Here is a 110651-nt window from a genome sequence, read left to right as displayed (position 1 = left end):
TCGCCCTCTTGGACGTGCCGGTCGAACTCCGATCTCCACGTATTGTAGCCCGCCACGCGGGTCGCCTCGGGACACTGGAGTTTGATCAGGAGGGTGTTGCGATGTGAGTAGTCATGGAATCGGGACTGGACATCGAGCCACTCCTGGAACTGTTGGCTGGCTTTTGCCTCGTCGACGTCTGCGACGAGATCGTCGATCCAGTCTTCGATCGTACTGTGCATCTTGTCGTGTCGGGTGTCGGTCTCCTCGAACGAGACCCCCGACTCACTGGCTGTCATCATGGATTGCATCACATCGAGTACGACGACGTCTCGGAGAAGTCAGGACGCGCCGCACCCCTCGGGGGCGCACGATAAACATCGGCGCGACTTCGGGGGGTTTAGATCGGGGCTGCTATCGGAGCGCTGCTTTCTCGTCAGCGAAGCCGACCGTGACGAGGTACTCAAGGAACGCGTCGAACTGGTCGACATCGCTCGGCGTGTCTGTCGCGAGGTGTCGAACCCATTCGATCGCCCACTGGAACGCGGGATCGGTTCCGCCCTTGCCATGTATATACCACCAGCGGGCGGCCTTCAGGACGACGAGCGGATTCGTCGGCGGTTGCTCGCTTGCGAGTCCACGAGTGATCGATCGGATTGCCTCGGGTACCTCGGCGGGGTCGACCTCGCCTGATTGGGTGTTCGATACGTCGACTGGAATGTCGTCGATCGAGACGTCGTTCGGACGCTGTTGTTGACTCACGGAAAATCACCTTCTCGGAGGACTTTTTGGATCGAGCCCTCGCCCCCTCCGGGGCGCGAAAAACCACTCGTGGCGTCACGCCGGCGGAATGTACACGCTCTGCTCGCCGGCGATCTCTTCGAGGTTGCTCCGATGGCGATGTGAGAAGTAGCACTCGTAGCTGCAGTAGCCACAGAGCACGCCGGTATCATACTCAGCGATGAAGGGACCGCGCCGAGTCATCCAGACGTTCGCTTCGCATTCGGTACACACAGCGCTATCGAGATCGGTTGGTGACGGACCCTCGTACTCGATTTCGAGGATGTCGCTATGTGGTATCGAGTCAGGCCAGACGCCGTGAGACTGCCAGAAGGCCTTGATCCGGGCGAGACTGTGTCGGACTGTCTTCCGAACTGTGACGTGGGAGGCGTCACGTCCGCTATCATCCCATCCATCAGCTGTCCAGAACTCCCCGAACTGCGCGCCGCGATGCAGCCCGTTCCAGTCGAGGCCGACGATGTCGGCCGGTGGGTCGTCCGTGAGTGTCGGTCGGGTCAACTGCTGGATAACGTCCCACTGTTTCGGTGGGCTGCCCCCCAAGATGTGAACACGACGGCCACGCCAGTCGGTCGGCTCGGAGAACTCGTGCGCCATTCGATCGGCATACCCCCGCGAGTAGCCGAGCACAAGGTCGTTCGGGATCGTGTCGATCACCTCGCGACACTTTGGGACGATGATGAGTTCTGCGTCGGGATAACTCGCCTGAACTTCGCGGGCAGCGGCCACGTACTTGTCGACGTCGTCTCCCTCGTACACATCTCCGATCACGCCAACCTTGGGTTCGTATTCGAAAAATCGGGCGACGTACCGATCCAGATCGGGATTCCGAAAGTCGTTATCGAGCATCCCGACGGGGATGTTCAGGTCCTGATACTGGGTCTGCTGGTACCCACAGTCTTCTCGGAACCCAGGCAAGAATCCGAGCCGATACGCATCCAGAGCGAACGGCGCTCGATGGAGGAACGCCACGACGTCGGCTTGTCTGGCAGCGGTGATGTCGCGATCAGTACTGCTGCTGGAGTTGATTTCGAGCGACATGAACATGGGCTGCGAGGGCGAATCCAGCCGCCCTGCACCCTCTCTGAGGGGCAATAAACGGAGCCGCAGTCCGCTATTAACCAACACTAGTCTCCAGAACCCGCACATCGTTGGTTAATATAGAGACGACGTAGCCACCGTGTCCGCTCAACGGTGAGTCAGGCCTTCAGTCGAGTCGGTGGGGAACGATACGATGCCCGCACGGCGTGACCACTGCTTCACTCGGCCCGACGATTGTCACGCTCGCGATTCGGCGATCACAGACCGGACACTGCTGGTGGGCGTTTTCGTTTGCCATATGGAAACGCGAAAACGGATGACTGCGCTAGTTCGTCACCTGCTGGAACCGCTCGCGAAGCGCCTCTTCACGTGCTTCGAACTGCTCGACGTTGGCCTGCAGGTCTTCGTTCACACGCTCGATGCTCGCGAGCGCCCGCTCGCCGGCGAGCGACGCCTGCGACCCGTCGTCGCCGTCCGCCTCCAGCTGCTCCTCGTAGGCTCGTTCGACGCGCTCGATGGTGCCCTCCGGGTTGAACAGGATGTCGTTCGCAACGCGGACGTACTGGTCGAGGGACGTGCCCTCTTTCCCCTGGAAAAAGTGGGTGAGCGCGTATGTCGCGCCGGAGTGCAGCGTCCACATATCGATTGCAAACGGCGACGCTGCGTTCGCTTCGGCGTCCTCGGCAGCACGCTCTGCGAGATAGTCCGGGAATCCCAGCAGGCTGTAAAATTCGGTGACGGTGAACGGGAGCTCGGAGAACTCGAGATCAATCTCCTGCGCATCTCGGATGAACTCGAAGAGATCGTCAGCGACGAGCTCGACCTGTGCGAGAATCTCTTCCCACCAGGTCCGGAAGTCCCGAACGTCCCCGACGTGCTTGATGACCTCCTTATCGGTGAGCGAGCGCATCGAATTCGAGCAGTACCCGTCCTGAGCGAATCCCTCTACGTAGACCGCGTGCTCGCCGAAGAAGTCGTAGCCGGAGGTCACACCCATCGTAATCGGGTCCGAGCGGCCCGGGAGGCGCACCTCGAGGCCGTCGAACATGACGTCCATGTGGACCTCGCCACCGCCCCGGTAGCGTCGAATCTCGCCGAACATCACGTCCCCGAGCGACGTGTCTTCGATGGTCTCCTCGCGAAGGACGTCCTCGAGGGGCTGGTAGACATCGACCGGATTGATGATCGAGTAACTGTCTGTCGGGACGTGAAAGAGGGGGTCAGTTTCAGGCTCGCTCTCCGTCGCTTGGTCGCGAGCCCGACCCGGCTCGACGAGCGCGTTGAATCGCTCCGTCTCGACCCACTCGTCGGTATAGGGGTTTTGATAGGCCACGGTTGTCTCGACGGCCTGGGGGAGGTCGCGAACCGCTTCGGCGAAGGACTCGGGATCGTCGACCGTCTTCTTCTGGCGGTACCACTCGGGTAGTTCTGTGTCGGTTCGTCCGTCGACGCCGGCGAATACGGTGCTGGTTTCTGGATCTTTCATTTGGGTCACCTCGAAATCGGACTCATCAACCGCGACGGCGCTCTCATCACGCGCCCTGCGCCCCTCTCACGGGCGCAAAAACAGCACCTCTTAACCAACACTCTGCCCAAGAATCCAGCGCTGTTGGTTAATCATCTGGACGATCCCGACACCTGTCTTCAACTCTCGAACTCACTCGTCGGGCTGCCGGTGCCGGCGTACCTGCTCCGGATTCGGCACCCACGGATGGGCCTCCCAGCAGTGGAGAGCGTGCTCTCGTGGTGTGTCGAACAGCGCCTCGCAGGACCCACATTCGTAGGTCATCTCGGGCCAGCGTTCGGTGACGAACATCGCGGTCACCGTCGATCTGATCGGGTCTGGGGCGGTCGACCGCCGAACGTAGTCGTACCCGATCACCGTCCGTCGACGAAGAGCCGACCGCGCTAGCCGTTCGGGCTTGTCCGTTGGGAGATACACCCAGCGGACGAACGCCTCTTCCGACGCTTTTGCCGACGGTTGGAGTATGAACCATCGGTCGTGCTCGTCACAGAAGAGATACCGCTCAGTGCCTCGATTCTGGAGATAGAACGGATCACCACGACCGGGAATCAGTCGAAGCCCCACGGACGGCGAGATCGGGCTGAGAAGCCGGTCTTCAAGTGAGGGCGAGCGGGACACACCGGACGACGTCTCGGCCTCGAACTCGTCGAGCGTCACTTCACCGGTCATGATTCGTCACGATCTGGCCTGTCTACGTCTCTCCTCGCTGTTCGCTCGTTGTCGCGCTCGTGCCGGTCGTTGTATCGTTCGAGTTCCCGGCCGATGCACTCCAGCGCCTCGACAGCCCGTTCGATCAGCTGGTAGGTGGATCGGGAGAGACGAAGAGCGTCCATCAGGTGGCCTCCTCGTCCGGCTTGACGAGGTCGTTGCTCTCGGCGATGAGTTCTTGGACGGCAGGGGCAGGATCAGCGTCGACCGGCAGGGTTCGATGATCGAGCGGAGCCGGATACGCGCGATCACCCTGCGCACAGAGTATGAGTAGCCAGTCCTCGCTTCCCTCGCCAAGGACGACGTAGTGGTCGATGTCCTGGCGCTGGAAGACCGTCCGATCTGTCCGGTTCACGACACTCCAATTCGCCGGCAGCGACGCCGACGGGTCGCCACCATCCGGCGTGAGGGCGTGGTGGTCGTTGAACTCGCCGAGTGCAGCTTCGATGTCGTCGCCGGTAAGATGCCAGCAGTCAGCCGGCCCATCGCACGCCAAGTGACTGATCACCTCGTTTCGGAACTGGATGTAGTGTTGGTGAGCGACGTTCTCGTCGTCATAGTAATCGAGGAGGAGCGCACAGGCGAGCTGCGCCGGCCCGCTCCCCACGTAGCCCCACTCGAATCCCGCCGGGCTGTGTCGTACGAGCTCGAGGCTCCGATCCGGGGTGAGGCGCTCGTGTTCGGTGAGCTTTAGCACGACCGGCGTTCCGTCGACGCGCATGCCGACGTACTCGACGTCGTCTGCTGTAGACTGGCTGTGATTACTCTCATCCTGTACTACCGTTCTTGGATGGGTGCTCGAATCGATCTCCATAGGTCGAACGCGGGGCTTCGGATGCCCCGCACCCCTCTTGGGGGCCGACAAACCACACCGGACGAGCACACCCAAGGAGCCACACCGCTGAAAACGCGGGTCTAGAGCCAGTCACTGACGTACGCGACGTGGCCGGAGGGGTCAGATACTGATCGTTCAATGACTGGTCCGTCGCCTGTTCTCTCCCCCGTTGCAAATCAGCGCTCAGAGCCGTAGACAATTGCTGAGCGGCTTTCATAGCCACACTCCCGACACTCGAACCATCGTTGGATTTTGGCGCCGTCAGCACTCTTCTGGCCGACGACGACCTCGTTGTTCGGGCACTCTGGACAGCGGAGGTCGGGCTCGGGGCGCTTTTCGAGTTCGTCCCGAAGCGATGAGGCGTCCTTCGTCGCGAATCCGCGCGACCACACCGGGTAGCCGTCGACGAGAATCGCCGCCCGCCACTTATGCACGTACGAGTCCGGCGCTCGGTGCAGGACTGCTCGCGCGTCGGTCTCTATATTTCGGTACGCCAGGGTCGGAGTACGGCTCTCTCGCGTCCAATTGGTGAGTCGTGTCATCGTTGTTCCTCGAAGAGACAGCGAGCAGCTGCGTCGTCGCCGGCGAGCGTCTGCTGGTCCTCGGCTGTGTCGGCGAAAAGACTGGACTGCTCACCCTCGGATGTTTGCTCAACTTCGGGTCGATCGTCGACGCCGAACTCACACGCCTCAGGCTGATCAAGACGCGAATCCCGGTCACGATGATCCACGTCAGCGCCGAAGTCCTCAAGCGAGGTCTCAACGCTTGTTTCGGTTACTTCGAGTTGGCCATCGTCACGGAATGCGGTCTGTCGTTGAATCTCGATCTCTGGTCGATCGCTCATCTGGATTGAGCCTCCACCCACCGAGGCTCCGACAGACACCTCCGGGCGTTGGGTCAATCGTCTTGTGCGCGGATTTCGCTGGCCCGCTGTTCAAGCCGGCGGAGGATTTGGACCCGTTGCTGATTCGCGTTCTCGTAGGCGACGCAGGCTCGCAGCGTCTCCATATCGTTGATCGTCACGATACCAGCGTTGATGAGTCGCGTATTCGATGGCTCGAGCCGTTGTTCTGGCGAAAGCTCGCCTTCGTCTGTTGTTTGACCGTCTGGATTGCTCACTGATAATCGCCTCCGCCACTGCTGAGGCGACAAAAAACTCCCCTCGCCGTTACCCGTCTTCTTCCTCGGGTTGGATCTGGCGAGCGTCCTCCGCGAGATCGTGGATGTATTCTCTGAGGGTTTCCATGTCCTCGCGAGCGTCTTCGAGGGTCTTGCCTTTCGCTTTCGCGATTACCTCGTCCTGATCTCTGGTACCGGTTCCACGCTTGAGCTTTACGGTGAGGGAGACGCCGACGTCACTTCGTTCGACGTACTCCGTTCGTGTCGTCTGTTCGCTCGATTCAGCCGATTCGCCATCCGTACGAGATGGTTGGGTATGTTCTGACATGGATTTCTTTCGGTGATTGGTATTTAGATGGACGGTGCGGCCGGCTCGCCGGGTGTTTCGTGAAGGACTGCGTCGATCTCGGGCCCGGTGAGTCGCCAGCGTCCAGCAGACCCAGCACAGTCCAGTTGGCTCACGACCTCGGTTTTGAATGCCTGGTAGTGGTCGAGGGCGAACGCCTCGTCTCCCGTGTAGTCGAGGAGGAGTGCGAGCGCGAGTTGTGCCGGACCACTACCACCATATCCCCATTCGAATCCCGAGGGACTGTGATTCACCAGCGCGAGACTCCGTTCTGGTGTGAGCCGTTCTTGGCCGGGACGTTTCTCAACGATAGCCTGCCCGCTCTGCCGATACCCGACGTAGACGATGTCGCAGCCGCTCGCTGGGCGTGTCTGTTCAATCGAGTGTGTGTCGCTAGGTCTACTCATCGGTCTGTTCGGGAGCTACTCGTTCGAGCACCCCCGCACCCCTCAGGGGGTGAAAAACAGTCACAGGGACTGCTTGCCCCTACGCGAGATGGGAGATATCGGCTGGTTCCTCCACGTCGTCGAATTCACCACGCTCGACCGGCTCCCAATCCTCCCCAGGTGCTGGACTCCACCAGTCGACTTTGTAGGCCCCCGGTGCGCCGAGGATTTTCACCCGTGCCGATCCATCGGGTAGGTCACGACGGAACTTCTCGTCGACGTGAAGGTTCCACGTCGAGTCGGTGTCGAAGCACGCGAGCACAGCCTCCTCGTAGCCACGGTCTTCTCTGGATTCCCGGAGGATGACCTGCGTGTTGCAGTTCTTGCAGAACACTCCCTCGAAGGGAATGTGACTGAATATCTCGTGCCCGCAGACCGGACACCAGAGGAACTCGAACAGTGCTTCGCTGTGGCGGTCGATGACTTCCAGACTCATCTGTGGATCTGGCCCGCTTGAGACGGGCCACCCATCCCGGCCCACAAATAAACGTCATTCGCCGTGAGGGATGTCGATTGGTGCTGTACTGCTGGCAAAGGTTTATCAGACCACACTGTGTATGGTTTTGTATGTCCGCTCCCACGGCCGGAGAAGCCGGAGACGAAGCCGATAATGAGTCTCCTGAAGCTGTTTCTCCTGAGGAGGCACTTGAGATGCTGCCTGACGAAGACGAGTTTGAGGCCGAATTCTAACACTCGCCTTTATTACTCCTGTTTGCTTGCTGTTCGTATAGATGGGCCGACGATACGTCGTGTTCTTTGAGCCAGCTCTGACGAATCTTGATGCGATGGGGAATCATATGGCGACACGGCTGGAAAACCAAATCACGGATTTTCTTGATGCTTGGCGCCCTGAGGCCGCTTTTGCAAAACCGCTGCAGAGTGATTTATGGCAGTTCAAATGGTCTCCTAGAAATGGTAGCGGTGCGAGAGCGTTTTCTGGGTACTTTGCCGGTGACGAACACAACATCGCGCTTGTGCTGGTAACGTTCAAAAAGAATAACGAGGACAAGTTCAATCTCCAACAGAAGGCATTCAATTCTCGTGCAAAGTCATTAAATAGAACACTTGATAGTAAGTCTCCTTCAGATATCGGCACTTGGCTGGAAGACCAGCGGAACAATTCCGATAGAAAAGTTCTCGACGAAACCGATATTTAGCACGGTAAAGGCGGGGATGTCCCCTCAGCGCTCGGCGCCGTACACGATCCTTGAGGGCGCTTCGTACCCACAGTTCCGACACTCGAACCAGCGCTGGACCTTCGCACCGTCAGCCGATTTATCACCGACGACCACGTCACCGTCCAGACACTCCCGACAACTCATCTCGGGAGCAGGTTGGTCGCGGAGAACGTTCCTGAACGCGTTCGCGTCTTTCGTCTCGTACCCCCGCGACCACACTGGGTAGCCGTCGACGAGGATTGCGCCACGCCACTTGTAGCGGTACGAGTCCGGGGCTCGGTGTAGGACAGCCCGAGCGCCGGTCTCGGTATTCCGGTATGCGAGTGTGGGTGTGCGGCTCTCGCGCTTCCAATTTGTGATCCGGGACATCTGTTAGAAGTGGACGTCGGCGGGCACGATCCAGAGCTCCTCGCTCTCCTCCAGCACTCGATCCAGGTGGTCACGGTGACGGATACCGTTCCCATATTCGTTGTACAGGAATATCGTTGGCCCGTCGTAGGCACCGACCTGGTGGAACGCGTGCCGAGCGAGATCTTCGTCGCGCATGATCTCCTCGTTGGAGAGCTCCTCGATGGCCTCTTTCACCCGGTCGAGATTACGCTCGAATTCCTCCTTCGTCGCCTCCCAGCCACGCTCGAGCAGGTCTTCGCCGTCATCGGAGTCGACGGGGGCTGCCGTCGGCAACTCCCCCCATCGTGCCTTCCCCGCAACGGACGTGTCCTCCTCGTCGAAGGTCACATAGTAGTCGAAGACGGCGCCGGCATGTGGGTCCGCGCCGACCAGGCGATCGAACACCGTCTTTCCGGTGACCAGCGCGTCGTCGTGCGTCGATGCCTCTACCAGTGCGTAAATCACCATATGCATCTCGAACACCTCGAAACGCCGACGCATCGGGAGTGATTGCTCGCTCGCTCCTGCTGCGCCGGCACCCATCGCCGGTGCAATAACAAACACGGCTCTCATGAGAACTCATAACTGATGATTGGCATCTGAGGCTGTGTGAATGGCTGAACGTAGTATGAGTGGCTTGAGCTATATTGGGTGTGTGATTGATTAGAACAGAAGGGAACTTTTACGGCTGAATGTGTTTGGAATGAAATGAGGATCGCAACCAAATCGGACTTCTCCTCAACACAGTACTGCTGTTTTCGATTCTAAGTAGTTCCAAATACAAAACCAGATACCTGAAAGCAGTCGATCCTACGCGATTTCACCCGGAACGCGTCACGAGTCGGTCAGAAGTTGCCGAAGCACGTAGTGCAGGATACCGCCGTGTTCAACATATCGCACACCGGCGGGCGTCCCGACCTGGGCCGTCACCGGGAACTCGACCGACGACCCGTCCGACCGCTCCGCAGTCACCGTCAACTCGGCCATCGGCTCCAGCCCGTCGTCCAACCCGTAGATAGCGAAGACTTCTGACCCGTCTAGTCCGAGCGCTTCACACGAGTCGCCGTCCTGGAACTGCAACGGCAGCACGCCCATCCCGACGAGATTGTCCCGGTAGATGCGCTCGTAGCTCTCGGCGATGGTTGCGCGAACGCCGAGGAGGTCGGTTCCCTTCGCCGCCCAGTCACGACTCGAGCCGGTTCCGAACTCCTCGCCCGCCATCACGACGAGGGGCGTCCCCTCCTCGTGGTAGCGCTGGCTGGCCTCGAACACGGTCGTCTGCTCGTCCGTCGGCTGGTGAATCGTGTAGCCGCCTTCGACGTCGTCGAGCATCTGGTTCTCGATGCGGACGTTGGCGAACGTCCCCCGCATCATCACCTCGTGGTTGCCCCGGCGGGCACCGTACGTGTTGAACTCGTGAGGCTCGACACCGTGGTCCATCAGCCACTGCCCGGCGGGGAGGTCCGAGCCGAACGGTCCTGCGGGGCTGATGTGGTCGGTCGTCACCGTATCACCCAGTGTCAACAGACACCGTGCATCCTCGACGTTGGAGACGCTAGGTTTCTCCAGTGGGAAGTCCTTGAAAAACGGCGGTTCCCGGATGTACGTCGAGTCCTCGTCCCACTCGTAGACCTCGCCAGTCGGCGCATCCAACGCCTCCCATCGTTCGTCGCCCTCGAACACGGAGGCGTACTTCTCCTCGAACATCGACGGGTCGACGAAGTCGTGGACGGCTTCGTGGATCTCGTCGCTGTCCGGCCAGAGGTCCGACAGATAGACCGGGTTGCCGTCCTCGTCGTACCCCAGCGGGTCGTGCTCCAGATCGATGTCCATCCGACCGGCCAGCCCGTATGCCACCACCAGCGGTGGGCTGGCGAGGTAGTTCGCCCGCACTTTTGGATGGATGCGTGCCTCGAAGTTCCGATTCCCGGAGAGTACGCTCGTCGTCCAGAGGTCGTGTTCGTCGATCGCGGTCTCAATCGGTTCGGGGAGTGGCCCTGCGTTTCCGATGCAGGTCGTACAGCCGTAGCCCACGACGTTGTAACCCAGGTCTTCGAGGTACGGCAAGAGTCCCGATGCTTCGAGGTACTGGGTGACGACGCGGCTGCCGGGTGCGAGGCTGGTCTTGACGTAGTCCGGGACGTCGAGGCCGCGCTCGACGGCGTTCTTCGCCAGGAGCCCGGCTGCCAGCATCACGGACGGATTTGACGTGTTCGTACAGCTGGTGATGGCGCTAACGACGACGCTCCCGTGCCCGATCTCGATTTCGTTGCCGTCGAGGTTCACTGTAGCGCGCTTCGTGAGGGGTCCCAGATTCTGTTTTTCAGTGTCGCCCGCTTGTTGAACGCCGCCGTCAGTTCGTTCGGCGTCGGTTGGTTCTCCGGTCAACTCGGCCTGGGTGTTGCCGCCCTCTCCGAGCCACCGGGCCAGCGCCTCCTCATCGATTTCATCGAGGGCTTCTTCGAACTCGCCGTGGAGTAACTCCCGGAAGTGGCCCCGCATGTCACCCATCTCGACGCGGGACTGGGGCTTCTTGGGGCCGGCGAGGCTTGGAGTGACTGTCGAGAGGTCCAGTTCGACTGTCTCGGTGTATTCGGGATTCTGCTCGCCGAACAACCCCTGGGCGTCCAGGTAGTTCCGGACGAGTTCGATGTGTTTCTCGTCGCGGCCCGTCAGTTCGAGGTAGTCGAGGGTGGCCTCGTCGACGGGGAACATGCTGATGGTCGAGCCCTGCTCGGGGGCCATATTGGCGATGGTCGCCCGGTCAGGGACGGTCAGCGTCTCCACGGCGGGGCCGTAGAACTCGACGAATCGGTCGACGACGCCGACGTCCCGGAGCAGTTCGGTGACGTGCAGTACGAGGTCGGTCGCTGTCGCACCCTCGGGGAGTTCACCCGTAAGTTTGACGCCGACGACTTCGGGGAGGTTCATCGTGATGGGCTGGCCGAGCATCGCGGCTTCGGCCTCGATGCCACCGACGCCCCAGCCGACGACGCCGATGCCGCCGATCATCGGCGTGTGACTGTCCGTGCCGACGAGCGTGTCCGGAAGCAGCCAGTTCTCGCCGTTCTGCTCGCGTTCGTGGACGACCTGCCCGAGATACTCTAGGTTCACCTGGTGAACAATTCCCGTTCCAGGTGGGACGACGCTGAAGTCGTCGAAGGCGTTTTGCGCCCACTTCAGTGCCCGGTACCGTTCGCTGTTGCGCTCGTACTCCAGTTCGACGTTCTTCTCGTAGGCGTCCTCGCTACCGAAGTAGTCCACTTGGACGCTGTGGTCGATCACGAGGTCGATGGGCACCTCGGGTTCGACGAGAGTTGGGTCGCGGTCCTTGCGGTCGACGGCCGACCGGAGCGCCGCGAGGTCTACGACGGCAGGGACGCCTGTGAGGTCCTGGAGGATGACCCGGGACGGCTGGAACGGAATGTCGGCGTCGGAAACGTCCGGTTGCCAGCCAGCGAGGTCACGGATGTCGTCCTCGGTAATGTCCTCCCCATCGGCGTTTCGGAGGACGGATTCGAGCATGACACGGATGCTAACCGGGAGTTTATCAAGTTCACAGAGGCCTTCCTCTTCGAGGACGGTGAGGTCGGCCATCTTGTAGGTCGTTCCATCGGCTTCGAACTCGCGGATCGCATTGAAGGGGTTCATTATTGTGGAATACTTCAAACGGAGTAACGGTTATTCTTGTCCCCGTTCTCGGGAGACGGGATTCGAGCAGTTGGACCTGCCCGAAGGGGTTCAGAGAGCTCGTTGCTCTCGCGTTCGACGAGTGGTACAGTTCTGCATAAGGTGGCACTGCCTTCCTCGCTAGTGTTCATGGGTTCAGGCACCCGTTTCTTGGCCAGTCTTACTGTCCATGCGTTCAGGCGCGATTCGTGACAACCGCATCGCGTTCCCGGTGACGCCGAGGCTCATCCCCATGTCGCCGACGATGACCGCGACCGCGACGCTCACCAGTCCCAGCGGGACGCCGAGTGCAAGCAGGGCCTTCACGCCGAGGCTCGACCAGATGTTCTGGCGGATCACGCCGTTCGCCGTGTGCGACAGCCCGTAGAGATACGGCAGCTTGCTGATGTCGTCGCCCATCAGCGCGATGTCGGCGGTCTCGATTGCGGTGTCCGTTCCGGCCGCGCCCATCGCGATGCCGACCTCAGCGGTCGCCAGCGCGGGCGCGTCGTTGATGCCGTCGCCGACCATCGCCACGTCGCCGTACTCCGCCTGTAACGCCTCCACGGCATCGACCTTCTCGTCGGGCAATAGTTCTGCGCGATACTCGTCGACGCCGACCTGTTCGGCGATCGCACGGGCCGTCCCCTCGTTGTCGCCGGTCAGCATCACGACGTGCGCGACGCCGAGTTCGTGCAGCCGTGCGACCGCCCGTTCGGCGGCCGGCCGCACCTCGTCGGCAATGGCGATAATGCCGATCAATTCGGTATCCGTGCCGACGAGGACGACCGTCTTCCCCTCATTCTCGAACCGCGAGATCGCGCCGTCCTCGAGGTCGGCACAGTCCTCGCGTTCGCACTGCTCGTGGGCCACTTCGGCGACTGCGCCGCCGTCGGCACGGAGGTGGGCGTGCGACAGGTCGAAACCCAACTCCTCGAAGAGGGCGGGCTTGCCTGCATAGTACGTCTCGCCGTCGATGTCTGCGCTGATCCCCTTTCCGGTGATGCTCTCGAATTTCTCGATACTCGGCACGTCATCGCCGGCATCCTTTTCGGCGCGTTCGAGTATCGCCTCGGCGATTGGGTGTTCGCTTCGCTGCTCGAGTGCAGCCGCGTGCTGGAGTACCGTCTCGTCGTTCGTACCGCCAAGCGCTACGACGTCCGTGACCGCGAGTTCGCCCTTGGTGAGGGTACCAGTCTTGTCGAGGGCGATGGCGTCCACCTCGCCCATCGCTTCGAGGTGGTTGCCGCCTTTGATGAGGACACCGTTCTTCGCGGCACTGGTGATCCCCGACACCACGGAGACTGGGGTCGAGATGACAAACGCACACGGGCAGGCGATCACCAGCAGAGTAAGCCCCCGAATGAACCACGCCTGCCAGTCGCCCGCGAAGGTGAACCCGTAACCGGCTAGGTCCACCGACACCGGATCAGCGATAACCAGCGGCGGGATAGCGGCGGTCAGGATTGCCAGCACGACGACGAGGGGTGTGTAGTAGCCGGCGAACTGGTCGACGAACTGCTCGGACTCGGTCTTCTTCGCCTGTGCGCCCTGCACCATCTCGATGATCTGCGAGAGCGTCGACTCCGAGGCGGCCGAAGTGGCCTCGAACTCGAGGTATCCTTCCTCGTTGATGCTGCCCGCGTACACTTCGTCGCCGGCAGCCTTGTCGACGGGGACGCTCTCGCCCGTGATCGGCGACTGGTCGACTGCACTCTCGCCTTCGATGACCGTCCCGTCGAGCGGAATCTTGTCACCGGGGCGAACAACCACGGTCTCGCCCACCTCCACCTCCTCGGCGGGCACCGTGACTTCCTCACCATCGCGAAGGACGGTCGCCTCGTCGGGCGAGAGTTCCATCAGCTCGCGCAGGGAGTCCCGTGCCCTGTCCATCGCATAGTCCTCGAGCAGCTCGGCGATGCTGAATAGGACGGCCAGCGTCGCCGCCTCGACGAAGTAGCCGATACCGGTCGCGGCGATGATGGCCGTCCCCATTAGCAGGTCGATGTCCAGACTCCGGTTCTTCGCGGAGTAGTACCCGCTACGGACGACCGGGATGCCACTGGCCGCGACGGCGCCGAGGAACAGGACATCTGCGATGTGGAGCGGGTACTCGAGGACACTTGCGATGGCGATGTTCTGTCCTGCGAGGAAGAACTCGAAGAGGAGCCCGACGGTGAGGAACGCCGCGCCGAGCCACGTCTTCTTCGCGCGAGGACTCGTCCAGACCTCCGATGGTGGTGCGATGTCGACGCCATCGGCCGCCTGGTTGTCCTCATCATCGCCCTCGGCGTCCGAGCCCCCGACGACCTCGTAGCCGGCGCCTTCAATCGCCTTGACGACGTCGGCTTCGCTAGTCCGATCAGGGTCGTACGTGACGTTGGCTGTGCCGGTGGTCGGCTGGAGCGTGACGTCAGTAATGCCGTCGACACGCTGGAGGCTCTTGTTCACCTTTTGGGCGCAAGAGGGACAGTCCATCTCGGGAACGGCGAGGCGGGCGGTCAGCTCACGTCGCTGTCCGCCGCCGCTCGTTCCTCCTGCTGCGTCCGGATTCTCTGTCATCACGTCACGGTAGGAGCGGGAGTTCGATATGTCTTTGTTGGAATATTCCAACTACGGCCCTCAGTGGGATGCCAGCCGTTCTTCCGCTACCCGCTCGCCGGCGACATGTTGCTTCGCCAAATGTTCTTCCGCCCGACGGAGTCGGTAGGTGAGTGTTGACCGTGGCACGTCGAGATGCTCTGCGAGTTCTCCAACATCGACCTCGCGGGGTGATTCGTAGTAGCCGTGTTCGACGGCGGCCTGGAGAGCAGCCTCTTGGGCTGGAGGCAATCCACTTGGTGTTCCGTCGCTTCCCCTAGCTGATGTTGTGTCCGCTGTGCGGAGCATCTCCATCTGGGCGCACTCCCCGACGGCGACTTTGAGAGCGTCGAAGAACGCCGCCACGTCGCCATCGCCGGAGTGGATGAGTCGCCACGTGTAGTGGCGGCCCTCGTGACGAGTCTCGAACAGCACGCCGTCGCCGAGGTGGTCGCGAGCGATGTGGGGGACTGAGGCGCAGGTCGGAGTGCGCTCCCAATCTGAGTAGAGGATGAGCGCGTCGTCCGTGCGGTCGAGGACGCGGGTGGTCTGTGTGGCGTTGCAGTCCTCGGTGGCGAGACAGTCAGCGTAGTAGTCGCCGTTGAGAAAGGCGTCCTCGATGGCGTTGAGCGCCTCAGGCGTACCGGTGGCATGGTCGACCCGCCAGAGACGCTCGGCAGTGGCGTGCAGCGAGAGCGAGCGAACGCGAGCGTCGGGGTGGTCGGCGAGGGCGTCCGCCACCCTGTTGCAGCCGGGCTCGTATTCGAGAGCGAAGACGAGTTCGCGCATACCCCGTCTAAGGCCTGCTACGACATAACCCATGGCCTGCAGCGTTGTCGACCAGTAGATCTCAGATTACGTCGTCAGGGTCGTGAACTTCCTGCATTCGCTGTGCTTCGGCCGCGTATTGCTCCTGGAGGTCGGGGTCATCGACCATGCCAAGATTGCCGGGTTCAGCATCGACTGCTGCTGTCGTATCTCGGACGTCGGTGAAGGACGTGAGTGCGCGTTCCTTCCGATAGTACTGTTCTCCATCGGGTGTTGCGTAGGTGAGGATGATCAGGTTCTGCTCGTCATCGGAGTACGTCCGTTCGACAAGCCAAACACGAACGTCATCTTCAGACTGATTTGACATACTTAGACATCCCCCGATATCCACTAAGGGATTGGTGTTACGGCTTGCCGAGACTCGCTGTCTCGAAGGGTGATTCTCCGGTCGGAATGAGCAGCTCCTGTCGGTCTCCGACCCGCTCAGCGAGCTTCCGTTTCAGATACTGTCTCGCCGTTGACGGTGTGAAGACGCCCTTGTCGAGCATGTCGCCGACGACGTCTTTGAGGGCCGCGAACTGGCCCTGCAGGTGGCCGTCGCCGACCGGCTCGCCGTCGTACCAGCGCACCGTCGCGAGCGCGCCGTTCCCGACCGTCTCTCCCTGTTCGACTGTCTCCGAGTCGTACTGGAGCCCGAACCACAGCGTCCGATAGGCGGTCACCTCGAACGTCGGCGACACCACGAAGAACGCCTCGTGGTGGAGGTAGTCGAGATGGTCAGCGATAATCTCCTCGAGCGTGAGCCCGGTGGCGCGAGGCTTCGGCTCGACGACCGTCGACGGTCGGTCTTCGCCGGCGAGGTAGCCGTCGACCGCATCTGCCTCGAGGCCATCGGCTAACTCCGCCAGCAGCTGTTTCGCCCACTTGGAGTCGGTGTCTTCGCCACCGAACGGCGACTCAGCCGAGATTCGGTGCTTGAGCTTCAGATTTGATGCACCCCAATGAGAGTAATGGAGCGTGTACTGTCCGTCGGTTCGTTCGTACGCAACAAGTGCGCGGTGGCCCATTGAACAATCACCTCGCAGGACGATCCACGACTGGATCGCCCCGCACCCCTCCCGGGGGACGAACAACGCTACTCGTCGATCGGGTCGGGGGAACTGAGGTCCGCGTACAGCACCTCACCGTCGCGGACGACGTACCGTTTCGCCAGCACGGGAAATCGGCATTTGGTAAATCCGGCTGTCTGGATGTCGAATTCTTCGTCCGGTTCGAGATACTCCGCGAGCGACCGGAGGAACTCGTGGGTGACGATGCCACCGTCGTAGTCAGGAAGCCCGTTCTCACGGGCCTCGTACACTTCGAAGCTATCGTAGCCCCAGATGATCAGTTCGCCGTCGTCGTCCACCTCCCAGTTGAGCGTCCCGAAGCAGTGGTTCTCACAGAGCTGGCGGACGGCCTGTGGGTCTGTTACGAGCGCGCCGGTCGATGTCGTTGCGGCTTGGAGAGTTGCCATCGGTTGTTCTCGGGAGCTGTCTCGCGCCCCCGCACCCCTTCAGGGGGCGAGCAACTGCTCACGCTGTGACGGCCACATGACGTTGCGCTGCCGACGCGTCGAGCTGTCAGGATTCTCTGTTGACGTCACCGTCCCTCGTCGTATTCGGTTGGGTGAGAAAATCTACCTGCTCGAGGAGCGTCGTCGCGGTGCTAATTCGCTCTTGATCAGCGGGCTCCAATTGGTCGCTGTCGATACTGGTGAGGCTACTGAGCGCGCGGTGGAGTCGATAGCCGGGGGTGTCTCGTGGGTCCATGTGTGCGCCTCCGCCAATTTACGGCGCGAAAAAACACCGGCGGGCAGTCAGCGGGGCGGTTCGGGAGTGATCACGAACTGACCTCCAGTTAACCAACAGAACGACTCGATATCAGGATCCGTTGGTTAAACTGACGCCGTCTCTACTGACTGGCTTCGGGTTCGGGCCCATAGCGGGGTGTCCCGCATCGCTGACACTCCCACATGGGCTGCTCGGTCCACTCGTCATCGGGGACTGCCTCGAATTCGCGGAATCGATGCTTAGTCTCCCGATCACATTCCCGACACTCGAGGTGAGTTCTGTTCGGGCGCTCGCGTCGTGGCTGTTCGGTATCGGTTTTGTCAACGGATTCCTGGAGCGCAATCGCTGGCACCAGCCAGAGGTCGTCGTCTGCGTCCTCACGTAGGCTTGCAAGACGAGCTTCGGTGCGAACCTCGCTCCCGGTTTCGTCGTAGAGAAACGTCGCGTGCTCGCCGTCGTGACGGGACTGCGTCGTCTCTGTCCACGCCGTCCGCTCACGAGCAGCCGCGAGCAGCTGATTACCACATTCAGACGTGACCCGTGTCGCCGAGGGGAGCGAGGGCCACTGATCAACAAGCTGTGGGGCCGGTTCCTCGTCGAGATCGTAGATTAGCTTGCGGTCATCGATTACTGGGTCATCATCTCCCTTCGCGAGGAGGGTGGCCGCAGCAGATCCCTTCCCGACGGCGCCGTAGAACGTCGACGCCTCTACGAGCAGCTGGATGACGTGGAGAAGAGTCCGTTCGGCATTCGATGTGTCCTGATCGTCTGCTGCTTCGAGATGGTTCGTGAGACAGAACCGGCACTTCGACTGGCCAGCGGGGATCGACGCTCCGCAGGAATCGCACTCGGTCTCATCTGCTGTCGGGCCGTCTGGATAGTCCGTGTCGACGCCACTAGAGCGTTGCCGCCGGGGCTCGCCACTACTACTGGTGAGTTGATCGTCGGGAACGTGGGTCGCTTCGCCGAGCGGTCGGAGGGCTTCGTAGTCGGCGTACTGGTCGGTCATAGAGTGATCTGGCCGTATCATGCTTCGTCTTCGGGTTTAAACAATGGCTCTCACATCAATCAGCCTACAGACATACAACCGAAAATCAGCAGTGTGGGCGTTAGACAGCCAGTTCGTCCAGCGCGTCGCGGTGGGTCCGCACGGTGACCACCGAGACGTTCGCAACGTCAGCGACGTCCGACTGGGTGAGCCATCGTCCGTCTTCGCGTCCGGCCTTGTACAGACAGGCTGCAGCGAACCCAGATGGTCGAACCCCCGTGGTTGCTCCGGTCGATTCGGATGCTTCCGCCAACTGCCGAGCCCGCTGCCGGATCTGATCGGAGACGTCGAGCTCCGAGGCCAACCGCGGAACGAACGTACTCGGCGTCACGGGTTGGGCTGGCAAGCCAAGTTCCGTATTCAGCGTCGTGTATGCGTTCGTCACCCGCGATTGCTCGACGCGCGCCGACTCGGTGATGTCGTTGAGCGTTCGCGGCCGCCCGTTACACCGACACGCCCCGTAGACACTCGCGGCGGCCATCGCCTCGATCGACCGGCCCTGGAGGAGGTCCTCGTTCTGAGCGCTGCGGAATAGCTGGCAGGCCTGGTCACGGATCGTCTCGGATAGTTCGAGCGCACTACTGATCCGGCGGACTTCACTAAGCCCGTGTGCGAGGTTGCGTTCAGCTTTCGACTGAAACCGCCCACGCGTCTGTTCACGCCGCATCCGAGCGAGCCGCCGTCGCTTCTGTCCTGAGAGTTCATTCCCGTTCGCATCGGTCCCGCGGCCGATCTCCGTCGACAATCCTCGATCGTGTCGTGCCGCGGTTAACGGAGCGCCTGTGCGCTCGCGCTCGTCGTCGTACGCCCGCCACTCCGGCCCGTGATCGATGCGCTGTTCGTCGATGACCAGGCCACAGTCCTCGCAGACCGTTTCGACCGCGTTCGTGGTAACCCGGCCGTCGCACTCGGGACACTGATTCGCACTCGATTCCGTTCGGACGTCTTCGTCGAATCCAGTTTCGTAGATGTCTCTGGTTGCCATCGTTCTCACCGTGATTCGGGAACTCGCCAGTACAGCGATCCCCTCACCCATTGAGGGGCAAATAAACGCTATCGAGTACGGAATTCGGTCCTGGGGGTTGTGGCACTGAATACAGTGCTTGACTCCTAAACCGGCGTAGTAACGTACTTCAAGCGGAATTTTCTACGCGTTCTTATTCCCGGAGATACGACGGCTCATACAGCCCTAGCCGAAGCGACGGATAGGCTGTATACTCTACACCGACAGCATCCAACTCCTCGATCAGGATTTCGGACTCGCGCTCATCCCACGCAGGCGCCACCGCGTCCAGCACCCCCCGCTCAACGACCACGACGACGTCATCAGTCGGTGGGTAATGCGAGTCCCGATCCGTTACGGTCTCATCCTCGCCGCACTCCCACTCACGGATACTCGCGTCCGGGAGGTTCACAACTACGGACAACTCGGTGTCCGCCTCGTCGACTTCGTCCTCGTCGACGCTGTCCCGATCGAACACGATATCGCCGTACACGAACCGGGAATCCTCATCGTCATCGTCGAGGTCCTCCTCGTCCTCAGGTGCCTCCTCGTCCTCAGGTGCCTCCTCGTCCTCAGTCTCCTCCTCACTGTCAGATTCGGTGGGTTTCTCTGCCGGCTCCGCAGGCTCAAACCCGTCACCGTCGGTCGGCTGCTCCGGCTCAACGGGCGGATCTTCCGGGGTCTCCTCCGGAACCTCTGGGTCTTCCTTGCTGCCCTCGTCGTTATCATCGGGACTGACATCCTCATCATCCTCCGCGTCTTCGTCAGGTGTCTCACCATCTACAGGCGGCGAACCACTCCCCGACGCAGCACCGGCGGCAGCTGCCGCAGCACCCGCCACCGCGCCCGTGATACCGGTCTGCACCGTCTCGTCCTCGTCACCGGTCGCTTCCTCCTCTGGCTGTTCCTCGGGCTGTTCCTCGCCTCCACCGCCCGAACTGGACGGCGGACTGCCAACACGGTTACCCATGAATACGAACATTGGATTGGCTTCCGAAATGGTCTAATCTGGTCTGTGCACTGCTGATGGCGGCGTACGCCCGCATCGCCCAGAAACGATACAGCTCACGACTGAACCGGCCTGACTCCGTCTGGCTGTTCTTCCGCCAGTGATCGACCCCGGTAGCAGCCACCACTTCAGGCGGGCATCGTCGGAGATGATCGGGGGACAGCTTCCCGATTAACAAGACCCCGTCAGGACCGATGACCTCGATCAACCGGTGAACGTCCTCGAGAACCATATTGATACTGTTGTACTGCGTCACATCGAACGCACAGTACGACAAGCCGAGATCCTCGAACGTACGCCGGCACCGTTCAAAATGCCAGTGCTTCCACCCCTTCGCGATCGGGATCACCTGCGTCGGCAGGTCATCACGGGCCTCGATCCGGTTGAACACCTCACGAGTCCCGTCCATACAACGGTCGATCTCTTCCAACTGCTCAGCATCCGTCATCGTGTCCTCGTACACCCACCGGTCACTCGGGATGTAGTACGCTGGCTGTAACTTCTCAACCCGCTCCATCTCATCGTCCGGCGTCCGCCCGACCAGGTCCTCGTCGGGCTCGACGTTCGCCAGGATCAGCTCCTGGTGCGGCGCCAGCAACGCGTCGAGCTCGTCCGGCCGCTTCTCCAGCCACACCGCGTTCGTGAACGTGGTCAGCAGGTACGGTGCGGCATCGTGGCTCGAGAACAACCGCCGGTGACGACTGTTGCGGGGTGAGAACTTGGGGATCGGTCCGTGAGGGAATCTCTCTTCCGACATGCGCTGTTGTGGTGGTGCTGTTGTGCTTCCGGGGCACCTAATCAATACTTTCTCGCACGGCAACTTAACCCTACCGACTAATGAGGTCCGAAGATGGGATGATGTGTGAATATTATTCTTCGAACACACTCTGTCGGAGAGACAACAAAACCGAGGCCATGGAACTACGAAGCATTTTTTGTGAACACTCCGAGAGTGGAGACTGATGACTGACCGCCTTCATTTCATCCCGGTCGGGTTTGACTTTCACCGGCTTATCTACCCAATCTCAAAAGGCGACCTACCTGCGGACCGCGTTGTCCTGATAGACACGGATACTGAGGACGTTGACAGCCGGGCTGGAGACCTTGCCGGGAATATGGTGCAACGACTGGAGGAATCGTTCGAACTCATCGATGTCGACGTCGACCATGAGCAAATCGAGTACGAGCAGCTGTACAGTTACGAAAACCTGTACCCACTCGCCTACGACTACCTCTGGACGGAGCTGCAGAAGGGAAACGAAGTGTACGTGAACATCTCTTCGATGCCCCGGACAGTGGCGTTCGCGTTCGCCACTGCGGCCGACTCGATCATTGCCGAGAAAGACCCAAAATACCGCGACCAGGTTCATACGTACTACGCCGCACCGGATGAATACCTTGTCTTGGACATGATCGAGGCGATCGATAACCAGATCGAGTTCTTGGAGAAACTGGAGGACATCCGGATGCCGGAACGTCTCCACGAGCTCAAGGAGATCCGCGAAAAGATTGACCGTGTGGGCGTAACAGAGGGTGTTCGTGAGATCGATGACGGCGACATGTACGTTGAGTTCCCGGCATCACCTGCGCGCGAGCTGCAGGATTTTGAAGAATCTATCTTGGAATTCCTGTACCGAGAAGGGGCGATGGAGTCCACATCACAGCTTGCAGAGCAGTTGGCGGCCGACCTCGGTGAGGAGTACAATGACTCGTTTCGCAGCCGCGTTCAGTACAATGCGTCAAATCTCGATGAGCGCGGGTACGTAGACCGTGACGAAAAGGGGAATCGGCACGAAACGTCCCTGTCAACGATGGGGATGATGTGGGTTAAAACCCATAGGGACTGACCGACACTCTCTGGAAGGTCTCACCGGAGCACTCACGCGTCCACCCCCCTCTGGGGGCCGATAAACTTCCTCGGATCGCACATCCGCTCCCTCGGCTTGCATGATCACTGTTGGACCGGTGCGTGAGGTCGTGGCTGCGCGCGCAGCGAAGCGAGCACGGAGCGGAGGGTGGGGCGGTGGGGTCTGGGTCGGTCCGGCACACAGCAAAAAAGGGGGTAGGTCGACTGCCTATTCTTCCCACCACCGACCGCGCTCTGGGAACTCGATCCGGGACCACCCGGTCAGCGCGATTGAGCACCGACCTTCGTACCAGTTCTTGGCTGCTGCCCGGAACCGCACTGTCTGACCTTCACGCACCACTGTCTGCCCGGATTTCTCCCAGCAGGTGAACTTGATTTTCCCGCTATCATCCGCTATCAGCCCGACTTGCTGGATGCTCGTTGAGGAAGGCTCCCAGAGGGTCTCGATCGTTCCTTCGACCGTCACCTCACCGACCGGGACGTCCGGCACATCCGCGATGGGCACGATTGCACCGGGGACCGCCTTCTGCTCCTCCAACGTCTCCAGCACCGCCTTCGTCACGTCCTGGCCGCGCTGCACCTTCTCGGCCAGCTGCTTCGCGACGACTGCTCTCGACCAGCCGCCCTGCACTTCGTCGCTGATCCGCATCGCCTGCTTGTTCACCGCCGCGAGTTCCTCCTGCGTCAGCTTCTCTCGGGGATCCGTGCGCTCCACCGGTTCGGGTTCGTCCCGGCCACACTGCGCGACGACGACCTCCCGCGTCCGCTTTGCGCGTCCCTCCTGCTGACTGAGTTCCGCCTGGGCACTGATGTGCTCCAGCTCGGCCTCCCGGGCCTCGATGCGCTCTTCCTGTTCGAGGGTCTTCCCGAACAGGTGATCCGGGCCTTCCTCGACCCGCGCGTCCGGATGGTTGGAATCGACTTTCGCCTGTACTTCCATGTCGACCGTCGCCCGGAACTCCGGGGTCTCGTCGACGACCTCGAACCCATCCTCGTCGACCTCGACGTCATCGTGTTTCTCGAAAGCCTGTTCATCGACCGAAACTACTTCACTGGAGACGTTCTTACTTGACATTGGAACTCACTGGTTCCTGAAGGCGCTCACGCGCCCGACACCGCGATGCTACAACATCGCGGATTTCCTCGACGACAACGACCGACAGACTCGTCTGCGCGCTCTCGCTCGCGCCTTCGCGAGCGCCCTGTGGGCGCGAGCGAGAGCGCGCCCGAGGCGGACGATCATCCAGCACCGCGCGCCGACCCGCCCGGAGCGAGCGGCCAGCTTTAAGCCGTTTCTCGCGTCCGGCCCGGACTGCGGGTCCGTGTCCAGGGCGACGGTCGTGAGCACGGCGAGTCGGGGTGTGACTCGCCGCGTGGAACGGCCCAAAGCGCTGGAACGCGAAAGCCCGCGAGGGGCGCAACCGAAAACGCGCTTAATGCTGGCGTCGAGACCAGATTCACTTTAGCCCGGAACGGGCGCGGGCGGTGCGGAGAGCGCCCGCACGCCCGGAATGGTCGGTCGCGAGCGACGCGGAGGGCGGAACGCGGCGAGCGGGGCGGGCCATAACGGACACACCAGTCTAGCCGGCCGCGACACTCGGCGATCCAGCTACCGTCCTGGTGGACTCAGAAAGGGCGAGGCCGCCTCGGTCGTCCCCCGACCCCGCAAGCACCGCAGGGACGAGGCGCGCAGTGGTGGTCGCGGGATGCCGAGCGGCCGAGGGCTTTCAGAAACTGTATTTCAATCGTCGTGCTGCGCGTTCAATTCTGTAAGGAACTGGCTGGCTGCTGTCCCGATACGAACACCGTCGACGTTACGCATCTCGAGGTCATGCGTGGCAGTCCGAAAGGGGTGGTGGTCGACGAGAACGCGATGGATAACAGTTCGGACGGGGCCGGTCCCGTACCTATCGACAACAGTAGCCATCATCTCGTCGAGATGTGCATCCCGGTGCTCCGTCCGGGGATGCTGTGCGCGTTCGAGTACGAGTTCGACTACATCGTCAACTGATGCGTGCTCGGGATTCTTCGTTCGTTCACAAACGTCGTAGAGAGCGTCGTTATCGGACATTCCAAATCACTTCGAAGGATCCTCCACGGTGTTAGGGCTCCTCGAGCAACGAGCGAGCTCGCTGCACGTAACTGTTCGCGCCCCAGCTACGGGCGTCACTGATCTCATCGAGGAGCAACCGCGCATCGGCAGCTGATAGATGTTCAGTTCGAACGAGAACCGAGAGCAGTGTCGGTGTTGTGACGAGCCGGGTATCAGCGAGTGAGGCGTGGATCAAGCCAAGTTGGTTGAACTCGTCACAGAGGAAGAGCGCAGCATCGAGATCGTTCGCGAGCGTGACCGCCGCGTTCTCACCGTCATCGAGGGGGAACTCGGCATCGAGGTCCAGCGGCTGTGTCGTGAATGACTCCGTTTGGTCGAGGACGGCGGACGCGGCGTGTCCATGGACGTCATCGTAGGAGGCGATCTCTCGGAGTTCATCGATGACCGCCGTTGGGACGACGACCTCGTACCGGGAGAAACAGAGTGCGAGTGGATCGGGATCGTCGTCAGTAACGATCCCGAGACTTACGAGGGCGGAGGCATCTGCGATGAGCCGCGACATCTATGCGTCGGCGACCTCGTCGATGAAGTCCTCGTCCAACTGCTGTTTCAACACTCGGAGGTTTGCCGCCTCCTCGGCGCCGACGAGCGCTTTGAGTTGATCGAAGGTAATCTCATCGTCGTAATAGGCGGCAGCGATCTCTTGGGTGAGTGCGTCGTCGTGAGCGGCGTCTTGGAGGTACTCCCGAAGCGCGGTCACGAGGATATCTGTTCGGTCTTCCCCGAGGACTGCGGCCAGTGCGTCGGCCCGGTCGATGAGCCGATCGGGGGCCCGAAACTGCACGCGCTTCTTATCGGTGCTCATGATGTGTACATTGTGAGCCAACGCACTTAGCCGTTTTCGTGTGTACGATGTGAGCCTCACTCGGCTAAGCGTCACTCGGCCACGAGGTGCTCCGTGAGGTCACGCGTCCAGTACGTCGCGAGCCCACCAGGGCTACAGCGAGCACACAGTTGGAGCGGCCCCTCGAGATGGCCGAGTTCGACGCGGAACCGGGTAAGTGCCGCGAGGGCGTCGACGACCAGTCCGCACCCGTCGCAGGCGTGGTGGTCGCGCTCGTCGGGATCCGACCGCGTCTGGGTGGCGCAGTCGACACAGATTGGGTGCGTCACCCGTTCGTCTTTCCCCCACGTATGCGCCTCGCCCATCTCTGCACCGGGCGGCGAATCGCAGAACGCACACCCAGAAAGCGTCTGTTGCATCAGTTGTCCTCCGCGTCGGCGTCGGTGGCGGCCTGCCAGCCACGATGGAACACGGCGAGCTGGGTGATCGACTCGAAGGGCTTGCTACTGGGCTCGTGGACGAGAATGCGGTGGTCAGGGATCGGCGTCACCACATCGTCCTCGACGAGGTCGCCAACCAGACGGCGGGCAGTCGTCTCGTCGATGTCCGCTGTCGCGACCTGGGACGCATCTTGGTCCTGTGCAACGAGTTCGGTTTCGAGCCGGTCGTAGTCGCCTGTCGTGTCATCGATGATATCTTGACCAGACATAGGAACTCACGCTTCTGCACGCGCTGCGAGCGCGCCTCACGCCTCCTGGCGCCGATAGACACACCTGCGGTGCGGGCACGATGTCCTACGTCAGCGATCTGCCTCCAGCTAGCCTCGTTCCTGGTTAGAAGGGAGCATGACGCTACTCCAACACCTACTGTAAGCCACCCCTTGCTGTCGGTCTGTTAGAGTGCGATCACGAGCCCGGTCACGAGTGTCACGAGTCCGAGTGCCAGCCACGTCGTCCGCGCTGCAAGGCGCTGCCAAACCCGCCTCCCCAGCTGGCGGAGTTGATCACGGAGGGCTGCCCGCCGTTCTGTTTCGAGGACCGCGACTTCGTCGTAGTAATCGCGGCGCTCTGCGGGAAGCGTCCGGAGTGTCGTCTGGCACTCACTGCAGGTGTATTCGAACTCTGCACGGACATGCTGGCGGCGGAATTCTTGCTCGCCGCCCTCGTCGTAGCCGGTGACCTCGTACACGAGGAGTTTTGAGACGAAGCGACGGTTCCCACACTCCGGACATTGGTCCATCCTGAGCGTTGGTGTTCCATCCTCGCTGCTCGTATCGTCTGGCCAGGATGTCTGTGGCTCTGTGTCCTCGGTCTCTCGGGGTGGGCTCGTGTGGTTTTCTGACGGCGATGCACTCGCTGTCTCGGAGTTACTAAACGTAGACATGGATTCACCTGTGACCGCGCTCAGTTGACACCAGGCTGGACACCACGGCGGCTCTCGTGTGGTGCCCATCGGGCTGAGCGCCGTCACCCTTGGTCGGCGCGATAAACGCCACTGCGAGGGAGTCGTCTAGTCGTCCCACAGTGCTGCAATCCGGTCTTCGATCTCGTCGAGGACCAGTTGCAGGACATCACAATGATCGGTCGGCCACGAATCATCGTCACCGGGCGTCGGGGCGGTGGGCGGGGGATGGAAGTGGTCGCGCGTATTGTGGGGGTTCGGATGCCGATCCCATCGGCATTCCCAGGTGTGCCCCGAATGTAACTCACGATAGTGGATTGTGAAGTCGTCGTTCGTGTACCAGCGGACAGTCAGGGTTGCGTCGTCGACGGGCGCTGGGTAGTATGACGATGCAAAGACGACCTGAAGCTCGAAATGGCCGCTTGCATCCGTGATGGCCGCGTGGGAGACCTGCCTCGTCGCTTGGAGCCGTGTCTGAAGGAACTCGAGGATGGGACGATCGATGGGGGCCGGGTTCCCGCCATCGCCTGTCGGTGGCACCATCGAGCGGGCTACCCGGATGCCTGTTCGCGTTCGCTACCCGTGCGTTGCTGGCGCGCCCGTTCGTAGCGGTCTCGCTCTTCGCGGGCGGTCGCCCAGTCGCCGAGGTCGCTGTACACGTCGTCGATAGTCCGCTCGTCGCTGCCCTCCGCGGCGGCGACGGCATCGACCGCGGCCGGTGACGCGGCGTCGTACGTCTCTTCATACTCGGTGATGCGCGTCGTCAGCTCACGAACACGATCCTGCAGATCCTCGACGGAATGGTCGGCTGCGAGCTGGTTGGTGCGTCGCCACTCGAAATACGCGTCGTTGCGCTCGTAGGTGGTTGGATGGCCGTCGTGTCGGGTGACGATGCCGAGGGCGTCGAACCACCCCAGATACTTCCGGGCGGTCTTGGGGTCACAGTCGGCGCTGTCGGCGATCGCGCTCGCCGTCGTCGGCTCGCGGGTCTGCAGGATGGTGCCGTAGATACGCTGTTCGACGTCGTCGCTGCTGAACGGCTCCTCGAAGGGGGGCGGCCCATCGGGGGCATCTGTCTCGGACATATTCAGGATTGCAGCGCGAAGGATATATTTCTTACTTCAAGGAATAGTTTCCTGAAGTACAGTCTCCCCCCGGTAGCCCTCCGTTTTGCGGCGAGATTGAGCGTAGTTAACCAACAAATGGCGCGATATAGCGAGTCTGTTGGTTAATCTTCTCGGCTCGCAGAATCAGAACGCTCGAGAGAGGTTTTCGGATGGCGGTGAAGCGGCGCCGCTACTAAGATTGGCCACCGAAGAATCGACTCAACAGAGAGGATGGCTCTGAGTCATCACCGGTCTCGATCGCAGTACCGGAGTCTTCCTCGTGGGATTGCGCAGTCTCCTGATCACGGGCTGCGAGTTCGTCGGTGAGGCGCTCGATCTCTGTTTCGAGGGTTTCGATCCGCTCAGTCTTCTGTTCGAGTGTTGCCTCGAGTTCGTCGACGCGCTTACTCAACAAGCGGTTTTTCTCCGCCAGATACGCACGACTCCGGTCTGCCTCGTCAGGCGTCCCGCCAGTTGCGACCCTGTCAGGTGTGCCGTGGGGATCTTCGGTATCGCCGCCGGCGTCCGGGTCGTAGAACTCCGACGTGGTCGCAATCGCTCGCTCGATGGTCTTCTCGCCGTACGTCGACCCGTCAGCGTAGTGGACCTCGTCCCACTTCTCCCGCATCAATCCCGACTGGCGGAACAGCTGCTCCATTTGGGGCCGGTCACCACCGGTCCAGAACGCCAGCAAACAGCACAGCGCCATATCGGCCTCGGACTGACTGTCGTAGCCGACCGTATTCCCGTTCCAGAGCCGCTCGAACTTCTCGCCGTTCGATGCGTTTCGCGCTTTTTCGAGGAGATCCCCGTCTTCGAGGTCGACGTCGACGTCGGCTGCGTCGGTCGTCGGTGACCGGGCGTCAGTGCCATCTCGCTGTTCGGACTCGGAGGCTATGTCACGCTCGGTGTCCTGGACGTACTCGCGGTGAATCGCGGTGAGCGCGTCCTGGCGGCGTGCAACGCGCGTCGGTGTCCGCTCGACGTGGTTGCCAGTGACGGTGAAAAAGCGTGCCGTGTCGTACAGTTCGACGCTCCCGCGCCGATTCCGCCCGTCGGGGAGTGTGCCGGTAACCAGGACGTGATAGCCGGTACCGGACGGTGACACCTCCGTATAGGAATCGAGTCGTGCGATGATGTCCAGCGCCGCGTCGTCGATGTCGTCTGTCTCGGGATTACGGCAGTCGTCCAGATCGACGCCGACGATGGGATCGTCGTCAGTAAACACGAACCCGACGCCATCGGCGTGCTCTGTCTCGCTGTAGTCAAGTGCTGCCTCGAAACTCGCCCAGGTCTCCGACTCTGTTGCTGACGCGAACTCCCCAGCCCCTGGCGTCACCGGAATCTTCGTCGGTTTGCCGTCTCGCTCCTCTTCGCGCCAGCACACCCATTGGTCGCGGTCGCGTAACGTCTCCGGAATCGCCTCCGGCTCGTTGACGATAGGGTCACTCATCCTCACGTAGCACCTCGCATGGCTCTCACTGGCTCTGAGCCAGCACAGAACGCTCTCTGCTGTACGTCACGATCCAATCCCTTGGTCCCAACGGGGACCCCCCGTTCTATCCTAGTTGGTTGTTGGGTGGAACACTCACTATGGCTGGTTGCAAACCGCTGGACGTGAGCGTGTTCCACCCATTCCGCCAAGTTCGTTGGTGTTCCACCCATTGAGGATTTGGGTGGAACATGCCGCAGTCGGGTGATTTCCGACCTTCGAGTTTGATTGGATGTGGTCATGATTCAGCTTGGGTGGAACAGGTCTCAAGAAGTCCCGATGATATCGGGAATTGGACCGTGTACGTCCATTTCATGGCTGAAAGTCCTCTTCAGACCGGATGCGGACACCAGTGTAATGCGGGACGGGTTCCCCGTCGATTCGCTTCTTCGTGGAGTCTACCTCGATGTGGGTGTTGAGCTTCCGTGTGAACCAGCTCTTATTCAGCGGATCATCGATTCCATGTGCTTCTGCCCAGTCGTTGTAGAGATCGAATACATCATCTTTCGGCACGGCTCCATCCGCATCTTCGGCAAGATATTCGTCGACGAACGATTCGAACGACGGTGGCGATTGGTCTTCCTGCTTCTCTTCGACCGGCTCATCTGCCTGGTCGGTCTGACTGGGTGGTTCGTCAGCGGCCGCTGATTCGGGCGATACCGGACGGAGCGACCCGTCAGTGATTGCCGAGAGTGGCCGCTTCCCGCCGTCTTCATACACGACCGATTCCGCCTCATCGTGAAGGATAAGGATGCCGTACGTCGAACGTGTGTAGTCTGGTACGGGGAGTTCGGCTTCGGGGACAAATGGCTTCTTGATACGCACCCAGTCGTCCTTGAACTTCGATTTCGTCTCGTAGATGTGTTGCTCACCGTGCTCGTATACCACGTACTCGTCGGCAGCGTGGTCGTAGCTGTAGATGGCTGGAACACGGTCCTTCGAGAGTTTTTCAAGCGACGGGAGGCGGATGTGTTCCGTCCCGCTGGCATCACGAAGGACGATCTCATCGCCATCACGCTGCCAGATGTTCTGGGTCCCGTTCTCGTCGTCGGTCGCCGGTCGCACGGCCGTCACTCCACCTTCTTCGGTCGCTCCACCGTTGAACGTGAGATTCGAGTCAGTCGTGTAGAACCGTGTCTCACCATTCTGGAGGGTACGGACGGGTGGTGTGAGAATGCCGTCGACACGCTCGGCCCACTCAGTTTCGTCGTTTCCTGGGCGAACGACAAACAGCGGGATATCCCCTGCTTCTTGGGCTTTCCGGAGATTCGTGAGCACCTTTGCGGGATTCTCGGGTGTCGTCGTTTCGACTTCGATGGCGAATCGGTCTGCAACGTCGGGGTGGCTCGCCCTCGCGTCAGGTTTCTGGCTGCCATCCTGTGCGAGGATCGAGACAGTGAAGCCGAGTGCGGTGAGCTCTTCTTCGATCTGGAGGAGTGCTGCGTCGTGGACACTCCCACCAGCGGCCTGCACGCTACCAGTATCGGGTGTCGAGACATCCTCTCCGGCTTCAGTGAGCCGGATGCGGAGCTCGTCGGCGTCGATATCGACGGTCGTATCGAGGTATCGTGATCGTTCTCGAATGTCCGCGAGTGCATCATACGATGGCGGCTCGGCGTCGACGTCGTCGAAGAGCCGCCTGAGTTCGTCGTCAACTGCTTCAACGGGCACCCAGCCGTTCTCCTCGCGGCACTCCTCTCGAAGCTGCAGACTCCGAACCACCTTCGCAATCGCGACGTCTAGGTCATCGCTCCCGATATCGAGCACCCCGTGTCCGTCGGTCGGTGTTCTCGTTGTTGAGGCGTCTGTTGCGGCCGGCACGCCGTGTTCGTCATTGATGTCCTCGTGCATCGAGGAGAGTGTCTCAGTGAACTGCTCCTCTTCACGCTCTGTGAGCGGGGATTCGCTCTCGGGGTGGCCCGGTGGAATCGGGAGTGGTTCGAGACTGAACGGATACGGCCCCGTTTCACCGAACGTCGGGCTTGGCAAGCTGGCGATCCACTCCCCTCGTGGCAACGAACGAATCCGATTGGCGAAATCCGCGGGGTCCATCTCTTCGTGGGCCATCGCTCGCGCCAGTTCCCGGTCGACGTTGATTTTCCCGATGAGTGAACTGCCGATGTTGTTCAGAGCATTCAGGTAGATCTTCCGCCCACCTTCAGCCTCCATCTGTTCGGGGAACTGCATCGACAGGCCAACAGAGAGCCGGAATCCCCGGCCTTTCTCGAGGAGATCATTCATGATGTCGGAGACCACGACCGACGCTGCCTCGTCAACGAGCAAGTTCACCACGTAGTCGTCCGAGTGCTGGGAGAGGGCCTGTTTGCGGTCCTTGAGAGCTGCATCGAGATTGGTCAGGATCACACCGGTCATGATCCGGGCAGCGTCGTCGCGGAGGTCTCCGAGGTCGAAGAGGATGACCGTATCCTCGTCGAGGACATCCCGAAAGTCGAACTGGTTCTCGGTATTGTTGAAGATCTGCCGTAGGTGTGTATCCTGTGAAATGTACGCAAGGCGGTTTCCGACACCACCCATCACGTTCGCGAAGGTGTTTGGATCTAACTGGAGCTGCCGCCGAATCGTCCGCGTGACTTCCTCGTCGCTCGACCGTGGGGCGTCGCCGATGTTCTCGTTCGGTGGCCCGGCCTCCCAGAGCTGGTCGACGACGTGTTCGAGCTGTCGGTGGGCGAAGTAGTCCGTCGACGCTCGGTATCGCCCGTTCTCACGCCCGTATTCCTCGTCGAACAGTGCCTTGATGAGCGTCTTGATGAGAGTCGGGGCCACAGTCGCCCGCTCGTAGCGGTCGGTTCCCATCACGAGCTTCAAAATCTCTTCGTAGTGGTCGGCCTTCCGTTGGACGGCGTCTTCGCGGCGCCGTCCGCTCTCCATCGACGGTTCGAGATCGAAAAACGAGAACCCGGGGAGCACGTCCGGGATTGGGAAGTGGACGACGTTTTCTTCGAGGTCGGTCATTCCGAACCGACGCGCGTGAGCCCGCATGTAATTCTGGGCCATATCGTCGTTTTTCGGGATGATGAGGATCGTCGGCCCTTCGGTGTTGTCGTACAGCGACAGCATGTCGTTGATGAGGGCTTTCGACTTCCCAGAGCCGGTTGTTCCGAACCGGCCGTAATGAGTGGGCAACAGTCCGGGTGGAATGTGTGTCGGCACGCCTTCGGCCTCGCCGGTATCGTCGAGGGCATACCCGATTGCCATCCCGTCTCGGAATTCACTCATGAGGTCCTGGTGCGGACGGGGCAACGGATTCCGACTCTGCTGTTCCGCACGCGTCCCACGTGTCCCCTCGACAGTAAGCTGTTCCGAGGAGGGGACGAGGACGAAGTGCGCGAGTTCTCGGCCGCTCAGAACGAACTCCGGTCGGGTCTTTCCACAGCCGGTCGTGATCTCACGATCCAAGAGCCGCTGCAGCGCCGCTCGTGCGTTCCGGTCTTTCGTGGCTGCCCGCAAGCCGTTGTCGCGTACCCGTTCAGCCTCCACCTCATAGTACGGCCCGTCAAGCGGGTCGAATACCGGGACCAGTGATTGCATTCGCTCACCGAGATCATCGCGACCGCCACCACCGGATGGAATCCCGATTGCTCGGATGTTCGCGGTGAACGACCGCTTCGGATTTTTCGCCTCGATTGCTGCGACACGTTTTGCAACCGCGTCGCTCAGCTGGTTTCTGTCCCGGCTCTCCGACTGATCGTCGAGTTCGAAGAGAGAGCCAATAATCTCCTGTGCGAGTGTATCTCGTCCATCGATGACGTCCTCCTTGCGAAGGTCGGCATCGGACTGCCAGCTCTCGCGTCGCTGGAAGACGACCTGGAACGCTACTGGTGCTGTCGCCTCCATTAGGTGGTCGACGAGCGACGCGAGCGCACCTCCTGGCTGATCGACGGCTGGGAGTTCCGCTTCGTCGTCGGCAGTAAATGGCGAGAGTGAGGTCATCCAGTCTTGCTTCCGAGTTGCCGACCCTTGCCACCGCACGCCGAGTGGGGAGACGGATTCGGTCGCTGGCCGCGCGAGTATCGTCCCCTCCGATGTTACCGTTGGTTTGGCAAGCGTCGTGAGTGGCTCATCCTCGGGAATCGCATCTGGTGGGGCGAGTTCGAGGGCAGTATCGCCGATCTCGATGATGTGGTCGGCAGACTGGTCACCGACCGTTCCTCCATCCGCGACTGATTCGGCGTCCCCTGGCCCCGATTGTTTGTTGTCGTCAGTGCCACGTTCGTATTGCTCGTCAGGGTCGAATTCGTACTGGAGGTCGCCCGCCTCATAGTGCTCGACGAATGTCTCGCGGTCGAATTCGGCAGGCTGTACGAGTCGGGATGCGATGTCGACCTCGGTACGCTCGATGTCGAACGTCTCGGGATAGACCGACCGGAGCCGCTTCTCAAGGGTATCCAGATGGTCGTCGGCACCGTAGTAGAATTCGACGGGGTCATCTTTCCCTTCGCTCAGCGCGAGGAATTCGAAGCGTAGCGGTGTGTCGCTATGTAGCGGATTGAGTTTGTCAGCTAGCCCTGTCGAGTCCGTTGAGGTCAGTTTGTGGAGGCTCTCCAGTGCCTGCGGCAGACGCTCCGGATTGAGCCGTTCGGAGGTTGGCGTCACGCGAAGGTACTCACGCATCGTCGTCACCTCCCGTTTCACCGCCATCAGTCTCTGTTGGCGTCCGCTCAGGTGTGTGTTGTCCGTTGTCGGTCGCTCGGCTTTCAATATCGTCTTGGAACGCCTGCACCTCCGCGTCCACAGCATTCTCACCAGTCCCGGGGAGTGAGTCTCGCCGTTGCTCGGTTGGCTCGAAGTCGATGACCTGCTTCTCCTTGGGCATCGCTTTGACCTGGATCCCACGCCACTCGCCGTCGACGCCCACTAGGGCCTCGGAGAAGCCGGCGTCCTCGTTACCAGGAACGGCGTCCTGGACGAACCGCATCTGTGCGTAGTTCAGCCCGAACTCGTCGGCCCACTCCTTGTCCATCCCGTCGAGACGGTGGAACTGCTTGACGGCACACTGGTCCAGAATCGCCTCGGATTCGGCGTGCTCGAAGAACTCGTCGACGGTCTGCGTGACCAGTCGGATCGAGAGGTCGTGGTGACGGTGGTGGCGGAACACCGTCTCGAGGAACGCCAGGCTCGCGGCGTCCTGCATGATGTAGCGGGCCTCGTCGATGTAGAACACGACCTCCTTCTCCGAGACCTTCGCTCGCTCGTAGACCAGCGAGATGAGCAGCTGCATGGTCAGCGCCGTACTGCTGTCGACGCTTCCCTCCTGCTGGGCGAGGTCGAGATAGATGACCTTCTCGTCCCGGATGTCGAAGTCGGATTCCTGGCCGAGGTTGGCGTGGCGACCGTCGTCCTCGAAGGGGCGGAGCTGGTCGAGGAGCCACGTCGCATCCTCCTTGATCTTCCCTGCCTCTTCGTCGGACCGGACGACGAACTCCTCGGGGTCGTCGACCATATCCTCGAACACGTCCATCATATTACGAATGGTCGGACTCGGATTGTCGTGCGTCGAGATGTCGTCAGTGATGCCCTGACGCTTGTAGGCACGTTTGAGGGCGAGTTCGAGCGTCGTCCGCCGGTCTCCCAGTGAGATGCCGCGGAGCGCGAAGAAGTTCGTGAGGAAGCTCATCGCGTCGTCGAGCTTCTCGTTAAACGGGCTCGCGTCCTCGCCCATCGCCCGCTGGACGTGTTCGGGCGTCTCGCGGATCTCCAAGGGGTTCAGCCCGAGTGTCCCGCCGACGGTGATTCGCTTGGCGTCGAGTGCCTCTGAGACCCCCGCCCAGTTGTTCAACGGCTCGAGGATGATGCCGATACGGTCCTTGCTCTGCTCGATCGAACGGATGAAGTTCTGCTTGGAACTGAACGACTTCCCCGAGCCGGTATCGCCCACGGTGAACATCGCGTACCCGTTGTCCCGGGCGAACGGGTCGATGACCACGGGGCTTTGATTGTCTTTGTGAATCCCGAACTCGACGCCGCCCTCCTCGAGGATCGTCGCGTTGTGCGGCGAGGACAGCAACGCGCCGACGGCGCCGCCGAGGGCTATCGACGTCCGGCCGAACTCGTTGTCACCGATGGGTGCGGCGGACTGGAGAGCGAGATCCTGCCGGCAAATTGCGGTCTTCGGCGTGAGGTTCGCCGGGTCGTCGCGGAGCGCGCTCTTGACCGTCTGGACGGCATCTCTGAGTTCGTCTTTCTCGTCGTCCCGCACCGTGATGAACATCCCCTGGTCGAAGACGTTCGCGCCGTTCTCGACAGCCTTGTACGTCGCTGCGGCCTCGTTGGCGCGCTCTTGGAGATACGCGCTCCGGATACTCTGTTCGAGGTCAGCATCGACCTGGAGGTCGTCCGCGATGTCCTGCAGTTCGTTCCGTGCTCGCTCCTGATTTTTCGGCGTGATGTGGGCCGTCAGATCGAACTGGACGTCGGTCATCTCGAAGAGGTCGCTCAGATACCCGTCGTTGGGATAGTCGGCATAGTTAGCGATATACAGCGTCGTCGTCCACTGCTCGCCGACCCGTGCGGCTCGCGTTTCCCACTCGACAGCTCCGGGAGCGGTGACGGTTTTGTGCGACTCGGAGATGTCGTCGAGGAGCTTGCGTTCGGCCTCGCCTTCTTCGAGTGTCTCCTCGTCGAGGACATCGGTGAAGTCCACGTCTGGTTGATCATCCGCAGTGGAGCGGTCCCAGAGGTACTTACTGCCGACGCCAAGGCCGAGACCCACTGCAAGGGCAAGTACTGCACTCTCTGCTGGCGTCAGATTCTGGAGCCACCCGGCGACGGAGCCAAGCGCGCCACCACCGGTCTGGAGGATCATGTTACGCATCGTGTGGATCCTCCCGGCGCGAGTGGCTGATGATCGATTGGTTGCGAACCACACGCTCCGCCTCGTCGTAGTCGTGTTCGCGGCCGTTCCAGAAGTCCATATTCAGGACGAACAGCTCGACCGTGCTGAGGCGGCGTGCGGACCACCCCGACGCTTGCTGGATGAACTCGGATCGCACGTCGTTCACGCGACTGTCGAGCTTCTCGAACATCTGCGCACGTCTTTCGACGTCGGTGAGGTCCTCGCGGCGGGTGACGAACGGGTTGAACAGGAACCCGATGACGGGGAACTGGGTCAGCTTCTCGGCGGGGGTGCCCTCGTCGCGGAAGCGGTCGTACACTTCTATCGGGCTGACTTCAACGCCGATGTAGTACCGGACCTGCTGAATGCCCCGGTCACGCATCTCCTTCGGCCGTGTTTCCCGATATTCTTCGAGGAGTTCCCGGAAGATCGGGTTCTCCGTGACGTCTTCGTCCGTGAGCCGATCCTCGATAGTCTCGGTGATCTGCTCGACCGGGAAGGAACGGGTTGTGGCGTGGAGTTTGAGCTTCGAGTCCAGCTCTTTGTTGGCGAACTCTTCGCCGGCGTCTTGCAGCTGCGCCCAGTCGTCGGACATCGCGAAGTCCATGTTGGCCGGATCGATCTCGATGAACGCCTCCATCGCGCCGTCTTCACGCTGGATGGCACCAGCGCCCGGCCACGCCCGCTTGATGTTCGTGAGGTCCTGTGTCCGCTCGTCCGGCTTGAACGGCGTGTAGTTCGCGAGTCCGCCCTCGTTGCGCTCTGACTCGTTGGTACTCGTGTCGGCGTCGGCGGGCGCACTGAACGTGACCTGAGGCCGTTTGAGGTACCGATAGACGTCTTTTGTCCACGTCCAGGCGTTCAGATGGGTTGGTGAGACGTAGATGACGGCGACGCCAAAGCCAAGCCCGCCAGCAACGAACGGCAGGGCCAGTGATTCGATCCCGGTGAGACCCGCGATAAACAGCCCAATAATGGGGAAGGCGATGAGCATGCCAACGTCTCCTTCCTCGATATTGAGATACGGGATGCGACTCTCCTCGCCGAACTGATCCATGATGCGCCGTGCGGCCGCGTCTTGATCTGCTGACATTGTTAGTGGATTCCTCGATCAAACTCCATCCCACGGTCGTCACTCGCCGATTCCGCTGTCGCTCCACCAGGGTCATTCTCTGTTCGACGGTACGATGGCGTCCCGCCATCGTCTCCTCCATGCCCACCGCGGGCAGCCGCTTTTTGGGCGACGGCGTGGCCAGCGGCGGCTTTCGGCCCCCACCGAGCGGCGGTCGTCGCGACGCCGGCGCCACCGACGTAGGCTCCAGCGGCGACACCGCCAACGAGTGCTGCGCCTTTCGTTGCACCGCCGACGACTTTGGCCGTCAACGGGGTCGCGTATTTGAACGTCTTCCACGTGATGTAGAGGGCGACCAGCGGGAGGGACGCAGCGACGAGATATTTGAGGAACGCTGTTCCTGGTGTGAGCGTCCCACCGCCGTAGATCAAATCGTACCCCTTGAGAACCATCGCTGCCGGGAGCGGGAGGACAGCCAACGGGACAAACCGTTTGCAGAACCCCATCGCGATATCGGATACGACCGGAATGTTTCCGTAGGCCAGTGCAAATGCAATCGGCATTCCGTACAGGTAGACATACAGCAGGATCATCCGGATGTAGAACAGCGCCTCCAGTGCCCACATCGAGATTCCCCCAATCACAGCGAACAATAGCCCCAGTCCGGGGTTTGTGATGGCTGCGCCCAAGAACTGAAGCATTGCCGAGGCTACGGAGGAAAGCTCCGGCATTAGTGCAATGGTGAACCCGTCGACGAGGTAGAGTGCGAGAGTTCCAACCCAATACCACGTAATGATTAGAAAAGCACCGACCCAGGCCGTCTTCTTCGTTTTTCGGGCTTCGTAGGTACTTCCAATATTGAAGATCCGAACCGTGTGACGGCCCTGAACACTCATCACAAGGAGCAAAAGGGCAATCAGCATGATTTCGCCGCCGATGAGAGCATCGTGGATTGCTGGCCAGGGTGCGTTGGTTGGTTCACCGAAGACAAATGCTCCGTTCGTCTCTGGGGTCGGGGTTCCGAACATTCCCTCAGTCAGAGTCTCATACCCCGACCTGAGACCGTCCATGAACAGCCCGATGAACCAATCAACGACGCCTTTGATACCCTCAAGAACGACGTCAATAAGATCAACCATCGTCAGGCCTCCGTAATCGTGACCTCACAGTCTGTCATCTCGTCAGACCCGGAATACTGGACATTGTAGGTACTCGTGACCCGATTGCCACTGACCTGAGTCTCAACGATTACCGTGAACTGCCCGCTGTTACCATCTGGGGAACACCCCATTCCGTCTTCACTCTCTGAACCGAACGGGAACGAATTACTGAACAGGTCGACCGTCTCACCAGGGGAGACTACTACCCGGTCGGTTTCGTGCATTCCACTACCTCTGGGGTTCTCAATTGGATTGGGAACGTCCCCGGAGAAGATTAGTTCAGTTATCGCTTCCGGACCGCTTCCTGTGTTCTCTACCGTGACGAATGCCTCGCCATTCTTGATCCGGTCAGTCTCGCTCTCACCATAGACTTCGTCCCACGGCTTATCTGGATTATTCCGATAGAGTCCGACATCCTGTATCTGAATCTCTGGACGGAGTTCAGTCGTGGTCTCAACTACTGTCTCCTCGCCTTTCAACGCGAGTACGCGATACTCACCGGGCGCATATGCGGTGCCGATCTCGAATGAGACCTGCTGAGCACCTGCGGCTACGTCACGCTTCCCGAATAGCTCGCCGTTCGGCTGGATAAGGTTGACTTGGTCGACATCGGCCTCTTCGGAGAGTTCGACGACGAGTGTCGTCCCCTCGACAGCGACACGCGTGAGTGGGCCGTTGCCATCTGGAGAGGTCGTTCCGTCACCAGGCGTCCCAGAACCGCCATTGCCGTTCAGACAGCCAGCGACGCTCATGAGAGCAGCACCTGCGACAGTTCGGAGGGCGGTTCGCCGACTGATGTGTGGGTGGTTTCTAGTCATGGACTATGGGTTCCGTTGGAAGATGTCGTCTGGACCGAGCATTCGGAGGAGCCGCTTGCCTGCGTAGAACATCACAATGAACGGGATGAGCTGCCAGCCGACCTCGAAAATGAAGGCGAACCAACCGTCGATGGTGCCGAGCGGGTGCCAGCGAGCAGTTGCCGTCGCACTCACATATGCGGGGTCGTGCCCGAGCCACGAGCCTGGGTGGTACCGAGCCGTGTAGATGCCCGGCTCGTCGATCGTCACGATCGCCACCCCGGAGGCGTTGGTCTCGACGCGTTGCTCCGCGATGGTGATGTACCCGTTGCGAGTGGTCCCACCGATTGGATATCGTCGGTCGGGATCGCTGAGCACGATTGGGGCGCCGGTCTCGTTGTCTCGGAGTCCGATGCGGAGTGTGGCCTGGCTTTCGTTCTGCTGGAGCACCTCAACCGTCAGATTACTGCGCCGGAGCTGCCGCTCAGAGCCAGCGTCAGGTGCCACAATCGAGGCGTTCACACCCCGTACGATCCCCGCTACTTGGAGGGCGTTGCGGTCGACGTTCCCCGCGCGAACCGCAACACCGTACGTCGTCGTGTACGACTGGTTGACGATGTCGATGTTGATGTTCTCACCGAGCGTGCCGACCGGAGACGGTCGGTCAGTGCCCCAGGTGTCGATGATCTCTGGGCCATCGCGAACTGGTTCAGCCCTCGGGCCGATTCGCGACGGGTACGCGTGAACATAGACCGGAATCGCATCCGACTCGACGGTGGCGCTGTCAGTCCGGTTCGACCTGACGAGTGTATCCCAGTTGGTGTTCCGAGCGGTGTAGAACCGCCAGACGCCACGCACTCGTGCGCTTCCATTCTCCGTGAGCGTGTACCCCTGCCACGGTCTGGACTGGAAGATAGCCACACCGGCGTCACCATTGGGATACTCGGCGTAGTAGGGGTACGCCGAGAGGTCGTAGATCTCGACGGCGATCGAATCCGAGACGTTGAGCGACTCGGTACGATACGTGACCTCGACATCGGTCTCGTCGCCTCGGTCGATTCGCGTGGTCTTCTTCAACCGGACGCTGATCTCGGCTTCAAGCGTGAGGTTTGCACTCCAGTCATCCTCGATCTGGTAGTCGAGGGCCGGCGTGTGCGAGCCGTCGCGCTTGACGATGGTTTCGCCGTCCTTCTGCAATCGAACCTCCTCGACCTCGTTGCTCGTGAGCGACCACTCGATCGTCGTGTTCCCCGAAGAGCTTCCGTTCGGGACGCGAACACGATAGTCAACGAACCCCCGCATCGTGCCGTTCGGTGCAATATAGAGCGGCGTTTCACCCGACTCCAAGTGACCTCGCGTCGACGGCTGCAGTGCGAACACCGTGGCGTGGGCGTCCTCGATGAACACCCCGTCTTCGAGCGACGCGTGGCGCGGATGTACGGACGTATCCGACCCACCGGCTTCGAGATCAGCGAAGTCGTTTCGCGTCCACGTTGCAGCTGTCTCCGGCGGGCGCTTGAACGTGATGTCCGTCCCGTTTGCGAGTTGGTGCATCGCGGTCCGGCTCTCGCCATAGCGCTGCTGGTACTCCTCCTGGCTGATGTAGTTGTCCGCGTCGCGAGACCACAGCGTCGCTGATTCATTCTCAGTGAGCCCATTCCCCTCCGTGCCTGGCCGTGGCGGGCTTGCAGTGACGAGACCCGTGACTAGGCTCGTCACGAACAGGGCGGCCATTAGCACGGAGAGCTCTCGTTGTGTCATGAGGGCTCGACGGGGGCAGTAGTCGCCTACCAGGGGGCGAGGTCGACGCACTGCGCCAGCGGGAGGTTCATCATCGACCCAGCGACGGTGTAGAGTGGCCCGAGGGCGACGAGGACGACCGCGGACTTCATCGCGGAGCGCTTGTGGCGCTTGAGGCCCTTCTTCTGCTCGGGCGTGATCGTGAACATCTCGATGAGGGAGTCAGCCTGCCACACGACTGCGAGGCCGACAATGCCCAGCGCCGTGGTAAGCTGGAAGAAGCCCTCGATCATGCTGGGAAGGTTGTCCGCACTACAGACGGCATTCGTCTGTGCGGCGGCGGGTTCCACAGCGAACAGGCTCAGGACGACGACGATGAACACAGCTTGCCTGGGAAGCCTACTTGCCGCCGTGGACTGGCTGTCGGCGCGATTCGGGGCCGTCTCGGAGGGCGTATTGTCCTGTGACATAGCGAGTTATTCCTCTGCGTCGTCGACGAGTGCTTTCAGATCAGCGTAGCGGTTGGTCTCGTCGACGATCTCGTCTTTCGTGTAGCCCTGTTCGCGGGCCCGTTCGAAGAGATCTCGAAGCTCGTCGGGGTCGACGTCGCGAAGCTCCATCTCATCTCGGAGGGCGCGGCGATAGAGGGCGGAACCGTTGATATGGCTGTTCCACGTCAGGTACAGATCATCGATGTCTTCGATGGTGACTGCCCGTGTGATCATATGTGCGGGGTGGGTATGCACCGGTTGAGCCCCGGTCCATGGTGGTGCGATAGCTAGAAGATCGGTATATGCTTTCTGGCCACCAACTGGCGCAAAAATCTAAAGTAAATTATAACCGGAGAGCTCGTTCACCTCGCAAGGGTACAGTTAACCAACAATGGGGCTAAATACCGCCGTCTGTTGGTTAAGATTAGGATGGCGCTCTACTCGAGTTCCATAACCTCTCCACGCCCGTTGTCGAGGATTTCTCGCACTTCGACCAAGAGTTCCTGACCTTCCTCGTGGAGCCTTATCCCTTCATCGAGGCCACACTCGTCCGCATCGAGCTGCTCAATGATTTCTTCGACACGGGCCAGCCGGTTGTGGATCTCTTGGTCATTTGCCACGCTTAGATCACCCCCAGCCAAAGACCGGTGATGGCCAACAACAGCAACAGCAGCACAGCGATTGCGGCCTTGTAGTAGACCGGCGGGAGCCCCTCGGATGCGGCCGCCTCGTCGACTGCTTCGGCAAGTTCCCGTTCATGTTCATGCTCTTGCTGGAAGGTTTCGTACGCGGCGTCGAGTTGCTGTGCCAGCGGCTTGACTTCGCCCGCGAAGAACTCCTCGCGGGAATTCACGATATACTCGCCAGCGGCCGTCGGCGTGATCGTTGCCACATCCGCAACCTGATCTGCGATGAGCCGGTCATCGGTGTGCCCAATCGCGGTGACCACCGGGGTATTGGCGGTGAAAATCGCCTCCGCGACCCGCTCGGTGTTGAACGCCTGGAGGTTCGAATCACTCCCACCGCCACGGCCGACGATGATCGAGTCGACCTCCTCGGAGCGGTCCAGATGGTGGATGCCGTTCGCGATGGATGTGGGCGCCTCCGACCCTTGGACGGTGGCGTCCTTCACCAGGATGTCGACGGTAGGGTCCTGTTCGTGGATCGCGTTCTGGATGTCATAGCGGGCATCGCCACGGAGGGAGGTCACGACCCCAACCCGCTCTGGGAACGCCGGCGGGCGCTGTTTCTGCTCGTCGTCAAACCACCCACGCTCTTCGAGTTCGCTTCGCAGTCGCTCGACGGCAGCTGCCTGGTCGCCGTCGCCGACGACGATCACCTCCCACGGTTTGAGGTCGATTTTCCCGCCCTCTGTCCAGTAGTCGATATCGCCTTCGAGGATGACCTCGGTCCCGTCCTCGAGGTCAGCGTCCATCTTCTGATAGCGGTTCGCCCAGAGCATACAGGGAAGCTCGGCGTCGCCGTCAGTCAGGGTGAAATAGAGGGCGGTACTGTTCTTGTGGAGGTCAGTGACCTCCCCGATACAGCGGACGCCGTTGAGGGCAGGCGTGTCCTGGACGACCGATGCAATTCGGTCGTTCAGCTCTTGGACTGAAAGAACATTCCCGGACAGGACATCATCTACCTCCCGTTCGGCATCAGCCATCGCACTAACTTAACACGGGGAGAGCAGATTCAAAAATGTACTCACCAGTGCCAGTATACCCTGCCAACTGTTCTGTGTCGTTGAATTACTCCAGTAACCCGAGGTCAGTGAGCCGGTTTTCGATCACTGTAAGCGCTTGTTCAGCATCGTCAAGCTGTTTTCCGCCCGTGATGACGAGCTTGCCACTCCCGAAGAGGAGTGCGACGACGTCCGGGTCGTCAAGCCGGTAGACGAGCCCCGGGAACTGCTCTGGTTCGTATTCGATGTGTTCGAGACCTAGGCCGATCGCAATCGCATTCAAATTGAGTGTGTGGTCGAGGTCCCCACTTGAGACAATATTCTGGATTTCGATATCTGAAGAGGTAGCGACATCGACACCCAATTCACGGAGCTCGTCGAAGACGTATTCCAACGCAGTCGTCACATCGTCGACGCTTTTTGCACCCGTACAGACGACTTTCCCCGAGCGGAAAATGAGCGCTGCGGCTTTGGGATCATGCATCCGATACACGAGTCCAGGGAAGTTATCAGGATCGTAGTCGGTGGCTCCTAAATCCTCAGAAAGCGTTTCCAGATCGAGTTCTTGACCGATATCGGACGACGCGACCACATTCTCGACTTGAATTGATTCGGCTGTGACACTCATAGGAGTACCTTCCAGTCACAACCCTCTTAAAACGGGGAGTGACTTCGAGCGTCGGTGTGGTACCTTCCGAATTAGAGGTCGCGGGGCTGGACCGTCTTCCGGTCGTTGGCCTCAGCACGCTTTGCGGCGTCGTCGAGCAGTTCGGCGACCTCTTCGTTGAGGGCGTCGTAGAAATCTGCCGAGACGTTCTGGTCAGAGAGTGCGTCCTTCACGGCTGCTTTGACGATGAGGTCAGACATTCCATCGCGGACTTCTCTCGTCTATGCTATAAAGGTTCGAATTCTCGGTTTGCCATTCTGAGCGTCAGTGAGTGTCACAACAAGAAGATACGGAAAATCATTACGCGGGTGTTGACCGTGACGATAACCGGACTCATCTCAGACTTACGCCCACAGCTGGCAACATCAGGAACCCCTTGTAACAAATTATAAATTTAGTCCCGTCTAATTTCACTCTAATGCTGAGCGCCATCATGGAGGACTATCTCAAAGCGATCTATTACCTCCAGGACGAAACGGATGAACGGGTGCGGACCTCGACGCTCGCTGAGCATATGGACGTAGAACAACCGTCAGTCACCAGTATGGTGAAAAAATTGGCCGAGCGCGATTTTGTCCATTACGAACCCTACAAGGGCGTTGTACTCACAGACACTGGAATCCCGGTCGCGCTCGAAATCATTCGCCATCATCGGCTCTTAGAACGATACCTGACGGAGCGTCTCGAGTACGATTGGGCTGAGGTACACGACGAAGCAGATCGCCTCGAACACCATATAAGTAGTCAATTCGCTGATAGAATTGCAGAGCAGTTAGGGAATCCGGCAGTTGACCCGCATGGCGACCCGATTCCCACAGCGGATCTGGACGTTTCACCGTTACAATCCGGTGAAACACTCGCTGATCAGCAGGTCGGCGACAAGGTTCGAATCGAACGGGTGCCAGACAATGACCCAGATCTACTCCGGTACCTTTCTGAACACGAGATTACCCCAACAACTGTAGTCGAAATTGTTGAGACCACCTCATTTGGGATGGTGACGCTTGTTCCCGATGGCACCGACGAACGAGTTGTACTCCCAGAGGAAGTGGCCCGATCCATAACCGCTCAAACGCTCGCTGGGTCTTCAAACTAAACTGATGAGTCTCCAGTAGTGAGGCCATTAGTTTAGACACAACCTAAGTTTAGATGCGTCTAATTTATGTATTGGGTGGGACAATGGGGTGTGTATGGGTATGCGAAGGCCTGACCAGCGGAGGAAATCATGCCATCGATAGATTACAGTAGCGCAGCAGACGTCACAAAACGACTTGAAGAGCGACTGGTCGAATCACTCACTGGTGAAACGAGTGTCAGTCGCCGCACGGTCCTCGGCGGGCTCGGTGTTGCAGGCAGTGCAGCAGTCGGACTCGGGAGCTCCCGAGCAGCTGCCTCGTCCGATCACGACGATGAGGGTGAACACGGTAACTTCGGTGCAGTGGGGGAATACCGGGATTTGGATTTCGACCCCCACGAATTCCTCACTGCGTTCAATACCGGAGAGAGCGGACAGGATAACGTTCCCCAACAGGTCTACGAAGAGGACGGCCAAACCGTACGGGAATTCGAGTTCACTGCCGTCGACACGACGATCACGATTGCGCCGGGCGTCGAGTTCTCGGCGTGGGCGTACAACGGCCAGGTACCGGGCCCGACGATCCGTGCCGTTGAGGGCGACCTCATCCGCGTGAAGTTCACGAACCTGGGACGACACGCGCACACGATCCATCCACACCTGAAGAACCTCAACCCGCGAATGGACGGGATTCCACAAAACGGGCCTGGCGTTCTCGATACGGGTGAGTCATTCACGTACGAATGGCTCGCCCAACCCGCCGGCACGCACTTCTATCACTGCCACTCGCTCCCGCTGAAAGAGCACATCCACCGCGGACTCTATGGCACGATCATCGTCGATCCGGACCCCGAACGCGTCAGGGAGAATCCACGCGAGTACGTCAATTACCCGGGCCCGATTACCGACGACTTCCGAGAGCAGCTCGTCGAAGAGGCGAAGAGCCGGAATCACGAGTACGCCGAAAACGACGCCGTCAACGAGATGGTGATGGTGATGAACTCGTTCGATACCAACTTCGATGGCGGTAACGAGGTCTATGCGGCGAACACGCGGGCGTTCGGATATGGAGTTGGTGACACCGACGGTGAGGGCAACTGGACGGCGGGCGAGACGAAACGTCCCATCCAGATCGACAAGGACCAACGCCAGCGCGTATACCTCTCCAATGCAACGGAGTTCGACCTCATCAACTCGTTCCACACGCATTCGCAGTTCTTCGACTACTACGACCACGGGACGACGCTGACGCCGACGAATAAGACCGTGGACACGATCATGCAGTGTCAAGCCCAGCGCGGAATCATCGAGATCGACTACTCGGACCACGAGCCCGGGCTGTACATGTTCCACGCGCATCAGTCGGAGTTCGCCGAACTCGGCTGGATGAGCTTCTTCGAGGTGGTCTAATATGGCGGATAAGACACAAGACACGACGACGGACGGTGGTGTAACGGCTGACGAAGAGATCACACAACCGCTCGGGCTTCCGCGATGGGTCAGCGCGTTACTCCCGATTGTGTTGCTCGTACTCGTTTTGGGCGTGTTCGCGTTCACGTCCCCGCTCGCCGGAGTTCAGAGCGGCACACCGCTTCCCGACGTGACGATCACACATACGACCCTTCCGAGCGACGAAACGGTCGTCTTGCACGTGACGAACAACGGGCCCGAATCTGTGACGATATCACAGATTCTCGTCGACGAGGCGTACTGGGATTTCCGAGTCGAAGGAGCTGGTGGTGACCAAACGCTCGCCCCGATGGAAAGCGCACAGATCGTGATTCCGTATCACTGGAATCCGGGGTGGGACCTCGGAGTCACCCTCGTACTATCTGATGGAGCAACGTTCCATAATACGATCGTCGCGCCGAGTCAATCACCCGGGTTTAGCCTCGGGCTGCTCGGGACGCTTGCAGTCATCGGGCTGTTCGTGGGCGTGATCCCAGTCGCATTAGGGATGCTGTGGTTCCCCTACATCAAGACGATGAGCGATCGGTGGCTGCACGCCGTGCTCCTGTTTGCGGCCGGCGTACTGGGATTCCTGGCGTTCGACGCCGGGTTCGAGGCGTTCGAACTCGCCGAGCGAATTCCCGGCGCGTACGAGGGCAACCTCTTGGTCGTCTTCGGAATCGTTGGCACACTCCTTCTGGTCCAGGCGATCAGCGCCTGGCGTGAGGGCCGTGTCGTCGCTGGTGATAGTCGGGCGAGTAGCGGTCTCTGGATCGCCTATTTGGTCGCGGTCGGGATCGGCCTGCACAACCTTGCGGAGGGGCTGGCGATCGGGAGTTCGTTCGCCCTTGGGCGTGTGTCGCTTGGCGCATTCCTCGTGATCGGATTCATGCTCCACAACGTGACGGAAGGCCCGGCTGTCGTCGCGCCGGTCGCTCGCGGAGAACGTCCGGCGTTCAAGCACTTCGCAGCGCTCGGCGTCATCGCCGGCGCACCCGTCATCCTCGGTGGCTGGATCGGCAGTCTCGCCTACTCACCGACGATTGGTGCCTTCTTCCTCGCGATCGGCGTTGGCGCAATCCTACAGGTCGACTGGGAAATCGCGCGAATGGTTCGCGATGCCGGCGGTCGCGTGGCGAGTGCGACGAACCTACTCGCATTCCTACTCGGCCTCGCCATCATGTACGTGACTGACCTCTTCGTGGTACTCTAATCGGCACCACCCATCTCTGTATCAATGTCACCCGAATTCTACGATCGACGGAGGGTGTTGCAATTCAGCACTGCCACCCTGGCGATGCTTAGCACGGCTGGGTGTCTGGGCGGACAGTCCTCGTCGGCCCAGACCGTCACGATGCCGGGCGATCTCAGATTTGAGCCGAAGACCGCGACGATCGAACCTGGTGAGACGGTTACGTGGACGAACGAAAGTGACATCGATCACACGGTCACGGCGTATGAAGACGAGATTCCAGACGAGGCCGCGTACTTCGCAAGTGGTGGCTTCAGGTCAGAACGTACTGCGAGGAACCGGGTCACCGAGGGACTCATCGCTCCGGGCGAGAACTACGAGCATACGTTCGATCAGCCGGGAACGTACGGATACTTCTGTATTCCACATGAGGGGTCCGGGATGGTCGGGACAGTGCGAGTAAGGTAAGTGGACAATCAACGTTCTATCTTCAAACCGCCGTCACCCCTATCACACACATGGTTGGGGCTATCACTCATACTATACTTATGCTCCGTGACGACATACGAAGGGTATGTTTGTCGGACATTTTCTGGCTGCGTTCGTCCTAGCGGCAAGCGTCGCCGCCTGGCGGGGGTGGCCAGAGGAGCGCGCGCTTGCGATCGGGGTAGTGGCTGGCTCGTTTGCGACGCTCCCAGATGTCGATATGCTGTACGCCGTAGTTGGGCTTGTCGGCAGTCTGGAGGGCGCATTCGTAACTTCCGACGCGTTCTGGAATGTCGCAAACGAAATCCACCGCGGGGCCACCCACTCGCTGGTTGTCGGTGTCTTCGCAGCTATCGGGTTTGCCGCGTGGCGTGCTCGTGATCGCTACGGCTCACAAGCCGGCACACTCGGTGGGCTCATCCTCGGCGGCCTGACCCTTATCGTCACGGTCGTCAGTGGGATCGCCCCGGGAGCTGTAGTCGCCGCATTCGTCCTTGTCGGAGTCGTGCTGGTTACATTTGCCGAGCGCGTCGATCTCGGTTCGAGGGCCGTTCTTGGCGCTGGAGCACTCGGGCTCTTATCACATCCGTTCGGCGACGTGTTCGCTGGTCCGTCGCCGGCGCTATTCTATCCCCTTCCGATCGAAGCCGGTTTATTGAACGGCAGGATTCTCCTCAACTCCGATCCGACGCTGCATCTCCTCGGCGCCTTCTTCATTGAGCTCACGATTATTTGGGCGGGGTTCCTCGTCGTCGCACGGTTGCGAGGATGGCGCATCAAGCGGCATATCAATCGGCGTGCAGCGCTGGGGATTGCGTACGCTAGCGCGATCTTCGCGATTCCTGCACCGACTGTTGAGACCGCATCACCGTTCGTATTCAGTGTCCTCACGGTTGGTTTTATTGGCACTCCGGGTCGTTCGAGTTGGCGAGAAGATAGATCGACTCAGCTCATCGATGCTATTACGACTGCGCTGGCTGCCGTTACGCTCGCGGCCGCCGCGTACGCCGTGACGTATTTGATACTGCTCGCGTAACCACACCGCCCTTCTCACAGTGGTGATTCAAAAAATAAGACACGATTCGAACAGCTTCAACAACTCTACCACAACGACTTTTCCTTTGAGTTCCCAATCTCATTTATGACTGACGAGAGGGGTATTCCTCGCAGAGACTTCCTCAAATCGGCTGTCGCAATCGGTGGAGTATCGGCGTTTAGCGCGTGTTTGGGGCGCGAAGAGGTCGATGTCCCGACGGGCCCGGACGATCTCTCGTCGTATCCACAACGTCAACACGCTTGGAACGACGCTCTCCCACGGGACGACCATGGGAACGTCGTTGCTCCGAGCCACCGCGTGCTTCTCTATCTGAATTACCGACAAGACGGGCAACCGAGCGAAGACGACCGTGGACAGGTTGAGACAGCCCTCCGTGGCATCGAACACGCCTACGAGCGAAGCGGGGATGGGCTATTGCTCACGGTGAGTTATTCTCCGGCATACTTCGACCGATTCAACGAATCGCTTCCCGAAGACGTTGATCTCCCCGATCCGGAAGCACTTGCTCCGTTCGAGGAACCCGAGTTCGATACGCCCGATGCAGTCGTCCATCTTGCAAGTAACACGGCACAGGTGGTGCTCGGTGCCGAAGAAGCCCTCAAAGGGAACAAATCGACTCTCAACGATGTCGATCAGCCTGACGCTGCACTGACCGACGTCTTCTCACTCACCGACCGGCGAACGGGATTTATCGGGGATGGACTCCCGGCGGAGAATGCAGACGATGCGGAGGGTGTTCCGGCCGATAAGGTTCCCGAGGACGCACCTCTGTTTATGGGATTCAAATCGGGATTCAAAAAGAACCAGGCCAGTGAAGATCGCGTGACGATCCAGTCGGGACCGTTCGCCGGTGGCACGACTCAGCACATCTCCAAACTCCAACTCAACCTCAACCAGTGGTACAATCAGGACGATCGCTGGCAGCGTGAGGCGAAGATGTTCTGTCCGTACCACGCCCAGAACGACGTAATCGAGGGCGCTGGAGACAATCTCGGAACCAGCAGCAAAATCGACGACTGTAAGCCAACGGATGAGACGGCCCGCGAGATGGGCGTCGTCGGTCACTCCCAGAAATCTGCCCGCGCTCGCGACGACAATGACTCGCCCCTCATCCTTCGGCGCGACTTCGATTCTACCGATGATGGAACCGCTAGTCTCCATTTCCTCGCGCTTCAGCGAGGGATCACCGATTTCGTCGACACGAGAGAAGCGATGAACGGCACTGATGTTACCGAGCAGTCAGCCGTCGGTCAGCGGAACAACAACGGTATCCTGCAGTATATCCGGACGGAGCGTCGCGGTAACTTCCTTATCCCTCCGCGGTCGTTGCGCGCGCTGCCGCATGTACAGCCGGCTGGAGACGCACAGGAGGTGACGCATGAATCGTCGTGACGTGCTTCGGATTGTCGGGGGCAGTTCACTCGTTGGACTCGCGGGGTGTACCGGCCTGTTCGAGACGCGATCAGCGCAGGCACCACCGCTCCCCGAGAACCGGCCGAACGCAGTCTACTATCCGACCCACTATGAGGGCATGAAAATGCCGGGGGTGAAGGAACAGGGCGGGTACAGGTGTGCACTCACGTACTCGTATGCGCACAGGTTCTGGCTGATGAAGCCGAATGGAATCACGAAGGTCGAGATTCAACCCGAGGATTCGATTCATCTCATGCCGGTCGTTTGGGAGACACAGACGGGGATCATCCCACCCGATATCAATCCACAGCTCACCGTTACACAGAACGGGGAGTCGATTGATCAGTTCGCGCCGTGGCCGATGCTCTCTCAGCCGATGGGCTTTCACTTCGGCGATAACGCCCAACTCCAGGGCGACGGCACATACACTGTCGAGGTCAGCATCGGCGGGCCGTCGACGCGACGGACCGGATCGCTGGCCGAGAACCAGGGGAACGCCTCGTTCGAGTTCGAGTTCGAGTTCAGCGAATCGACGCTCAATGAGATCTCGTACACGGACATCCCCGACGACAAGGAAGGCACGAAGGGTGCTGTCGACCTGATGGATATGGAGATGTTACCGGACTCGCAGGTGCCGACACCGGACGCACTCCCCGGCAACGTGCGTGGGTCGGAGAAGAGCGGAGACGCGAAGTTCGTGGTTACGGTCCTCGAAGACGCGTCTCGTTTCGGTGGTGACGAGGAGCAGAAGTATCTCGCTGTGTCTCCGCGCACGCCTTACAATCGGACGATGCTGCCGATGATGTCACTATCGGCAACACTACAACGCGACGGTACGTCGGAATTCGACGGAATTCTGCAGGCGACCATCGATCCGGAGCTCCGCTATCACTACGGAACGACGGTCGCAGACGTGCAGACGGGCGATGAATTGACGATTACGGTCGATTCACCGCCGCAGACGGCCCGTCATGAGGGATACGAGACAGCCTTCGTTGATATGCCAGACGTGCAGGTGACGTTGTAATTTCAAAGGTGTCTTTAGAATCTCATTCGAAGCTAGACCTATGGAAGAGAAACACCTCTTACTGGCGGCGTTACTCGGCATTGTCTCCCTACTGGTACTCACTGGCTTCGTCGTTCGGTTGGCGTAGACAGTCACAGAGTGGCCGAGGCTGGCAGTTACAGATACCTCCGGTGATGACCGCGAAGTCGACACAATATGAACCAACCAAACATACCACCACAGATGGGACGATGAATCGACGAACGTTTCTCAGACAGGGAGCCGCACTCTCGGGTGGACTGCTGCTTTCTGGTTGCTTGGGTCGGCTCGGATTCGAGACGCAGTCTGCATGGCGTGATCCACCGCTCGTGGAGGATCGACCTGACGCCGTCTACTATCCGGCCATCATCGAAGGGATGGGAATGTACGGGACGACCACCGCCGGCGACATCGGATTTGCGCTGATGCACTCCTTCCCGCATCGTTTCTGGAACCTCACTGGCTCACGAAAGACGAAAGTCGTCGTTCAGTCGGATGATTCGGTGCATCTGATGGCGAGTGTTTGGGACACCGAGACGGAGACGATCCTCCCGATCGACGTCTCTGTCGAAATCAGTAACAGCGACGGTCGAGTGTCCTCGACCAACCTCTGGCCGATGATCTCGCCGAATATGGGATTCCACTACGGCGACAATATCGCGCTTCCGGGGGAAGGACAGTACGATGTGACGCTCCAGGTCGGCCCGTTGCAGACCGCTCGTACGAGTCCATTCGACGGGCGATTTACAGAGGGGCAGTCTGCCACGATGCAGTTCACGTTCGATACGGATGAGACGTACAATTTGGAGATTCGCCGGTTAGGCGAAAAAGCGGGCACTCGTGGGACAGTCGATCTGATGGATATGGAAATGATCCCTGAACCGGTCGTACCGACAAAATCCGAGCTTCCTGGTCGACTTCTCCACGAAGGGCAATCCGGTGATGCGACGATACTCGTTGCTCTCGTTGACGGTGACCATCGGTTTAGTGATAGTGACGGTCCCTTCCTGATCGTCTCTCCTCGAACACCGTACAATCGCGTGATGCTCCCGAGGATGGCTCTTTCAGCAACACTCAATCGAGGGGGGGACGCAATCGCACAAGGGACACTCCAAGCGTCCCTCGATCCCGACCTCGGGAGTTTCTATGGGATGGGTCTCGATGAACTCGAGACGGGCGATACGGTCAGACTCACCGTCGAGACACCACCCCAACTGGCGCGGCACGATGGCTACGAAACCGCGTTCCTCGATATGGACCCGATAGAGTTCACTGTCGAGTGAAGTTCCGAAGGATGGTTTCTGTCAGCCAGTGTGCGACCAGCTGTACCCTCGAACCCACCAGAATCAGGGTAGATAAGGAGGCGTCGCTCCTGGGAGTGAGAGAATCCAGAGGCTAATGACGGTGTAACCGATCATCACAACAATGAACGGGTACTGGCTCCGGATCGCGACGAGACGACTCGAGAAGAGTTCGTAGGCGGTCGCGTGCGCTGCCCAGATAGCGAGGAGATGCCCAACGAGCACGTAGGCGATACTCAAGCCCTCGAACCATCCAGGTGGAGACAATGTCAGGGGATTCGCTGGAGGCGACAGTGGGGAAACAATCGCCATCCCTAGTGCCGGACTGAGGGATACGGCCAGTCCGGTGTAGTGAGCGAGGTGATATCCCGCTGCGATAGCCAATAGCGAGGGTGCAAACCGAAAGGCGATGCGTTTCGCTGAGATGTATGTCCCAGTCCGTCGCCGAGAGAGCACGCCCGCATACCAGTACGCGCCGAAGAACACGACGTAGCCACTGAGTAAAAGGAGCGTGTAGATGAGGATCGCACGAATTTGTACGGCTCCCACTCCGATATTGGAGAGACTGACGAGCGTCTCGATAGTTGCTACGCCCGTCTGCGTCGTGATGAAACCGCTGTACGTGAGCTCCCAGATCAGCGCAATGACGAACGCGACATCGGACGTGTCCGTGATTACGTCTGCGTCAGTCAGGTCGCTCCCGGGCAGTTTCACAGTGAGCTTCCCATCCCGACGTTTTACAGGGGCGACAGCCCCGAAGAATCGGAACAAAACTGATAACGGATCCCCGTTCTCGAACCACGCGTTGGGACCGACGAGTACCGCGCCTGCGATTGTGACGACACTGTAGCCGAGGATCACAATCGAAAGAACTGACGGGATCGTGCTGACTGGGAAAATTACCTCAACCCACACGAGAAGCAACAGGCCACCAACCGCTGGCCATCGGGCTAATTCTTCTGGATACGTCCGGAATCCAGTTGGGAGTAGCGAAACGATCCCACGCCAGGGGTTCAACACCGGCCAGAGATTGCCTCCGAGATACGTGAGCATCGGCAATCCTGCCCGAACGACGACGAACGTGACGAGGATGGTGAAGCTTGCAGTGGGGAGCTGCGGCCCGGTCTGCCCGAGGTACACTGCCAGTCCGAGGACGACGACTCCGAGACCGCGTCCAACCCATACGAACGGCGTTCGCCAGTTATCGACTGTCGGCCCGGAGAGCGACCAGTTGTGGAGATAACGGATAAACGCCCGATCAGTGACGAAACTCGCAAGCAGGGCGGAGGCTCCTATCGTGGCACCACCGGTGGCAAGATACAGCCACCGGGGAATCGCCAGGGTATCCCGGGGCTGTTTCGAGAGGGTCATTCCGTTCCCGGCAACGACTGTTTCGGTAAACAGCGTCAGTATCGCCACCCAGGTTACAAACTGAACGAGGAGTCTGAGCTTCGTATTCGATACGACCCGATTACGGAGCCTCGACCGCAGACATAGGTCTGTGTGTCTCCCTTCGCTTGCTCCGGTGTTCATCTCTGAGTCAGGCGAAGATGGCATACATGAATAGAAGGCCGAAGTACAGGAGTACTAGGGCTCCGAGCGCTTTCAGACGCAGTGTGCGTAACTCGTCCGTTTCGTTCGAGCGGGCCTCGTGGAAGGCCTCCACTTCGCTGTCGTCCAGTTGCTGAGGATGTTCCAGACCTTTGTGGAGAACGAGACGGTCTGTCGTCGGAAATGGATGGTCGCAGTAGTCACACTTGCCTGCGGGTGAGTCGTTCCGTGGAATGGTCGTTGCTGTGTGTGACATTAGATCAGTACGTTGTCGTGGGGTACGATGTTCAGTATTGAAACCGTTCTGGTTCGGCGTTCGAACCGCTCCCGTCTGAAGTCGGCCGATACGTATTCGGATGCGTCGATGATGATCGTTCGAATGTTGGTACCCCTCGTACGACGCCTACACTTTCGATTGATCCATGCGGGAGAGAAGCACTACGAGACCGAAAAATACGGACAGAGCGACAGTAGCAACGGTCATTCCGTAGAGTGCCATACTCGACGAAGTCGGATGGAGACGGACGATATTCAAAAGCGTGACGTGTTGCATCTCCGGACTCCCCCCGATAATGAGGCCGAGACCGCCTCCGACGAGGATGCCAATGAATAGAACGCCTCCGAATATCCGTTTTCCACTCCGGGTACGAACCGTATCGTCCATGTGCCGGTGTAGTCTGGAGAGCGTATAAGCGCACGGATGAAATATGATTAATAATCGAAAGAGGATATAATAACAACTGTTGCTAAAATGCACCGAATAATTAGCGCATATTTTATTATTGAATGAGTTGGACTGCCGATGATGGTAGATGAGTCCAACGCCACTTCGGCTACTAAAACGAGTCCATGGCCAATGCTGGTCGCCGTCGGGTTCGCCCTCTCTGAAGTAGGGATTTTCCTCGGGCTTCGACCCGTATCTGTGGCAGGATTGTTGCTTTTCGTCGGAGCCGTCGCCGGCGTTCTCGCCGACTCCGGATACGTGACGCGAACATCGGTCTCGGTCGGGATACAAGGACTCGTCCTCATAGTCCTTGGAGCCGCGTTGATCGTAGAAGAACAGACCGGAACGACGGTTCGAGGAGAATCGGTCGTTCTCGCCGGAGCCCTCAGTCTCGTCGGGACTCTCCTGTGGGCCGGAATCGCCCGCTGGCGCCGTCGAACCGAATCAATAACTGAACCATCCGAAACGACCTCCGATTGAATACACCGTATTATGAAATTCGACACGACTACGACCGGAATAGCGTTCGTGTTGCTACTCGTCCTCCTCATTGGGGGGACGGCTATGAGCCCAATGAGTACCAGTACGGTGATGATGGTGAGCGTCGGCCTCGTCGTGTTTGGAGTGTTTACGCTCTTTCTCGGGATCAAACACGGTGAGTATCGAGCAAATCGTTCTTAGGTCCGCGTTTGAGATGAGACAAACGCCGAGTTAATAATTCGAGCAGAGATAGTTATTATACATTGGTGTATATCGGCCAGTTTGTAACAGCTGATTTAATAAACTTGTAGGTGATAGTGGCGAGTAATGACCTCATCCGACGACGATTCCCACGACGGAAGTGGTGAACCAACGTATCACACCCACGAGCACGAAGAGGGATCTCACGAGCACGATCACACACATGACCACGACGGTCACGGGCACGCCCAACACGCAGACCGGGGCGTCGACGACGGGTCTCCACCCCTAGATCGGGAGGACGTGGCACAGTTTTCGGTCCCGGAGATGGATTGCCCATCCTGTGCAGGGAAGGTCGAGAACAGCGTCGAAAAGCTGGACGGAATCCGTCGTGTCGACCCACGAGTGACGACAGGGACGTTGACCGTCTCGTACGATGGCGAGCAAACGAGTGCTACCGCGATAGCTGAGCGGGTTGAAAAGGCCGGGTACACCGTGGAGGATACCGGTGAGGTGACCTCGAAATTCACGGTTCCAGAAATGGATTGCCCCTCGTGTGCGGGCAAAATCGAAAATGCACTCGACAGGGTCGAGGGAATTACGACATACGAAACTCAGCCGACGACTGGAACGGTCGTCGTCACGTACGATTCTTCGAGGGCAGGAGAGACCGACATCGTCAGCGCCATCGAACGTGCCGGGTACGAGGTTACAGACACGACGGGCGACGACTCGGTACCACAGGGAACGACCGAGGAACGTGAGAGTATCTGGACGAGCCCGCGAGCACTCAAGACGTGGATCAGCGGTGGGTTCGTCGCCATAGGATTGCTCTTCGAGTTCTTCCTGACCGGGCAGAATATAGGGGTTGCACGCATTCTCGGTACGGAGCTACTCGTTGCCGACGTACTGTTCCTCGTCGCCGTCGCCTCCGGTGGTCAGGAGATCCTACGCAACGGCTACTACTCGGCCCGGAATTTGAACCTCGATATCGACTTCCTGATGTCGGTGGCTATCCTCGGGGCGCTCGTCGCGAGCCTCGCCTTCGGAGAGGCGCTCTACTTCGAGGCCGCCACCCTCGCGTTCCTGTTCAGCATCGCCGAACTGTTGGAGCGGTACTCGATGGATCGCGCCCGCAACTCGCTCCGGGAACTGATGGATCTCTCGCCGGACGAGGCAGTCGTCAAGCGAGACGGGCAGACGGAGATGGTGCCCGTCGACGAGGTTGCGGTCGGCGACGTGGTCGTCGTCAAGCCGGGGGAGAAGATTCCGATGGACGGGACCGTCGTCGACGGCGAAAGTGCCGTCAATCAGGCACCTATCACGGGCGAGAGCGTGCCCGTCGACAAGACGACCGGCGACGAGGTGTACGCGGGCACGATCAACGAAGAGGGGTATCTCGAAGTGGAGGTTACCTCCGAGGCCGGTGATAACACGCTCTCCCGCATCGTGGAGATGGTCGAGGACGCCCAATCGAACAAGACCGAACGCGAGCAGTTCGTCGAGCGCTTCTCGGCGTACTACACGCCGGTCGTCGTCGCCTTCGCCATCCTGACGACGGTGACAAGCCCGTACGTTCTCGGGACGACCTGGCCCACGGCCGTCGTCTACGGACTGACGTTGCTGGTGCTCGCCTGCCCGTGTGCGTTCGTCATTTCGACGCCCGTCTCCGTGGTGTCGGGGATCACCAGCGCCGCGAAGAACGGGGTTCTGATCAAGGGCGGCAATCATCTCGAAGCGATGGGGGCCGTCGACGTCGTCGCCTTCGACAAGACGGGGACACTCACGAAAGGTGAACTCACCGTCACCGACGTCGTTCCGCTGAACGGGAACTCCGAGGAGGACGTCCTCCGGTGTGCCCGCGGGCTCGAACAGCGGAGTGAACACCCCATCGGTGAGGCAATCGTCGCCGAAGCGGGCAGGGCTGGCGTCGCCGAGCGCGAGATCGACGATTTCGAGAGCATCACCGGAAAGGGCGTGCGTGCTGACCTCGACGGGACGCCCCACTTCGCTGGCAAACCGGGACTGTTCGAGGAGTTGGATTTCGATCTATCGCACGTTCACGCGACGACTGACGGCGGCGTCGTGACACAGACAGCCCGGCAGATGTGTGACCGGAACAACTGTCTGGACCTTCTCGAAGAGACCGTCCCCGAACTCCAGGCAGAAGGGAAGACCGTCGTCCTCGTTGGAACCGAAGACGAACTCGAAGGTATCATCGCGGTCGCCGACGAGATCCGTCCGGAAGCGGAGCGAACAGTAGCACGACTCAAGCAACTCGGCATCTCCCGAACGGTGATGCTGACGGGTGACAACGAGCGGACGGCCCGCGCAATCGCCGAGCAGGTCGGCGTCGACGAGTACCAAGCCGAGTTGCTCCCCGAAGAGAAGGTTGACGCAATCGAGAGTCTCGTCGGCGAACACGAGGGCGTCGCGATGGTCGGTGACGGCATCAACGATGCACCGGCGCTCGCCACCGCCACAGTCGGCGTGGCGATGGGTGCGGCGGGAACTGATACCGCCTTGGAAACCGCCGACATCGCGTTGATGGGTGACGATCTTTCGAAGTTGCCCTACCTCTACGAACTCGCGAACGACGCGAACGGTGTGATCCGACAGAACATCTGGTCGAGTCTCGCCGTCAAAGCCGGGCTGGCAGTCGCAGTCCCGTTCGGATACGTCCCCATCTGGCTCGCCGTCCTCGCCGGCGACGCCGGGATGACGACGGCCGTGACCGGGAACGCAATGCGACTCTCTCGGATCACTCCCGAACGGAACGGGGACCAAGAGGAGATGGTGGAAAAGTATGAGTGAACAAACGGAGATGGGGGACGACCGGAGCACCGAAACCGACTCCAAGCGGTACCCATTTGGACTCTCGTCCCAGCAACTGTTCGTACTGGTCGCCCTCGTGGGGATCATCGGCCCCGGACTCGGAGTCTATATCTTCGAACAAGCGAACCTCCCCCTCGTCGCTGACCTCGTCTGGATCGTTGGCTATGGAACGGCGGTTCTCGTCGTCTGGTTCATCTGGCTTCGTCCGCTCGATCTTGTCGGGTCCAGAGACCAGGACGTATTTACAGCCGACGACACGGAGTCGTCTCCGAACGAGGATGACAACCGCACTGGTGATCAATCGGGCAGCACTGAATCGACGAACAGCGGCAGTACGTCGGAAAATCCGGAGGATCAGTAGCGTCAGATTCAGACCGAGGAGATGCGACCGCAACTAATGGGGGTATCGTCACTGTCCCGAGATTCTCGCCGAACCGTCCCGACGAGAGTCGCCGATGACGTCCGATACTCCCTATGAGTCGAAATAATTGCAACCATCGACTACAGTCCTCCTGATGGCCCACCACGACCACACTTCGGAGAACGAGGCAGAAACCGGCAGTAGTACCCGTCGTCTCGCGTTCGTCGCCATCGTCAATCTCTGTGGATTTCTCGTCGAGTTGGCTGGCGGGCTGTTGTTCGGCTCGGTCGCACTCATCAGTGACGCGCTTCACATGCTATTCGATATGCTCGCGTACGCCATGGCATTCGGGGCGAGCTACACCGCAGAGCGGTTCGAAGGCGGCGATGAGTGGTCGTACGGCCTCCACAGATTGGAGCCAGTGGCTGCGTTTCTCAACGGGGTGCTACTCGTACCGATGGTTGGGTATATTCTGTGGGAGTCCTATCAGCGGTTCGTGGACCCGGTTGCAATCGACCCGGAGATGACACTCCTAATTGCTGTCGGGGGGCTACTCGTCAATCTCGGGTCCGTCTACATCGTCCAGGGCGGCGAGATGAGCCTCAACGAGCGGGGGGCGTTCTATCATCTCCTCGGTGACGCCGGTGGCTCAGTGGCCGTGATTCTCTCGACAGTGGCTATCGCTGTGTTCGATCTCCCGATCGCAGATCCGGTTGCTGCGGTACTGATCGGCGTCTCTATTCTTGTTTCAGCAGGACAAGTGCTCAAGGGCAGTACTGCGATCCTCCTACAGCGAAGCCCGATATCACCCGAACGGATCAGATCGGAGTTAGCAACGATCGACGGCGTCGAACATATCGATGACCTCCACGTCTGGCAGGTGTGTAGCCAGTTGACTGTCGCAACCGTGCGGCTTCGGACCAACGCGACCACACCGGATCAGCTACGGTCGACTCGATCCCAAGTACACGATACACTCGCAACCGAGGGCGTCGATCACGCCACCGTGGAACTCCTCGACGAGGCGGAGAACGCTCCCGACCTGAGGGATCGCGTGAGTCATGGCCATTAGCCCGATATCTACCCGCTACAGAAGTCATGTCAGACTCCGGTATGGCACCATATTTCGGTTGAATTATACTGCTTGAAGCGGATTCGGAGAATATGAATAAAGCACTTGGTAACAGCATGGCCGCAGTAGTGTTGATCCTCCTACTCGTCGTGACAGTGTCGTACGTCCTGAACCCGGAGCCGGCAGAATCCCCGATGGTTAGCATACTCATTAACGGCTCTATCGGACTCATGACTCTCCTTGCCGTCATCCTCGCCGGAATGGTGCTGAAGGATGACGGTTCCAGCACCTACTGATTGGGATTATCGGACATCATCTGCGATTCTCGCCGGGACGGTCCGGCGAGCATCCCCAGACAGTTACGACGATTCTGCTGTGAGTGCAATCATAACAGCCTATTCGCGAATCCGCAGTACGGCCCCACCGAACAGCAGCGCGACTGAAAGAACCGTCAGCCCGAGTTGTGGTTCACGGAACCAGAAAGGGGTAGACGGGACGAGCGCTCGAAGCCCGACTAGCATGAGCGAGAGAACCGGCACGTCGCCAGCGGGACCGGAACCCGCCGATGCGTCTGCCGTGTATCGGGGCGCACCGACTGATTCGCCGGCCGGAAGTCGATCCGCTTCGTAGGGGATCCGCTTTGTCTGGACACTCCAGACGACCGTGCCCGATTCGTTCACTTCGACGAGACGCTGGTTCAGTGTATCCGTAATCAACGTGTTCCCGTTCGGCAGGCGGTCGGCGTCACGAGGCCAGCTGAACGCGACACCCTCCGCTCGTTCCAGCGTCCACGCCGGCTCCCAGTTTCCATCGTCGGTTCGGTGCAGTTCGACGACTCGGTCGTTGTCGCTGTCGGCGACGAGGACGGCGCCGTTCCCGAGCCACTGTGGGTTGTGCTGGTGATTGAGTACGTCGGGATCACCGCATCGAACCTCTCCATCGTTATCGTAGTCAGCTAACTGTCCGGATTTCTGGCAGTTGGCGTCGTTCGAGTCGGTCGTGTCCTCGTTGATAACCCTGACGACGCCTTCACCGCGTTCGATGACTAGAAGTTGGTTGGCATTACGTACCGAAACGAGATACCGGTTTTCGTCGATGACGTCGACGTCGTTGATATGGAGCCAATCGGTCGTCGTCGGATCGGCAGGTGCTCCGTAGAACGAACTCGCGTTCCACTGCCACGTAACCTCGCCGTCACGGACGGTGAAAATTCGCTCGTTCTCCATATCCGTCAGGAGATACTCCCCCGACTGGAGCGGTTCGACATCGTGGACTTCGCTGTTCTTGCTCGTTCTCACCGGAAAGCTGTACTCCGAAACGACCGTCGGCTCCGGTTGCGGATCGATGACCCGAAATCCCGTTCGGGTACAGGGTGATTTGTACGGTCCGCACGACGAATATCCACTGTGCATGAACCCCGCCAGAACAGTCCCATTCTCCGTTTTCGTCACATCGAAGTAGCTATCGGCACTGCCCTCGCGCCACGTGGTGTTCGTGCCGTTGAGGAGATAGACGCTTCCATACTCGTGCCACCCCGGACCACCCCCCTGGGAGCCGACGAGAGTGCGTGGCTGCTCGTCGGCCGTGGTCGTCTGTCCGATCGACGGGGCGACGGTGGCACTCACTGTGAGCGTTCCCACGAAGAGGATAATTCCGCCGATAACCAAGAGTGTGCTCAGAGAGGTAGCGGCCAACTTCGTTCGAATGTCAGAGATATCGGGGGACGCAACCATTAGTGCAGTTTGCCAGTTAAGTCTGGATATGCGTTTCCATTTTCGGAGGCTTGAGCGTAGACGGAGGGATTATCTCTGGACATACGTATGATCGACCTCGTCACTGGATACGTTCTCAAGACCAGTTATGCGCCAACTGCCCTTCGACGAGTCGAGTGAAAAGACGCCAGATTCGAACGACTGGGATGCGATCTGCTGATATGGGACCGACTCGGACTTCGTCGACAGTTCTAAATTGACAAAATCAACAGTTATCTCTTCGAGTAGGGTGTATCTATCCGTCACTTCGACGTAAAAGAGTACGTACTCTTCGGCGGGTTCAATTCGATACTGCTGGCCGGTACCAGTGGGGGCAGAGACAAATACCTCTGCCCCTGTTTCGCCTCGACGATCCCAGTCGCAGATTCCATCGAGAATATCTCGATAAGCGTCATTAACTGCGGTGTATGAGCGCCGCCAGATGACCAAACCGAGCAGTAAGCCAAGAACTGGAAAAGAGACCACGATCAGTGAGTACCAACCGATCGACCACGCGAGCGGAAGGAGGAGTACGCCGGCTAAGATACAACCAGCAACAAAATATCGAACCAGAATGTCCGTCGGATGCCATGCCTGTTGCCACTGCCCGCGTGAAATATCGGTCTCCTCCGGAATGGTAATCGAGTGCATTAGTTGCGGTCTCTTTCGTGAGGAATACGAACCATCTCTGAGGTTATATTCGAGGTACGCTCATCGTTGCATATAGAGCGAATACATAATGACTGCCAAGCCGACAGCGACGAAGACGCTATTGACGAGCACGCCGATTTCGAGCGAAACGGAGAAGAATTGATTAGCGACACCTGTGAGAAGCGCACCGACTGTAATCACGCCGAATCCGATTCCGAGAACCCCAATAGAGGGCTCATCTGATCGCCGATACGCCTTGAAGGCGATGTACGTTATCCCACCACCCAAGAAGAGAATGATCGCCTTGGTTGCGGCGATAGCCGTGATGATCCCGTTCATAGTTCGTCACCCATCTTGGACCAGATGTCCGTGAGCCGTTGGTCTGCGGTCCGGTCGGGTCGTTCGACGGTGACCGAAAACGTATCGTCTTCCTCCACCGAGATCAGTACATCTTCGAAGTCACGCACGTACTTCGTGATACGCCCTCCCCCGGAACCGATCGTATCGTGTTCACGAACGAGCGACGCCGAGCTAAGAAGATTCAACTTCCGATACAACGTTGATTTCGAGATGTCACAGCCATCGATGAGTTCATTTGCAGTCATTGGTTCGGCCGTGTTGCTGAGAATGGCCCGGCAGTCGGGATCATCCAACGCATCAAGGACATCCTGAACCGATTGCGTGTCCCCCGATATCGCTGAATCGTCCCCCATTAGTTGTTCATATATGCACGTCGGGATAGGGTGTCTGGTTTCCGTTCGAATAGGCTCGTGACAGCACGGAGCTAAGGCCTGTTGCGATCCTCGGTTCATACCAAATGAGGTGTCGGAAAATGCGTGAGGCAACGACGAGCATAATGGCACTGTTAGCAGGTCGGTGTACCTGATGTCGAGTTTCGTCTTGTCGTCTCATCTCTACGGCGAATGTCGCAACACACGGGGCCGAATAAACGGATTCGCCGCACTCTGACCGGGCATACTGACCGATCACTCACGGTTCCCATACACCTCGAGTAGCTCTTGGTATCGGTTTCGAATAGTCACTTGGCTCACGTTAGCGACATCACTCACTACGTCTTGAGTGAGCTTCTCGTTTGTAAGATGGGTCGCAGCATACAGCGCAGCAGCCGCCAACCCTGCCGGATTCTTTCCACTATGAACTGCGTTACTGGTCGCCACGTCAAGGATCTCTCGAGAGCGTCGTTCCGTTTCGTCGGTTACTTCGAGTGATGACGCAAATTGGGGAAGATATCGTGCCGGATCTTCCGGCTCGATTTCTAATCCGAGCTCACGGGACAGAAACCGATATGCTCGCTGGATCCGAATTTTTTCGACGCGGCTCACGTCCGCGAACTCAGTTAGCGGACGTGGCACGCCGTGCTGTCGAGCAGCCGCATACAACGACGCTGTCGACATTCCCTCGATCGAGCGACCGGGAAGCAGATCGTCTTCCACAGCACGCCGATATAACGCACCGGCGGTTTCCCGGACCGACTCTGGAAGTCCGAGAGCAGACGCCATACGGCTGATCTCACCGAGCGCATGCTTCAGATTCCGTTCGTGGGCATCTTTCGTCCGGAACCGTTCATCCCACGTCCGAAGACGGTGTAACTGAGCGCGTTTGCGATCGGAGACGGCTTGTCCGGAGGCATCCCTGTCCTGCCAGCCAATAGTCGAACTCAGCCCCTTGTCGTGCAGTAGCGGCGTCGTCGGAGCACCGACACGGCTCTTTTCATCGCGTTCCTCCGACGTGAACGCGCGCCATTCGGGGCCGTGGTCGACCCAGTTTTCCTCGAAAACCAACCCACAGCTCTCACAGGTCCGTTCACCCCGATCGCCAGTCTGGGTGATAGAGCCTTGACACTCGGGACACTGGTCTTCCGCAACGGATTCCCGGTCGGCAGTACGTTCATCCGGCGACCGTTCGTGGGTATGTTCTTGGTGTGTCATAGGTTCCCTGAAGTGGACCGGTTTCCAACAAACAGTGGGTCTTTGTGCCAATACCGTGGGATGGCTTCAAAATGAATAGATGGCGGAATCCCACACGATGGGAATCCGACCCGTACCCTTGTCAGCAGGGCTTCAACGGGGGAGACGACTGGAGATCATCCCTATCCGATCAATGAATCAATTACCTCACAGTGGGATCACGGAGTATGGCCGATAGCGAACGCGTCTCAACCCGGCGTTCATCGCCCGATAATGGACTTAGGACGGTGACACGGCGCCGATTGCTCGCGACGAGTGGCATCGTCGCACTTAGTGGCTGTCTCGGGAGTGAACGCAACGAGTCATCAAACAGTGTAGATGGCGCGGTGGCGAACGCCCCGATCCCGAGTGCGCCAGCTTCGTTCACCTATGCGAGAACAGGGACAGCTGATCGACCGACGGTGACCTATTATGGAAACTGGAAATGTCCGTACTGTGCGGAGTTCAGCACGGGGTTCCTCAACGACATCATCAGGGACTACGTTGTGCCCGGTGACATCAGCCTGCGCTTTCGGTCGTTATCGTCCATTGACGGCGAGCCGTTTCTGGGTCCCGATTCCCCCCGTGCGGCGCGAGCCGGGCTCGCAGTCTGGAATGTGGACCCCGAAACCTACTGGCGATACCATGAATACGTCTTCACCAACCAACCACCTGAGAGTGAGACGTGGGCGACCACTGACAAACTCGTCGCATTCGCCGAGGAGGCCGGAGTAACGAAAACTGAACAGATGCGGACGAAGATCCGAGAGCAAGCGTACGTATCAGCGATTCAGGAGACGAGTCGGGCAGCGGTTGACGCCGGGGTCTCTGCAACACCAGCCCTCGTGATCGATGGGCAGACAGTCAATCCGCTGAGCGACGAACAACAGACTCGCACTCTCATCGAACAACTCACAGATGGGTCGTAACCGGAGCCAACTGCTGTTGGGTAGTGTAACTCTCATCGCCGGAATCGCGACAGTTGGCAGTCTCTGGTTCAGCCTCGGTCTCGAATTAGTACCATGTGACCTCTGTTGGTATCAGCGAGTCCTGATGTATCCGCTCGTCATCGTGCTTGGTGTCGCTGCGATTGAATCCCGACCGGCGGTCTGGCGGACTGCGATCCCGTTTTCGGTTTTCGGCGGAGTAATCGCAGCCTATCATTCGGTATTACAGGCAACGTCGACTACCTGTTCACTCAACGGCCCGTGTACCGCCGTCCAGTGGCAAGCACCGGTACTCGGATTCACGATTCCGAATCTCTCATTGCTTGCGTTCGGTCTCATCACGGGGGCGCTCCTCGCCTGTACGAAACGAGTAGAGGGAGACAGCGGATCGACAGACAGTACAACAACCCACGTAGAATGACAGAAAGCTACTGCAGATCACTCGCCGACTCGGTCGCGATACCGGAACTCGATTGTACGGCCAGCACAGATCACCGTTTTGTAAGCGTTACCGACAACAGATGAGACAGTCAACACCCCGGATTCGTTCAGTCGTAACCGCGGTCGGGCTCACCTACGGCTCCATCGTCATTGGAACCGTCGTCGTTCTCGCCGTGACCACACTCCTGACAGCGCTTGGAATGGATGTTGCGTCCCGCCCAGCATGGCGACTCCTGCTGAGTACGGTCCTGTTGCAAGGTGTAACATTCGGAGGGCTCGCCGTTCTCTACGTCAAATTCCGCGATCTCGGCTTCGGCTTCGTCCCATTCACGATTCCCGACAAGCGTGATGTCGCCGTGATCATCGTCGGAATACTCTCCCTCGTGGGCCTGCTCGTGGTTGCGTCGACTATTATTTCATCGCTCGGACTTGAGTCCGCACAGAATCAGGTCGTGACGGTCGGGCAGCAGAACCCTGTGGCATTTTTACTTCTCGTTCCGCTATCATTTCTGTTAGTCGGCCCGGGTGAAGAACTGTTGTTCCGCGGCTTGGTACAGGGTACGCTCCGAGAAACGCTTCATCCGGCCCGTGCGATCGTCCTCGCGAGCGCGCTCTTTGCGTCGATCCATCTCTTCTCACTAACAGGGGACGGAAAGATTGTGTACATCGGGATTGCATTCGTTCTGGCCCTTGTACTGGGCGCAACCTACGAGTACACCGGTAACCTCACCGTCCCTGCCATAATTCACGGGGCGTACAACGCGGTCCAGTTCGCAAGCGCCTACCTGACGGCGACGGGCGGCCTGTGAACCGTCTCGGGGGTCAAGTGGTTCGGGGATCAGAGATTCACGTCATCACCAGAAACCTATGATTTCTGGTTAGCAGTCAGAACGCGGTGCATTCTGACGACATCACGAAAATCGAAGATTTCCGTACGACCCCCGAGGTACTCAGCTTGTTTCCTCTGTAGACATTCAACCGCTCCGTAGTACCGATTTAACGATCGCCGCCAGTATAAGCAGAGAGGTTCGGCTGTTATGACCATCCGACTTTTGCCGAACATATACACGCGCTGTCCCGTGAATTGGGACTTCGCCGCCAGCCTATGTTTAGGGCAGCCAAAACATCGGCTGTATCATGACTACACGTTTCGGCGCCCCTGGGACGGGGCTGTCACGACGAGAATTCCTCGCAGCAACCGGCGTAACCGGTGTTTCGTCACTGGCGGGCTGTTCCGGAGGGAAAACGAATACGGCGGCTGCGAGGACGAATACGCCCACGCAGACGCAGTCTGGCGGGGCTGACCTCCCCTACACCGGTTCGCCAACGGTCGTCGACGTTGACGACCAGGGAGGCAAGGTTACGATGCGAACCCAGCAGGCCCGACACGCGGTCCATCCCCTCGATACGATGGGCGGGCCGGTGGAATTTCCCCGCGTCTGGGCGTTCCAAGCCGACGACAATGCCCCGAGCGTTCCGGGCCCGATACTCCGAACGACGGAGGGCAACGCAATGGAGGTGACACTGGATAACACGGGCGGGAGACGCGCCCATACGATTCATTTCCACGGCGTGCGCAAGACGTGGAAGAACGACGGCGTCCCGACGACGACCGGTATCACGGTTCCACCGGGCGAGAAGCACACCTACGAGATTCCAGCGAATGTCCCGGGGACGCATTTCTACCACTGTCACTTCCAGACCCACCGGCATATCGACATGGGCATGTACGGGATCTACCGAGTAGATCCTGAAGGCTACGAATCGGCGGACCGCGAATACTTCATGACGGTCAAAGACTGGGATTCGCGGGTTCCGCGGAAGTGGGCCGGTGAGGCGGACTTCACCTACAATTCGGCAAGTCGAAACCCGGACGTGTTTACCGTCAATGGGAAGAGCGCTCCCCGGACGCTGCACCCCGAAGAAGGGTCGCCGATCATCGTCGACGAAGGCGACTCAGTTCGTATCCACCTCGTCAACGGTGGGTACATGTCGCACCCGATGCACATCCATAACCACCGCTTCCAGCGCGTCGAAAAGGACGGCGGGACGATTCCGGAGGCTGCCCGACACGACATGGACGTCACGAACGTTGCCCCTGCTGAACGACACACAATCGAATTTACTGCCGATGCGGACCCCGGCATCTACCTGATGCACTGCCATAAGGTCAACCACGTGATGAACGGCACGTTCTATCCCGGCGGGATGCTCACCGGCGTGGTCTATCGGTCCGTCATGGATACGGACATCTTCAACCAGTTCATGGAGTACGCCGGCTACTCCACGTAGAGGCGCTCTACACGACGACCAGGACTGGATCTAACTGAACGATAGGACTTATCCGGCTCTGGTGGACTCCTGTTGGTTCGACACTGCCCGGCTGAAACAGCCGTCGCTAGGACTCCGAATCGGTCATCGAAATCAATCGGAATCGACATATCTGGGAGCTAGCATAGACCGCAACCCGGCGGATTTCGGCTACTGGATCGGCCTGTTACGGACTAGCGCGGAACTCGCCGTGTTTCATCCCGAAGAAGAACGCGATGACCGAGAAGACGATCATCGAGGGCAGAACCATCATAAAGACTGTCGAGGAGGTCATCACGGTCGTGAGCGCAATCGCTGCGACGGCGACAATTACGACGAGAGGAGCCACCGAGCGCACGAAGTCGAATTCCATATGTACTGTTGTGACCGGATAGACAAAACCGTTAACAAAGTAGATTTACTGGAAACCGGCAGTAATCGGGTGCCACATAGATTCCTGTAGGTCCGAAGCAGAGTCAATGTCGGCCATATGGTGTTCAAGCGTTTCCAGAGCGCACAGCTCGCAGTATACGCGGCCGCCTATCCGGAGAACGAGCTGTACGAGACGCTGCCTTGATCAACGATGGTCTGGCTTTCGGGAACGTCTCCGTCCGGCGGCATACTCCCCTCCGCGGGACCGCCGGGTTCGCCGACGACGATCCGGCCGACCATCCCTAGGGTCTTGTGCGGGATACAGAAGTAATCGTACGTCCCTGTGGTCTCGAACGTGTGCTCGTACGTTGCGCCCTGTTCACTCAGCGTTTCGCTATTGAACGTTTCTGCGCTTTCGGGAATCCGATTTACCGAGGCTGAACTCGTTCCCTCTTTGTAGGCGGTTGCCGAGTGGCTCCCGCTCTGGATTTCGAATGTCACAGTTTCCCCAGATTCGATGAACAGGCCGATGGGATCGAAATAATACTCGCTCCCTTCGGTGACCATCATGACGGTATTCGAGTCTCCTGACCCACCAGCTGTCTCCTGCGTTTCAGTCGTGGTCGGCTCACCGCCACCGTCTCCGTTCCCCGAACTACTGCATCCGGCGAGACCAGTTACGCCACCTGTAGCGAGAATTCCAGCCGTCTTGAGAATCTGTCGACGCTCCATACCACAGTATCAAAGACCCCAAGATAAGGGGAAACGGCGGATTCCCACTGAGTAGGACACCGGCCGTATTTGAAGTACTGAGGCCCCGAGTTAGAGATGCTCCGTTGGTGTAGCTCGGCCAATCATCTCGGCATCTCACGCCGAGGACCGAGGTTCAAATCCTCGACGGAGCATTCCCCATTCGTTCCACTGCTCTACTCATAATCCTCACAGATGGCTACCGCACAACAAGGAACCGAGGAACACATTTTAACCCGCTATACCTCCGTAGAGATCGGTACAATCACCAGTCCGTGTCTGATTGTTCTTGCCACCGCAACGGTTGTATACAGCTGGCCACCGGCTGTTCTCGGATGGTTTGTATCCGGCTTACTCGGACTTCTTGTCGCCGTAGCTTCCGGTCGGACGTCAGCAATCAAGCCCAGTCTCATCAAGTGGCCCCGGCCTGAGTCGAGAGGCGATTTAGCGGTGAATGCGATCGCATACAACGGCATCTTGATTATTAGCACCGTCCTCGGGCAAATCGTGTGGACAGCAGCGAATAGTCTCCTACTCGCTGCAGGAGTTGGGGCCGTTCTTCCGGTCTGGTTCCTCAAGCACATACAGTTCCTCGTGTTTCTGGACGGCGAGTGAATTCACCGCGCCGGTCATACTTTCGGAGGAGGAAAATTCCACACCCAGCATAAGCCAACGACAGTCAAATCCAGAATATGAGAGGTGAATCAGTCAGGTAGAAGTGGCTCCCTGTCCAAGACAGAATAATGTCACCAGAAGAGCGTCAACCACGTGGGGACCCCTCCCATGGACAGACCTCTCGAATCGGATCTATTCGGCCACTCTCTGTACTTCTCGCAGCGATTGTTACGCTCACTCAGGTTCCCGTCGCGTCTGCCCACGGTACAACCGGAAGTGGTGGACTCTCGCAAGGACACGGTGTAATTATTGCTTTCGTTGGTGCCGTTATTCTCGGTGGATTCATCCTTCTCAAACGGACAGATCGGATCACGGCAACAACCGCTCTGTACGGCGTGTTCGCCGGTATCGCTATCACTGCACTCGGAGCCGTACTCTTCGAAGGGCTCTCCCCAGATCCGACATATACCGCGAGCTCGATGCCGTTCCCCCGGGCGTGGTATCAGCCACTGGCCCTGCTGAGTGGCTTGGGAATCATGGTCGCGAGCTTCGTCGTTGGGTGGCTCCGCTGGCCATCGCGACCACGGTACACGTTCCTCGGCATCCTCATGGGATTGTGGATTTCGTACCCCTACCTCCTTCCAGGACTGGCAAGCGATACGCATCCACTCGGGTACGCCATCGTCCTCGGCACGCCAATCCTGGTCGGTTATGTCGTCTGGAAGGACGCAGGGAGTGTCATTCGCGCAGTCATGCGTGATCCGGTTGCGCGTCGCTTCGGAATCGGTGTCGGTGTCGTATTAGCTCTCTTTTTCGTCTCGATAACGGGGTACCTCTCGTTGTTCCCCGAGGAGGGCTTCCCTGAGGAAGTGACAGTCGTCGTTCTGCCCGCAATCTATCAGCTAGTATCGTGGCCGACGCTCGAAATCGCGATTCCGCATCTCCCGTTCATACATATCCCGTTCTTCCTGGCCGTGTCACCCGGTCAGGTCATCGTTGTCGGAATGCTAAGCGCACTCATCGGGTTGAACGCCGCTCTCATTGCCCGTCACTGGCGTGTCGAGGAACGAGCCGGCATGACCGAAGGAACCGCCGGGAGTGCTGCAATCGTCGGGACGTGTACCTGTGGGTGCTGTGGGCCACTCGTCGCGAAGATCGCGGTACTTGCTGCCGGACCATCGATTGCCGCCCCCCTCTACTGGGTGTTCGTCGATTCGGCCTCGCCGCTCAGTGCAGTATTCATCGTAGGAAGCTTCGTCCTCTTCACCGGGAGCCTGATCTACTCGGTCCAAGCAGCCCGACAGCCCGATCAATCGGCCGCCATCATCCCCGCCGACTGAGGTGAGGTATCTACCGTGAGAACACAGCACCCGGGGTGGACGAATATCTCAAGATATGAAGAGGAAACGTCGACAGTACGTGTTTTTGGGACTGGCAGCAGTATTAATCGTTGTCGGCACCCTCGCGACCGGCTTTCTCCCGTCGACGCCGTTCTACCAAGCCCTCTCCGGAGGCATCATCGTTGCGGGCTTTGCGGTCGGGTACGTGGGCCTCGGTGCCTCCGAATTTCTCGAATGAAGCCATGGATGCTGTCTTCATTCGGGTGCAGCAGGTATCTGCCACTTCGCGGGATTGGGGCCGCTACTCGTGAAGCAGGTCTCGAAACGAATTCGCCGCGAGGAGACCGCCGGTCGCCACGACCGCTCCCATCGTAAACACCGGATTCAGCAACCCCGTCGCTGCAAGGGGAATCGTGACCCCATTGTAGAGCAGCGCTAGCCCGTTGTTCTGTTTGACACGCCGACGAGCTGCATCTGCGAGGTCGAACGTCGTCCCCACCGCTGCGAGGTCGTCATCGACGATAGAAATATCCGCGGCATCGGACGCGAGTGCCGTTCCACCACCGAGCGAGATTCCCAGGTCTGCGGTCGCAAGAGCCGGTGCATCGTTCGTTCCATCACCAACCATCGTAACCTGTCCCCGGGACTGTAACCGCCGGATCGTCGCGGTCTTGCCTGCCGGCGGGACCCCCGCAAACACGTGATCGACGGCAGGATGGCTGTCGAGAAAGTCAGTGGCAGCCTCGTCATCACCGGTCAGAACGACGATCTCGATATCACGGTCATTCAGCTGCGTGAGTGTGTCATCCCAACCTGCCCGTGGTTCGTCGCCCACGTCGATGATGCCCTCTGCACGACCGTCTCGACCGACGACGACCGGAAGGTGACCGGCCGTTCGTGCCTCTGCGGCACGCGTCTCGATCCGCTCGCTAACCGACCACCCCAGTTCCGCGAAGAGATCGAGATTCCCGACGAGAACGCGCGTGTCCTCGACGACTCCTTCGACGCCGGTCGCGTGGCTCGTGAATTCAGTGATGTCCGCTGCGTACTCGTGGTCACTGCCATCGGCGACCCCCCCATCGGCTTTCGAGCGATCGCCTTCCTGATTCCTTTGTGCAAACGTATTCACGATTGCGTCGGCCGCTGGGTGGGATGCTCGCTGTTCGAGGGCCGCGACGATTGCAAGCAGATCCGACGGTGCATCCGCCTCGAGGACATCCATCTGGCCGGTCGTGAGAGTCCCCGTTTTGTCGAAGACGACGACGTCGACGTCCCGAAGGCGCTCGAAGACGGTCTCGTCGAAGATGACGATGCCCCGCTCTACCGCTTGTTCGATACTGGTTGCCACCGAGAGCGGGGTTGCCAGGCCAAGTGCCCACGGACATCCAACTAAGAGAACCATCAGCGCCGTCAGAACGGCGACGGGAATGCCAGTCCCCACCAGAAGCGACCCCACTCCGGCGAGTACCGCCCCACCGACGACGACCGGGATGATGACCGACGCGAGCCGATCGGCCTGCCGCTGAACGCCGTGATCCCCACTCTGGAGATTCCAGACAGAAGTGATGAGGCGATCGATACTACTGGTTGTCTCATCGCTCACCGTGAGGACAGCAGCACCATTTGTGACGACCGCCCCACCGACGACGTCGTCGCCCGCTCGCTTCGATACCGGGAGCGACTCGCCCGTCACGATCGCTTCATCGACCGTGCACTCACCCTCAGCGAGAATACCATCGACCGGGATGCGTTCGCCCTCACGGACGAGAACCCGCTCCTCGGGTTCCAGATCGTGTACGTCGACCATCGTCGTCGTCCCATCGGCGCCATACCGCCTGGCTTCGGTGACGTGAGAGATAGTGAGATCAGTCAGGCGATCCATCGCTCGCTGCTTGCTCAGTGATTCGTAGAAGATGGCAGCCACCACACTCGCGGCAACCACGATCGTGAGATCGTAGAAAACGTCGATCCGACCGAGAAGAAAGGCGATCGTACTGTACACGTAGGCACTCACGATGGGGAGTGCGACAAGCAGGTCTGTGTTCGGCTGCCGCATCTTCAGACTGACATACGCACCCTGTAACAGCGGCAGGCCGGTGAACACGAGGACGACACCCGTCAGAACGAGAAAGAGCGGCAGGATCAACAGGGTATCTCCACCGCCGATCCCGGACGCACTCGCGTACATATCGAGCGTCCCCTCACCAAAGAACGACGAGAGCTGCGCCGGATAGAGGAGGACCGCATACGGGAGAAGCATGAACGTCCCGAAAATGACGCCAGCAGCGTAACGGAATCCCAGCACCTCGTCAATGCCTCGTTCATTCGGCTCGTCCGACCGGCGCGACTGCCCAATTATAGTCGGTGCGTCATCGCTCCCTCCAGCACGGAGGGTTGCCGAATAGCCGAGTGTACTCAGGGTATCACAGAGAGTCTCCTTCGAGACGCGGTCAGGGTCGTATGTGATACGGATCGTCTCGGTGACGTAGCTTGCTGCCGCATCGACGACGCCTTCACACTCCTTGGCGACCGATTCGAGAAATGCTTCACATGTCGCACAGTGCATCCCGTCGACTTGGAGGAAGACACGTTCCTCAGACCCCGATAGATGTGTGTTTTCCTCGCGGTCGCCCCCTACAGACCCAGGGCTGCGTATGGGGTCGCCTGTCGGAGCCATCCGACTGTGATCTCCATCGCTACCGAGCACTCGATGGACGTTTCGACATCCATCACAGCAGAAGACGATGTCGTCTTCAGCTACGTCTCGATCATCGGGGACGGCCCCTCCACAAAGCGCGCATGTGGAAGATAGCGATTGAGATGAAGACACAATTGATTACCACCATCTGACAGCGGGCCAAGTACAGTTACGGAACCTCATGGGCGACCTCGTCCGAAGGGCCATTATCGGTGATACAAATGCCTCGATATTAAACGCTGTTCGGTTACGAGTATACCAGTAGATACCCTTGGTCCGAATCTCCGTCTTTGAGTACCAGAGAGAACATATGCCACCCTTTTAAAATAGGGAATAGACGGATGTACGATCTAACTGGGTTCAAGCGGGACATCTTGTATGTGATCGCCGGGCTCGAGGAACCACACGGGCTCGCAGTAAAGGCCGAACTCGACGAATACTACGAACAAGAGATCAACCACGGGCGGCTCTATCCAAACCTCGACGACCTCGTCAACAAAGGACTGCTCGAGAAAGGTGAACTCGACAAGCGGACTAACGTGTACACGGTCACGCAACGCGGATTGCGGGAGATCGAGGCGCGACGTGAGTGGGAAAGTCAGTATTTAGAAGACGTGAACGCACCCGCTACGTCGTAGAATCATTATAAAAGCGGGACTGCTTTACCCACTTCCCACGAATACGCATTGAGATGGCTCGGCTCGTCTTCTATCATCATCCACAGGCCGAGAATTTCTCACTCAAATATAGCTCGGCATCGGTAGCAGAGATCCGGTCTCAGCGAGAGCAATCCGACGAGTCGACAAAACTCATCGGGTACCCCTTCGAAACACCGGTCTATGTGCTCTACGAAGGCGATTCAGAGATCGAATCAGCCCAAGATATCGACTTCGATCAGGAATGGCTGAGCGACCGTATTCGTGACCTCCCTCGTCCTGGGCAAGTTGTCGCCTTCCGGTTAGTGGAATTGCTCGAAGCTGCTGTCGATGTTCGAGATGAGGATGAGTTTCGGCTCTACAAGGAGTTCGAACCACAAAAGATCCAGCAGGCACTCGATCACGTGTCCTGGGGAGCCCCACTTCCGACCGTCGCTGGAGAGGTGATGTCGAATTTGATTCTCCGACATTCCCTCCCGAATGCGAATCATCGAACTGGCATCGCTATGCTGCAGTTCTGTATTGAGAGTGTGGACTCGGATTTTGCGATGCCACGAACACACGTCGACGACGATACCTGGCGAGAGTGGGTCGACCCCTACATCGTCGACTCCAAGCGGCTCATCACGGTCCGCCGGAACAACCTCCGTTTCAAGCAACTCGAAGACCTGGATGTCGACCTCGTCGAACGGAAAGATGGGATCCAAATTCGATTAGCCGAATTCGAGCTGGATATGCACTGGCGAGAAGCCCTTTCGAAGTACGCTGGGCAGCATGAATCCCACTGTACGGACTTCGGACAGGCAGTTCTCGAACGAGCAGAACGGGACGATCTACTCGACCGTCAAGGACCAACGAAACAAGAGTTCATCACGTATCTGGAGAACGGGCTCGTCGAACGGGACTTCAGAGAAATGTTCTGATCAGTCGCGAAGCTCAGCGACCGACTGTCCGACCTCGCGAACGTGTTCACTTCGCTCGATGTCGAGTTCCTCGGCGAGGTAGTCAACCGTCTCTTCGAGGCTCATATCGGAAAGAAGTCCGTCAAGCGGTATAAACCTAGTGCTGGCGTAGCTATGTGGCCCATCAGAGGAAGCGTCTGTGTATACCGAACTTCGCACCCCTCGGGAAAACTGTGGAATCGGTGACCGCATAGCGATACTCACCGAAATTACGCAGTGCCGCCAGTTGCTGACCACCAACCGAACGCAATTGAAAGAAGCTCCGAAGCGATCGGGCGCGTTTCAGTCTGCAGGTTGTGCGTCAGTCGCTGGTGTCCCGCCTGGAAGCTCGGGGATGGACAGGTCCACGCGGCGGAGCAGCTGGGCGTTGATTGCGACGATCACCGTACTCAGCGACATCAGGAGCGCACCCACAGCGGGGGAGAGCAGAATCCCGATTGGTGCTAAGACGCCTGCTGCGAGCGGAATCGCGAACACGTTGTAGCCGGCGGCCCAGACGATGTTCTCCTGCATCTTCCGATAGCTCGCCTTACTGAGCTTCACCAGCCGAACGACGTCCATAGGGTTGTTCTGGACGAGGATGACGTCCGCCGACTGGACGGCGACGTCGGTGCCGCTCCCGATCGCGATGCCGACGTCGGCTCGTGTCAGCGCCGGCGCGTCGTTGACGCCGTCGCCGACCATCCCCACGAGCTTGCCCTGGTCCTGGAGCTCCTGGACTTTCATGTCCTTGTCTTCAGGGAGGACTTCCGCGAACACCGTGTCGATGCCCAGTTCGTCGGCGACAGCGTTGGCGACGTCCTTCGAATCGCCGGTCAGCATCGCCACCTCGATCCCCAGATCGTGGAGGGCGTCGACGACGCGGAAACTCTCCTCGCGGATCACGTCGGCCATCGCGAACGCGGCGATCAACTCCCCATCACGGACGAGATACACCACCGTCTGTGCGTTCTCTCCCGCATCGTCAGCGAACCGCTGGAGGTGGCCCGGAACCTCGCTATCGAGCTGTGAGAGCAGATTCGGACCGCCGACGTACACCTCGCTTCCGTCGACGTTTGCGCGAACCCCTCGTCCTTTGATCGCCTCGAAGTCGGTCGCATCAGGGGCGCTGAGATCGCGCTCGTCAGCTGCTTCGCGGATGGCTCGCGCGATCATGTGTTCGGAGTCGCTCTCGACGGCCGCCGCCAGCGCGAGCGCGTCGTCCTCGTCGACGCCCTCGACGGTCGCCATATCCACGACGCCGTGCTCGCCTTCGGTGAGCGTCCCCGTCTTGTCGAAGATGATGGCATCCAGCTTCCGTGCGTCCTCCATCGCGATGCGGTCGCGGACGAGCATCCCATTACGCGCCGCCAGGGAGGTGTTGATCGCGACGACGAGGGGGATGGCAAGCCCGAGGGCGTGTGGGCAGGCGATGACGAGTACCGTGACGACGCGTTCGATGACGGTCGCGTCGAACGAGACCGCGACCGTCCACGCGATTGCGGTCACGACTGCCGCCCCGAGCGCGACGTAGAACAGCCAGCCGGCCGCGCGGTCGGCCAGCACCTGCGTCTTGGACTTGCTCTGCTGGGCTTCCTCTACCAGCCGCATGATGCCCGCGAGCGTCGTCTCCTCGCCCGTCGCACCGACGCGGACGCGGAGACTGCCGTCGCCGTTGATGGTGCCGCCGATGACCTCGTCACCGGGCTCCTTCGAGACCGGTTTCGACTCGCCCGTGATCATCGACTCGTTGACGTCCGAATCTCCCTCCTCGACGACGCCGTCGGCGGGCACGCTCGCGCCCGGCCGGACGAGCACGAGGTCGCCCTCGGAGAGTTCACTGACAGGGACCTCTTCGGTCTCGCCGTCCTCGGTGAGTCGTTCCGCCGTGTCCGGCATCAGTTTCGCCAACTCGTCGACCGCGCTCGAGGCCCGCCGCACCGACCGCATCTCGATCCAGTGCCCCAGCAGCATGATGTCGATGAGCGTGACGAGCTCCCAGAAGAACGCCGACTGCGTGGGGAAGACCACGCTCGCGAGACTGTAGATGAACGCGACCGAGATGGCCATCGAGATGAGCGTCATCATCCCCGGTGCCCGGTCTTTCAGTTCCGGGACCGCCATCTGGAGGAACGGAATCCCACCGTAGGCGAAGACAATGACCGCGAAGATGGGGTTGATCCACTCGCTCCCCGGGAACGTGGGGACGGAGAACCCGAGCCACTCTTGGAGCATTTCGCTGTACAGGAGGACGGGAATCGACAGGAGTGTCGAAACGAAGAAGCGCCGCCGGAACATTTGCTCGTGGCCTTCGTGCATCCCGCCATGTCCCTCACCGTGTCCCTCGTGGGAACTGTGGCCGTGTCCTTCGCCTTCGTGGCCGGCGTGTTCGTGCTGGTGACTGCTGGTGTCCTGCTGGTCTTCTCCTCCCGGGGAATTCTCAGTTGTATCTTTGTGGTCGTCCATAGGTCATATGCTCTTTAGAGGTGAATTCGCTGGCTTCCTGAATCTTCGCCCCCTGAAACCGTACAGCAGGACCATCGTAGGCAAACTCCAAAAGACAACTGTAGGCCGTCGTCTCGAAGCGGTCCGTGCTATCCGCTAATCACTATACTCAGGCGTGAGCGGTGTACCCTGCGCCTTCGACGGCCTCCACAAGGGCCGTGACCTCTGCCTCACCCTCGACACTTGCCTGTTCGCTCTCCCTGTCGACGGTCACGGAAGTCACGCCAGAGACCTCTTCAAGGGCCTCTTCGACCGTCTCCTCACAGTGACCGCACGACATTCCTTCCACGGTGATGGTCGTCGTCATACAGGGATACATACGGTCCCCTCTCTTTAGCGGATTTCCCCTTCGATCATACTGATCTCTTGGGGGTCAAACTTTAGATTCAAAGTGATACCTGCAGCCGAAACGAACCATATTTCAGATTCACCGGCTGTCGATGGCGGGAAGACTCAGGTATCGTTGTGGCGCTCCCGGTACGTCTTCGCTGCTAAAAAGACGTATAATGCGCCGATAGCCCGAACGCCAGAACTGAATCCTTCGTTCCATTCTATCGACTCCGGACGCTCGTACAGGAACGCGGTAGCAAATTTTCGATACAGGTCGGGAAACAAGAGGACTATCCCGCCGAACACGCCGGTAAGATTCATCAGCCACGCATACGCCCGACCGTCGAAGAAGGAGATCACAGCGATCAGAACGCCCTCCGACCGGATTGCTGGACGGACCCACCCGCTCACAGTTCCCTCGCTCGGATTCGCAATCGCGAGTTTCTCGAAGAGTTCGACGATTTCGTCCGGGAACAGCGCTGAGAGAGCGCCGAGGACACCAACGAGTGATCGAATCATACTGTATGGTACGTTCGATACCGATATAATTCTCGCTGTGATCCTACACTATCGAGAACGAGGGAAGTCCGAACAGTAGCAGCTTCGAGCCGGGCACGACATGCAGAAAGGAGTAGCTGTGTGTGTACCTTAGCGGATGGTCACTCTGATTGTTCGAGCTTCTTTCGGCGGGATTCGAACTCTTCGTCCGTGAGATTGCCACGGGCGTACGCCAGACGTAATTCTTCCATCGCGGGATTGTCAGACGTTTGTGTTTCGCTTACCCGTCTGAAGAGGAGATAGCCCCCGCCGAGAAGCGCAACGAGGAAGACGAGTGGAACAAGCATTCCGATAACGGGCCACCAGCCGCCGGTACTACCGTACTGGCCCATCATTCCCCCGTATCCCATCATCCCGCCGAAGCCCATCCCCATCATGAGCAACGGAAGGAGGATGAACGCTCCGAGGATCAGTAGCAGTATCGTCGTTGTGTCCAGTTGATTCGATGAAGCCATCGACGATCAGGCCTCCGACGCGGGGTCGAACTCGTCTCTAACAGCTGCCAGTACACGATCAAATCGCTCGGTGACCTCGGTTGCGATGGAATCAAGCGCGTCGTTATCAGCAATCCCGACCAACTGTTCCGGATCGACCGCACTTACCACGATGTCGCCGTCATCAGTCTCATAGACGATGACGTTACAGGGCAAGAGCGCACCAAGCTCGATTTCCTCGGTTAACCCTTCGTATGCTAGCGGAGGATTACACGCACCGAGGATGCGATACTGACGGAACTCTTCGCCAAGCTTCTCCTTGAGTGTCGCCTGAATGTCGATATCACAGAGGACACCGAATCCCTCGTCCGTGAGTGCAGCGTTCGTTGCCTCAACGACGTCGTCAAATTCGCCAGTAACTGTGGTCTGTATTGTGTATTCCATGGAATATCATACCCCGTCAGCGGGGTTAACGGTTGGGTGCCCAACAGCAGTCGTTGGGGATTGCAGTGTCTCGGCTGGAACAGCAGCCGTTGCGATCATCCGGTACGTTCGAGCTGTTTGCGCCGCCGTTCGAATTCATCGTCCGAGAGCTCACCGCGAGCATATCGCTCCCGGAGAACCGACAACGACTGCTCATCGTCCCCGCCGGATCCTCGGTTGAGGATCGCAAAGACGAGGTAGAGCGGAACAGCGATGAGGAGCCCCATCCAGAGGAGCCCCCAGAGCCCCATCGCTCCGCCGAAGAGGCCCCAGCCGCTTCCGCCCATCATCCCGCCGCCGTAGCCCCCGCCGCTGTGGGCGGCAGCCGTTCCAGTCGCCGCGACCAACAGCGGGATAGCGAGGATCGCGAGGCGACGAGCAGTGCGTCCGAGATGAGTGGTGGGTTTCGTCATGATTGTGAATTGGTGATGAGTTTCGGTATTCGGTCGAAGCGATCGAAACGGTCAGGGCCTATCAGCAGTGGCCCTGCCCGTACATCCCGCCGTTGTAGTCGTCGTTAGCCATGTCCTGGGCCATCTCGTCGACGGTCACACCCATGTGCGATTCCATCCACTCGACGCTACCAGGGCCCATGTGCTCGGTCATTTGCGCCTCCATCCAGGCCGCCCAGTCATCAGCGGTAGCGTTGTCTGTGGGCGCGTCGTCAGCTGTCGTGTCGGTACCGTGTGCGCTGACCACGGGGGCGGCGAACACGAGTCCGACGAGCGCGAGCGCCACAATCAGCCACCGACCGAGTTTGAAGTTGGTCATTGTCTTTCTCCTCGGTTACTCGTAGGACTGCTCAGGGGTTATGACGATGGGCGTGAACTCACGCAGGAGAACGTTCGAGAACGTGTATACAGCGTTTTAATCGTGTTTGAGAAACAAGAGCGTTCATCCGGCTCGAATTCGCCGGGATGGCACTCAACGCCTCGTCTGGAACGGGACTAAGACCACAGGGGCCACAGATTGATTAACCAGAAATCGAGTCTCAACCCACTCATTCCACGTATTCCACAACACGCGCCATCCCCGCATCGAGGTGGTACAGATTGTGACAGTGGAACAACCACCGACCGGGGTTATCCGCATGGAAGTCCAGCGTCACCTGTCCTCGATGTCCCGGGACGATAACCGTATCTTTGATCGCGTTGCCGACCTGGAAGAAGTGGCCGTGAAGGTGCATCGGATGGACGACCGGGCTCTGATTGGTCATCCGAATTCGGACGTGTTCCCCAGGCCGAATCTGAAGCGGGTCGGCATCCGGATAGGCCTGTCCGTCTATCGTCCACGTGTAGGACTGGTTTCTACCACGTGAGAGCGTCAGGTCGAACGTCCGGTCTGGATCTCCACTCACACCGTCGAGTGAAGAGAGTGCTCGCAGGTCACCGTATTGCAATCTGTTACTCGAAGATGATGGAGGCTGTGGAGTGATCGAACCGTCTGTTGATTCGTACTCGACGACGGCTCTGGCCGGTGGTTCGTTCCCGTCGAGCGCGTTCGCCTGAACGAACCATCTCCCCGGGTTCGTCGCTTCCACGACGACATCGTACCGTTCACCAGCACCAAAGACGAACGAGTCGGCCTCGACTGGTTCGACGGGCTGGCCATCGGCGTGGGTCACCGACATCTCGTGTCCAGCGGTTCGCACACCAAAGACTGTCGCGCTGGAGGCATTCACGAACCGAAAGCGAACCCGATCGCCCTCCGTTACGTCGAACGTCGGGGGATTCTCGGGCAGTTGACCGTTGATCAAAAGCCCCTCATATGGCGGTCGAACGTCTCCCATCATTCCACCCATTCCACCGCCACCCATCCCACCGTCCGACGGAAGACGTGGTTCTCTAGAGAGGTAATCGTCAAGCACGACGACATACTCGTGGTCGTACGCAACGTGTGGGTCTCGTTCTTCAACGATCAGGGGACCGAGTAATCCACGATCGAGTTGGAGTCCGACGTGGCTGTGGTAAAAATACGTCCCAGCGGGTTCGGCACGGAACTTGTATGTGAATGTATCACCGGAGGCAACCGGCTCTTGCGTCACGTTCGGGACGCCGTCGACTGGATTCGCAACGGGAATCCCGTGCCAGTGAATTGTTGTCTCCTCCTGCAGGTCGTTAGCTAGTTCCACGCTGAGCACGTCACCTTCCTGCACGCGCAACTCTGGGCCTGGATACTGTCCATCGTATAGCCACGTAGTCGTCGACGCATCCGAAGCTGGTCGAATGGTCCCAGATGTCGCAGTGAGGCTGACCGATGTATCTGGGTCAGCCGTGACAGTCGGACGGGGAGTCACCGCACGACCGCCACCATCGTCGGTGCCCGGTAGCGGACTGGCACACCCCGCAAGCGCTCCGAGAGTCGAGATCCCCGATAACTGGAGGATTTTACGGCGAGAAAGTCCCGAGGAGGTCATTGCCTTTGTTTTCGCGGTCAGCGAGTAAAGGCCTCGCGATGAGAGACATTCATACGAACATCCTCGTTCCGAGTTTAGTCGCGGCGATACGGTGAACGGTCACGGATACGCGAGAACACCCCGCTAGTTCGCCTGTTTCTGTTCTAAGTCGTCACTCGGATAGATGCGATACGTTCGCCCTTGGCGCTCGCGGTACAGTAAGCCGCGCTTCTCGAGGGCACTCACTGTCTGACTGACCTTGCTTTTCGAAAAGTTCGAGCGATCCCGGAGTTCGATCTGTGTGATACCGGGCGACGAGAGGATCGGTTCAAGAATTCGGCGTTCATCATCCGGCAAGAGGTCCAATACGCGAGCCTGTGGCTGGGATTCCGGATTGATCTTTCCCTCTGATTGAACGGGCCCATCCTGCGATTCGATACTCTCAGAATCGGTTTGATTCGCCATGCCAGTCTGTGATCGATCGGTTCCCTCTGTGGTAGTGAACTCGTCCCGAACCACGAGATAGCCCCCACCAACGACAGCCGAGACAAGAAGCGTTCCGAGAACGTACAAGAGTGGGTTCGTTCCGTGAACCGCGCCCATCGACGTACCCATCATCGAGCCCATCTGCTCGAAGGCCTGCTGTTGCTGGTACGCTTGCCAGGTGAGCACACCACCGACTATGAGGACGGCAGCGACCAACGCACCGGCTACGGTATCGGCTCGCCGTCGATTCATCTTCTCCACCTCGATCCTCCGAGACACTTGCTCATACGTGAGAGTTCGTGAGACATTGCTGTACCAGTTTTGATTGGCCAACGCAATCACGGGGCTGGCGGCCCCACAAATTCGATATCCCCAATCGATGTTCAATGGTGGTCATGATCCTGAGACGCTCCCGCCTCTGGGTGTTGATGGGCGAATTCATCTGGGTCCTTTTCGAACGTCTCCTTGCAGGTCTGCGAGCAGAAGTAGTACGTCTCGCCGTCGTGCGTCGCCGATGGCTCGCTATCGTCAGTCCGCATCCCACAGACGGGGTCGCGGTACTGGCCGGGCGCACCGAGACCGCGACGATAGACGTACAGCAGGAACCCGGAGAGCGCGAACGCGATGAGGTTGAGATAGAACGTGTAGTTGAGTTTGAAGTACGTCTGCTCGGTCGCCGTCTCGCCGCCCGCCAGATCTGGAACGATTCCCAGCGCGTCGAACAGTAGCTCCATGAGGAAGCCGGTGAACGCCATCGTCACGAAAAAGACGCCGAGGATGTACAACATAATCTTCCAGCCGTAGTACTTCCGGTAGACGTTCAGCACGGGAATCGTGATGAGGTCGGCGTAGACGAACGCGATGATCCCGGCGAAGCTGACGCCACCGCCCCACAGCGCGACAGCGAACGGGACGTTACCCATACTGCCAACGAAACTGAGGACGGCGATGGTGACACCCATAATCGCGTTCTCGGCGGTCACGAGAAGCCCGTCGCCCTGGATGAACAGGGTGTTCCAGACCCACTGGGGGACGAAGACGATGACGAACCCAGAAATAAGGAAGCCAGCGACGATGTCCTTCCAGATCATCGACCACTCCTTGCGGTACTGATTCCCGACTTTGTACCAGCCACCCCACGACAGCAACTCGTCACGCCACCCGCCACGACTCGACGTCTCCTGGCGGTAGGTCTCCATACAGCCCTCCGAGCAGAATTTGAGCGTCTCACCGCCGTCGGTCGTGATCGTGTACTCGTCTTTTCCTTCCATCCCGCAGGTCGGGTCTTCGGTGACGCCCGCCTCACGGTCGCGCTCGTTGAGCGTTTCTCGAACTTCGGCAAAGAGATTCTCGGGGAGCGTGAGGTGGACAATCACCGCCATCACGGCGATGAGGATGAGGCCGCCAAGCAGTTCCGCCAGGAGGAACTCCCAGCCGAGCAGAATCAGAATCATCAGCCCGAGTTCGACGATCAGATTCGTCGACGCGAACATGAACGCGAGAAAGTTCACCGCGTGCGCTCCCTTCTTGAACAGTCCCTTCCCGATGGCGACAGCGCCGAAACTACAGCCACTACTGGCCGCGCCGAACGCGGTCGCCTTGGTGAGCCCGCTCAGATCACCGTCGCCCAGCACCTGTGCCATCCGCTCCTTGGAGACATAGACTTGGACCAGACTCGTGATCGTGAGTCCCATAATGATCGCCCACGCCGCCGTCCAGAGGAAGCCGACACCGATTCGGAGGGCTTCGAAGATGCCCTCGACCATCGTCACCTGCATAGATGTATCATCGTGCGGATCATCTTTTGCAGTTTTCCTTCAGATAGTTCAGGTTAGAACCGCGGTAAGTATGAATTCAAAAGATTAGCGGTGGGTGAAATACGCAGGTCGAAGGCACAAGCGCATTGAATAGTTAGGACGTAGTATTAATTGAGACCCAAACTCACGGAGGGATCACAATATGCCGACAAATTCAGACGACACACGACTTGTCATGCTCCTTCTCGTTATCATCGGCGCCGTATTCATCGTCCCACTGTTCTTCATGGGCTTCGGGATGATGGGGTTCGGCCCAATGATGGGCGGGATGTGGGGCGGTCACATGTGGGGTGACGGGACGATGCCTGGCTGGATGTTCATCGTCGGCATCGTGATGCAGTTACTGTTCCTCGCCGCCCTCGTCGGCGGTGGCTACCTCATCTACCGTGCGATTACGGGAAGTGAGAGTAGCTCAGACCAAGCCCTCGAGGAGCTCCGGCTCGCCTACGCCCGCGGTGATCTGACCGACGAGGAATACGAACAGCGACGCGAAGCACTCGAACGAGATACCTGATTCCCGTCCGGCAAACTTGACCGATGATCGGATTCTCCGACCGCCGTCAACAGTCGACGCGTCCGCAGCTTCCAGCATGGCTTGACCGATACACGACGCTGGGTCTGTACGGACTACTCGTCGGGACTGTCCTCTGTCTGGTAGCGTTCCTCACGAATCCCGTTCCCGACCCCTCGTTCCCGTGGGCGACGCTGCCCGAGTCTCTACGACTACCGATTGCCCAGCCCCGGATCGAGCACTGGCCAGTGACCTACACTATCGGCATCTGGCTGTGGGTTTTCTGCTTCCCCGCGCTCTTCCTCGCCGGATACCGGCGATACGGCGACGGGAATCGTGGGGCAGCGGTATGGCTCGTCGGGTTGCCGACCCTGGCGATGCTGGGCTGGACCACGTACTGCCGGTTCTTCTGGCCGAAACTCCATCCTCCGACCTGGAACGCCCCAGCCTACACGTTCGTTTGCTGGCTGTACTGTTCGACCTACGACGTGCTCTGGAGCAACACGGCATACACAATTGCGCTATTCGGCATCGTCACGACGCTCCTCGTCGTGCGACACCAGGATAGAGACCGATATGCCCTTCTCGGGTTCGGGTTCCTCGCACTTCCGCTCGGATTACCAGCCCTGTACGAAGGATATCGACGGGTGACGCGAACCAGGAGCTGAGGAACTGTGACGGGCGGCTTTACAGCTCTACGGGGGACATCTGTGGGTGATAATGCGGACTGGTAATCGGCATCACTCAGTACAGGCCGAGGAAACGTTATCCGTGAGAGCCTCCTCAGCACGAGTATGTCGACGACCGTCTCAACACCCGAAACAGACGAGACGTGTACGTACTGTGAATCCCGAATCTTCGACCACGACCCCATCTGCGTCCGCGACTGCGATGATGACTGTGGCTCGCCCACGTACTTCTGTAACTACGCCTGTCTCTCTGCATATATCGACGAAAAAAACCTTACTACCGGCGATGCGTGTAAGTGGACTCCCGACGACACCAGTTGTTGCTGATCGGTCCGTTCGAAACCTTCAGCGACCGTTATTCACGGAATCCGAGTAACCGAAGCCCATTCAGTGAAACGAGGACGGTGGACCCCTCGTGGCCGACCACGGCCAGCGGCAGGGGGATGCCTCGAAGCAGAATCGTCCCAACCATCAGGGCGATCGCACCGAAGGCGATTGCGAGATTGACCGTCAGCGTTCGGCGTGTCCGACGACCGAGTCCGAGTACGTAGGGAATCTTCCCGATGTCGTCGCCCATCAGGACGACGTCCGCTGTTTCGAGGGCAACGTCGGTCCCGGCGCCACCCATCGCGATCCCGAGCGTCGCCGTCGCCAGTGCTGGTGCGTCGTTCACGCCGTCACCCACCATCGCCACGTTCTCGTGTCGCTCAACCAGATCCTCGATGGTAGCCACCTTCTCTTCCGGCAGCAGCTCCGCCTGCACCTCGTCGATACCGACTTCGTCAGCGATCTGCTGGGCGACGCGTTCGTTGTCGCCGGTCAGCATGACGATGTGCTCCACGCCGAGCGAGCGGAGTTCCTCGATCATCTCTGCAGCCCCAGGGCGAACCGTGTCGGTGAACGTAAGCCAGCCCAGTACCGTGACGGTGCCGGCGTGCTCGCGGACGACGAGGACGCTCGTCTTCCCCTCCGCCTCCAGGGACTGGAGCCGATCGAGACCAGGTTCGAGCCCCTCGATCGCAGCGTCTTCGAGAACCGTCTTGACATAACTCCGATTCCCGATGTGGATGGTCCCGTCGTCGAGGTCGGCACGGACGCCTTTCCCGGCCGCCGACTGAAACCGCTGTGCGTCGGGAACATCCAGTGCGCGGTCTTCGGCTTCCGAAACGGTCGCACGAGCGAGATGGTGCTCCGAGCGGGACTGGACGGCAGCCGCGAGCGAGAGCAGCTCGTCCGCAGTCAGCGACTCGTCCACGAGGCTGTCCCGGACGAAGACGTCCGTCAGCTGCGTCTCGCCCCGCGTGAGTGTGCCCGTTTTGTCGAACGCGACCGCGTCGATATTCGCGGCCGTCTCGACGTGTTCGCCGCCCTTGAACAGGACACCCTGCCTGCCGCCGGAGGCGATGGCCGACAGCACCGCCGCCGGCGTGGAGATGATGACCGCGCACGGTGAGGCAGCGACCATCAGGGTCATCGCGCGGTAGAACGTACTGGTGAACTCGCTCCCGAGCCCGAGCGGGATTGCAATCGCTGCAATCGTGAGCCCGAACACGCCGAGGACATACGGCTGTTCGAGGCGGTCGATGAGTCGTTGTGTCGGCGCCTTCTCGCTCTGGGCCTCTTCGACCATGGTGATGAGGCGGCTGATCGCCGACTCGTGGGCCTGCCGCGTGACCTCGATTTCGAGGCTGCCACTCTCGTTGATCGTCCCGCCGAATACCTCGTCGCCAGGTTCCTTCGGCACGGGAACTGATTCGCCGGTGAGCGACGCCTGGTCGACCGTTCCCTCGCCCGAGGCAACGACGCCGTCAAGCGGGATTTTGTCGCCTGGACGGACGACGAACACGTCGCCGACGACGACCTCGTCGATTGGGACAGTAACCTCCTCACCGTCGCGGAGGACCTGTGCCTCGTCCGGCCGCATCTCGACGAGTGACTTGATCGCCCGGCGTGAACGCCCGATGGCGTAGTGCTGGAGCGTGTTCGATAGCGAAAACAGGAAGAGGAGCATCGCACCCTCGAACGGAGCTCCAATCGACAGTGCTCCAAGAGCGGCGACGATCATCAGGAGGTCGATGTCCACAGCGCGGTGGCGGAGCGTCTCGACCGCGCCTTTGAGCCCGTACCAGCCACCGAAGACGTATGCGACGCCGTACCCGGCCCACATGAGAAGCTGTGGTCCTTCGACCCATCCCGTCACTAGGCCGACCGCCATCCCGAGTAGGGTCAAGCCGACGAACACGGCCTCCTGCCTGAGTTCCGAGCGGGAACTCACGTCATCCGTTGCTGTCTCAGATTCGTCCTGAATCGAGACATTACGGTCGCGGACAGCGTCTCGAATCGTTTCTTCTGAGATGACGCTCCCGTCGTAGGTGATCCGGGCGTCCCCTGTTCGAAACGAGACGTCGACATCGTGGACGCCGGAGAGACGCCCGAGATGTCGTTCAAGTGCCCGTGCTCCCGCGTCGCCACGACCACCTCGTCGTTCAATGTGGATCGTACACGTCGAGAGAGGTGGAGATTCAGTAACAGCCACGTTCTCGGTACCTATGAGTTGGTTTGGTTTCACGTTTGAGGTGGGCCCACGAGCATTCATCCGCTCCTAATCTCGGCATACGAGTCGAGGCTTTCATCCAATGATGGTTACCGGGATCTGTGCTCGTCGAGTGACTGTTTCGGCTACACTTCCGAGGAACGTCCGGTCTAAGCCTGACCGACCGTGGCTACCCATAACGATCTGGTCGATGCCGTTGTCGGCAGCGTAGTCGAGAATCTCACGCGCTGGTTTCCCGACTTCAGTGACAGTATCGAGTACAATATCGTGTTCCGCTGCGAGATCCGTCGCAGTTGTGTGAATCTCGGTCGCCCGCTCTTGGGCGGTATCGTACCAGTCCTCTGCGACTGGCAAGCCACCGGCCTCTACATCGATTACCGAATCGATCGGGTTGATGACGTAAATGGTGGTAATCGTGGCGTTCGGAAAGGTCTCGAGTGCGTATATGAGTGCACGCTCGGCAAGCGGGGAGCCGTCCAAGGCGACGAGAACGTTGTCAGGCATACGATAGAGTTCGAGAGGTGCTGAGAAGAGTGTAGTGCCGAAAACTCGGCACCTGGGAGTACCGTTAATTACCCATCAAATTCTGAGAGCGCCTCTGTTGCAACGTCACCGAGTTCTCCGGCCTCGATGTGCGAATATCGCTCCCGAACCATCTCCTCTGAGTTATCGAGATACCGGGCCGCCACCGTGTACCCGAACGCCCGGACAAGCACCTCACCCATCCCTCGGCGACCGCCGTGCGGAGCGAGGTAATCGTGTTTTGGATGGTCGATGTCGATCTCTGCGGCCTCCGAGAGTCGTTGGAGAATCGACCGTGCGCCGTCCGTCGTGATCGACGGCGGCCGAATGTCCTCATCGAGCGCCAGCAGCAGGTCGCGAGCGTACTCCGCACGCCGCTCAGCAATTGCTTCTGGGGGTTCCCCTCGGTCGGCGAGTTCTTCCCGGACGAGCTCCGCGAGCGTCCGTTGATCGAACGTCGGAAACACCGGCCACCGCTCCGTCGGTGGGTTCATCAGCTGGCGGTAGCTCCGCAGCGGCGAAATCACCGGATTGGGGAGACTGGCGGCGTCCCACTGCTGTTTCTTCCGGTAGACGTCCATACTCCCATCGTCGAGGGAGAGGTCCTCCCAGCGGACGCCGCGCCGGCGCGGGTCGTTCGGATCCCGGAGCAGTTCCCCGACGCGGACAGCTGTGTACGCGAGAACGAACACCAGCGCCCGGTCACGAGCCGCCTTCAGCGCTGCGTAGCGCGCTCGCTGCTTGTCGAGGGGGTCAGTATCCTCTGGGAGTGTCGTGTACGCCTCGACGGCGTCGCGGGCCCGTTCGTCGACGTGGCGGGTGAGGGCGTGGCGCTGTTCGGACGTCCAGGCCTGCTGGTCGCCGGGCTTGCGGCCGTCGTCCTCCGGCAACGGCGCCATCGCACTGGCCCGCTGCGCGTAATGTGCTTCGAGATATCCTTCGTTGACGCACCAGCCACACCACGCAGAGATATAGCGGTAATAGGTTTGTACCGTGTTCTGCTTGAGTCCCCGATCTCCACCGAGATGCCGGGCGTACTCCCGGAACACGCGTTCGTCGAGATCGTCGAAGGTCGGCCCCCGGTCGACGTCGTCGGGGACGATCCCGGTCCAGTCGTCGGCACCGCGGTCGCCGGCGGCCCACTCGGCGAATCGCTCGAGTTCGCGTCCAGCGTTTCGTCGATAGTTCCCGCCGTCGCCACCGCGGCCCTTCCCCTTGTCCTGGAGGTAGCGCTCGAAGCTGTCGTCGAGCGGTGTCGAAAGCGCTCGGTCAGGCATTCACCGGCCCTCCACCGTCCTGCGGGCCCGGTCTCGGTGCCTCTACCCTGGGGGAAGCGCCGTCGTGAGGCGGTTGCAGCATTCGTGCTTCACCGACGGCGGCGGGGTACTTCAAAGTGGTCGTGATTACCGGCGTAATCAGGACCACCGGTGACAGAAGTCTCATAACAATTTTTCCTATGATAGAAGGGTTCTATCCCCCGAAATTCGGATTTGGCCAACGGTATAAATCATATGCCGCTATACCAAAGCCGTGACCGCCGTTCGGACCCGGTTCCGAGAATAATCGCGAGACTGCAAGCAGATGGCTTGCTCACAATCTGCATAATGTACAATGCGCACGAAATCTAAATGATGAGGGAAATCACCCAAATCCAATGTTAGTCGTTCGTAGCTTGCTCGCTCAGCATCTCCACAACTTCCTGAACACGTTCCTCATCGGCTTCGATACCACGCTCCCGGAGGATCTGGAGGGCGACCTCATCACCGTGGTCCGCAATTACCCGGAGACACGCATCTTGAAACTCTCTTCCCTCAAATTCGGGAACATCAAACATAGAGCACGCAGCAGTTACCGATGATCGCATCCGGGTGACGCCATCCCACGTGTCCTCCCGGACATAGAAGCCGTGCATATCGGTCTCATCAAAGGAGAAGGCCGGTCCACCGGTGGATTCGTCCACATCCTCCTCATCCTGCTCAGGAATGGACTCAGTCACCGACTCTGTGTTCTCAGTAGTTATCTCTTCATCCGGTTGCGGTTCATCCTGGGTGTCAGTACGTTCGTCGTCGTCCGATTCAGCTCCGTCCTCCGTTTGTTTGAGCTGTTCAGCGACATCCCCGAAACGGTCGTCCTCATTAGGCATGGCTGTGTTCCTCCACGAGGTCCGCTAAGTGGTCGAAATTAGGGATCTGGTCACAATCTTCGTCGAACTCCGAGACGGGCATTCCTTGTTTGAAAGCACGAGAAATCGCAGTCCGTTCGCGAATCCCTGGCTTCGGGATACTATCGATAGTGCGTCCCGATTCATCGAGAGCATTGAAGATCTCCGGATCCACACGGGCGTACTCAGGGACGAACGAACCGAACTCTCGGTTGAGATTTTCAACGAGAGTCCGATGCTCGTTGTGTTGCCCCATCGTTTCGCGAATCATATTCGGAGTGACTGCGAGGATATCTAACCCGATATTCTCCCGGATTGGGGAGATCTGGCGTTCAATCATCTTATTGAGGCCGTTGATCGAGCCAGCACGCGGGATCAGCGGGATTATAACGCGCTGGACGGCGATGAGGGCGTTATCGGAGAGTTTCCCACGGCCGCCGGCGGCATCAATTATCACGAAGTCGTATCCGTTTTGGATGAGTGGATCGACGACATTCCGCCGAAGCTTCACGTCTGCGAACCGTTCGTCCTTCAGCCTCGTCTCGACGTTCTCGAGTTCGTTACTCGACGGGAGGAGGTGAACGCCGAAGTCCGTCTCGATAAGCAGGTCTTCGGGGTCTTCACCATCGATAAGGGCGTCACCGAGGTTCGCATCGCGGTCGTACGCATCGTCGTACCCAAGCTGGGTCGTCATGTGCCCGTCCTTATCAAGATCCAATAGTACCGTCTCATGGCCACGAGCAGCGAGTCGATCAGCGATGTTGAGCGCGATCGTGGATTTTCCTACACCCCCCTTGAGCAACGAGACAGCTGCTCCAGGAAGTCCTTCAAACTCGTCAGCACTCATGAGTCAGCACCCCCGCAATAGGTGGATTTTGTACATTTTGTAGGCAATACACATTGTGTAGGTTTTGGAAATTGTGCACGTTTCGTTGATAATGTGAGTTTTGCCTTGCTCATACGCGGTTAATGAAGTTCACCCATGTTAATTCTGCGTCAGACAAATTGGGCGCACTATCTACACAATCTACATTTTGTACATTATTCAAATTTTAAGCACAATCCTCATTTTTCTCGATCTCTACTATTTAAACATAATCTACACAATCTACATTATCTAGGTAGAGTCAGATTGGCAAACTCTCATCGGTAAGAGCACACCTCTACTTTTTGTAAGAGAGATCGGTCTAACTGCTACAGGTGCTCATCAAACCAATCTCCAAGACCACCTGAGACATTACGATACGCCCACCTTCCTCCACCACTCTTTGGGATTTGGGTTACGACGATTGAGTCATTCGTGTCGGTGACACCAGTCAGCTCATCGGCGATATCACCCGCGCCTTTGTTTGAAACGTCAACCAACCAGGTGGACTCAAGAGCATCAAATGTCGGACCTAGGGACTCGATCGCCTCGTGGATCTCTTCGTAGTCCTGTCCCGGTTCGTGTAGATCGTAACTGATCTCGTAAACCGTCATGTCTTAAGAACTAAAGCTGCTAACGGCTGCACCTGCAATTCCGACAGCGGCCAGGGTATACTTCGGTGCATCATAGATCCCGTGGGCGATCGCATTGCCGGTCTCTGGGTTGTGGCGGTCTAATTCGATTGTCCATTCATCCTCGTACTTCCGGATCTGGAAGCTATCCGTCTCTCGCTGATCCCGGTACACCGCCTCTGCACCAGCTTCGATCGACCAATACGAACGCTCGAATCCCGGAGGGAGCGTAAGTTCGGCAGTCTTCGGAACGGTGATTTTTACTCCGTACCCTTGCTCGCGTGCTAACCGTTTTGCCTTTGCCCAAGAATAGGCGTAACCGCTGTCCTCAGATGGTGAACTGACCATATCTAATTCTAGCAATGAAGTAACATAAAGGCTGAGTAAGCGGGGTGGAAGTGAAACACATTCCTAGCTATTTTTGGCTCTACATTCCGCACACATTCATCACAATGATCACTACAACCTTCGAGCGCCAAGGAATGCAATATACAGAATCTACATTATTCACATTACCCTAATGGTGTGCGATATCGACATTGTCCAGCCATTCCGATATGAGAAATCGGGGTGGTGAACTGCCTCGGATTCCCGCCAGACCGAGGCACGATGGTCGTTCGACTATCTACACGACGCCAGACAGGAACAGGAGGTGACCAGTGGCACAGTGACGACGACCACCTGAGTAATCGATGGATCAATACTCGTAGTAGTGAAGCTCCACAGCAGCCACGAGACGGATTGCAGAGACGTTCTAATGGTTGCGGAAGAGATCAATCCGATTTAGCAAACCGTGTTTGTTGGTTGGCGATAGGAAGTGCTGAAACCCGGCAAAAGTTCCGATAGGCATTGGGAACAAAACAGACAGAGAATCCTACGACAGCTTACGAATAGGCGTCGTTGAATTCCCGTTCACGGCGCATCAGCTCCTCGACACCGTGCTCGAGAATCCCCCGCCCCATTGCAGTCGGCCGATAGTACGTGTAAAAACCCTGGCTGTCAGCGGTCCGTCGTTGGCGCTTGTCGACGAGCCCGACATCGACCAGTTCGTCGAGATGGTAGTGGAAATTGTGGGATTCGACATCGACCGCGGCCTTGAGATCGGCAGCACTCAGTTCGTCGTTGGCAACGAGCGTGCGGAGGATCCGGAACCGCGTCGGGTGGCCGACCGCCTGTTGCATAGCGAGATACTCCTCGAGCGTCAGCCCGCTATCCTCGGGAAGCGGCGGGTCCGGCTGACGAACCTCCTCTGTTGGCTGGCGATCGGTTTCGGACATTTGGGGGTGCCTCAGATCCTACGTTGGGACGCCACGTACTTAGTCGTTCTCGACTAGAATATTTCTGAAAACACCGATATTTATATACTGCCGTTCCGAATCGACGAGTCGAATGCGGCAACGGATTATCGATAATCTCCCCCGTGCCGCCGGTGATTCAGATGCACTCGCTCCAGTCCGGCGGGAACAGTTGCTCGTCTATCTGATGGGCCCATATCGGACATTCGACGTCGACGCGCTGCTGCCGACGGACGCCGATGTCGAAACCGATGCCCCATCGTTTGCGACGTGGGACGAGAGCAACGGCGAGTACGCCGAAGACGAGGTCTTGCGGCTCCTACAGGAGACGCGGGACTGCCTCCGCGACCGCGGGTTTAATGCCTTTCTCGCAATCGACGTCGGGATTCCGCTCGACGAGATGGATGCCGCCACACAGAGTATCGCCTTTGCGCAAGCGAGTAATGCAACGATCTTCATCGCTCCACAGGTCGGCGACAACCTCGGTGTCGGGATCGAGATCGGGAGCGTCCTTGAGGATATTCTATCAACAGCTGGAATGCAGGGGCCGGCAGCCGATGCAACACCACCTGCGCGTGCGCGACGGATTATGGTCGCAACCGAACCATCGGTTCGAAGTGCGATGCTTGGCGCCGTCCACGCGCGCTGGGACGCCAGTGTTCGGACGTTCACCGACGCCGCGGACTGCTGTCGGCTCTGCGCACAGTTCTGTACCCACATTCAGAACGAGGAACTCTATGGCTCGCTCGACCGTCTGGACTGAGTGGGCTGTCAACTGTGGACTGGTGAGGCCAGGGCCTCGTTGACACTCAACACTAATTTTAGCGTGGACGCTGTTATCGGCGTGTTCCTCCCGTCGTCATCTTCTCCGGCGTCTCGTCCACCTCTTATAGGTCCATCAGGTAGGCGTCCAGCCGCGCGACCTGTAACTGTCGGACCGTCCTTTGTTGACTCGCGTATCAGGCCGAAAGAGGCGGATCCTTGAACATCTGGCACATCACGTCGACAGAACGGGCGCTCCGCATTCGGTCGAACACGTTGACTGGGTCCGCCATCGGCAGCTCCATCACGTACCCGTCCGGTCGCTGCAGGACCAGATTCTCCAGGCCGGGCGTGAAGAAGAGGCGTGAATCGCTCTCCCACGCTTCGCGCTGCTCGACCTTATCGTAGACACGATCGAAGAACTCGACGAACGCCTCCTTGTCGTCGGCCAGGTCCTCGATGAACTCTTTCAGGCGGGTAAAGCTGAACCACAGCCGGGTGTCGCTACGCTCCATGACACCGGCCTCCTCGAGGACCTCACCGTAGGCATCCACGTCGAGTTCCCAGAGATAATCGGCGTTCACCCAGTTCGCTGGCTTCAACTGACCGAACGCGCCGTAGGCGCTGTACATCTCGTACAGGTACTCGTCCTCGGACCCGTACTCGACCTTCGCGACTGGCTCCTCTCGCGTCTCGTCGGTGACGTGCTGGAACGGCGCACCCGTATCCTCGTCGGCCGCCCAAGTCAAATGACGATCGTTCCAGTCCGGGATGAACGCAGCCCCACTAGAAGTGGAAGTGATACCGAACGTCCGATCACCCGGGAGATTGATCTTTACTTTGTCGTTTTTAGCGACGATCTCCAAGCTGAACTTCGTCACGTGCCATGATAGACACCACTTACCTCCGCTTACGGACTGCCGGATTTATATCTTGCTCCGTTCCGGAACCCGGATGTGTGGTGCCGTTTCGTAGATGCTCCGCAGCTCGTTTCCGGACCGGGCCTCGGAGTCCCGGAAGCATCGGCGGGCACGGCCGTTCGAGTGCAGGATCTTGTGGTACTTGTAGAACTCGCAGAGACAGTTCTGGATGTTCGCCAGCGACAGTTCCAGCGGGTCGCCCGCCTCCGTTTCCAGGAAGGGAAAATCCAAATCAAGCCGGTCGAACTCCTCTTGCTGGTGCTGGCGTAGCCACCGCATTACGGCAAGCCGGTCGAATCCGTTGAACTCGGTGACAAGTTGCTTCAATCCCTTCTGCGCGCCCGGTCCCGGTGACGACCAGTCGTCAGGTGAGAACGAGAGTACGCTATCACCGTCGTAGAAATCGACGGGATACAGGAGGTCCACAAGGGTCTGGTAGGAGAGAAAGTTCCCGAACCCAGGTTGCGCCCGGATCAGGTCGTAGGCATCCTCCAGCGAGTCGGCTGCGAGCGCCTGGTCGAAGAAGTTGGAGTCCGCGGTGAGCTCGTCGAAGAGCGCAGCCACGTTCTCGACTTTGTCGGATGACCCCATGTGGTTGTAGCCGCTGACCATGTACGCCCCGGTGAACACTGTCTCGTCCAGCTCGTCGCGCCGATGTTTCAACTGGGCCTCAAACTCGGCCGCGTCGAAGTCGTCGAGCGACTGGAACCCGAGATAGTCGTGCGTCTCCAGCCGGCCGATCAACCGGTACAGCATCACATTAAAGATCTTGTCCTGCCGGGACGCATCGACCTCGAGGATGTGCTGGATGACGTACTGCGTCCCGGGATCGAGCTCGCGATAAACGTTCGTGAAGCGGTATTCTTGGAGAATATCGTCGTCCGTCCACGGCGACTGCTGCCCCTCGACCACCCGACGATACCACACCTGCTGACGTTCGGTGATGAACCGCCAGAACAGGTCAAGCGTATCTTCGTCGAGACTATCCCTGATCTCGTCGGGCTTCGTTAAGGATTGAGACATTACTCGTATGCTGTGAAAACCAGCCGTTGACTCATTGAATCTTACGGGAACCCGTTTTACCGAGCGAACATTCATGCGGAGAAACCTTTAGGCGGCCGGAGGATCGCATCTCTACGTAGTATGAGATATGATTCCGATGCTGCACGCGACTTCATGCCCCCCAACGACCCGTGGGAGGAGCATGACGCATCGGAGGACGCCAAGAGCTATCTGACGCTCTACTACTGCGAGGACGACATCAGCAAGTATCCGGTCCGAGAGGTCACCAAGGTCAACGACAACAAGAGCGATCCGAACCTCGAAACGATGAGTTACGGCCTCTGCTCTACCTGCACCCGGGACATCCGCTCCGGCCTGGTCAAGAACGACCGCCCCTATCTCTTCTTTTGCACCAACTACCACGGCGACCGCCACCTCGCCGGATACTACCACATCGGCTGGCACTCCTTGGGCTGGCCACTGCTCACCAACTACCGGGACGGTAGCATTCAGGATGATTATCGACTGGTGGCCGACGAGATGCACTGGGTCTATCCACCGATCAGTTTCGAGACCGTCGCCGAGGAGACAGGATTCGACGGGATCCAGAGCGGGTTCCGGAAGAAGCTGGTCGGTCCCGACCGGACCGCCGACCTCCTCGCCCTCCTCCACGACCGCGAGGATTATTCTGAGCGGTACATCGAGGAGATCCGCCGGCTGGAACGGATCAACAAGCGGTACCACGAGTACCGGTACCCGACCTGGGAGCGGGAGGACAGTTTCGACTGGGAGTCCGTGGAGAACTACGTCGAGATGGCGACCACGGATGAGGATGACGGCAATAAGGAAATCCTAGAGCAGAAGGTCGACGAGTTCGACGTCGATCTCGATCGTATCACCTCTAGAGGCGTGTCCGACTGGTTCTGCCTGCTCTGCGAGCATGAGTTCGAGAACGAGGCCCCGCTGAAACTGTGCCCTAACTGTGATAATGGAGGCGGGGTTATTCCCGACCGAGCGATCAACGCATGACCGACTCCCCAGACCTCCTTGACCTGCAGAAACGGCAGCAGGAGCACGACGAAGGACATCACCGGGATGTCTACACGCTCCCCTATCCCGACAGGATGAACCATTACGTACTGCACTTCTCAAAATACGTAGGCCGCCTCTCCCGAGACTACGCCGACGAGGAGACGCGGATGGAACAACTCGAAAAGACGCTGGCGGACAGCTTCATCGTCGCCCTCGCGGCGGCGAACACGCTCAACCTGGACCTTCAGGCGCAGCTGGAGGAGATGTTCGGGATCGAAGCCGAGGGCGTCGCAGAATGGGCGGAACAGCTGGATCCAGCTGACGACCCGATGGATTCGGAGGAGGTCCAGGACTGGCTGTTCCAGCGGATGGCCGCGCCTGCCGGCAGCATGTCGAATGCGATGGAATCCCTCGACCACATGGAGCCGATGAACACCCGGGAACTGCTCGAGGAGGAGACCGTCGAGATCGTCTCGGATCTGCTCATCGCCGCGGAGAATCTGGACGTCGACCTCGAAGCACTGCTGGACGACCGGTGGACGAAGATTGAGGAAGAGTCGATTCTGTGACCGTGGAGCCTTACCGATGGTAGATAATTTCGACGAATTCTACGAGTTCTACGAAGGACAGTTCGAGTGGTATGACGACAAGGCGGTTCGTAACAAATGGATGCATCGGTTAATGAAGGGCGCACAGATCGTGCTGGCCGCCATCCTACCTGTCGCCGTGTCACTGTTCCCTGTGACGAGCAGCACGGTCTGGAAGAACACAATCATCATCGCTGCGGTCCTGCTTATCATCTTGGAGGCACTCGAATCCTATCTCAACTATCAGAAGAAGTGGATGAACTACCGAACCACCGCCGAAGGCCTGCGGCGGGAAGAGCAGATGTTCAAGACGCGGACGGATGAGTACGAGGGTGTAGACGACCCTGAGCGGGTGTTCGTCAAGCGGGTGCTGGCGCTCACCAGCCAGGAAAACCGGTATTGGGAGATTACTACGCGAAAGGCACAAGAGGCCTAGTCACGTTTTATCAATAAGCACGGCTTTCCAGGCCGCCATCACCAATGCCGACCCGCCGCGTCTTCATCAGTTACGAAGGAAGCGACCGCATGAAAGCGAAAGGCTTCCGGCTGCTCCGCTGGAACAACAACGTCGATGTCTCCTTCCACGACCGACACCTCCTTGACCCCGTAGACAGCACAAACGACGACTACATCCGTAGCTGCATCCGGGACGAAATGAAAGGTACCTCGGTCACCGTCGTCATGGTCGGCGAGAACACGAAGGACAGCGACTGGGTCGATTACGAGGTTGAGCGCTCGCTCAAGGAAGGCAACGGCCTAGTCGCAATCAAGGTCGATGACGATATCTCCGACGAGGACATCCCTGATAAGTTGAAAGAAAACGGCGCTGAGATCGTCGACTGGGATCCAGACGAGTTCGACGACGCGATTGAACGGGCGGCGAGCCAGCGGAGCAAAGTCGGCGAGTCTACGGTCCGCGGCCGGGCAGGAACCGGCTGTGGCCGTTCCTGACACTCGTTCTCTGCCGTCTTCACTCAGGCGTTCCGGTAGAGAATATCGATATCTTCAGGCCTGTCACGGCGGTCATGGGCGCGATTCGTTCGGCCCCAGACCAGCCCCTCTGCCCAAATCACCAGATCCTCTAGCACCCAGTCGGATGGCAAATCCCCGTCGATCACATGGATGTCGTATTCGAACTCATCATCCGTCTGATCGGAGTACGTCACCTGCACTCGGGCGTCTTCCGAGATGTCGTCGTCCGTGGTTCCGGCCTTGGAGACGACAACGGTGCTCGGGTGAGAGAAGAGAGGGTAACGCTCGGATGTCGGGCCAGTTCGAACCTCCACGCTTCCCGGGTCGGGGTAGTTCGATCCCTGCTGGAGCGGCCTGAGCGGATATCCGCGATCGACCAGTTCTTCCTCAACCTCATGAATAAACTGGGGGACACCATCGGCGTCCCTATTTACCGGTCCGTCAGCTCGTCCCGTACCGACGAGCGTGAACCATGTGTTCGTGCCAAGCGGACGGAGATAATGGAGGTTCTCAGTGGGGCCGTCGTCGACATCCGCACGGATGGTGAGTGCCTGTTCGCTATCAGAGATAGCCGTTGTCACGGATATATCCTCGATTGTTACCATAGTATCTCCAGATGATGGCCGGCCGATACGTGAAGGTACTGCCACAGACTTGGATCGGGACTCAAGCTCAGATAAATGAAGTTATGCCGTGGAAGTCGCGTTTCTGGATAATCCGTTGTAGAGTTCTTTGATTTTGCGACACGCTCCCCTGCCGTCCGCGTCCATCTGCTCGCACAACTCATACGGATTAGTGCCTTCGAGTACCGGTGGTTCGCCGCGCAGTTCGGTCGAACCACCGGTAAAGAGCGACCCTAATCTGTATCAGACAATCCCATCCTCCAGATTAACCAACAGTATACAGATCTGTCGAGCATTCGTTGGTTAACTTTGTCCAGCGACTCGGAGCGGTTCCACGACCATGATTGAGCGCGTCCTGCATCGGTGGAGGAGTGGTTTCGGCCACCCCGAATATCTTGAAATCGGAATGAGTAGTGGTCAGCATGACGCGGGCCGAGAAGGACGAGGAGCGGGAAGAGCGCATCAAGATGCGCATCATCGTTGATACCTACAGCCCAGAAGAGCAGGCGTGGGGATGGTACGCGTATCTGGACGACACGATAGACTTTCCGTTCGAAGCGTGCTGTGTCACCGAGCGAGAGGAGTCACCCCTAGAGGAAGGCGAAACGGTACGCGTGGTTGGAATGTCCCCAACAGATCCGACTCTCAACCAGATGTTCGTGACGATCGAGTGGATGGGCAGAGAACTTGGCGTGCCACTGGAGCAACTGGAGCCGATCGAGGCCAGTAGTAACACGGACCAAGCGATCGCGGACTGGCAGTACTGGCTCGATCGCTGACAACCAAGCCCCTCGATAGAAAATCCTCAACTATCGAAGGACAGAGACGTGCTTCACCAGATCCCGGACAACCCACATATTGAATCCGGTCGGGAACGTCCGAGGTGATACTGAATGCGAATCGAATTCGACGACGGAACGCTCCTGCTCCGTAATGCTCCCGACGATGTTCCCTATGGGGAGTGGGACGACCGCGTCGACGAGTACCGAACCCGAGCATATCGATATCGAGCCCTGCTCGAGTGGGCCGGCGAGTGGACGGACGGAAACGAGCAGGCAACGTTGCAAGAGGGCTTCGCTCACACTCTCGAAGACGCCGCGCGGGCCTACCCCGATCTCGAACTCACGCCAGCGCTCCACATCGAACCGCGTGACTACCAGCAGGCCGCGCTCGACGCCTGGATCGACTACGATCGGCGAGGGAGTGTCGTGCTCCCCACGGGCAGCGGGAAGACGTTCCTCGGGCTGCAGGCCATCGCCGACGCTGGCGTCAGCACGCTCGTCGTGACGCCGACGATCGACCTCATGAATCAGTGGCACGCCACGCTCACCAACGCCTTCGGAGACCAACTCTCGGAGCCGATCGGCGTCCTCGGCGGCGGCAGCCACGACATCACTGCGATCACCGTCACCACCTACGACAGCGCCTACCGCTACGTCAACGAGTACGGCGATCAGTTCGGCCTACTTGTCGTCGACGAGGAACACCACCTGCCAGCTCCGACCTACCGGCAGATCCCCGAGATGATGATCGCGCCGTATCGCCTCGGGCTGACCGCCACGTACGAGCGGCCCGACGGCAAGCACGAACTCCTCGAGGACCTCCTCGGCCCGGTCGTCTACCGGGAGGACGTCGACGAACTCGCCGGTGAATACCTCAGCGAGTACGAAACAATCCACATGTCGGTCGATCTCACGGCCGATGAGCGCGAGCAGTACGACGAAGAGTATCAGATCTATCGGGACTACGTCGACAGCTACGAGTTCGATCTCTGGAAAGAGGAGGGCTACCAGGAGTTCCTCAAGCGCACCTCCTACGATCCACAGGGGCGGCGGGCGCTCATCGCCAAGCATCGCGCCGAGCGGATCGCCCGAACAGCAGAGAAGAAGCTCGACACGCTCGACAATCTCATCAAGCGCCATCACGACGACCGCGCGATCATCTTTACCGCCAACAACGACTTCGCCTACGACATTTCTCGGGAGTTCATCGTCCCCTGCATCACCCACCAGACCAAGACCGACGAACGCACCGAAATCCTCGAGCGATTCCGGACCGGCGAATACTCGATGCTCGTGACCTCGCAGGTTCTCGACGAGGGGATCGATGTCCCGGCGGCAAACGTCGGGATCATCCTCTCGGGGAGCGCCTCAAAACGCCAGTACGCTCAACGACTCGGGCGCATTCTTCGACCGACGGATGACCGCCAGCCAGCGCGGCTTTACGAAATTATCACCGAGGACACGATGGAGACCTACGTTTCGCAACGCCGCCGGGAGGGGGTGAGTGCCAGTGCTGACGGCTGACCTCGCACGCTCGCGCACGACCGACGAGACGGTCACCCCGCTGTTCATCGATCCCGACGAGGAGCGCTACCGACAGACCGCTCGAGAACTCATCCAGCTGTTCGAGAACCACCTTGGCGAGCCGAAAGGCGACCTCGAGGACGCGATTGACGAGCTGACCGTCGCAGATACCGACTACAAGATCGTCCAAGGGCTGGCGAAACTCCTGAAAGACAAGTGTGAGTTCGAGGTCGTGGCCTCCGTCGAACCGCGCGAGATCCGCCGGCGACTCTTCGAGAAAGCCAACGAGCGCTATCCAATCGTCCGCCAGCCGACGCTCGGCGAGGACACACAGAAACTGGAGGTGTACAGCGCGGTCGCCGACGACCTCGGGGTGTCGCTCGAGGAGTGCTATCGCGGGATGTATGCCGATCTCGAAGACAACAAACGGCTCGTCCGAATCGGCACGCGGACGGCCGACCAGTACGCCAGTGATGACGAGACGTCGACGACCAATCTGACCGGCAGCAGCGATGCGGAGTACGAACACACGGATCTCACCGTGGACTGGTTGTTGACCCGCTACAACCTCGCGCTCGCCCAGGCGGTGCTCTACGATGCGACGGAAATGCGGATTCGGGTCTGGGACCACTTTGGGACGGTGTTCAGCTACGTGAAGCTGTTCGGGTTAATGCATCGCATCTATCCGATCGACGCCGATGGCGAGCGTGTCCCGAGTACGGATCAGGCCGCCGGCTATGAGGCAGTACTGGACGGCCCGGCGTCGCTGTTCTCGAAATCACAAAAGTACGGGATTCGCATGGCGAACTTCCTGCCGGCGTTGCCCCTCTGTGACCGCTGGGAGATGGTTGCCGAGATCCTCGTCGACGAGACGACCGGCGCGACGCGACAGTTCGCGCTCGACCACACGGAGGACCTCGATTCACACTACAGTGCCGGCGACCAGTTCGATAGCGATGTCGAGCGGACACTCACCCGGAAGTGGGAGCGAGCGAATACGGATTGGGAGCTGGTGCGGGAAGACGATGTCTTCGATCTGGGTGCCGAGGTGATGATCCCCGACTTCGCAATCGAACATCCCGATGGCAGGCGAGCGATCCTCGAGATCGTCGGCTTCTGGACACCCGAGTATCTGGACGCAAAGCTGGAGAAGATTCGAAAGGTAGAGGCCGACAATTTCGTACTGGCTGTCTCGGAGCAACTGGATTGTGCGAGCGAGGAGTTCGGGAGCGCCGCCGATCGAGTGCTGTGGTTCAAAACTGGAATTCACGTCTACGACGTAGTCGATTTAGCTGAACAATACGCGACAGAGATGCCCCAGAGTGAAGAGCAGGCTTGAAAGATAGTGGGTCCAGTAAGGCTTTTAACTGTTACCGGATTATTGGTAACCACCAGATGTATGAGGTGCTCGACGACACCGCGGCGCAGGTCATCCTCACCATCGAGAGTGGTGACTCCATCCGCCGTGTCGCCCAACACCTCCACACGCCCTACGAGACAGTGAGACAGGCCGTCAATCGGCTGGAAGACGCAGGCTACGTTTCATATGACGACGGCCTCACTGTCGTCGACGAGCGCGTGCGCGACGCAGCTCGCGAGCTCGTCGCTGCCAGCGCCGGCGTCAGTCCACCCACCATCGAGGAGTCCTACGTCATCCCACAATTCGGCGACTGGCCGTTCGCGTTCACGCGGATCGATGGCGTCTACGTGTGGACCCAAGGTGGCTACCAAGTTGGGCGGAATCCGGATGACTATCCGCTGTTCCTGGCCGTCCGTGAGCGGGACGTCGACGCCTGGGAAGCGTTTTTCGAGTCGTTCAGCCTCCCCACCACATTCGAACGGCAGCCCCGAGACGAGTTGGACGGACCGCTACAGATCGTCCTCGAGCCACGCCCCTCACTCGACATCGAGCATGTCGAGGGGTACCCGGTGATCTCGAGAGCAGAGACGATCGAGTATATGCGTGAGAACTACGCCCAGTTCCAGTCGGCGCTCGCGATGCTCGACCGGATGTACGAGGACCTCGACCTCGGCGTCACGTATCGAGAGATCGAACGGGCACAACCATGAGCTTCAACAACCGAAGTGACGCGCTCATCGAACTGCTCGAGGAGCTCACCCAAGAGGGCCACGAGTACGTTCTCGTCGGCGGGTACGCTGTCTCAGCGTTCAATGCTCGCTTCTCCACGGACCTCGATATCGTCGTCGCACCGGACTCCAAAGCTGACTTCGTCGAGTTCCTCGAACAGCGGGGATTCGAGAAAACGGACAGCCATGCCAAGGAGTGGTTCTACGATACAGAGGTGATCGAGTACGAAAAGCGGCTCACGCCGCAACAGCCGATCGGCTTCGACCTCTTGGTGAACGGACTCGGGTGTCGTCAGACCGAGGCACAGTGGTCGTTCAACTACCTGTACGACCACAGCCACCAACAGGAGGTGAGCGGGGGCACAGTGACGACGACGGCTAGAGTCATCGATGGGGCAGTCCTCGTGGCTGCAAAGCTCCACAGCGGCCGAGAAACGGACCTTCGGGACGTCTTGGCAGTGGCTGAAGAGATCGACCTCGACGCTGTCACACCCCACCTGCGGCGAGGGGACGACGATGAGCTCCGGGAGCAACTTGAGCGTGGTCTGGAGATCTTGGAGAGTGACGAACTCAAACACGGATTTCGGAGTGACTTCGGGGCCTCAGCTGTCTCAGAAGAAACGGTCACCGCTCTCCAAGAGTATCTGTCTGCACAGATTGATCACCTGAGCTGAATCGGTCGGGACTCCCCTGACCGGAAGGGAAGATAAGGCCCTTCAGCGGTGCTTGGAGTCAGTCAAAAAATTGGAGGGGCGGTTGTCAGTCGACCGTCGCTAACACACGGACATCCGTAGCTGAGTGTCGTTCCCGTTCAGTACGAGCACCGTGCTCGCGGAGGAACTCATCAATACGGTCGGCAAGGGACTCCGCGTCCGCTCTATCAACGTGGACGATCAGCGTCGGATGTTCCTCGTCGCTGTTCTCAATCACGAGCGAGACATCCTTGAATTCGTCCGGCTGTCTATACGCCTCGAACTCATCGGCGACCTGGTCGGCCAGGTCGTCGAGTACCTCAATCGGTTCCTTTGTCATAGATTGAATATCGGCCTTGGAAGGTTGTGCCATCGCGAACGCGTGAAGAAAACGTGACGTGACTTTCAGAACCACCTCCATTAGACAAACTCGAACGGAGCCTTCTCACACCGATGGTTTACCGAGAAGAAGACCGATCCACAGAAGGGACAATGGGTTAGAGTGCTCGCGGATCGCTATCGACGATGCTCGCAAACGCGACGTTCTCCTGAACTTGTTCGATTTCGACTGTTGGCTCGTCGCCGGGCTGAGCGCCGGGAACGATCACGACGTAGCCACGTTCGACTTTTGCGATACCATCGCCCTGATCGCCGACGGTTTCGATTGTCACGTCGCGCACTTCTCCCTCATCAACAGGAGGACCAGATGAATCATGGCTCGTGCTTTCCTGAGAGGCGGGATGCCGTGGGCTCTGTGGAGATGTTGATTCAGCTTCGGAGGATGAATCAAGAAGAGCGATGCGGTACGTTTCATCAACAGTCAGCGCCCCATGCTTGATCTCACTCGGAGGAATCTCGATCACGGATGTGCCATCCTCCTCCTTAATTTTCGCAGTGAAAAGCGAACACAGGGGGTCTGATATTTCTACCATAACTGGGTTTGATACTGGATACAATTAATCGGTCTCTTTGAGAAGGAGCGAACTGGATCAGCTGTCCCCAGCTGGTTCTTCCCAAGGAATGTCTCGCTTATGGACTACAGCGAGCTTCGAGTCGTCATCATCTTCTATTGCACTGAGACCACGCTGGACGAGAGTGTGAACCTGTCCAACAGACTCCGGGAACGAAAATTGGTCATCCTCCGCGTCAGCACGGAGTTCCAGATAATGGAGGTACAACCTGAACCTCGTATCTGCTCCGATAGGCCACCAAATCGTTCCTATCTGCTCATCTACCTGATTGTCCCAATGCTCTATGAGTTCACGGATATCGTCGACGAGTTCCTCCCCAGAGGTTCGAAGGCGGAGGGAGTATTCCCGATCCCGCTCCATCTCTTCGATTACATCCTGAAGGAAAGGCTCAGCCTCCAGGGCGGTAGGTGAGGTCTGATCCGCTTCTAGAAGGTGTTCTAACGCCCGAATTTCTTCACGCCGAGCGGCTACAGCGTATGCGACATTGTACTTGTCCTCGGGGAAGATTTCGTGCTGACTCGGTTGCTGTGCCTGAGGGTCAGTGTCCCCAGTGGATGAGCTAAATAAGGTCTCAAAGAGTCCCATACGCTTCGTCCGGGGGGCACCCATAAGTACTTCCTGTCATATCAGACGGCAATTCTGGCGGCTGTGAACCGATTCACCTTGCCACTCGAAGAAGAAGCGGATTATCTTTGTATCGACAGACAGCGATGGATATGGTAGCAACACGAGAGAGGGCCCTTAGCGAACGCGAGTTCGAACTACTGTTAGAAGGTGCTGGGCGAATAGATGATACACAACAGAGACTCGAAACACGAGCGGCCATTCTCCTTGGAGGCCGTCTTGGACTTAGACCAGGAGAAACAACGCACTTGTCGAAATCGTGGGTTGATCTAGAGCGGCAGATGATCCAGATTCCAACACAGCAAAACTGTACGAAAGGAAGAGATGGCGGTATCTGTGGATACTGTCGACAGGCGGTGAAACAGCGGCTGGATCACAATCCCAATACGGATTTTCAGAGCTTTGCTGAGCGTTATTGGCTCCCGAAAACAGAAGCCGCATCTCGAACAGTTCCGTACCACTTTTCATATCGAGTTCGAGTCGCGGTTGAATTGCTACTTGACGAACATGGTGGCTGGCCATATTCGTTCTCGACCTTACAGCGGCGACTGGAAACTGCCTTGGAACGGTCTCCAGAATTGTCTAACGACGCAACCTCGTTACATGGATTACGAGCCACAGCAGCGTCTTATCACGCCGGAAGAGGCTTAGATCTTCCCGCACTCCGAGCAATGTTCGGATGGGAGGACATCACCACTGCACGTCAATATCTGAATGTCGATGGAGCGATGACCCGACGAGCGCTGGACAGCATTCATCAGTAAGCCTGAATGGACTAACATTCAAGAACCGGCTAGTGCTAGCTCAAAAGTTACTCCATTGGCCCTACGTCTCCAAGATGAGTGTATTTCTCAGCGACCCTATCGATGTAGGCTTCCGTCATAATTCGAGGATTCGACACCCGATGAAAGTCATCAAGAACGAACTGCATTTCCGCCCTATCGAGTCCGTAGGCGTGGAAAGAAGCTGCATCAACTTCGGCCTGAAGTCGCCGACGCTCTGATTCCTCTTTAGCGGGATCAATTCCGCCGAGCCGTTCCCGCATCTCCTCGAACTCCTTACCGTAGCAGTTGAGTCGGGCCGCCCGGTCAGAAATATAGTGGAACCAGTTGTCCCCCTCTGTGAGACGCGGGACCTGTGATTCTTCTAGTTTGAACCGGACAATGTGTGAATCGACCTTCGTCCGCATTAGGTAATCGAACGGAATGCTGTTCAGTAGACCAGTGATGACAAACAGTTCCTCGTCATCGTAGGCACGTTCATAGATTGAACGTAGGGGATACTCTGAGAGATCGTCCTGCTCCGGATTGACTTCATATGGCGAAAATGTCTGGAGTGTGTGAACACAAACGAGCCCTTTGGGTAACACAGTCGAAATCATTGTCCGTTCGTCGGTAGGTCGGGCGATATCTCGGTAGATAATCCGGTATTCCGTGAAGTCTGGAAGGAGGTCATCCATACAGAGGTCCTGTCCACGGTGTTCCTGAAGAAGATCGTTGACGAATCCCTTCTGTGATTTGCTGGTCTTCGGTCCACCAAACGCTTCGTATATGTTCTTTTTCGGCGTTCCACCGTTGTACGCCCGTTCCCGAACACGGTATTTAGCGCTCAGATCAGGCTGATCTTCATCGACACTCCATAGTGAAGGGGAATCAAGACTCGAATCGAACGTATTGTCGTGCTGGAACTGGTGAATGTTTGCTCCACCGTACACAGGGTAGTCACCTTCATTTTCCTCTTCGACGAAGCGGTCAGACGCCCGTGATCGATCCAGTTCACGGTGCGGAGTGACGTTCCATTTATTGTCGATTTTTTCTCCCAACGGAGGGTGTGAGACAATACTCTCCAAGATACCCACTTCCTCAGGATGGGTAATATTGGGGAATATCCGCGCTTTCAACGAATATTGGGTTAGTACTTCTCGTGGGATCTCAACCGCGTTCTCGTCGAAATGACGGAGGACAGAAACATCATGTTGATCGAATATTCCCTTGATTTGCTCCGACTCCCCCTGGTTCTTGAACGTGAGAACAGCGAACTGATACTGTCGATGAAGATCACCGAATATTCCATGATTCTCGAAGCCAACCAACGACTGTATTTCCGCATCATTCAAAAGTTTCATCCGGAGATCTTTCGAGAAAGAGCCACTGAACATCACTCCAGGTAGAACTTGCGCTACATACCCCTCGTCGCTCACGAGTTCGAACAATCTCTCAAAGAAGAGTGCCGCAAGATTGTTTTCATTTGGATCCTTCCGTCCATCAATAACAGGTTTCTGGAGGATGTATTCAGAACCATCAGTGAAGTACCGCATTTGCTTCTCTATCTGCTCTTGATACTCCTCCCATCCCTCGGCAATGTCCTCGTCTTCCAGCAGCTGTTTCTGCATCTCGTCCTTATTCGAAGGCATCCGGGACCGGAACTGCTCATCAAACTTGACGAAGTAATCGTCGCGGCTTGCTCGGAGCTGATCCCAAGGGGGATTCCCGATAATGAGATCAAAACCTCCCTGGTCGTAGACTAGCGCGAATTCAAGAATCCAATGAAAGGGGTGGAATTCTTGAACTTGATCCAGAGTGATTTCAGCACCGGCATTATGGAACTCATCTAGCACCTTGTTGTCCAGATTCTGACTGTAGCTGGTGATGAGTGACTCTGCCTGACGACGGGCGTTGGTTGCTTCTTTCGAGGAACTTGCCCGTTTGTGTTTCCGCTGAGCGTGGATCACGTCCTCGTAATACTCGCTGACCGGTGGTTCTTCACCGATGCCATAATTTGTGAGTGAGGTATCACCCTCTTCGTTGACGGTTTCGATGAGGTCTGTAAATCCAATTAGACTGTTCCCCTGCCGGATGTTGAAATCAATATTCGGGAGCGGTTCGACCTCCCCTGGCTCGTCTTCGATATCCGCAACCATCGAGAGCCACAACCGAAGTTTACAGATCTCCACAGCGCCTTCGTCGATATCCACCCCGTAGAGGTTATCCAGAATAATCGAGCGTTTGGCGTATAGCGACTCCCCACCATGCCCACCCTCGATACGTTCTAATTCCTCACGACTACGAGTCTCCAGCTCCCAGCCTTGCCCTTCAGCTTCGAGCCGCTGGAAATACTCAATGCATTGCATGTATAGGTCCATTAGCACCTCCTGTGCGGCGAGCAGGAAGGCACCACTTCCTACGGCGGGATCGAGAATATGCGCTTCCTTCAGAATGTCGTGGTAGAGAGTCTCCACATGGCAGGTCTGGACGTTTTCCGTTGGAACTTGCTGGGTTATGGTTCCGCCATCGGCAACAGCTTCTGTGCTAGTATCTGCCTCAGGCACGGGGAATCCGAACACATTGTCGATCTCGTCGTAGTCCGCGTCCACAGCCTCGTTGAGTTGATCGAGCAGATACGGATGGATCGTCCGTCGGGCCATGAACCCCGTGATCTCTTCTGGTGTGTAGTACGCCCCCATCTCCTTCTGATTGACCGTTTGCTCGAAGATGTGGCCCAAGATCGCCGGGGAGAGGTTCTTGGGATCGACGATGTCGAGTCGTTCGTCTACGTTCCAGTTCCAGTCGGAGAGGAAGTCGAGGATATCGTCGAAGAGCTCGTTCGTTTTCTCGGCAGGACCACCTAACTTCGCGTCTTGGAACTCCTCTTCGACAGGATTCCTTGCAAACAAGCCACCGTTCAGGTACGGAAGACTACCGAAGTCAGGGTTCTGCTTGTCTTCTGCTAGGTATTCGAAAAAGAGCGGTTCGTAGAACTCTTCGTAGTGGTCTCCCCCCTCGTCGACGACTTCATTCGGCTGTTCGTGAAGGTAATTCGGGTTCCGATCAAGAAGGCGTTTTTCCTGGATGAAGTATAGGAAGATCATCCGGTCAAGAATGACCTGCACATATCGTTGCTTCGCATCACCACGATCATCAGGGATGCCTGTAACTTCTTGAATGAGATCAGTCCGGAGTTCCTCAAACTGTTCATAGAACTCCTTGACGACCTGTTGCGTGTCGTAGAGCGTATCGTATATCGCAGCAGAGGAACCGTACTCGATCGAGTTCAGCTTCTGGAGAATTGTGTTCTTCTCTCCGCTGTCCCGCGTGAACTGCTCCTTCGAGAACGAAATCTTTTGATGCTTAATTCGACCGTGCTGCTGCCCCTCCCAGCTTCGGACTCGCGTAATGAAGGTGAAGGTCTCGAAATCGTTGGTGGCAACAAGGTTGGTATGCCGTGAGCGATTTTTCGGTTTGAAGTCCGTGGCAGTCTCACCGGGGCCAGCATTGACAATGACGATGAATTCGTCATCATCAAGCTGGACTACGAGTTCGTTATCGCCCCCAAGTTTCGGGCGTGGTTTGAGCCCGCGTTTTTCAAAGGAGTTCGCTATATCCTGTAAAGAGTCCCAGCCCGCAATATCGGATGCGGTGATCTGCTGGAGAGTCATACCACCTGAAAGTTGCCTTACTCATATGAAAATGATGGATATGAGGGTGACTTTCGACTGAACTGGTCAATGCACTTGTTGAATAGAGTGTGAGGAGCAGCTCGTATTTCACTATTATTCGTAGATCAAGTCGAAAACAGCCAATAGCGAGACGCTCAGTTGATGCAATGCATTGAGTATTTCCAGCGGCTCGAAGCTGAAGGGCAAGGCTGGGAGCT

The 110651-nt window shown here is 58.8% G+C and carries 122 protein-coding genes and 1 tRNA gene (1 of these 123 running past the window's edge); 40 read left to right on the top strand and 83 right to left on the bottom strand.

Translation table 11 applies throughout. The features are described 5' to 3' along the window. From BLU18_RS13390 to BLU18_RS13335, 13 genes are all read right to left on the bottom strand, one after another. On the bottom strand, positions 1-281 hold the 5' end (the start) of the coding sequence (locus BLU18_RS13390; RefSeq protein ID WP_092635777.1) for an ArdC-like ssDNA-binding domain-containing protein. 649 nt of this gene lie to the left of the window's left edge; the window shows 281 of its 930 coding nt (coding positions 1-281); its start codon is at positions 279-281; its stop codon lies beyond the left edge, outside the window. 112 nt (positions 282-393) lie between these two features. Beyond that, complete coding sequence (locus BLU18_RS13385) at positions 394-741, bottom strand: DUF8013 domain-containing protein (RefSeq protein WP_092635726.1); 348 nt, start codon at positions 739-741, stop codon at positions 394-396. A 75-nt stretch (positions 742-816) separates the two neighbouring features. Continuing rightward, positions 817-1818 (bottom strand): DUF6610 family protein, encoded by a 1002-nt coding sequence (locus BLU18_RS13380; RefSeq protein ID WP_092635775.1) that lies wholly within the window; start codon positions 1816-1818, stop codon positions 817-819. Between the two features lie 325 nt (positions 1819-2143). Further along, positions 2144-3304 carry a hypothetical protein gene (locus BLU18_RS13375; protein ID WP_092635724.1) on the bottom strand — a complete coding sequence of 387 codons (1161 nt, stop codon included), beginning with the start codon at positions 3302-3304 and terminating at the stop codon, positions 2144-2146. Between the two features lie 171 nt (positions 3305-3475). Continuing rightward, positions 3476-4012 carry a hypothetical protein gene (locus BLU18_RS13370; RefSeq protein WP_092635722.1) on the bottom strand — a complete coding sequence of 179 codons (537 nt, stop codon included), beginning with the start codon at positions 4010-4012 and terminating at the stop codon, positions 3476-3478. Then, positions 4009-4176: a hypothetical protein gene (locus tag BLU18_RS14970; protein ID WP_176791249.1), complete on the bottom strand. Its 168-nt coding sequence runs from the start codon at positions 4174-4176 to the stop codon at positions 4009-4011. Before BLU18_RS14970 ends, BLU18_RS13370 begins: the two co-directional genes overlap by 4 nt. Then, complete coding sequence (locus BLU18_RS13365; RefSeq protein WP_092635720.1) at positions 4176-4865, bottom strand: DUF6166 domain-containing protein; 690 nt, start codon at positions 4863-4865, stop codon at positions 4176-4178. Before BLU18_RS13365 ends, BLU18_RS14970 begins: the two co-directional genes overlap by 1 nt. Before the next feature lie 197 nt (positions 4866-5062). Continuing rightward, on the bottom strand, positions 5063-5428 hold the full coding sequence (locus tag BLU18_RS13360) for a DUF7568 family protein (RefSeq protein ID WP_092635718.1): 366 nt from the start codon (positions 5426-5428) through the stop codon (positions 5063-5065). Continuing rightward, a complete protein-coding gene (locus BLU18_RS15235; RefSeq protein WP_092635716.1) occupies positions 5425-5730 on the bottom strand; it encodes a hypothetical protein in 306 nt (101 codons plus the stop codon). Before BLU18_RS15235 ends, BLU18_RS13360 begins: the two co-directional genes overlap by 4 nt. Positions 5731-5783: 53 nt before the next feature. Further along, a complete protein-coding gene (locus BLU18_RS13350) occupies positions 5784-6005 on the bottom strand; it encodes a DUF8129 domain-containing protein (RefSeq protein ID WP_092635714.1) in 222 nt (73 codons plus the stop codon). Between the two features lie 49 nt (positions 6006-6054). Continuing rightward, complete coding sequence (locus tag BLU18_RS13345; protein WP_092635712.1) at positions 6055-6333, bottom strand: DUF7389 domain-containing protein; 279 nt, start codon at positions 6331-6333, stop codon at positions 6055-6057. 23 nt (positions 6334-6356) lie between these two features. Beyond that, complete coding sequence (locus BLU18_RS13340; RefSeq protein ID WP_092635710.1) at positions 6357-6758, bottom strand: DUF6166 domain-containing protein; 402 nt, start codon at positions 6756-6758, stop codon at positions 6357-6359. A 79-nt stretch (positions 6759-6837) separates the two neighbouring features. Beyond that, entirely contained in the window at positions 6838-7233 is a 396-nt protein-coding gene (locus BLU18_RS13335) for a DUF7567 family protein (protein ID WP_092635708.1), read from the bottom strand. 131 nt (positions 7234-7364) lie between these two features. Between BLU18_RS13335 and BLU18_RS15200 the strand changes: the two genes are divergently transcribed. Together BLU18_RS15200 and BLU18_RS14615 are read left to right on the top strand one after the other, a co-directional pair. Continuing rightward, positions 7365-7487, top strand: a complete 123-nt coding sequence (locus BLU18_RS15200) for a hypothetical protein (protein ID WP_255409719.1) — start codon at positions 7365-7367, stop codon at positions 7485-7487. Positions 7488-7546: 59 nt separating this feature from the next. Beyond that, entirely contained in the window at positions 7547-7954 is a 408-nt protein-coding gene (locus BLU18_RS14615) for a hypothetical protein (RefSeq protein ID WP_143025272.1), read from the top strand. Between the two features lie 24 nt (positions 7955-7978). On the opposite strand, the gene BLU18_RS13330 is transcribed toward BLU18_RS14615, so the two are convergent. The 13 genes from BLU18_RS13330 to BLU18_RS13270 form a co-directional block, all read right to left on the bottom strand. Further along, a complete protein-coding gene (locus tag BLU18_RS13330; protein WP_092635706.1) occupies positions 7979-8344 on the bottom strand; it encodes a DUF7568 family protein in 366 nt (121 codons plus the stop codon). Positions 8345-8347: 3 nt separating this feature from the next. After that, positions 8348-8839: a DUF7995 family protein gene (locus BLU18_RS13325; RefSeq protein ID WP_092635773.1), complete on the bottom strand. Its 492-nt coding sequence runs from the start codon at positions 8837-8839 to the stop codon at positions 8348-8350. A gap of 360 nt (positions 8840-9199) precedes the next feature. Next, positions 9200-12016: an aconitate hydratase gene (locus tag BLU18_RS13320; protein WP_092635704.1), complete on the bottom strand. Its 2817-nt coding sequence runs from the start codon at positions 12014-12016 to the stop codon at positions 9200-9202. Positions 12017-12190: 174 nt separating this feature from the next. Continuing rightward, positions 12191-14596, bottom strand: coding sequence for a heavy metal translocating P-type ATPase (locus tag BLU18_RS13315; protein ID WP_092635702.1), 2406 nt, complete (start codon positions 14594-14596; stop codon positions 12191-12193). Positions 14597-14656: 60 nt separating this feature from the next. Next, positions 14657-15403 carry a helix-turn-helix domain-containing protein gene (locus BLU18_RS13310; protein WP_050051691.1) on the bottom strand — a complete coding sequence of 249 codons (747 nt, stop codon included), beginning with the start codon at positions 15401-15403 and terminating at the stop codon, positions 14657-14659. Positions 15404-15464: 61 nt separating this feature from the next. Further along, on the bottom strand, positions 15465-15749 hold the full coding sequence (locus tag BLU18_RS13305) for a DUF7967 family protein (RefSeq protein WP_006183450.1): 285 nt from the start codon (positions 15747-15749) through the stop codon (positions 15465-15467). Positions 15750-15786: 37 nt separating this feature from the next. Continuing rightward, positions 15787-16449 carry a DUF6735 family protein gene (locus BLU18_RS13300; protein WP_092635700.1) on the bottom strand — a complete coding sequence of 221 codons (663 nt, stop codon included), beginning with the start codon at positions 16447-16449 and terminating at the stop codon, positions 15787-15789. A gap of 68 nt (positions 16450-16517) precedes the next feature. Beyond that, on the bottom strand, positions 16518-16898 hold the full coding sequence (locus BLU18_RS13295; RefSeq protein WP_058366987.1) for a hypothetical protein: 381 nt from the start codon (positions 16896-16898) through the stop codon (positions 16518-16520). A 106-nt stretch (positions 16899-17004) separates the two neighbouring features. After that, a complete protein-coding gene (locus BLU18_RS15290) occupies positions 17005-17193 on the bottom strand; it encodes a DUF8012 family protein (RefSeq protein ID WP_049987720.1) in 189 nt (62 codons plus the stop codon). A gap of 142 nt (positions 17194-17335) precedes the next feature. Further along, a complete protein-coding gene (locus BLU18_RS13285) occupies positions 17336-18223 on the bottom strand; it encodes a biosurfactant protein 1 (protein WP_092635771.1) in 888 nt (295 codons plus the stop codon). A 100-nt stretch (positions 18224-18323) separates the two neighbouring features. After that, positions 18324-19247 carry a transcription initiation factor IIB gene (locus BLU18_RS13280; RefSeq protein WP_092635769.1) on the bottom strand — a complete coding sequence of 308 codons (924 nt, stop codon included), beginning with the start codon at positions 19245-19247 and terminating at the stop codon, positions 18324-18326. A gap of 172 nt (positions 19248-19419) precedes the next feature. Beyond that, positions 19420-20247: a hypothetical protein gene (locus tag BLU18_RS13275; RefSeq protein ID WP_143025271.1), complete on the bottom strand. Its 828-nt coding sequence runs from the start codon at positions 20245-20247 to the stop codon at positions 19420-19422. Beyond that, entirely contained in the window at positions 20228-21031 is an 804-nt protein-coding gene (locus BLU18_RS13270; protein ID WP_143025270.1) for a hypothetical protein, read from the bottom strand. Before BLU18_RS13270 ends, BLU18_RS13275 begins: the two co-directional genes overlap by 20 nt. A gap of 205 nt (positions 21032-21236) precedes the next feature. On the opposite strand from BLU18_RS13270, the gene BLU18_RS13265 reads away from it, so the two are divergent. Further along, entirely contained in the window at positions 21237-22121 is an 885-nt protein-coding gene (locus tag BLU18_RS13265) for an HFX_2341 family transcriptional regulator domain-containing protein (protein WP_092635693.1), read from the top strand. Positions 22122-22349: 228 nt separating this feature from the next. Here the strand turns inward: BLU18_RS13265 and BLU18_RS13260 are convergent, their stop codons facing one another. The 22 genes from BLU18_RS13260 to BLU18_RS13150 all read right to left on the bottom strand — a co-directional run bounded on the left by BLU18_RS13260 (position 22350) and on the right by BLU18_RS13150 (position 43701). Next, positions 22350-23216 carry a DNA-binding protein gene (locus BLU18_RS13260; protein WP_092635691.1) on the bottom strand — a complete coding sequence of 289 codons (867 nt, stop codon included), beginning with the start codon at positions 23214-23216 and terminating at the stop codon, positions 22350-22352. 666 nt (positions 23217-23882) lie between these two features. Beyond that, entirely contained in the window at positions 23883-24212 is a 330-nt protein-coding gene (locus BLU18_RS15130) for a DUF8158 family protein (RefSeq protein ID WP_092635689.1), read from the bottom strand. A gap of 31 nt (positions 24213-24243) precedes the next feature. Further along, complete coding sequence (locus BLU18_RS13245; protein ID WP_092635687.1) at positions 24244-24756, bottom strand: PIN domain-containing protein; 513 nt, start codon at positions 24754-24756, stop codon at positions 24244-24246. Then, positions 24757-25059 (bottom strand): hypothetical protein, encoded by a 303-nt coding sequence (locus BLU18_RS13240; protein ID WP_092635685.1) that lies wholly within the window; start codon positions 25057-25059, stop codon positions 24757-24759. Positions 25060-25130: 71 nt separating this feature from the next. Next, positions 25131-25457: a DUF7558 family protein gene (locus BLU18_RS13235; protein ID WP_092635683.1), complete on the bottom strand. Its 327-nt coding sequence runs from the start codon at positions 25455-25457 to the stop codon at positions 25131-25133. Then, positions 25457-25747 (bottom strand): DUF8069 family protein, encoded by a 291-nt coding sequence (locus tag BLU18_RS13230; RefSeq protein WP_092635681.1) that lies wholly within the window; start codon positions 25745-25747, stop codon positions 25457-25459. The genes BLU18_RS13235 and BLU18_RS13230 overlap by 1 nt, the downstream gene beginning before the upstream one ends. 185 nt (positions 25748-25932) lie before the next feature. Next, entirely contained in the window at positions 25933-26277 is a 345-nt protein-coding gene (locus BLU18_RS13225) for a hypothetical protein (RefSeq protein WP_092635679.1), read from the bottom strand. A 270-nt stretch (positions 26278-26547) separates the two neighbouring features. Next, positions 26548-26982, bottom strand: coding sequence for a toxin-antitoxin system TumE family protein (locus tag BLU18_RS15285; RefSeq protein ID WP_092635677.1), 435 nt, complete (start codon positions 26980-26982; stop codon positions 26548-26550). An 8-nt stretch (positions 26983-26990) separates the two neighbouring features. Then, on the bottom strand, positions 26991-27524 hold the full coding sequence (locus BLU18_RS13215; RefSeq protein WP_092635675.1) for a DUF7342 family protein: 534 nt from the start codon (positions 27522-27524) through the stop codon (positions 26991-26993). A 214-nt stretch (positions 27525-27738) separates the two neighbouring features. Next, the gene (locus tag BLU18_RS14955; protein WP_176791246.1) at positions 27739-28998 is read right to left on the bottom strand and encodes a phage NrS-1 polymerase family protein; all 1260 of its coding nucleotides are present in this window, start codon (positions 28996-28998) and stop codon (positions 27739-27741) included. A gap of 351 nt (positions 28999-29349) precedes the next feature. Then, positions 29350-33696 carry a primase-like DNA-binding domain-containing protein gene (locus BLU18_RS13205; protein WP_092635673.1) on the bottom strand — a complete coding sequence of 1449 codons (4347 nt, stop codon included), beginning with the start codon at positions 33694-33696 and terminating at the stop codon, positions 29350-29352. Then, complete coding sequence (locus tag BLU18_RS13200; RefSeq protein ID WP_092635671.1) at positions 33662-35869, bottom strand: VirB4 family type IV secretion system protein; 2208 nt, start codon at positions 35867-35869, stop codon at positions 33662-33664. The genes BLU18_RS13205 and BLU18_RS13200 overlap by 35 nt, the downstream gene beginning before the upstream one ends. After that, on the bottom strand, positions 35862-36983 hold the full coding sequence (locus BLU18_RS13195; RefSeq protein WP_092635669.1) for a TraC-like domain-containing protein: 1122 nt from the start codon (positions 36981-36983) through the stop codon (positions 35862-35864). The genes BLU18_RS13200 and BLU18_RS13195 overlap by 8 nt, the downstream gene beginning before the upstream one ends. A 2-nt stretch (positions 36984-36985) precedes the next feature. Continuing rightward, the gene (locus BLU18_RS13190; RefSeq protein ID WP_092635667.1) at positions 36986-38101 is read right to left on the bottom strand and encodes a TrbL/VirB6 family protein; all 1116 of its coding nucleotides are present in this window, start codon (positions 38099-38101) and stop codon (positions 36986-36988) included. Positions 38102-38103: 2 nt separating this feature from the next. Beyond that, positions 38104-38940, bottom strand: coding sequence for a hypothetical protein (locus BLU18_RS13185; protein ID WP_092635665.1), 837 nt, complete (start codon positions 38938-38940; stop codon positions 38104-38106). A 3-nt stretch (positions 38941-38943) separates the two neighbouring features. Next, positions 38944-40680, bottom strand: coding sequence for a DUF8186 domain-containing protein (locus BLU18_RS13180; protein WP_092635663.1), 1737 nt, complete (start codon positions 40678-40680; stop codon positions 38944-38946). 26 nt (positions 40681-40706) lie between these two features. Then, on the bottom strand, positions 40707-41129 hold the full coding sequence (locus BLU18_RS13175; RefSeq protein ID WP_092635661.1) for a DUF7985 family protein: 423 nt from the start codon (positions 41127-41129) through the stop codon (positions 40707-40709). Between the two features lie 6 nt (positions 41130-41135). Beyond that, complete coding sequence (locus BLU18_RS13170) at positions 41136-41384, bottom strand: hypothetical protein (RefSeq protein ID WP_049987855.1); 249 nt, start codon at positions 41382-41384, stop codon at positions 41136-41138. Between the two features lie 203 nt (positions 41385-41587). Further along, the gene (gene xseB / locus BLU18_RS13165; RefSeq protein ID WP_092635659.1) at positions 41588-41770 is read right to left on the bottom strand and encodes an exodeoxyribonuclease VII small subunit; all 183 of its coding nucleotides are present in this window, start codon (positions 41768-41770) and stop codon (positions 41588-41590) included. Positions 41771-41772: 2 nt separating this feature from the next. Beyond that, positions 41773-42816, bottom strand: a complete 1044-nt coding sequence (gene xseA / locus BLU18_RS13160) for an exodeoxyribonuclease VII large subunit (RefSeq protein ID WP_092635657.1) — start codon at positions 42814-42816, stop codon at positions 41773-41775. Positions 42817-42901: 85 nt separating this feature from the next. Beyond that, the gene (locus BLU18_RS13155) at positions 42902-43462 is read right to left on the bottom strand and encodes a TATA-box-binding protein (RefSeq protein ID WP_092635655.1); all 561 of its coding nucleotides are present in this window, start codon (positions 43460-43462) and stop codon (positions 42902-42904) included. A gap of 71 nt (positions 43463-43533) precedes the next feature. Then, positions 43534-43701 (bottom strand): DNA-binding protein, encoded by a 168-nt coding sequence (locus BLU18_RS13150; protein WP_066419186.1) that lies wholly within the window; start codon positions 43699-43701, stop codon positions 43534-43536. 218 nt (positions 43702-43919) lie between these two features. Between BLU18_RS13150 and BLU18_RS13145 the strand changes: the two genes are divergently transcribed. From BLU18_RS13145 to BLU18_RS13110, 8 genes are all read left to right on the top strand, one after another. Further along, a complete protein-coding gene (locus tag BLU18_RS13145) occupies positions 43920-44597 on the top strand; it encodes a metal-dependent transcriptional regulator (protein WP_092635653.1) in 678 nt (225 codons plus the stop codon). Between the two features lie 129 nt (positions 44598-44726). Continuing rightward, a complete protein-coding gene (locus BLU18_RS13140) occupies positions 44727-45986 on the top strand; it encodes a multicopper oxidase domain-containing protein (protein WP_092635651.1) in 1260 nt (419 codons plus the stop codon). A gap of 1 nt (position 45987) precedes the next feature. Then, positions 45988-47238, top strand: coding sequence for a ZIP family metal transporter (locus BLU18_RS13135; protein WP_092635649.1), 1251 nt, complete (start codon positions 45988-45990; stop codon positions 47236-47238). A 24-nt stretch (positions 47239-47262) separates the two neighbouring features. Then, the gene (locus tag BLU18_RS13130) at positions 47263-47685 is read left to right on the top strand and encodes a cupredoxin domain-containing protein (protein ID WP_092635647.1); all 423 of its coding nucleotides are present in this window, start codon (positions 47263-47265) and stop codon (positions 47683-47685) included. Between the two features lie 106 nt (positions 47686-47791). Continuing rightward, positions 47792-48739, top strand: coding sequence for a metal-dependent hydrolase (locus BLU18_RS13125; RefSeq protein WP_092635645.1), 948 nt, complete (start codon positions 47792-47794; stop codon positions 48737-48739). Between the two features lie 105 nt (positions 48740-48844). Then, positions 48845-50152 (top strand): DUF7405 family protein, encoded by a 1308-nt coding sequence (locus BLU18_RS13120; protein WP_092635643.1) that lies wholly within the window; start codon positions 48845-48847, stop codon positions 50150-50152. Next, positions 50139-51200 carry an iron transporter gene (locus BLU18_RS13115; RefSeq protein ID WP_092635641.1) on the top strand — a complete coding sequence of 354 codons (1062 nt, stop codon included), beginning with the start codon at positions 50139-50141 and terminating at the stop codon, positions 51198-51200. Before BLU18_RS13120 ends, BLU18_RS13115 begins: the two co-directional genes overlap by 14 nt. Positions 51201-51430: 230 nt before the next feature. Continuing rightward, entirely contained in the window at positions 51431-52501 is a 1071-nt protein-coding gene (locus BLU18_RS13110) for an iron transporter (protein ID WP_092635639.1), read from the top strand. Positions 52502-52564: 63 nt separating this feature from the next. Here BLU18_RS13110 and BLU18_RS13105 read toward each other — a convergent pair whose 3' ends face one another. After that, positions 52565-54076, bottom strand: coding sequence for a hypothetical protein (locus tag BLU18_RS13105; protein ID WP_092635637.1), 1512 nt, complete (start codon positions 54074-54076; stop codon positions 52565-52567). Positions 54077-54473: 397 nt separating this feature from the next. Further along, positions 54474-54734: a DUF7520 family protein gene (locus tag BLU18_RS13095; protein WP_092635633.1), complete on the bottom strand. Its 261-nt coding sequence runs from the start codon at positions 54732-54734 to the stop codon at positions 54474-54476. Between the two features lie 138 nt (positions 54735-54872). Between BLU18_RS13095 and BLU18_RS13090 the strand changes: the two genes are divergently transcribed. The 6 genes from BLU18_RS13090 to BLU18_RS13065 all read left to right on the top strand — a co-directional run bounded on the left by BLU18_RS13090 (position 54873) and on the right by BLU18_RS13065 (position 60039). Then, positions 54873-55274, top strand: a complete 402-nt coding sequence (locus tag BLU18_RS13090; protein ID WP_092635631.1) for a DUF7541 family protein — start codon at positions 54873-54875, stop codon at positions 55272-55274. A gap of 12 nt (positions 55275-55286) precedes the next feature. Further along, positions 55287-55475, top strand: a complete 189-nt coding sequence (locus BLU18_RS15335) for a DUF7333 family protein (RefSeq protein WP_092635629.1) — start codon at positions 55287-55289, stop codon at positions 55473-55475. Positions 55476-55601: 126 nt separating this feature from the next. Beyond that, entirely contained in the window at positions 55602-58289 is a 2688-nt protein-coding gene (locus tag BLU18_RS13080) for a heavy metal translocating P-type ATPase (protein WP_092635627.1), read from the top strand. After that, a complete protein-coding gene (locus BLU18_RS13075; RefSeq protein ID WP_092635625.1) occupies positions 58282-58671 on the top strand; it encodes a DUF7996 family protein in 390 nt (129 codons plus the stop codon). Before BLU18_RS13080 ends, BLU18_RS13075 begins: the two co-directional genes overlap by 8 nt. A 154-nt stretch (positions 58672-58825) precedes the next feature. Continuing rightward, the gene (locus BLU18_RS13070) at positions 58826-59743 is read left to right on the top strand and encodes a cation diffusion facilitator family transporter (RefSeq protein WP_092635623.1); all 918 of its coding nucleotides are present in this window, start codon (positions 58826-58828) and stop codon (positions 59741-59743) included. Between the two features lie 92 nt (positions 59744-59835). Then, positions 59836-60039, top strand: a complete 204-nt coding sequence (locus BLU18_RS13065; RefSeq protein ID WP_092635621.1) for a hypothetical protein — start codon at positions 59836-59838, stop codon at positions 60037-60039. A gap of 99 nt (positions 60040-60138) precedes the next feature. Here BLU18_RS13065 and BLU18_RS13060 read toward each other — a convergent pair whose 3' ends face one another. The 5 genes from BLU18_RS13060 to BLU18_RS13040 all read right to left on the bottom strand — a co-directional run bounded on the left by BLU18_RS13060 (position 60139) and on the right by BLU18_RS13040 (position 64094). Next, complete coding sequence (locus tag BLU18_RS13060; protein WP_092635619.1) at positions 60139-61476, bottom strand: arylsulfotransferase family protein; 1338 nt, start codon at positions 61474-61476, stop codon at positions 60139-60141. A gap of 69 nt (positions 61477-61545) precedes the next feature. Next, complete coding sequence (locus BLU18_RS13055; protein ID WP_092635617.1) at positions 61546-62145, bottom strand: hypothetical protein; 600 nt, start codon at positions 62143-62145, stop codon at positions 61546-61548. A 60-nt stretch (positions 62146-62205) separates the two neighbouring features. Continuing rightward, entirely contained in the window at positions 62206-62484 is a 279-nt protein-coding gene (locus BLU18_RS13050; protein WP_092635615.1) for a DUF7521 family protein, read from the bottom strand. Then, positions 62481-62858, bottom strand: a complete 378-nt coding sequence (locus BLU18_RS13045) for a winged helix-turn-helix domain-containing protein (protein ID WP_092635613.1) — start codon at positions 62856-62858, stop codon at positions 62481-62483. The genes BLU18_RS13050 and BLU18_RS13045 overlap by 4 nt, the downstream gene beginning before the upstream one ends. A gap of 273 nt (positions 62859-63131) precedes the next feature. Next, on the bottom strand, positions 63132-64094 hold the full coding sequence (locus BLU18_RS13040) for a transcription initiation factor IIB (protein ID WP_092635611.1): 963 nt from the start codon (positions 64092-64094) through the stop codon (positions 63132-63134). A 440-nt stretch (positions 64095-64534) separates the two neighbouring features. Here BLU18_RS13040 and BLU18_RS13035 point away from each other — a divergent pair, with 440 nt between their 5' ends. The 4 genes from BLU18_RS13035 to BLU18_RS13020 all read left to right on the top strand — a co-directional run bounded on the left by BLU18_RS13035 (position 64535) and on the right by BLU18_RS13020 (position 67792). After that, positions 64535-65041, top strand: coding sequence for a DsbA family protein (locus BLU18_RS13035; RefSeq protein ID WP_218124108.1), 507 nt, complete (start codon positions 64535-64537; stop codon positions 65039-65041). Then, positions 65031-65480 carry a disulfide bond formation protein B gene (locus tag BLU18_RS13030; RefSeq protein WP_092635607.1) on the top strand — a complete coding sequence of 150 codons (450 nt, stop codon included), beginning with the start codon at positions 65031-65033 and terminating at the stop codon, positions 65478-65480. Before BLU18_RS13035 ends, BLU18_RS13030 begins: the two co-directional genes overlap by 11 nt. 100 nt (positions 65481-65580) lie before the next feature. Continuing rightward, positions 65581-66309 carry a CPBP family intramembrane glutamic endopeptidase gene (locus BLU18_RS13025; protein ID WP_092635605.1) on the top strand — a complete coding sequence of 243 codons (729 nt, stop codon included), beginning with the start codon at positions 65581-65583 and terminating at the stop codon, positions 66307-66309. 328 nt (positions 66310-66637) lie between these two features. Continuing rightward, on the top strand, positions 66638-67792 hold the full coding sequence (locus BLU18_RS13020; protein WP_092635603.1) for a multicopper oxidase domain-containing protein: 1155 nt from the start codon (positions 66638-66640) through the stop codon (positions 67790-67792). A 205-nt stretch (positions 67793-67997) separates the two neighbouring features. Here the strand turns inward: BLU18_RS13020 and BLU18_RS13015 are convergent, their stop codons facing one another. Both BLU18_RS13015 and BLU18_RS13010 read right to left on the bottom strand, forming a co-directional pair. Further along, positions 67998-68183 (bottom strand): DUF7333 family protein, encoded by a 186-nt coding sequence (locus tag BLU18_RS13015; protein WP_092635601.1) that lies wholly within the window; start codon positions 68181-68183, stop codon positions 67998-68000. A gap of 167 nt (positions 68184-68350) precedes the next feature. Beyond that, positions 68351-68752: a plastocyanin/azurin family copper-binding protein gene (locus tag BLU18_RS13010; protein ID WP_245697957.1), complete on the bottom strand. Its 402-nt coding sequence runs from the start codon at positions 68750-68752 to the stop codon at positions 68351-68353. 260 nt (positions 68753-69012) lie between these two features. On the opposite strand from BLU18_RS13010, the gene BLU18_RS13005 reads away from it, so the two are divergent. The 3 genes from BLU18_RS13005 to BLU18_RS12990 all read left to right on the top strand — a co-directional run bounded on the left by BLU18_RS13005 (position 69013) and on the right by BLU18_RS12990 (position 71125). Then, positions 69013-69087, top strand: a tRNA-Glu gene (locus BLU18_RS13005). A 996-nt stretch (positions 69088-70083) separates the two neighbouring features. Further along, positions 70084-70887 carry a hypothetical protein gene (locus BLU18_RS12995; protein ID WP_218124107.1) on the top strand — a complete coding sequence of 268 codons (804 nt, stop codon included), beginning with the start codon at positions 70084-70086 and terminating at the stop codon, positions 70885-70887. A gap of 55 nt (positions 70888-70942) precedes the next feature. Beyond that, entirely contained in the window at positions 70943-71125 is a 183-nt protein-coding gene (locus BLU18_RS12990) for a hypothetical protein (protein ID WP_218124106.1), read from the top strand. Between the two features lie 63 nt (positions 71126-71188). Here BLU18_RS12990 and BLU18_RS12985 read toward each other — a convergent pair whose 3' ends face one another. Further along, complete coding sequence (locus BLU18_RS12985) at positions 71189-73564, bottom strand: heavy metal translocating P-type ATPase (RefSeq protein ID WP_092635767.1); 2376 nt, start codon at positions 73562-73564, stop codon at positions 71189-71191. Between the two features lie 362 nt (positions 73565-73926). On the opposite strand from BLU18_RS12985, the gene BLU18_RS12980 reads away from it, so the two are divergent. Both BLU18_RS12980 and BLU18_RS12975 read left to right on the top strand, forming a co-directional pair. Continuing rightward, positions 73927-74223, top strand: a complete 297-nt coding sequence (locus BLU18_RS12980) for a PadR family transcriptional regulator (RefSeq protein WP_092635588.1) — start codon at positions 73927-73929, stop codon at positions 74221-74223. Positions 74224-74276: 53 nt separating this feature from the next. Beyond that, complete coding sequence (locus BLU18_RS12975) at positions 74277-75164, top strand: DUF8172 family protein (RefSeq protein WP_092635586.1); 888 nt, start codon at positions 74277-74279, stop codon at positions 75162-75164. Positions 75165-75485: 321 nt separating this feature from the next. On the opposite strand, the gene BLU18_RS12970 is transcribed toward BLU18_RS12975, so the two are convergent. From BLU18_RS12970 to BLU18_RS12925, 10 genes are all read right to left on the bottom strand, one after another. Then, positions 75486-77648 (bottom strand): heavy metal translocating P-type ATPase, encoded by a 2163-nt coding sequence (locus BLU18_RS12970; RefSeq protein WP_092635584.1) that lies wholly within the window; start codon positions 77646-77648, stop codon positions 75486-75488. Between the two features lie 148 nt (positions 77649-77796). Continuing rightward, positions 77797-77994: a heavy-metal-associated domain-containing protein gene (locus BLU18_RS12965; RefSeq protein WP_008364400.1), complete on the bottom strand. Its 198-nt coding sequence runs from the start codon at positions 77992-77994 to the stop codon at positions 77797-77799. A gap of 146 nt (positions 77995-78140) precedes the next feature. Further along, a complete protein-coding gene (locus BLU18_RS12960; RefSeq protein WP_092635582.1) occupies positions 78141-78536 on the bottom strand; it encodes a hypothetical protein in 396 nt (131 codons plus the stop codon). Positions 78537-78676: 140 nt separating this feature from the next. Next, positions 78677-79030, bottom strand: coding sequence for an SHOCT domain-containing protein (locus tag BLU18_RS12955; protein ID WP_092635580.1), 354 nt, complete (start codon positions 79028-79030; stop codon positions 78677-78679). Between the two features lie 6 nt (positions 79031-79036). Beyond that, positions 79037-79453, bottom strand: a complete 417-nt coding sequence (locus BLU18_RS12950; protein WP_092635578.1) for a DUF302 domain-containing protein — start codon at positions 79451-79453, stop codon at positions 79037-79039. 95 nt (positions 79454-79548) lie between these two features. After that, on the bottom strand, positions 79549-79905 hold the full coding sequence (locus BLU18_RS12945; protein ID WP_092635576.1) for an SHOCT domain-containing protein: 357 nt from the start codon (positions 79903-79905) through the stop codon (positions 79549-79551). A 61-nt stretch (positions 79906-79966) separates the two neighbouring features. Next, positions 79967-80263 carry a hypothetical protein gene (locus BLU18_RS12940; RefSeq protein WP_092635574.1) on the bottom strand — a complete coding sequence of 99 codons (297 nt, stop codon included), beginning with the start codon at positions 80261-80263 and terminating at the stop codon, positions 79967-79969. Positions 80264-80492: 229 nt separating this feature from the next. Next, positions 80493-81908 (bottom strand): multicopper oxidase family protein, encoded by a 1416-nt coding sequence (locus BLU18_RS12935; protein WP_092635572.1) that lies wholly within the window; start codon positions 81906-81908, stop codon positions 80493-80495. Positions 81909-82031: 123 nt separating this feature from the next. Further along, entirely contained in the window at positions 82032-82625 is a 594-nt protein-coding gene (locus BLU18_RS12930; protein WP_092635765.1) for a helix-turn-helix transcriptional regulator, read from the bottom strand. 131 nt (positions 82626-82756) lie between these two features. Beyond that, positions 82757-84151: a permease gene (locus tag BLU18_RS12925; protein WP_092635569.1), complete on the bottom strand. Its 1395-nt coding sequence runs from the start codon at positions 84149-84151 to the stop codon at positions 82757-82759. Between the two features lie 181 nt (positions 84152-84332). Here BLU18_RS12925 and BLU18_RS12920 point away from each other — a divergent pair, with 181 nt between their 5' ends. From BLU18_RS12920 to BLU18_RS12910, 3 genes are all read left to right on the top strand, one after another. Further along, on the top strand, positions 84333-84704 hold the full coding sequence (locus BLU18_RS12920) for an SHOCT domain-containing protein (protein ID WP_092635566.1): 372 nt from the start codon (positions 84333-84335) through the stop codon (positions 84702-84704). A gap of 23 nt (positions 84705-84727) precedes the next feature. Continuing rightward, positions 84728-85369 carry a hypothetical protein gene (locus tag BLU18_RS12915; protein ID WP_092635564.1) on the top strand — a complete coding sequence of 214 codons (642 nt, stop codon included), beginning with the start codon at positions 84728-84730 and terminating at the stop codon, positions 85367-85369. A gap of 126 nt (positions 85370-85495) precedes the next feature. Next, positions 85496-85717: a hypothetical protein gene (locus BLU18_RS12910; RefSeq protein ID WP_092635562.1), complete on the top strand. Its 222-nt coding sequence runs from the start codon at positions 85496-85498 to the stop codon at positions 85715-85717. A gap of 28 nt (positions 85718-85745) precedes the next feature. Here the strand turns inward: BLU18_RS12910 and BLU18_RS12905 are convergent, their stop codons facing one another. The 8 genes from BLU18_RS12905 to BLU18_RS12865 form a co-directional block, all read right to left on the bottom strand. Continuing rightward, a complete protein-coding gene (locus BLU18_RS12905; protein ID WP_092635763.1) occupies positions 85746-87926 on the bottom strand; it encodes a heavy metal translocating P-type ATPase in 2181 nt (726 codons plus the stop codon). 93 nt (positions 87927-88019) lie between these two features. Beyond that, positions 88020-88448 carry a universal stress protein gene (locus BLU18_RS12900; RefSeq protein WP_092635560.1) on the bottom strand — a complete coding sequence of 143 codons (429 nt, stop codon included), beginning with the start codon at positions 88446-88448 and terminating at the stop codon, positions 88020-88022. A gap of 68 nt (positions 88449-88516) precedes the next feature. Next, positions 88517-89743 carry a phage integrase SAM-like domain-containing protein gene (locus BLU18_RS12895; protein WP_092635558.1) on the bottom strand — a complete coding sequence of 409 codons (1227 nt, stop codon included), beginning with the start codon at positions 89741-89743 and terminating at the stop codon, positions 88517-88519. 380 nt (positions 89744-90123) lie between these two features. Continuing rightward, entirely contained in the window at positions 90124-90609 is a 486-nt protein-coding gene (locus tag BLU18_RS12885; protein ID WP_092635554.1) for a DUF7970 domain-containing protein, read from the bottom strand. Continuing rightward, complete coding sequence (locus BLU18_RS12880; protein ID WP_092635552.1) at positions 90602-91474, bottom strand: ParA family protein; 873 nt, start codon at positions 91472-91474, stop codon at positions 90602-90604. Before BLU18_RS12880 ends, BLU18_RS12885 begins: the two co-directional genes overlap by 8 nt. 347 nt (positions 91475-91821) lie before the next feature. Continuing rightward, positions 91822-92106, bottom strand: a complete 285-nt coding sequence (locus BLU18_RS12875; RefSeq protein ID WP_092635550.1) for a hypothetical protein — start codon at positions 92104-92106, stop codon at positions 91822-91824. A 3-nt stretch (positions 92107-92109) separates the two neighbouring features. Then, entirely contained in the window at positions 92110-92472 is a 363-nt protein-coding gene (locus BLU18_RS12870) for a hypothetical protein (RefSeq protein ID WP_092635548.1), read from the bottom strand. A gap of 536 nt (positions 92473-93008) precedes the next feature. Further along, positions 93009-93401: a winged helix-turn-helix domain-containing protein gene (locus BLU18_RS12865; protein ID WP_092635546.1), complete on the bottom strand. Its 393-nt coding sequence runs from the start codon at positions 93399-93401 to the stop codon at positions 93009-93011. A gap of 112 nt (positions 93402-93513) precedes the next feature. Between BLU18_RS12865 and BLU18_RS12860 the strand changes: the two genes are divergently transcribed. After that, entirely contained in the window at positions 93514-94182 is a 669-nt protein-coding gene (locus BLU18_RS12860) for a DUF7509 family protein (protein WP_092635544.1), read from the top strand. Positions 94183-94378: 196 nt separating this feature from the next. Here BLU18_RS12860 and BLU18_RS12855 read toward each other — a convergent pair whose 3' ends face one another. Both BLU18_RS12855 and BLU18_RS12850 read right to left on the bottom strand, forming a co-directional pair. Next, positions 94379-95062 carry a hypothetical protein gene (locus tag BLU18_RS12855; protein WP_092635542.1) on the bottom strand — a complete coding sequence of 228 codons (684 nt, stop codon included), beginning with the start codon at positions 95060-95062 and terminating at the stop codon, positions 94379-94381. A gap of 45 nt (positions 95063-95107) precedes the next feature. Then, complete coding sequence (locus BLU18_RS12850; RefSeq protein ID WP_092635540.1) at positions 95108-96124, bottom strand: nucleotide kinase domain-containing protein; 1017 nt, start codon at positions 96122-96124, stop codon at positions 95108-95110. A 120-nt stretch (positions 96125-96244) separates the two neighbouring features. On the opposite strand from BLU18_RS12850, the gene BLU18_RS12845 reads away from it, so the two are divergent. From BLU18_RS12845 to BLU18_RS12830, 4 genes are read left to right on the top strand one after another with little or no spacing between them, the layout of a single operon-like run. Beyond that, positions 96245-97132, top strand: a complete 888-nt coding sequence (locus tag BLU18_RS12845) for a zinc ribbon domain-containing protein (protein ID WP_092635538.1) — start codon at positions 96245-96247, stop codon at positions 97130-97132. Next, entirely contained in the window at positions 97129-97704 is a 576-nt protein-coding gene (locus BLU18_RS12840; RefSeq protein ID WP_092635536.1) for a hypothetical protein, read from the top strand. The genes BLU18_RS12845 and BLU18_RS12840 overlap by 4 nt, the downstream gene beginning before the upstream one ends. A gap of 16 nt (positions 97705-97720) precedes the next feature. Next, a complete protein-coding gene (locus tag BLU18_RS12835) occupies positions 97721-98158 on the top strand; it encodes a DUF4231 domain-containing protein (protein WP_092635534.1) in 438 nt (145 codons plus the stop codon). 44 nt (positions 98159-98202) lie between these two features. Then, entirely contained in the window at positions 98203-98673 is a 471-nt protein-coding gene (locus BLU18_RS12830; protein ID WP_092635532.1) for a TIR domain-containing protein, read from the top strand. A 23-nt stretch (positions 98674-98696) separates the two neighbouring features. Here the strand turns inward: BLU18_RS12830 and BLU18_RS12825 are convergent, their stop codons facing one another. Beyond that, positions 98697-99299, bottom strand: coding sequence for a hypothetical protein (locus BLU18_RS12825; protein WP_092635530.1), 603 nt, complete (start codon positions 99297-99299; stop codon positions 98697-98699). Between the two features lie 440 nt (positions 99300-99739). Here BLU18_RS12825 and BLU18_RS12820 point away from each other — a divergent pair, with 440 nt between their 5' ends. The 5 genes from BLU18_RS12820 to BLU18_RS12800 all read left to right on the top strand — a co-directional run bounded on the left by BLU18_RS12820 (position 99740) and on the right by BLU18_RS12800 (position 104385). Continuing rightward, on the top strand, positions 99740-100096 hold the full coding sequence (locus BLU18_RS12820) for a calcium-binding protein (RefSeq protein ID WP_092635528.1): 357 nt from the start codon (positions 99740-99742) through the stop codon (positions 100094-100096). Positions 100097-100210: 114 nt separating this feature from the next. Continuing rightward, positions 100211-101623, top strand: a complete 1413-nt coding sequence (locus tag BLU18_RS12815; protein ID WP_092635525.1) for a DEAD/DEAH box helicase — start codon at positions 100211-100213, stop codon at positions 101621-101623. After that, positions 101610-102962: a DUF790 family protein gene (locus tag BLU18_RS12810; RefSeq protein ID WP_092635523.1), complete on the top strand. Its 1353-nt coding sequence runs from the start codon at positions 101610-101612 to the stop codon at positions 102960-102962. The genes BLU18_RS12815 and BLU18_RS12810 overlap by 14 nt, the downstream gene beginning before the upstream one ends. 56 nt (positions 102963-103018) lie before the next feature. Next, on the top strand, positions 103019-103693 hold the full coding sequence (locus BLU18_RS12805) for a helix-turn-helix domain-containing protein (RefSeq protein ID WP_092635520.1): 675 nt from the start codon (positions 103019-103021) through the stop codon (positions 103691-103693). Next, complete coding sequence (locus BLU18_RS12800; RefSeq protein ID WP_092635518.1) at positions 103690-104385, top strand: nucleotidyltransferase family protein; 696 nt, start codon at positions 103690-103692, stop codon at positions 104383-104385. Before BLU18_RS12805 ends, BLU18_RS12800 begins: the two co-directional genes overlap by 4 nt. An 85-nt stretch (positions 104386-104470) precedes the next feature. On the opposite strand, the gene BLU18_RS12795 is transcribed toward BLU18_RS12800, so the two are convergent. The 3 genes from BLU18_RS12795 to BLU18_RS15050 form a co-directional block, all read right to left on the bottom strand. Next, positions 104471-104824, bottom strand: coding sequence for a hypothetical protein (locus BLU18_RS12795; RefSeq protein ID WP_218124105.1), 354 nt, complete (start codon positions 104822-104824; stop codon positions 104471-104473). A 76-nt stretch (positions 104825-104900) separates the two neighbouring features. Next, the gene (locus BLU18_RS12790; RefSeq protein ID WP_092635516.1) at positions 104901-105335 is read right to left on the bottom strand and encodes a TRAM domain-containing protein; all 435 of its coding nucleotides are present in this window, start codon (positions 105333-105335) and stop codon (positions 104901-104903) included. 57 nt (positions 105336-105392) lie between these two features. Then, entirely contained in the window at positions 105393-105959 is a 567-nt protein-coding gene (locus tag BLU18_RS15050; RefSeq protein ID WP_245697954.1) for a hypothetical protein, read from the bottom strand. A gap of 125 nt (positions 105960-106084) precedes the next feature. Here BLU18_RS15050 and BLU18_RS15280 point away from each other — a divergent pair, with 125 nt between their 5' ends. Continuing rightward, positions 106085-106762, top strand: a complete 678-nt coding sequence (locus BLU18_RS15280; RefSeq protein WP_394327342.1) for a tyrosine-type recombinase/integrase — start codon at positions 106085-106087, stop codon at positions 106760-106762. A 47-nt stretch (positions 106763-106809) separates the two neighbouring features. Here BLU18_RS15280 and BLU18_RS12775 read toward each other — a convergent pair whose 3' ends face one another. Beyond that, on the bottom strand, positions 106810-110433 hold the full coding sequence (locus BLU18_RS12775) for an Eco57I restriction-modification methylase domain-containing protein (RefSeq protein WP_092635512.1): 3624 nt from the start codon (positions 110431-110433) through the stop codon (positions 106810-106812). Positions 110434-110651 lie beyond the last annotated feature (218 nt).

This window comes from Haloplanus vescus, from assembly GCF_900107665.1.
Lineage (GTDB): Archaea > Halobacteriota > Halobacteria > Halobacteriales > Haloferacaceae > Haloplanus > Haloplanus vescus.
The sequence above is the reverse complement of the archived record's forward strand: the minus strand, read 5'-3'. Positions and strand labels throughout refer to the sequence as shown.

Bases quoted from the DNA above. Each gene is read 5' to 3' on its own strand.
- BLU18_RS13275 (WP_143025271.1), bottom strand. From the start codon at position 20,247: ATGTTCGTATTCATGGGTAACCGTGTTGGCAGTCCGCCGTCCAGTTCG.
- BLU18_RS13245 (WP_092635687.1), bottom strand. From the start codon at position 24,756: ATGTCGCGGCTCATCGCAGATGCCTCCGCCCTCGTAAGTCTCGGGATC.
- BLU18_RS13280 (WP_092635769.1), bottom strand. From the start codon at position 19,247: ATGGCAACCAGAGACATCTACGAAACTGGATTCGACGAAGACGTCCGA.
- BLU18_RS13200 (WP_092635671.1), bottom strand. From the start codon at position 35,869: ATGCGTAACATGATCCTCCAGACCGGTGGTGGCGCGCTTGGCTCCGTC.
- BLU18_RS13315 (WP_092635702.1), bottom strand. From the start codon at position 14,596: ATGACAGAGAATCCGGACGCAGCAGGAGGAACGAGCGGCGGCGGACAG.
- BLU18_RS15280 (WP_394327342.1), top strand. From the start codon at position 106,085: ATGGATATGGTAGCAACACGAGAGAGGGCCCTTAGCGAACGCGAGTTC.
- BLU18_RS12920 (WP_092635566.1), top strand. From the start codon at position 84,333: ATGCCGACAAATTCAGACGACACACGACTTGTCATGCTCCTTCTCGTT.
- BLU18_RS15050 (WP_245697954.1), bottom strand. From the start codon at position 105,959: ATGGGACTCTTTGAGACCTTATTTAGCTCATCCACTGGGGACACTGAC.
- BLU18_RS13135 (WP_092635649.1), top strand. From the start codon at position 45,988: ATGGCGGATAAGACACAAGACACGACGACGGACGGTGGTGTAACGGCT.
- BLU18_RS12775 (WP_092635512.1), bottom strand. From the start codon at position 110,433: ATGACTCTCCAGCAGATCACCGCATCCGATATTGCGGGCTGGGACTCT.
- BLU18_RS12995 (WP_218124107.1), top strand. From the start codon at position 70,084: ATGGTCGCGAGCTTCGTCGTTGGGTGGCTCCGCTGGCCATCGCGACCA.
- BLU18_RS13025 (WP_092635605.1), top strand. From the start codon at position 65,581: ATGAGACAGTCAACACCCCGGATTCGTTCAGTCGTAACCGCGGTCGGG.
- BLU18_RS13230 (WP_092635681.1), bottom strand. From the start codon at position 25,747: ATGTCTGGTCAAGATATCATCGATGACACGACAGGCGACTACGACCGG.
- BLU18_RS13045 (WP_092635613.1), bottom strand. From the start codon at position 62,858: ATGGGGGACGATTCAGCGATATCGGGGGACACGCAATCGGTTCAGGAT.
- BLU18_RS13365 (WP_092635720.1), bottom strand. From the start codon at position 4,865: ATGGAGATCGATTCGAGCACCCATCCAAGAACGGTAGTACAGGATGAG.
- BLU18_RS15130 (WP_092635689.1), bottom strand. From the start codon at position 24,212: ATGTCCGATAACGACGCTCTCTACGACGTTTGTGAACGAACGAAGAAT.
- BLU18_RS12900 (WP_092635560.1), bottom strand. From the start codon at position 88,448: ATGCCTGACAACGTTCTCGTCGCCTTGGACGGCTCCCCGCTTGCCGAG.
- BLU18_RS13070 (WP_092635623.1), top strand. From the start codon at position 58,826: ATGGCCCACCACGACCACACTTCGGAGAACGAGGCAGAAACCGGCAGT.
- BLU18_RS15285 (WP_092635677.1), bottom strand. From the start codon at position 26,982: ATGGTGCCACCGACAGGCGATGGCGGGAACCCGGCCCCCATCGATCGT.
- BLU18_RS12880 (WP_092635552.1), bottom strand. From the start codon at position 91,474: ATGAGTGCTGACGAGTTTGAAGGACTTCCTGGAGCAGCTGTCTCGTTG.
- BLU18_RS13215 (WP_092635675.1), bottom strand. From the start codon at position 27,524: ATGTCCGAGACAGATGCCCCCGATGGGCCGCCCCCCTTCGAGGAGCCG.
- BLU18_RS12845 (WP_092635538.1), top strand. From the start codon at position 96,245: ATGAGATATGATTCCGATGCTGCACGCGACTTCATGCCCCCCAACGAC.
- BLU18_RS13055 (WP_092635617.1), bottom strand. From the start codon at position 62,145: ATGCACTCGATTACCATTCCGGAGGAGACCGATATTTCACGCGGGCAG.
- BLU18_RS13075 (WP_092635625.1), top strand. From the start codon at position 58,282: ATGAGTGAACAAACGGAGATGGGGGACGACCGGAGCACCGAAACCGAC.
- BLU18_RS12965 (WP_008364400.1), bottom strand. From the start codon at position 77,994: ATGACGACGACCATCACCGTGGAAGGAATGTCGTGCGGTCACTGTGAG.
- BLU18_RS13195 (WP_092635669.1), bottom strand. From the start codon at position 36,983: ATGTCAGCAGATCAAGACGCGGCCGCACGGCGCATCATGGATCAGTTC.
- BLU18_RS12910 (WP_092635562.1), top strand. From the start codon at position 85,496: ATGTCGACGACCGTCTCAACACCCGAAACAGACGAGACGTGTACGTAC.
- BLU18_RS13050 (WP_092635615.1), bottom strand. From the start codon at position 62,484: ATGAACGGGATCATCACGGCTATCGCCGCAACCAAGGCGATCATTCTC.
- BLU18_RS13015 (WP_092635601.1), bottom strand. From the start codon at position 68,183: ATGGAATTCGACTTCGTGCGCTCGGTGGCTCCTCTCGTCGTAATTGTC.
- BLU18_RS12980 (WP_092635588.1), top strand. From the start codon at position 73,927: ATGTACGATCTAACTGGGTTCAAGCGGGACATCTTGTATGTGATCGCC.
- BLU18_RS15200 (WP_255409719.1), top strand. From the start codon at position 7,365: ATGTCCGCTCCCACGGCCGGAGAAGCCGGAGACGAAGCCGATAATGAG.
- BLU18_RS13260 (WP_092635691.1), bottom strand. From the start codon at position 23,216: ATGTCAAGTAAGAACGTCTCCAGTGAAGTAGTTTCGGTCGATGAACAG.
- BLU18_RS12985 (WP_092635767.1), bottom strand. From the start codon at position 73,564: ATGGCTCCGACAGGCGACCCCATACGCAGCCCTGGGTCTGTAGGGGGC.
- BLU18_RS12800 (WP_092635518.1), top strand. From the start codon at position 103,690: ATGAGCTTCAACAACCGAAGTGACGCGCTCATCGAACTGCTCGAGGAG.
- BLU18_RS13320 (WP_092635704.1), bottom strand. From the start codon at position 12,016: ATGAACCCCTTCAATGCGATCCGCGAGTTCGAAGCCGATGGAACGACC.
- BLU18_RS13335 (WP_092635708.1), bottom strand. From the start codon at position 7,233: ATGAGTCTGGAAGTCATCGACCGCCACAGCGAAGCACTGTTCGAGTTC.
- BLU18_RS12815 (WP_092635525.1), top strand. From the start codon at position 100,211: ATGCGAATCGAATTCGACGACGGAACGCTCCTGCTCCGTAATGCTCCC.
- BLU18_RS13140 (WP_092635651.1), top strand. From the start codon at position 44,727: ATGCCATCGATAGATTACAGTAGCGCAGCAGACGTCACAAAACGACTT.
- BLU18_RS13235 (WP_092635683.1), bottom strand. From the start codon at position 25,457: ATGCAACAGACGCTTTCTGGGTGTGCGTTCTGCGATTCGCCGCCCGGT.
- BLU18_RS13305 (WP_006183450.1), bottom strand. From the start codon at position 15,749: ATGTCAAATCAGTCTGAAGATGACGTTCGTGTTTGGCTTGTCGAACGG.
- BLU18_RS12990 (WP_218124106.1), top strand. From the start codon at position 70,943: ATGAAGAGGAAACGTCGACAGTACGTGTTTTTGGGACTGGCAGCAGTA.
- BLU18_RS12825 (WP_092635530.1), bottom strand. From the start codon at position 99,299: ATGGTAACAATCGAGGATATATCCGTGACAACGGCTATCTCTGATAGC.
- BLU18_RS12875 (WP_092635550.1), bottom strand. From the start codon at position 92,106: ATGACGGTTTACGAGATCAGTTACGATCTACACGAACCGGGACAGGAC.
- BLU18_RS13205 (WP_092635673.1), bottom strand. From the start codon at position 33,696: ATGGCGGTGAAACGGGAGGTGACGACGATGCGTGAGTACCTTCGCGTG.
- BLU18_RS13375 (WP_092635724.1), bottom strand. From the start codon at position 3,304: ATGAAAGATCCAGAAACCAGCACCGTATTCGCCGGCGTCGACGGACGA.
- BLU18_RS13240 (WP_092635685.1), bottom strand. From the start codon at position 25,059: ATGAGCACCGATAAGAAGCGCGTGCAGTTTCGGGCCCCCGATCGGCTC.
- BLU18_RS13190 (WP_092635667.1), bottom strand. From the start codon at position 38,101: ATGGTTGATCTTATTGACGTCGTTCTTGAGGGTATCAAAGGCGTCGTT.
- BLU18_RS13285 (WP_092635771.1), bottom strand. From the start codon at position 18,223: ATGACCGACCAGTACGCCGACTACGAAGCCCTCCGACCGCTCGGCGAA.
- BLU18_RS13115 (WP_092635641.1), top strand. From the start codon at position 50,139: ATGAATCGTCGTGACGTGCTTCGGATTGTCGGGGGCAGTTCACTCGTT.
- BLU18_RS13370 (WP_092635722.1), bottom strand. From the start codon at position 4,012: ATGACCGGTGAAGTGACGCTCGACGAGTTCGAGGCCGAGACGTCGTCC.
- BLU18_RS12975 (WP_092635586.1), top strand. From the start codon at position 74,277: ATGGCTCGGCTCGTCTTCTATCATCATCCACAGGCCGAGAATTTCTCA.
- BLU18_RS13360 (WP_092635718.1), bottom strand. From the start codon at position 5,428: ATGACACGACTCACCAATTGGACGCGAGAGAGCCGTACTCCGACCCTG.
- BLU18_RS15335 (WP_092635629.1), top strand. From the start codon at position 55,287: ATGAAATTCGACACGACTACGACCGGAATAGCGTTCGTGTTGCTACTC.
- BLU18_RS13145 (WP_092635653.1), top strand. From the start codon at position 43,920: ATGCTGAGCGCCATCATGGAGGACTATCTCAAAGCGATCTATTACCTC.
- BLU18_RS12850 (WP_092635540.1), bottom strand. From the start codon at position 96,124: ATGTCTCAATCCTTAACGAAGCCCGACGAGATCAGGGATAGTCTCGAC.
- BLU18_RS13270 (WP_143025270.1), bottom strand. From the start codon at position 21,031: ATGTCGGAAGAGAGATTCCCTCACGGACCGATCCCCAAGTTCTCACCC.
- BLU18_RS13175 (WP_092635661.1), bottom strand. From the start codon at position 41,129: ATGTCACAGGACAATACGCCCTCCGAGACGGCCCCGAATCGCGCCGAC.
- BLU18_RS13020 (WP_092635603.1), top strand. From the start codon at position 66,638: ATGACTACACGTTTCGGCGCCCCTGGGACGGGGCTGTCACGACGAGAA.
- BLU18_RS13065 (WP_092635621.1), top strand. From the start codon at position 59,836: ATGAATAAAGCACTTGGTAACAGCATGGCCGCAGTAGTGTTGATCCTC.
- BLU18_RS13225 (WP_092635679.1), bottom strand. From the start codon at position 26,277: ATGGACCAATGTCCGGAGTGTGGGAACCGTCGCTTCGTCTCAAAACTC.
- BLU18_RS13095 (WP_092635633.1), bottom strand. From the start codon at position 54,734: ATGGACGATACGGTTCGTACCCGGAGTGGAAAACGGATATTCGGAGGC.
- BLU18_RS12840 (WP_092635536.1), top strand. From the start codon at position 97,129: ATGACCGACTCCCCAGACCTCCTTGACCTGCAGAAACGGCAGCAGGAG.
- BLU18_RS13345 (WP_092635712.1), bottom strand. From the start codon at position 6,333: ATGTCAGAACATACCCAACCATCTCGTACGGATGGCGAATCGGCTGAA.
- BLU18_RS13265 (WP_092635693.1), top strand. From the start codon at position 21,237: ATGACTGACCGCCTTCATTTCATCCCGGTCGGGTTTGACTTTCACCGG.
- BLU18_RS12895 (WP_092635558.1), bottom strand. From the start codon at position 89,743: ATGCCTGACCGAGCGCTTTCGACACCGCTCGACGACAGCTTCGAGCGC.
- BLU18_RS12925 (WP_092635569.1), bottom strand. From the start codon at position 84,151: ATGCAGGTGACGATGGTCGAGGGCATCTTCGAAGCCCTCCGAATCGGT.
- BLU18_RS13325 (WP_092635773.1), bottom strand. From the start codon at position 8,839: ATGCATATGGTGATTTACGCACTGGTAGAGGCATCGACGCACGACGAC.
- BLU18_RS13110 (WP_092635639.1), top strand. From the start codon at position 51,431: ATGAATCGACGAACGTTTCTCAGACAGGGAGCCGCACTCTCGGGTGGA.
- BLU18_RS13180 (WP_092635663.1), bottom strand. From the start codon at position 40,680: ATGACACAACGAGAGCTCTCCGTGCTAATGGCCGCCCTGTTCGTGACG.
- BLU18_RS12870 (WP_092635548.1), bottom strand. From the start codon at position 92,472: ATGGTCAGTTCACCATCTGAGGACAGCGGTTACGCCTATTCTTGGGCA.
- BLU18_RS13310 (WP_050051691.1), bottom strand. From the start codon at position 15,403: ATGCGCGAACTCGTCTTCGCTCTCGAATACGAGCCCGGCTGCAACAGG.
- BLU18_RS13380 (WP_092635775.1), bottom strand. From the start codon at position 1,818: ATGTCGCTCGAAATCAACTCCAGCAGCAGTACTGATCGCGACATCACC.
- BLU18_RS12950 (WP_092635578.1), bottom strand. From the start codon at position 79,453: ATGGAATACACAATACAGACCACAGTTACTGGCGAATTTGACGACGTC.
- BLU18_RS12835 (WP_092635534.1), top strand. From the start codon at position 97,721: ATGGTAGATAATTTCGACGAATTCTACGAGTTCTACGAAGGACAGTTC.
- BLU18_RS13125 (WP_092635645.1), top strand. From the start codon at position 47,792: ATGTTTGTCGGACATTTTCTGGCTGCGTTCGTCCTAGCGGCAAGCGTC.
- BLU18_RS12960 (WP_092635582.1), bottom strand. From the start codon at position 78,536: ATGATTCGATCACTCGTTGGTGTCCTCGGCGCTCTCTCAGCGCTGTTC.
- BLU18_RS12795 (WP_218124105.1), bottom strand. From the start codon at position 104,824: ATGGAGGTGGTTCTGAAAGTCACGTCACGTTTTCTTCACGCGTTCGCG.
- BLU18_RS12915 (WP_092635564.1), top strand. From the start codon at position 84,728: ATGATCGGATTCTCCGACCGCCGTCAACAGTCGACGCGTCCGCAGCTT.
- BLU18_RS13080 (WP_092635627.1), top strand. From the start codon at position 55,602: ATGACCTCATCCGACGACGATTCCCACGACGGAAGTGGTGAACCAACG.
- BLU18_RS13150 (WP_066419186.1), bottom strand. From the start codon at position 43,701: ATGTCTGACCTCATCGTCAAAGCAGCCGTGAAGGACGCACTCTCTGAC.
- BLU18_RS13170 (WP_049987855.1), bottom strand. From the start codon at position 41,384: ATGATCACACGGGCAGTCACCATCGAAGACATCGATGATCTGTACCTG.
- BLU18_RS13120 (WP_092635643.1), top strand. From the start codon at position 48,845: ATGACTGACGAGAGGGGTATTCCTCGCAGAGACTTCCTCAAATCGGCT.
- BLU18_RS14955 (WP_176791246.1), bottom strand. From the start codon at position 28,998: ATGAGTGACCCTATCGTCAACGAGCCGGAGGCGATTCCGGAGACGTTA.
- BLU18_RS12830 (WP_092635532.1), top strand. From the start codon at position 98,203: ATGCCGACCCGCCGCGTCTTCATCAGTTACGAAGGAAGCGACCGCATG.
- BLU18_RS13130 (WP_092635647.1), top strand. From the start codon at position 47,263: ATGTCACCCGAATTCTACGATCGACGGAGGGTGTTGCAATTCAGCACT.
- BLU18_RS12955 (WP_092635580.1), bottom strand. From the start codon at position 79,030: ATGGCTTCATCGAATCAACTGGACACAACGACGATACTGCTACTGATC.
- BLU18_RS12935 (WP_092635572.1), bottom strand. From the start codon at position 81,908: ATGACCTCCTCGGGACTTTCTCGCCGTAAAATCCTCCAGTTATCGGGG.
- BLU18_RS13105 (WP_092635637.1), bottom strand. From the start codon at position 54,076: ATGCCATCTTCGCCTGACTCAGAGATGAACACCGGAGCAAGCGAAGGG.
- BLU18_RS13090 (WP_092635631.1), top strand. From the start codon at position 54,873: ATGATGGTAGATGAGTCCAACGCCACTTCGGCTACTAAAACGAGTCCA.
- BLU18_RS12930 (WP_092635765.1), bottom strand. From the start codon at position 82,625: ATGAATCGACGGCGAGCCGATACCGTAGCCGGTGCGTTGGTCGCTGCC.
- BLU18_RS12860 (WP_092635544.1), top strand. From the start codon at position 93,514: ATGCGGCAACGGATTATCGATAATCTCCCCCGTGCCGCCGGTGATTCA.
- BLU18_RS13155 (WP_092635655.1), bottom strand. From the start codon at position 43,462: ATGAGTGTCACAGCCGAATCAATTCAAGTCGAGAATGTGGTCGCGTCG.
- BLU18_RS12885 (WP_092635554.1), bottom strand. From the start codon at position 90,609: ATGCCTAATGAGGACGACCGTTTCGGGGATGTCGCTGAACAGCTCAAA.
- BLU18_RS13060 (WP_092635619.1), bottom strand. From the start codon at position 61,476: ATGGTTGCGTCCCCCGATATCTCTGACATTCGAACGAAGTTGGCCGCT.
- BLU18_RS15290 (WP_049987720.1), bottom strand. From the start codon at position 17,193: ATGGACCCACGAGACACCCCCGGCTATCGACTCCACCGCGCGCTCAGT.
- BLU18_RS13185 (WP_092635665.1), bottom strand. From the start codon at position 38,940: ATGACTAGAAACCACCCACACATCAGTCGGCGAACCGCCCTCCGAACT.
- BLU18_RS13295 (WP_058366987.1), bottom strand. From the start codon at position 16,898: ATGGCAACTCTCCAAGCCGCAACGACATCGACCGGCGCGCTCGTAACA.
- BLU18_RS14970 (WP_176791249.1), bottom strand. From the start codon at position 4,176: ATGGACGCTCTTCGTCTCTCCCGATCCACCTACCAGCTGATCGAACGG.
- BLU18_RS12820 (WP_092635528.1), top strand. From the start codon at position 99,740: ATGACGCGGGCCGAGAAGGACGAGGAGCGGGAAGAGCGCATCAAGATG.
- xseA (WP_092635657.1), bottom strand. From the start codon at position 42,816: ATGGCTGATGCCGAACGGGAGGTAGATGATGTCCTGTCCGGGAATGTT.
- BLU18_RS13010 (WP_245697957.1), bottom strand. From the start codon at position 68,752: ATGATGGTCACCGAAGGGAGCGAGTATTATTTCGATCCCATCGGCCTG.
- BLU18_RS13300 (WP_092635700.1), bottom strand. From the start codon at position 16,449: ATGGGCCACCGCGCACTTGTTGCGTACGAACGAACCGACGGACAGTAC.
- BLU18_RS13030 (WP_092635607.1), top strand. From the start codon at position 65,031: ATGGGTCGTAACCGGAGCCAACTGCTGTTGGGTAGTGTAACTCTCATC.
- BLU18_RS12790 (WP_092635516.1), bottom strand. From the start codon at position 105,335: ATGGTAGAAATATCAGACCCCCTGTGTTCGCTTTTCACTGCGAAAATT.
- BLU18_RS15235 (WP_092635716.1), bottom strand. From the start codon at position 5,730: ATGAGCGATCGACCAGAGATCGAGATTCAACGACAGACCGCATTCCGT.
- BLU18_RS13330 (WP_092635706.1), bottom strand. From the start codon at position 8,344: ATGTCCCGGATCACAAATTGGAAGCGCGAGAGCCGCACACCCACACTC.
- BLU18_RS12940 (WP_092635574.1), bottom strand. From the start codon at position 80,263: ATGACCAACTTCAAACTCGGTCGGTGGCTGATTGTGGCGCTCGCGCTC.
- BLU18_RS12945 (WP_092635576.1), bottom strand. From the start codon at position 79,905: ATGACGAAACCCACCACTCATCTCGGACGCACTGCTCGTCGCCTCGCG.
- BLU18_RS12970 (WP_092635584.1), bottom strand. From the start codon at position 77,648: ATGGACGACCACAAAGATACAACTGAGAATTCCCCGGGAGGAGAAGAC.
- BLU18_RS13040 (WP_092635611.1), bottom strand. From the start codon at position 64,094: ATGACACACCAAGAACATACCCACGAACGGTCGCCGGATGAACGTACT.
- BLU18_RS12805 (WP_092635520.1), top strand. From the start codon at position 103,019: ATGTATGAGGTGCTCGACGACACCGCGGCGCAGGTCATCCTCACCATC.
- BLU18_RS12865 (WP_092635546.1), bottom strand. From the start codon at position 93,401: ATGTCCGAAACCGATCGCCAGCCAACAGAGGAGGTTCGTCAGCCGGAC.
- BLU18_RS13340 (WP_092635710.1), bottom strand. From the start codon at position 6,758: ATGAGTAGACCTAGCGACACACACTCGATTGAACAGACACGCCCAGCG.